Source organism: Pseudomonas sp. TH15 (assembly GCF_016651105.1).
Lineage (GTDB): Bacteria > Pseudomonadota > Gammaproteobacteria > Pseudomonadales > Pseudomonadaceae > Aquipseudomonas.
The window spans coordinates 340001-454609 of the sequence record NZ_JAEKEL010000001.1 but is presented as its reverse complement, the minus strand read 5'-3'; the positions used below and the strand labels follow the sequence as shown (position 1 = coordinate 454609).

The following is a 114609-nucleotide window of genomic DNA, read 5'->3' as shown; positions in this document are numbered from 1 at the left end:
CCGCGTCGATAGCGCCCGAGTTCATGCACCAGATCGCCCAGCCGCGCGTTGTCGACCACCAGCATGCCGCGTGTCCACGCATCGGCGCCGGGGTTGAGCGCGACGATCGAGTCCAGTCCATCACCGCGCAATAGCACTTGTTGGCCTTCACGGAGGATCTGTTCTTCAGGATTGGCTTGCGCGTGCGCCGCCACCGCCGACTGCAACACGCTCAGCCGCGTGCCGTCTTCCTCGCGCTTGACCAGGAAGCGTGTGCCCAGGGCGCGCATGCTGCCTTCGCGGGTTTCGACGATAAATGGCCGCGCATCGCCGTGGCCGGTTTCGATGAGAATCTCGCCTTCCTGCAAAACGATCAGTCGGCGTTTGTCATCGAAACGCACATCCACCGCACTGTGGGTGTTGAGATTGAGCACGGTGCCATCGGCCAGATGCACGGTGCGTTGCTCGCCCGTGGCCGTGCGCTGATCGGCGAGCCAGTAATCCAGCGGCAGATAACGCTCGCTCGCGAACAGCGCGACACCGACCACCACCACAACGCTGGCCAGCCCACTGCCCAGTTTGCGCACACGCCGCCGAATGCCCTCGCGCGATTGCAGCAAGGCGCTACGTGCCGGCCCCTTGGCTACATTGAAACGCTGATCGAGCATGCCCAACTGACGCCAGGCCCGTGCGTGTTCTTCGTTGGCCGCGTGCCATTTGGCAAACTCCTCACGCTCCAGCGGGCTACTGGAATCGAGGGTCAACTGCCAGGCAATCGCCGCATCCAGCACATGCGCCGGCACTGGCCTGGAACTGGCCGGATTCACGTCGGCTCACCGTACAGGGCGATATAGCACTGGCGAATGCCTTGCGCCAGATACTGGCGCACGCGGGGTACCGAGACGCCGAGTTTGTCGGCGATCTCGGCATGGCTGAGGCCGTCGAGGCGGTTATAAAGGAAAGCGGCGCGGGCCTTGGTCGACAGTTTGCCGAGCAAGCGGTCGATGGCCTTGAGGTCTTCGAGGATGAGTTGCTGTTCTTCTATAGAAGGTTGTTCGCCTTCAGGGATCAGCATCAATTCGCTGAGATAGGCCTGTTCCAGCGCGGCACGACGGAAGTAGTCGAACAGCAGGCCTTTGGCGATCGCCACCAGAAAGGCTCGTGGCTCGCGGGGTGTGAGCAACTGGTCGCGACCGAGCAAGCGCACAAAGGTGTCCTGGCTCAGATCCTCGGCCCGTTGCGGGCACGCCACATTGCGCCGCAACCACGCCAGCAGCCAACCGCGATGGTCGCGATACATCGCACCGACGAGCTGACTGTGAGGGCTTGGGACTGACGACACCGGACATCACCGATTGGGAAATATTAACTAACGCGAATTGTTCGCGATTCTGGCAGAGGTGGGAATGGTTAGCAATTGGCCACTGGTCAGGTGGCATCAGGGAAATCGCGTCATCGTTCTTCGCGGGCAGGCTCGCTCCCACAAGGCATCGCATTCCAAATGTGGGAGCGAGCCTGCTCGCGAAGAGGCCAGAACAGTCAACGAAAATCTAAAAGGACGGTGCTTGTCGTCGACGCTTCCACTGACTCAAACGCTGCTGCAGATTCAATGGGCTGTGAATCTGCTGCTGCCGCGCCCGGCTGAACAAGATCAACGCCAATTCCGCCGTGGCCAATGCATCGGCACTGGCGTTATGCCGCTCGAAGACTTCGAGCTTGAACCACTCAATCCACTCATCCAGCCCGGCCTCGCGGATGTTCGCCTGCGGGCAGACCAGCGGTGCAATGTCCGCCACATCCAGAAACGGATGCTGCAGCTTGTAGCCCAGATGATCTTTCAACGCGCGCCCGAGCATGTGCTGATCGAACGGCGCATGAAACGCCAACACTGGGCTGTCGCCCACAAACTCCATGAACTCGATTAGTGCCTGCGCCGGGTCACTGCCGGCAGCAATCGCGCTAGGCCCCAGGCCATGGATCAACACACTCGGCGCCAACTTCATGTCAGCACATTGCAGCGTGCGTTCGAATTGCTGACTGAAATCAATCGCGCCGTCCTCGATCACCACGGCGCCGATGGACAGCACCCGATCCTTGTTCAGGTTCAGCCCGGTGGTTTCCAGATCCAGCACCACCCAGCGTTGCTCGCGCAGGCTGCATTCACTCAACTGGGCGCCGACCGGCAAGCGTTCCAGGCGTTGTTGAAGATCCTCGGGCAGCAGCGGGGCGGCGGGGCGTAGCCATGAAAACAGACTCATAGCTGATACCGCAGGGTCAGGCTGCTTTGCAGGCGTTGGGCCTGGCGCAGGGACTCACGCAGGATGCGCCGGTCCAGATGGTTGAGGCTGTCGGGATCGACGCGGTTGGAGTAGGGCAAGTTCTCCCGGGTCTGTAGTTGATGTTGCTGCATGCGGGTTTGCTGAATGAAGTGATACGCCTCTTCATACGCCGCACCGTCCAACCGTTCGATGACTTCTTTGGCGACCAGTTGGCGGAAGCGCTCCAGGGTGTTGTTGGTTTCAATGCCATTGGCCAGGGCGAGCAATCGGGCACCGTCGACAAAAGGCGTCAGCCCCTGGACTTTCAGGTCCAGCGTGGCTTTCTCGCCATTCTTGCGCGCCAGCACGAACTCACGGAAGCGTCCCACGGGCGGCCGGTTGCGCAAGGCATTGTCGGCCATCATCCGCTGGAACAACCGGTTATCCGCCACCTGATCGAGAATCCCTCGGCGCAGTTGTTCGCAGCCTTGTTCATCACCCCAAACCACCCGCAAGTCGAAATAAATGCTCGAGCCCAGCAGGTTCTCCGGCGTCGCCTCGCGGATAAACGCCGCGAACCGCCGGGCCCACTCGGCCCGGGACAAACACAGCTCAGGGTTGCCGGCCATGATGTTGCCCTTGCACAGGGTGAAGCCGCAGAGCGCCAGGCTCTGGTTGATCTGTTGGGCGATGGGCAGCAATTTGCCGCGGATCTCGGCGGCATGCGCAGCGTCCCGGGCCTCAAACAGAATGCCGTTGTCCTGATCGGTGTGCAGCGTTTGCTCGCGACGACCTTCGCTGCCGAAGCACAGCCAACTGAACGGGATACCTGGGTCGCCTTTCTCTGCGAGGGTCAGCTCGATCACCCGGCACACGGTGTGGTCGTTGAGCAGGGTAATGATGTGAGTGATTTGGGTCGAAGAGGCACCGTGGGCCAGCATGCGCTCGACCAACTGGCCGATCTCGCCGCGCAGTGCCACCAGGTTTTCCACCCGCTGGGCGCTGCGGATGGTTCGGGCCAGGTGCACCAGATCGACCCGTTGCAGGGAGAACAGATCGCGCTCGGACACCACGCCGCACAGACGCTGATCCTTGACCAGACAGACGTGGGCGATGTGCCGTTCGGTCATGGCAATCGCCGCGTCGAAAGCGCTGTGGTCCGGCGTCAGGAAAAACGGCGCCTGGGTCATGTGCCGATCAATGGCTTCGCTGAAATCGGTGGTCCCGTCGGCGACAACCTGGCGCAAGTCGCGCAGGGTGAAAATCCCCAGGGGCGCCTTCTGCTCGTCGACAATCACGATGCTGCCGACCTGTTGCTCATGCATCAGGGTCACGGCTTCACGCAGCGGCGTGGCCAGGCTGCACGTCACTGGGTGACGCATGGCCAACTCGCCCAGCCGCGTGTTCAGCGAGTACTGGGTGCCAAGGGTTTCCACGGCTTTTTGCTGGACTTGCTGGTTGACCTGATCCAGCAGGCTGCTGACCCCGCGCAAGGCAAAGTCGCGAAAGGTATTCGACAGGGCGAACAGCTTGATGAAGGCCAGTTTGTTCAGTTGCAGGCAGAAAGTGTCTTCGGCGGCCAGGTGTTCGGTACGAGTCGCCCGCTCACCCAGCAACGCGGCTAAAGGGAAGCATTCCCCCGTGGTGATTTCGAAGGTGGTTTCGGTGCCACCCTTGGCCGTGTGCGGGCGTTCGCCAACCACCCGGCCCTGCTTGACGATGTAGAAATGCTCAACCGGGCCGTCGGCGGGCTTGATAATGCTCTCGCCGGGACCGTAGAAACGCAGCTGACATTGCTCCACCAGGTAGGCCAGGTGGGCATGTTCCATCTGATTGAAGGGCGGGAAGCGCTGGAGGAATTGCAAAGTGCCCTGAATGTTCTGCAACACCGCGGTTTTCCCTGCCTGGGTGAAGGCATCCGCTTTACTCATAACTATTACCGCAGTCTTTTTTGAATTGTTGTTGTCGGATCGTTCAGCCATGGTCGGCCCCTGCGTGCGGGGTGCCCATTGGACGTAAGTCTAGGTAGTCGGTGGATATGTCTATATTTGAGAGAAGTCCTACACACTTTGTGCGTAAAACCTTTCAATTTGCCTCTAGGAAAAATATCCGACGAAGTGCACATTGAAGCTCTGCTTAGCGATGTCTGACCATTGTGCTAGGGGATTGATTGAAAACGTAGAGTAAGCCATGTCCGACCACGATATTTTGAGTGACGCCGAGCGCGAGGCGCTCAGTGCGATCATGCTGGAACCCGATCTTCCGCCGCAGCGGGTGTTGATCGTTGACGACGACAAAGACGCTCGAGAACTGCTATCGGAGATCCTTGCGCTGGATGGCGTACGTTGCATGACCGCCGCCAGTGGCGAAACCGCGCTCAAACTGTTGGACACAACGCCTTCGATTGGCCTGGTAATTACCGATCTGCGGATGAAGAATGTTGATGGCCTGGACTTGATCCGCGAAGTGCGCGAGTCGGTCCGGGCGGCGATGCCGATCATCATCGTGTCCGGCGATGCCGACGTGAAGGACGCGATCGCCGCCATGCATTTGAGCGTGGTGGATTTTCTGCTTAAACCGATTGATACCGTTAAGTTGCTGGCGTTGGTCAAGCATGAGCTGGGGATGGAACCTTAACAAAGACTTCAAGCTGAGAGGGCTTTTGTGGCGAGGGGGCTTGGCCCCGTTGGGACGCGAAGCGGCCCCCTGCTTTTTTCAGACAGGCCGCGTTCGCCGACTTTACGACTGCTGTGCAGCCGAACGGGGGCAAGCCCCCTCGCCACAGGTGAGCGCATCCACAAATAAAAAAGCCCTGATCGAAAGATCAGGGCTTTTTCATGTCCAGCATCAGCGTTTAGTTACAAGCCATTGGCTGCCTTGAACTCACGACGACGACGGTGCAGAACCGGCTCGGTATAACCGTTCGGCTGCTTGGTGCCTTCGATCACCAGTTCGACTGCCGCCTGGAAGGCGATGTTGCTGTCGAAGTTCGGTGCCAGCGGACGGTACAGCGCGTCGTTGGCGTTCTGACGATCAACCACCGGCGCCATGCGCTTGAGGCTTTCCATCACTTGAGCTTCAGTGACGATGCCATGACGCAGCCAGTTGGCGATGTGCTGGCTGGAAATGCGCAGCGTCGCACGGTCTTCCATCAGGCCGACGTCGTTGATGTCCGGCACTTTCGAGCAACCCACGCCTTGGTCGATCCAGCGCACCACGTAACCGAGAATGCCCTGGGCGTTGTTGTCCAGTTCGTTCTTGATCTGCTCTGGCGTCCAGTTCGGATTGACGGCCAGCGGGATGGTTAGGATGTCGTCCACCGAAGCGCGAGCACGTTTGGCCAGTTCGGCCTGACGGGCGAACACGTCAACCTTGTGGTAGTGCAGCGCGTGCAGCGCGGCGGCGGTCGGCGATGGCACCCAAGCGGTGTTGGCGCCGGCCAGCGGGTGAGCAATTTTCTGTTCGAGCATGGCGGCCATCAGGTCCGGCATGGCCCACATGCCTTTACCGATCTGGGCACGACCTTGCAGGCCGGTGCTCAAACCGATATCGAGGTTCCAGTTCTCGTAGGCGCCGATCCACTTCTCAGCCTTCATGTCAGCCTTGCGCACCATCGGGCCGGCTTCCATGGATGTGTGGATTTCGTCGCCGGTGCGGTCGAGGAAACCGGTGTTGATGAACACCACACGCTCGCTGGCAGCCTTGATGCAGGCCTTGAGGTTGACCGTGGTACGGCGCTCCTCGTCCATGATCCCGACTTTCAGGGTGTTGCGTGGCAGGTCGAGCACGTCTTCGATACGCCCGAACAGCTCGTTCGTGAACGCGGCTTCTTCCGGGCCGTGCATTTTAGGCTTCACGATATAGACCGAGCCAGTGCGGCTGTTCTTGCGCGAGTTGTGGCCGTTGAGGCTATGGATCGCCGCGAGGCAGGTCACCAGACCGTCGAGGATGCCTTCCGGTACTTCGTTGCCTTGACTATCGAGGATCGCGTCGATGGTCATCAGGTGACCGACGTTACGTACGAACAACAGCGAACGACCGTGCAGACTCAGTTCCTTGCCATCGACACCGGTGTAGGTGCGGTCGGCGTTCATGGTGCGAGTAAAGGTCTTACCGCCCTTGGAGACTTCCTCTGACAGATCGCCCTTCATCAGGCCGAGCCAGTTGCGGTAGATCACCACTTTGTCGTCGGCATCGACGGCAGCAACGGAGTCTTCGCAGTCCATGATGGTGGTCAGCGCGGCTTCCATCAGGATGTCTTTGACGCCGGCAGCGTCGGTCTGGCCGACCGGGGTGCTGGCATCGACCTGGATTTCGAAATGCAGGCCGTTGTTTTTCAGCAGGATCGCAGTCGGTGCCGAAGCATCGCCGTGGAAACCGATCAATTGCGCGTCGTTACGCAGGCCGGTGTTGCTGCCACCTTTAAGGGCGACCACCAGTTTGCCGTCAACGATTGTGTAGCGGGTGGAGTCGACGTGAGTGCCAGCGGCCAATGGCGCGGCTTCGTCGAGGAAGGCACGGGCGAAGGCGATGACCTTGTCGCCGCGGACCTTGTTGTAGCCTTTGCCTTTCTCCGCGCCGTCAGCTTCGCTGATGGCGTCGGTGCCGTAGAGCGCGTCGTACAGCGAACCCCAGCGGGCGTTCGAGGCATTAAGCGCGAAACGGGCGTTCATCACCGGCACCACGAGTTGCGGACCGGCCATGCGGGCGATTTCGTCATCGACGTTTTGCGTCGTTGCCTGGAAATCGGCCGCTTCTGGCAGCAGATAACCGATGTCTTGCAAGAAGGCCTTATAAGCCACGGCGTCGTGTGGTTGACCGGCACGGGATTGGTGCCAGCCGTCGATACGAGCCTGGAAATCATCGCGTTTGGCGAGTAGGGCTTTGTTCTTCGGCGCCAGGTCATGAATGACCTTGTCGGCATCGGCCCAGAACTTATCGGCGGTGAGGCCGGTACCGGGAATGGCTTCGTTGTTCACGAAGTCGAACAGGACTTTGGCGACCTGCAGGCCACCGACTTGAACGTGTTCAGTCATTGCTTGCCTCACTCTGCTCAGCTATTTCGCTTTTCAGCTCTTCAATTTTGACAATGAAGCCTCTGGCCATTTAAACCACAAACCCGTCCGCCAGTACATGCCCTTGCGGGCGGCTGGGTTCGGTCCAATCAACGGCTTGGAGGCCTTGCTGACGGGGCTTTCAGGGTTGCGAGTGTGCCGGTGGCAGACATCGATCCAACGTTATGTAGTGTGCGCTGCGGCATACTACATGATGAATTGCGCTTGTGAAAATTAGACTAATTACGTCGTTCTGCGACCCCATGACGCATTGCGGTCATGTCGGGGAACGGGATGTTCTCAAAAAACTATTGGATTGTTCCAGTTAAATATAAAAACTTGTACACATAAATACTATTTGGCTGCTATGGCCTATGACTTCTGCCACGAAGTGCCTCGTGGCGAGATTATTGTGGCGAGGGGATTTATCCCCGTTGGGTGGCGAAGCCGCCCCCGGCGTTCTGGCAGGTAAACCAAATTGGCAGGATTTACGACTGCTGCCGCAGCCGGACGGGGATAAATCCCCTCACCACAGGTTTTCCCAAATCACATTCACAGGTCGGTGTTCACAACAAAAGTCATGACAAGAGGACGGCGCCATGGATTTTGGCTGCTATGACAGCTGTCACGAAGGGCCTCGTGGTGGGGTTAATTGTGGCGAGGGGATTTATCCCCGTTGGGTGGCGAAGCCGCCCCCGGCGTTCTGGCAGGTAAACCAAATTGGCAGAATTACGACTGCTGCCGCAGCCGAACGGGGATAAATCCCCTCACCACAGGTTTTCCCAAATCACACTCACAGGTGGGTGTTCACCACAAAAGTCATGACAAGAGGGCGGCGCCATGGATTTTGGCTGCTATGGCAGCTGTCACGAAGGGCCTCGTGGTGAGATTAATTGTGGCGAGGGGATTTATCCCCGTTGGGTGGCGAAGCCGCCCCCGGCATTCTGGCAGGTAAACCAAATTGGCAGGATTGACGACTGCTGCCGCAGCCGGACGGGGATAAATCCCCTCACCACAGGTTCTTCCCAAATCACACTCACAGGTGGGTGTTCACCACAAAAGTCATGACGAGAGGTCGCCGCCATGGATCTTGGCTGCTATGGCATCTGTCACAGAGTGCCTCGTGGTGAGATTAATTGTGGCGAGGGGATTTATCCCCGTTGGGTGGCGAAGCCGCCCCCTGCGTTCTGGCAGGTAAACCAAATTGGCAGGATTGACGACTGCTGCCGCAGCCGAACGGGGATAAATCCCCTCGCCACAGGTTCTTCCCAAATCACATTCACAGGTGGGTGTTCACCACAAAAGTCATGACAAGAGGGCGGCGCCATGGATTTTGGCTGCTATGGCATCTGTCACAGAGGGCCTTGTGGTGAGGTTAATTGTGGCGAGGGGATTTATCCCCGTTGGGTGGCGAAGCCGCCCCCTGCGTTCTGGCAGGTAAACCGAACTGGCAGGATTGACGACTGCTGCCGCAGCCGGACGGGGATAAATCCCCTCACCACAGGTTCTTCCCAAATCACATTCACGGGTAGGTGTTCACTTGGCGATAGCGGCTGAATTTCGGTGCTTGCCTATACTTCTCTTTCTATAACAAAAAGAGGGCTGCGCCATGGACCACCTCGTACTCACCGTATTCGCGCCGGACAAGGCAGGGCAGGTCGAGCGCATTGCCCAATGCATCGCCGAGCATGGCGGCAACTGGCTGGAAAGCCGCATGTCGCGCATGGCCGGACAGTTCGCCGGGATTCTTCGGGTGGGTGTGCCGGCCGAAGCCTACGACGAATTGGTTGATGCCCTACAGGCGTTGTCCGCTCATGGCATTCGGGTGCTGATCGCTGAAAGTGGCATCGAGCAATCTTGCACCTGGAAGCCGATTGCCATGGAGCTGGTGGGCAACGACCGGCCGGGGATCGTGCGCGACATCACTCGTTTACTGAGCGAGCAGGGCGTGAACCTGGAACGCTTGGTCACTGAAGTACGCCCGGCGCCGATGAGCAGCGAACCGCTGTTCCATGCCGAAGCGATTCTCGCGGTGCCGCTGACGTTGTCCCTGGACGTGCTGCAATCACGGCTGGAAACCCTGGCCGATGACTTGATGGTTGAATTGGTCCTGCGCAGTGATCCCTGACCCAGCGGTCCCTGACAGTGTTATCCAAGTTTAACGTGCACCTGCCTGTGGATAACCTGTAGAGATACCCCGCCAGGCCAAGCCGGCCGGGGTTCTTCAGGTTCTGATCAAAAAACCAGCAGTTTCAACAAGTTGCGCACAAACGGCGGGGATCACGCTGTGGATAACCTTTGGAAGGATTGATGCAGGCCACGAAAGACGTGGCCTGTAGAGGTTTGTGCGTTTTTTGATCAGCGACGGCGACGCATACTGATCACCGCATCGACGCTGTAAATCGCCAGGCCAGCCCAGATAAAGATGAACGCCACCAGAGTGCTGGACGACAGGTGTTCACCAAACAGCAGAACGGCTTGCAGCAGCACCAGCGTCGGCGCCAGGTATTGGAGAAATCCCAGCGTGGTGTAGGGCAAATGCCGCGCGGCGGCGTTGAAACACACCAGCGGCACCAGCGTCACGGGGCCGGCCGCCACCAGCCACCAGGCTGCGGACGTGGTCCAGAACTCGGCCTGTGCGCTGCCCGCTGTCGGGTTGAACAGCAACCAGGCCGTGGCAATCGGCACCAGCATCCAGGTTTCCACTACCAGACCCGGCAACGCCTTGACCGGCGCTTGCTTGCGGATCAGCCCGTAGAAACCGAAGGTCAGCGCCAGCACCAGCGAAACCCACGGCAGACTGCCGACCTGCCACACCTGTTGCGCCACGCCAACCGCCGCCAGACCCACCGCCAGCCACTGCATGCGCCGCAGTCGTTCACCGAGGATCAGCATCCCCAGCAACACGTTCACCAGCGGGTTGATGTAGTAACCGAGGCTGGCTTCGAGCATTCGTCCGTTGTTCACCGACCACACATAAGTCAGCCAGTTGGCCGCGATCAGCGTGCCGCTCAGGGCCAGGATTGCCAGCCGTTTCGGGTTGTCGCGCAACTCGCGCCACCAGCCCGGATGTTTCCAGACCATCAGCAGCAGGGCGCCGAATAGCGCGGACCAGAGCACGCGGTGGATGATGATTTCTACAGCCGGCACCGAGGCGATGGCTTTGAAGTAGATCGGGAAAAGTCCCCAGATGATGTAGGCACTCAGGCCCAGGATGTACCCGCGACGCGGGTTGGCAGCTTGCATGCAGAATCCTTGCTTAGGCAGCTAACAAAGTAGGGGATTGTAAGGAGATTTGTCAGCGAATGCCGCAGCTGTTTGGTCAGGAAAGTGTTAACGAGAGATTGAGCCTCCACTAGGAAGGCTCATTAAGACCGATCAAAAGTTATCCGGCGACCGCGCCTTCTCCCGCGCATGCTCGCGGCTGATCAAGCCCTTGGTCACCAACTCCTTCAGGCACATATCCAGCGTCTGCATCCCCAGGTTGCCCCCGGTCTGAATCGACGAGTACATCTGCGCCACCTTGTCCTCGCGGATCAGGTTACGGATCGCCGACGTGCCGAGCATGATCTCGTGTGCCGCGATCCGCCCGCCGCCGATCTTCTTGACCAGTGTCTGGGACACCACCGCCAGCAATGACTCGGACAACATCGAGCGCACCATCGACTTCTCGTCCCCCGGAAACACGTCAACCACCCGGTCGATGGTTTTCGCCGCCGACGTGGTGTGCAGCGTGCCAAACACCAGGTGACCGGTCTCGGCCGCGGTTAGGGCCAGGCGAATAGTCTCCAGATCGCGCATCTCCCCGACCAGAATCACATCCGGGTCTTCGCGCAGGGCCGAGCGCAGTGCGGTGGCGAAGCTTCGGGTATCGCGGTGGACTTCGCGCTGGTTGATCAGGCATTTGCGCGATTCATGGACGAACTCGATCGGGTCTTCGATGGTGAGTATGTGGTGATGGCGATGGTTGTTCAGGTAATCAATCATCGCCGCCAGGGTGGTGGACTTGCCGGAACCGGTCGGGCCGGTCACCAGCACCAGGCCACGGGGCGCTTCGGTAATCTTGCGAAACACATCTCCCATGCCAAGGTCATCCATGCTCAGGACCTTGGACGGGATGGTCCGGAACACCGCACCGGCGCCGCGGTTCTGGTTGAACGCGTTAACTCGAAAGCGCGCCACGCCTGGCACTTCAAAGGAGAAGTCGGTTTCCAGGTGCTTCTCGAAGTCCACCCGCTGGGTGTCGTTCATGATGTCGTAGATCAGCTCGTGCACCTGTTTGTGGTCCAGGGCCGGCAGGTTGATGCGCCGCACGTCGCCGTCGACGCGAATCATCGGTGGCAGGCCGGCAGACAGGTGCAAGTCGGACGCGCCCTGTTTCGCGCTGAATGCCAGCAGCTCAGTGATATCCATAGCGCTCCTCAATTCCAGTAGAATGCCGCGAACCTTCAGACCAGCGGCGCCTCTTGATGTCCACGATAGCAGACAACATTCTCCAGGTTAGTTCGCGCATACACGCAGCAACACTCGCCGCCCAGCGCGACGAGCACAGCGTCCAGCTACTGGCCGTGAGCAAGACCAAGCCTGCCGAGGCCCTGCGTGAAGCCCACGCCGCCGGGATCCGCGACTTTGGCGAGAACTATCTGCAGGAAGCCCTCGGCAAACAGCTCGAATTGGCCGACCTGCCCTTGATCTGGCACTTCATCGGCCCCATTCAATCGAACAAGACTCGCGCTATCGCCGAGCACTTCGCTTGGGTGCATTCCGTGGATCGTTTGAAAATCGCACAACGCCTGTCCGAACAACGTCCTGCCGATCTGCCCCCGCTGAACATCTGCATCCAGGTCAACGTCAGCGGTGAAGACAGCAAGTCCGGCTGCACCCCGGCCGACCTGCCGGCCCTGGCCAATGCCATCAGCGCCTTGCCGCGCCTTAAGCTACGCGGGTTGATGGCGATCCCTGAGCCGACTGAAGATCGCGCCGCCCAGGACGCCGCTTTTGCTGCCGTGCAAAGCCTGCAAGCCAGCCTCAATCTGCCGCTCGACACACTTTCCATGGGCATGAGCCACGACCTTGAGTCAGCCATCGCCCAAGGCGCCACTTGGGTCCGCATCGGTACGGCCCTGTTTGGCGCCCGTGATTACAGTCAACCGAACAATGGCTGACTTCTCTCTTGATAAGGACCTGACATGAGCAAGACTCGTATTGCCTTTATCGGTGCCGGCAACATGGCCGCCAGCCTGATCGGTGGCCTGCGCGCCAAGGGTCTGGACGCGGCCCACATCCGCGCCAGCGATCCCGGCGCTGAAACCCGTGCTCGCGTGAACGCTGAACACGGCATCGAAGTATTCGCCGACAACGCCGACGCGATTCAAGACGCCGACGTGGTCGTACTGGCGGTCAAACCCCAGGCGATGAAAGCCGTTTGCGGAGCGATTCGCCCAAGCCTCAAGCCGAATCAACTGGTGGTGTCCATCGCCGCCGGCATCACCTGTGCCAGCATGACCAACTGGCTCGGCGCCCAGCCGATCGTGCGCTGCATGCCCAACACCCCGGCGCTGCTGCGTCAGGGCGTGAGCGGTTTGTACGCCACCGCCGAGGTGAACGCCGAACAACGCCAACAGGCGCAAGAGCTGCTGTCCGCCGTCGGCATCGCGCTGTGGCTGGACGAAGAGCAGCAACTGGACGCGGTGACCGCTGTTTCCGGTTCGGGCCCTGCGTACTTCTTCCTGTTGATCGAAGCGATGACCGCCGCGGGCGTGAAACTCGGCCTGCCGGCAGACATCGCCGCACAACTGACCCTGCAAACCGCACTGGGCGCCGCCCACATGGCGGTCGCCAGTGACGTGGACGCAGCAGAACTGCGTCGCCGCGTGACTTCGCCGGCCGGCACCACGGAAGCGGCCATCAAGTCGTTCCAGGCCGGGGGCTTCGAAGCCCTGGTCGAAAAAGCACTCGGCGCCGCCGCCCACCGCTCAGCCGAGATGGCCGAGCAACTGGGTCGCTAATCAGCTCTTACAAAGGAATCAATGATGCTTGGACTCAATGACGCTGCCATTTTTGTAATTAAAACCCTGGGCAGCCTGTACCTGCTGATCGTGCTGATGCGCTTTATCCTGCAACTGGTTCGGGCGAATTTCTACAACCCGCTCTGCCAGTTCATCGTCAAAGCCACTCAACCGTTGCTCAAGCCTCTGCGCCGAGTCATCCCGAGCATGTTCGGGCTGGACATGTCGTCACTGGTATTGGCGCTGATCATTCAGATGGCGCTGATCGCGGTCATCCTGACGCTCAAGGGCTTCCAGGTCGACTGGCTGTTTTTGATCCCTTGGGCTCTGATCGCTCTCTTCGCGCTGTTTTTGAACATTCTGTTCTACGCGATGATCATCAGCGTGATTCTGTCTTGGGTCGCACCGGGTAGCCACAATCCGGGCGCCGAACTGGTTGCTCAGATTACTGAACCGGTACTCGCGCCGTTCCGCCGGATTCTTCCGAGCCTGGGCGGCCTCGACATCTCGCCGATCTTCGCGTTTATCCTGATCCAGTTGCTGCAAAGCTGGGTGATCCCGCGCCTGGCTTACTTCGCCTTCATGCCGCAGGGCCTGCTCGGGCTGATCTGATGAGCTACTTTCGCTGGGACGGTGATGATCTGATTCTGGAGTGTCACCTGCAACCGGCGGCCCGCGGCGATGATTTCTGCGGGCTACACGGCGATAGATTGAAGATCCGCCTGACCGCGCCGCCCGTTGAGGGCAAGGCCAATGCGTACTTGATGGCGTTTTTGGCCAAGGCGTTCGGGGTTTCCAAGAGCCAGGTGAGCTTGCTCAGCGGCGAGTTGAACCGGCAGAAACGAGTGCGGATTTGTTCGCCGAAGAAGCTGCCGGAGTTGCCGGACCTGGTGCGCCCCTGATCGAGCAGTGCAGCACTTGTGGCGAGGGGATTTATCCCCGCTCGGCTGCGCAGCAGTCGTAAAACCCGCCAACCCGATTTTGCTGGTAGAACGCAGGGGGCGGCTTCGCCACCCAACGGGGATAAATCCCCTCGCCACAGGGGTCGCGTTCAATGAATGAAATCAGGCCCGGCCTTTGCTTGCCGCTAGCCACACTGGTCTTTAGACTTACGCCTCATTTCAACGAGAGCAGGGTCGATGCCAACTGCCTTTCCCGCCGATTCTGTTGGTCTGGTGACGCCGCAAGTGGCGCACTTCAGTGAACCCCTGGCCCTGGCCTGCGGCCGTTCGCTCCCAGCTTATGACCTGATCTATGAAACCTACGGCACGCTGAACGCCACGGCGAGCAACGCCGTGCTGATCTGCCACGCCTTGTCCGGTCACCATCACGCTGCCGGCTTCCACAGCCCCGACGACCGTAAACCCGGTTGGTGGGACAGCTGCATAGGCCCCGGCAAGCCGATCGACACCAGCAAGTTCTTCGTGGTCAGCCTGAACAACCTCGGCGGCTGCAACGGTTCTACCGGCCCGAGCAGTATCAATCCGGAAACCGGTAAACCGTTCGGCGCCGATTTCCCGGTACTGACCGTGGAAGACTGGGTGCACAGTCAGGTGCGCCTGTCCGACTTGCTCGGCATCAGCCAGTGGGCGGCGGTGATTGGCGGCAGCCTCGGCGGCATGCAGGCCTTGCAGTGGACCATCACCTACCCGGACCGCGTGCGGCATTGCCTGGCCATCGCCTCGGCGCCCAAGCTGTCGGCACAGAACATCGCCTTCAACGAAGTGGCGCGCCAGGCGATCCTGACCGACCCCGAGTTCCACGGCGGTTCGTTCCAGGAAGCGGGCGTGATCCCCAAGCGCGGCTTGATGCTGGCGCGGATGGTCGGCCACATCACCTACCTGTCCGACGATTCCATGGGCGAGAAATTCGGCCGTGGCCTGAAGAGCGAAAAGCTCAACTACGACTTCCACAGCGTCGAGTTCCAGGTCGAGAGCTACCTGCGTTATCAGGGTGAAGAGTTCTCCGGGCGCTTTGACGCCAACACCTATCTGCTGATGACCAAGGCGCTGGACTACTTCGACCCGGCGGCGAACTTCGACGATGACCTGGCGAAAACCTTCGCCGGCGCCACCGCCAAGTTCTGCGTGATGTCCTTCACCACCGACTGGCGCTTCTCCCCTGCCCGCTCGCGGGAACTGGTGGACGCGCTGATGGCGGCCAAGAAAGACGTTTGCTACCTCGAGATCGACGCTCCGCAAGGCCACGACGCCTTCCTGATTCCGATCCCGCGTTACTTGCAGGCGTTCAGCAACTACATGAACCGTATTAGTTTGTGAGAAAGCCATGAGAGCTGATCTGGAAATCATCCAGGAATGGATTCCCGCCGGTAGCCGCGTGCTCGACCTCGGTTGCGGCGACGGCGAACTGCTGACCTGGCTAAGGGACAACAAGCAAGTCACCGGCTATGGCCTGGAAAACGACGCGGACAACATCGCCGAGTGCGTGGCCAAGGGCATCAACGTGATCGAGCAGGATCTGGACAAGGGCCTCGGCAACTTTGCCAGCAACAGCTTCGACGTCGTGGTCATGACCCAAGCCCTGCAAGCCGTGCACTACCCGGACAAGATCCTCGACGAAATGCTGCGGGTCGGTCGCCAGTGCATCATCACCTTCCCCAACTTCGGTCACTGGCGTTGCCGTTGGTATCTGGCGAGCAAGGGCCGGATGCCGGTTTCCGAGTTTCTGCCGTACACCTGGTACAACACGCCGAACATCCACTTCTGCACTTTCGGCGACTTTGAAGAATTGTGCCGCGAACGTGAAGCGAAGGTCATTGATCGGCTTGCCGTGGATCAACAGCACCGACACGGGTGGGCCAGTAAGCTATGGCCTAATCTATTAGGTGAGATCGGTATCTACCGCGTCAGCAGCCCAGGGCTGCAAGACCACAAGGTCGCGGTCTGAACCACGCCACTTCAAGGAGAACGATCATGGGTCGTCTAGCACTGTTTCTACTTACTGCCTGCCTGAGCGTCACTGCCATGGCCGCCGACGTCATCAAAGGCGAGCGTCAGGAAACCTTTGGCGACGTGACGGTGCACTACAACACCTTCAACTCCACCTACCTGACGCCGGACATTGCCAAAGCGGCGGAACTGATCCGCAGCAAGAGTCAGGGCGTGATCAACGTTTCGGTAATCAAGGACGGCAAACCACTGATCTCTCAGGTCAGCGGCACGGTCAAAGACCTGACCAGCCAGAGCGTCCCGTTGAGTTTCAAACAGGTGACTGAGCAAGGTGCGGTTTACTACATTGCGCAGTACCCGGTGCCTCAGCAGGAAATCCGCACGTTCGAGATCAAGGTCCAGAACGGCGACAAAATCAACACCATCAATTTCAACCAAGAGCTTTTCCCCGGCGAATGATGAACTTCACGCAACTCGTACTGGCCAGCCATAACGCCGGCAAACTCAAGGAACTCCAGGCCATGCTCGGCGAATCGGTGCAACTGCGCTCGATCGGCGAGTTCAGCAGCGTCGAGCCGGAAGAAACCGGCCTGTCGTTCGTCGAGAACGCCATCCTCAAGGCCCGCAATGCCGCGCGCATCTCCGGTTTGCCGGCGCTGGCCGATGATTCGGGGCTGGCGGTGGATTTCCTTGGCGGTGCGCCGGGGATCTACTCCGCACGTTACGCTGACGGTCAGGGCGATGCGGCGAATAACGCCAAGCTGCTCGACGTGCTCAAAGACGTGCCTGAAGCCGAACGCGGCGCGCAGTTCGTTTGCGTCCTGGCGCTGGTGCGGCATGCCGACGATCCGTTGCCGATCCTTTGCGAAGGCTTGTGGCACGGGCGCATTCTGCCGACGGCCAGCGGCCAGCACGGTTTTGGCTATGACCCGCTGTTCTGGGTGCCGGAGCGCAACTGCTCCAGCGCCGAGCTGAGCCCAAGCGACAAGAACCTGATCAGCCACCGCGCCCGTGCAATGGATCTGCTGCGCCAGCGTCTGGGCCTGAAATGACCCACGACTCATCCGCGTCGCCGCTGATCTTCGGCGGCGCCGCCCAATCACCTCGGGCCGCGCTGCCAACGTTGCCGCCCCTGGCGCTGTACATCCACATCCCGTGGTGTGTGCGCAAATGCCCTTATTGCGACTTCAACTCCCACACCGCCAGCCCGGTGTTGCCGGAAGAAGAGTACGTCGACGCATTGCTGGCCGACCTCGATCAGGATCTACACGCGGTTTACGGCCGTGAGCTGAGCTCGATCTTCTTTGGTGGCGGCACTCCGAGCCTGTTCAGCGCCGAGGCCTTGGGCCGTTTGCTCAAAGGCGTGGAGCAGCGGATTCCGTTTGCCAGCGACATCGAAATCACCCTGGAAGCCAACCCGGGGACGTTCGAGCAGGAGAAGTTCGTCGCCTACCGGGCACTGGGCATCAATCGCCTGTCGATCGGCATCCAGAGCTTCCAGGAAGAGAAACTCAAAGCGCTGGGGCGGATTCACAACGGTGACGAAGCGGTGCGAGCCGCCGGCATGGCCCGTCAGGCCGGGTTCGACAACTTCAATCTGGACCTGATGCACGGTTTGCCCGATCAGTCGCTGGACGACGCCTTGAGCGACCTGCGCCAGGCCATCGCGCTGAAGCCGACCCACTTGTCCTGGTATCAGCTAACGCTGGAGCCGAACACGGTGTTCTGGAACCAGCCGCCGACGCTGCCGGAAGACGACACGTTGTGGGACATTCAGGAAGCCGGGCAGGCGCTGTTGGCCGAGCACGGTTACGCGCAATACGAAGTCTCGGCCTATGCCCAGCCCGGTCGCCCGGCGCGGCATAACCTCAATTACTGGAGTTTCGGCGACTTCATCGGCATCGGCGCTGGCGCCCACGGCAAGCTCAGCCACCCGGACGGGCGCATCGTCCGGACCTGGAAGACACGTCTGCCGAAGGACTACCTCAACCCGGCCAAAAGCTTCAAGGCCGGCGAGAAAGCCCTGACCAACGACGAGCTGCCATTCGAGTTCCTGATGAACGCCTTGCGCCTGACCGAGGGAGTGGAATCGCGACTGTATCCGGAACGTACCGGGCTGCCGCTGGAAAGCCTCGCCGAAGGTCGCCGTGAAGCCGAACAAAGCGGCTTGTTGCAGGTCGAACCGTCACGTCTGGCGGCCACCGAGCGCGGACAACTGTTTCTCAATGACTTGCTGCAGACATTTCTGAGCTGATTTCAGCCTTAAGGGAAAACCAATGGATTTGATCCTCGACCTGCTCGCCACCGTGTCCCGCTGGAGCCGTAGCAACCTGTCGGAAATCTCTCTGGCACTGGTGGGTTGCCTGCTGGTGCTGTTCGGCGCGGACATCAAAGGCTGGGTCGAACAACGCCTGGGCGGCCTCGCCGGCGCCTTGCGCGTCCCGATGATGGCCCTGCTGTGCATGGTCGGCAGTGGGCTTGCGCTGATCTACGCCACGCCATGGATCATCAAAGGCCTGAGCCAGTTCAACAACTACAGCCTGGCACCGGTGTTGCTGGTGGTGCTGGTGTTGATTGGCGTAGTCGCCGACCGCCGCTGATTTCAGCTGCAACCGAAAACAACTGTGGGAGCGAGCTTGCTCGCGAAGGCGGTGTATCAGTCGACATTAAAGTTGAATGACACACCGCTTTCGCGAGCAAGCCCGCTCCCACATTGGGTATTGCGTAGGGCTTAGGACTGCTTTTCGAACTTCAGGTCCCACACGCCATGCCCAAGACGTTCGCCGCGGCGTTCGAACTTGGTGATCGGGCGCTCGGTCGGGCGCGGGACGCATTTGCCGTCTTCGGCAAGGTTGCGGTAACCCGGTGCGACGTTCATCACTTCCAGCATGTACTCGGCATACGGTTCCCAGTCGGTGGCCATGTGCAGAATGCCGCCGACTTTCAACTTGCTGCGCACCAGTTCAGCGAACGACGCCTGAACGATACGGCGCTTGTGGTGACGGCTCTTGTGCCACGGGTCCGGAAAAAACAGCATCAGACGATCGAGGCTGTTATCGGCCACGCAATTGTTGAGCACTTCGATCGCGTCGCAATCGTAGACCCGCAGGTTGGTCAGGCCCTGAGTCAGCACGCCATTAAGCAGCGCGCCAACACCCGGGCGGTGAACTTCCACACCGATGAAATCCTGCTCCGGCGAAGCGGCAGCCATTTCCAGCAGCGAATGACCCATGCCGAAACCGATTTCCAGGGAACGCGGCGCCGAACGGCCAAACACCTGATCGTAATCCACCGGCGCGTCGGCCAGCGGCAACACGAACAGCGGGGTGCCCTGCTCCAGGCCTTTTTGCTGGCCTTCGGTCATGCGCCCGGCGCGCATCACGAAACTCTTGATGCGGCGGTGTTGGCGTTCTTCGCCTTCTTCCGGCTGGATAGGCGTGTCGTTTGATTCAGTCATCAATGGCTCTTACTTGATCAGACCATCCAGCGGCGAGGAGGCGCTGGCATAGAGTTTTTTCGGCATGCGGCCGGCGAGGTAGGCCAAGCGGCCTGCAACGATGGCGTGTTTCATGGCTTCAGCCATCATGATCGGCTGCTGGGCGTGAGCAATGGCCGAATTCATCAGCACCGCTTCGCAACCCAGTTCCATCGCGATGGTGGCGTCGGAAGCGGTACCGACACCGGCATCCACCAGCACCGGGATCTTGGCTTCTTCGAGGATGATCTGCAGGTTATACGGGTTGCAGATCCCCAGGCCAGTACCGATCAGACCGGCCAGCGGCATGACCGCGATAACGCCGATTTCCGCCAGTTGACGGGCAATGATCGGGTCATCGCTGGTGTAAACCATCACGTCGAAACCTTCCTTGACCAGCACTTCGGCGGCCTTGAGGGTTTCGATCACGTTAGGGAACAGGGTTTTCTGGTCCGCCAGCACTTCCAGCTTCACCAGGTTATGGCCGCCGAGCAGCTCACGGGCCAGGCGACAGGTGCGCACAGCCTCGGTAGCGTCGAAGCAACCGGCGGTGTTCGGCAGGAAGGTGTAGCGATCCGGCGACAGGACTTCAAGCAGGTTCGGTTCGCCCGGGTTCTGGCCCAGGTTGGTGCGGCGCACGGCGAAGGTGACGATCTCGGCACCCGAGGCTTCGATGGCCAGGCGGGTTTCTTCCATGTCACGGTACTTGCCGGTACCTACCAGCAAACGCGACTGGTAAGTACGACCGGCCAGGACGAAGGGCTTGTCGCTACGAACGATGCTCATGGGAAATCCTCTGTAGGGGTGAGGTTCTTGCAGAATTCTGTGCCCTTATGGGCCGGGCGACTAGCCGCCGCCGATGGCGTGCACGACTTCGACGTTGTCGCCATCGCTCAGCGTGGTGTCGGCATGCTGGCTGCGCGGGACGATATCCAGATTGAGTTCGACCGCCACCCGGCGTCCGGTCAGATCCAGACGGGTCAGCAGGGCCGCAACGGTTTCACCGTCGGGCAGTTCAAGGGATTCGCCGTTCAACTGAATGCGCATGCCGGATGCCGCCATCATTTTTAGGGGCAGGCATTCTAGCCCGATCGGTCAGGCTGACCCAAGCCATTCGTCTTGAAACACAATCCCGTAGGAGCTGCCGCAGGCTGCGATCTTTTGATCTTGCTCTTTTGAAGATCAAAAGATCGCAGCCTGCGGCAGCTCCTACAAGGTCAAGTCAAGCGCCAGGCGGCAAGCCCCAGGCAGAACCAGCCCACCAGGAATGCCAGGCCGCCGAAGGGCGTGATGATCCCCAGCTTGCTGACGCCGGTGATGGTCAGCAGGTACAGGCTGCCGGAGAACAGCAAGATACCGATGGCAAACGATGCGCCCGCCCAGGTGATCAAACGACCGGGAATCTGCGTGGCTAGCAGGGCAACACCTAGCAATGCCAGGGTGTGTACCAGTTGATAGGTGACCCCAGTGTGGAAAATCGCCAGGTACTCGGGTGTCAGGCGGTTTTTCAAGCCATGGGCGGCAAACGCGCCAAGGGCAACGCCGGTGAAACCGAAGAAAGCGGCCAGCATCAGAAAGCCACGCAGCATGAAGAACTCCAGTCAGTCTCGATCAACAGGGTCTGTATAATGGCCCGCTCAACGGGTTCGGCCAAGCCATCTCTATGCTGCGTTTAATTTTCCGTCGTTTCACGAAGGCCCTGCTCTGGTTCGCTGGCGGCAGCATATTGCTGGTGCTGATTTTTCGCGTGGTGCCGCCACCGGGCACGGCGTTGATGGTCGAGCGCAAGGTCGAATCCTGGTTCGACGGCGAGCCCATTGACGTGCAGCGCACCTGGCAACCCTGGGATCAGATCTCCGACGACCTGAAAGTTGCGGTGATTGCCGGCGAGGACCAGAAATTCCCGGAGCATTGGGGTTTTGACTTTGGGGCGATTCAGGCAGCGCTGGCCCATAACGAACTCGGCGGCTCGATTCGGGGCGCCAGCACCTTGAGCCAGCAAGTCTCGAAAAACCTCTTTCTTTGGTCCGGTCGCAGTTGGCTGCGCAAAGGGCTGGAAGCGTGGTTTACCGGGTTGATCGAAGTGTTCTGGCCCAAGCAGCGGATTCTTGAGGTGTATCTCAACAGCGTCGAGTGGGATGACGGAGTGTTTGGCGCCGAAGCGGCGGCCCGGCATCACTTTGGCGTGAGCGCTAAAAATTTGAGTCGTCAGCAGGCGAGCTTGTTGGCCGCGGTGCTGCCGAACCCGCGGGTGTGGAGCGCTAGTCATCCGACCAACTACGTCGCACGCCGGGCCGGCTGGATTCGGCAGCAGATGAGCCAACTAGGCGGCGATAGCTACCTGCTCGGCCTTAACGATTCGCGGCGGGCGCCTTGGGCCGATTGAGCGAACTAATCCTTTCCTGCGTCAGAACAACTTCAGCGGTTCTTCGTTGAGTGCAGACAGTTGCTCACGCAACGCCAACACCTGATCCCCCCAATACCGCTCACTGCCGAACCACGGAAAACTGTGGGGGAATGCCGGGTCATCCCAGCGCCGAGCCAGCCAGGCGCTGTAGTGCATCAGGCGCAACGCCCGCAGCGGTTCGATCAGCGCCAATTCCCGCGGGTCGAAGTCGTGAAATTCGTTGTAGCCGTCCATCAATTCCGACAACTGACCGAGACATTCCTGACGATCCCCGGCGAGCATCATCCAGATGTCCTGCACTGCCGGGCCCATGCGGCAGTCGTCGAGGTCGACGATGTGGAACATCTCGTCGCGGCACATCATGTTGCCAGGGTGGCAATCGCCGTGCATGCGGATGTTCTGGTGCGGCGTGGCCTTGTAGACCTCTTCTACTCGTTTGAGCAGATCACGAGCGACGGACTCGTAGGCCGGCAGCAGGCTTTTCGGGACGAAATTGCCTTCGAGCAAAGTGTTCAGCGAATCGTGACCGAAGTTCTTCACGCCCAGCGCTTCACGGTGCTCGAACGGCTTGGTCGCCCCAACGGCGTGCAGGCGCCCGAGCAATTGGCCCAGGCGATACAGCTGATCAAGATTGCCCGGCTCCGGCGCCCGGCCGCCACGGCGGGGGAACAGGGTGAAACGGAACCCGGCGTGCTCGTGGAGGCTGGCACCGTTGTGAATCATCGGCGCGACCACCGGCACATCGCATTCGGCGAGTTCGAAGGTGAACTGGTGTTCTTCGAGGATCGCTTCGTTGGTCCAACGCTGCGGGCGATAGAACTTGGCGATCAGCGGCTCGGAGTCTTCGATGCCGACCTGGTAGACGCGGTTTTCGTAGCTGTTGAGCGCCAGAATGCGAGCATCGCTGAGAAAGCCGATGCTTTCGACGGCATCGAGCACGAGGTCTGGGGTGAGGGTTGCAAACGGGTGGGCCATGCTGACTCCTGCGCGCAGCAGGCTGCCGCGTCCGGCCAAGCATGGTAGCGCAGACGGGGCTTCTATAGTGGTTGGGCTTGAGATGAGTGTTGTCTGGGCGGACGCCATCGCGAGCAGGCTCGCTCCCACATTGGATTTGTGAACACATAACCCTGTGGGAGCGAGCCTGCTCGCGATGGGGCCGTATCAGGCGCCGACGACCCCGCCATCTTCACGGGTAATGGCCATCACTGAAGAACGCGGTTTGCCATTCGGCAGGTGCTCTGGGAAGGTCGAGCCACCGTTTTCCCCCGGATGCTGAATCCCGACAAACAAGGTTTTCTGATCCGGCGAAAAGCTGATCCCCGTTACCTCACAACCAATCGGCCCGACCATAAACCGGCGAATTTCCCCAGTCACCGGATCAGCGCAAAGCATCTGGTTATTGCCCATGCCCGCGAAGTCTGCGGCATTGCTCGAATCGCCATCAGTCAGAATCCACAAGCGTCCAGCCTCGTCGAAACCCAAGCCATCCGGGCTGTTGAACATGTTCTGCGGCGTGATGTTCGACGAGCCGCCCTTTGGCGTGCCGGCGTGAACCCCCGGATTGCCGGCGACCACGAACAAGTCCCAGGCAAAGCTTTCCGAGCCGTGATCATCACGGTCGGTGCGCCAGCGCAGGATCTGCCCGTAAACGTTTTTCTCCCTTGGGTTCGGCCCGCCGACGGGTTGGCCGTCTTCGCCGCGCTTGGCGTTGTTGGTCAGGGTGCAATAAACCTGGCCGTCCTTGGGACTGACCACGATCCATTCCGGGCGGTCCATGCGCGTGGCGCTGACGACGCTGGCCGCGAGGCGAGCGTGAATCAACACCTCGGCCTGATCGGCAAAGCCACTGCTGGCGTCGATGCCGTTTTTGCCGTGGGTCAGTTCGATCCACTGGCCCTGGCCTTTCGGATGATCGGCGTTGCCGTCGCCGGCGTCGAAGCGCGCGACATATAAGGTGCCGTGGTCAAGCAGGTCGCGGTTGGCCTTGGGATTGCCGTGGTCGATTTTGTCGCGGCTGACGAATTTGTAGATGAACTCACCGCGCTCGTCGTCGCCCATGTAGACCACGGCGCGCCCGTCATTGGTTTCAGCCAGGGCGGCGTTCTCGTGCTTGAAACGGCCCAGGGCGGTGCGTTTGACCGGGGTCGACTGCGGGTCGAACGGGTCGATTTCCACCACCCAGCCGTGGCGGTTGAGTTCGTTAGGGTTCTTCGCCAGGTCGAAACGCGGGTCGTGTGGGTGCCAGTTGATTTCCTTGCTGGCGGCCACGGCGCCGTAGCGTTTTTGCGCGACATCGAATTTTTGCTCGGCGTTGCTGCTGCCGAAGCAATCGGTGAAGTTCTCTTCGCACGTCAGGTAGGTGCCCCAAGGCGTCTTGCCGTTGGCGCAGTTCTGGAAGGTGCCGAGGACTTTCTTGCCGTGCTTGTCGGCGCTGGTCTTGAGCAATTCGTGACCGGCCGCCGGGCCGCTCAAGCGCAGCGGCGAGTTGCCGTGGATGCGGCGGTTGTAGCGCGAGCCTTGAACGAATTCCCACTGGCCACTGCGACGCTGTACTTCAATCACCGACACGCCTTCGCAGGCCAGGGCCTTGCGCACGTCTTCCGCCGATTGCGGCATGCCGCCGTGGGGATAGAGGTAGCGGTAGTTGGTGTATTCGTTGTTGATCGCCATCAGCGCACGGTCGTTGTCGCCTGGGAAGGCGAACAGGCTCATGCCGTCGTTGTTGTCGCCGAACTGGACTTCCTGGGCCTGGGCGGTGCCGTTACCGCTCGGGTCGAAGGCCGGGCCATTCTTTTGCAGAGGCTGGCCCCAACTGATCAGCACCGAGGACTTGTAGCCTGGCGGCAAGGTGATGACGTCAGTCGTGGCGGAGGCGATGCTGTTGAAACCCAGCAAATTGCTCGAGCCGGCGCTGACACTGGCGGCCAGCACGCTGCGGCTCAGCAGGTTGCCACCGAGGAACATCGCCGCACCGCAGAGGGCGCCGGCGCTGATGAAACCACGACGGCTGAGGCCGACCATTTTTTCCAGGTCGGTGGGTTGGTTCTCTTCTAATAGGCTCACATCAGGCTCCCTGCTGGATTTTGCAGTCACCTTAGTGAGCGTTAGTGAAGGTTTTGTTTCAGAGTGGAGTGCCCAACAGGACGTTGGACGGCGCAAATTGCACGAGCACCGGGCTGTCGATGGCGAGGCCGGAGGTTCTTAAATGCAGCGGCTCGGCCAGGGCGCAGAGTGTCTGGCCGTTGGGCAGGCCGATGCGCACTTCGCTGGGGCCGTCTTCGGCGTCGAGAATCTGCTCGATAATGCCTTTCAGACAATTGTTGCCAGGTGTTGCGGGTTGGTCGATGGCCAACAATTCCAGCCAGCCGGCCTTGATCAATGCGACGACTTCGGTGCCGGTTTGCAGTTCCAGGCGCAGGGTGCTGTCGTGGGTGATCTGTGCATCGATGCTTAAGCCTTCGGCCAGTTCCAGACGGATGCGGTCGTTGCGACCCTGGGATTCGATCGCCATCACTCTGCCGTGCAATTGATTGCGCGCGCTGGTGCGCAGCATCAGCCGACCGAGCAAGTCCAGATCGCTGGCGTCTTCGGCCGCTTCAAGCACCTGAGCCTGTAACACTTGCAGCTTTTGATACAGCCGCAAGACGCGCTCGCCTTCGCTGGACAACTTGGCGCCACCGCCGCCCTTGCCGCCGACGCTGCGTTCCACCAGTGGTTTTTGCGCGAGGTTGTTCAATTCATCGATAGCGTCCCACGCCGCTTTGTAACTCAAGCCCGCGCTTTTCGCGGCGCGGGTGATCGAGCCTTGTTCGGCGATGTGTTGCAGCAGGGCAATGCGCTGCGGACGGCGGACAATGTGCTGGGACAACAGGGAAGGCATGGACATGAATGGGTGCTTTTTCTGTGGCGGTGGACAGTGAAGTTGGCCGCTCGCGACGCGAGAGTCAAGCCGAACACCGCCCCTTGTAGAGCAGAGCTTGCTCGCGAAGACTCGCAGGAGCGAAGCTTGCGCGCGATAGCCGTCTCGCAGCCGCTGGAGAGGTATCGCCAATGCTGATGTCTTCGCGGGCAAGCCTTGCTCCTACGGGCACGGGTCAGGTTGCTCCCGGTTTTGGCGTGCGGGCCAGGCAATAGACGTCGACGCGCGCCGCGCCAGCGTTTATCAATAGCCGGGCAAGCGCCTGGGCGGTGGCCCCCGTGGTCAGCACGTCGTCGACCAGAGCGAAACTCCGGCCCTTCACCACAGCATCTGGCGTCAGGGCAAAGGCCTGAAGCAAATTGCGTTTACGGGCCTTGGCATCAAGGCCCTGCTGGGCGCTGGTGTCTTGGGTTCGCAACAAAAGGTTTTCCTCGCTGGGCATTTCGAGCGTCTGGCTTAACCACCGCGCGAGCATCGCAGCCTGATTGAAACCGCGCTGACGCAAACGTTTTGTCGTCATTGGCACGGGCAGCAGGGCATCCGGTCTCGGCAAACCTTCATCGAAGCGATGTTGCAGGTATTGTCCGAGAACGTCGGCGAGCAAGTGACCAAACGGCCATTTTGCGTTGTGTTTAAAACGCGTAATCAAACTGTCGACCGGGAAGCCATACCGCCACGGCACGGCGACCTGTTCGAAGGCCGGCGGCTCTAGCAGGCACTCGCCACAGGTCAGCCCCGCTGCGGCCAGCGGCAATGCGCAGGTGATGCACTGATCACCAAGCCATGGCAGTTCGGTTTCACAGGCCACGCAAATTGGCATTTCTGCGTCTGCCGGTTCATCACACAGCAAGCAGTTCTGTACGTTTTTTAAACAGATGTAAACCGGTCCTGCGTATCGTGGTTGACAGCGCATCGCTCTTCCTTAAATATGCCGAACATCCGTGTCGCGCCTGTGGGTATTGCGTTACCCCAGTCGCCAGCCAAGCATAAATCAAGGAAACGCCCATGAGCGCCAGCACCTCTGCAACCCTGCGTCATGACTGGTCTTTGGCCGAAGTCAAAGCACTCTTCGTTCAGCCATTCAACGACCTGCTGTTCCAGGCGCAGACGGTGCACCGCGCGCATTTCGACGCCAACCGAGTCCAGGTTTCGACGCTGCTGTCGATCAAGACCGGCGCCTGCCCGGAAGATTGCAAATATTGTCCGCAGTCCGGTCACTACAACACCGGCCTGGAAAAAGAAAAACTGATGGAAGTGCAGAAGGTCCTCGAAGAGGCCGCTCGCGCCAAGGCCATCGGTTCGACCCGTTTCTGCATGGGCGCTGCCTGGAAACACCCGTCGGCCAAAGATATGCCGTACGTGCTGGAGATGGTCAAAGGCGTGAAAGCCATGGGCCTGGAAACCTGCATGACCCTCGGTCGTCTCGATCAGGACCAGACCGTTGCGCTGGCCGACGCTGGCCTCGACTACTACAACCACAACCTCGATACCTCGCCGGAGTTCTACGGCAGCATCATCACCACCCGCACCTATGGCGAGCGTCTGCAAACCCTGGCTTATGTGCGTGATTCGGGGATGAAGATCTGCTCCGGTGGCATCCTCGGCATGGGCGAGTCCCTCGATGACCGCGCCAACTTGCTGATCCAGTTGGCCAACCTGCCGGAACACCCGGAATCGGTGCCGATCAACATGCTGGTGAAAGTTGCTGGTACGCCGCTGGAAAACGCCGATGACATCGACCCGTTCGACTTCATTCGCATGCTCGCCGTCGCCCGCATCCTGATGCCGCAATCCCACGTGCGCCTGTCCGCCGGCCGCGAAGCGATGAACGAGCAGATGCAGGCCCTGGCCTTCTTCGCCGGTGCCAACTCGATTTTCTACGGCGACAAGTTGCTGACCACCGCCAACCCGCAGGCCGACAAGGACATGCAACTGTTCTCGCGCCTGGGCATTCTGCCGGAAGCGCGCGAAGAGCACGCCGATGAAGTGCATCAAGCGGCTATCGAGCAGGCGCTGGTTGAGCAGAAGAGCAGCGAGCAGTTCTATAACGCTGCTGTTTGACCCGACACAAATCAAATGTGGGAGCGGGCTTGCTCGCGAAGGCGGAGTTTCAGTCACCATAAATGTTGGATGTGACGGCCCCTTCGCGAGCAAGCCCGCTCCCACATTGGGATTGAATGTTTACCCATATTGACCTCCGAGGCCTGCATGTCTTTCGATCTCGCCGCACGCCTTGCTGCCCGTCGTGCCGAAAATCTCTATCGCCAACGCCCACTGCTCGAAAGCCCTCAAGGCCCTGAAGTAGTCGTCGATGGTCAGCCGTTGCTGGCGTTTTGTAACAACGACTACCTGGGCCTGGCCAATCACCCGCAAGTGATCGAAGCCTGGCGCGCCGGTGCGGCTCGCTGGGGCGTCGGCGGCGGGGCTTCGCATTTGGTTATCGGCCACAGCACCCCCCATCACGCGTTGGAAGAGGCGTTGGCCGATCTCACCGGGCGCCCGCGTGCGCTGCTGTTCACTACCGGTTACATGGCCAACCTCGGCGCGGTCACCGCGTTGATCGGGCAGGGCGATACGGTGCTGGAAGACCGGCTCAATCACGCCTCCTTGCTGGATGCCGGTTTGTTGTCCGGTGCGCGCTTCAATCGTTATCTGCACAACGACGCTGAGAGCCTGGCCAAGCGCCTGGAGAAAGCCACCGGCAACACGCTAGTAGTCACCGACGGCGTGTTCAGCATGGACGGCGACATCGCCGATCTGCCGGCGCTGGCCCGCGAGGCCAAGGCCAAAGGTGCGTGGCTGATGGTCGATGATGCCCACGGCTTTGGTCCGCTGGGCGCCAATGGTGCCGGGATCGTCGAGCATTTTGGCTTGAGTCAGGAGGATGTGCCGGTGTTGGTCGGCACCCTCGGCAAGGCGTTCGGTACGGCCGGTGCGTTTGTGGCGGGTAGCGAAGAGTTGGTCGAGAGTCTGATCCAGTTCGCTCGTCCCTACATCTACACCACCAGCCAGCCGCCGGCCCTGGCCTGCGCGACGCTGAAAAGTCTCGAATTACTGCGCAGCGAGCATTGGCGGCGCGAGCACCTTAATGTGCTGATCCGTCAATTTCGTCGAGGTGCCGAACAAATCGGCCTGGAACTCATGGACAGCTTCACACCGATCCAGCCGATCATGATTGGCGATGCCGGGCGCGCGGTTCGACTGTCGCAGATGCTGCGCGAGCGCGGTCTGATGGTGACCGCGATCCGTCCGCCCACCGTGCCGGCCGGCAGCGCTCGCTTGCGCGTGACCCTGACCGCCGCCCACAGCGAGGCGCAGGTGCAGCTATTGTTAAATGGACTGGCCGATTGTTTTGCACAACTGGGACCGGAGCCAAGCCATGCGTGATCGTTTGATTCTGCTGCCTGGCTGGGGACTCGGCGTTTCGCCGCTGGAGCCCTTGGCGGCGGCGTTGCAGGGGCTGGATGAACACCTGCGGGTCGAGATCGAACCTTTGCCGGAACTGGAATCGGGTGATCTTGCCGAGTGGCTTGATGAGCTCGATTCGACTCTGCCTCAGGATGCCTGGCTCGGCGGTTGGTCTCTGGGCGGCATGCTCGCCTCCGAGTTGGCGGCGCGGCGCGGTGATCGCTGCTGCGGCTTGCTGACGCTTTCGAGTAACCCCTCGTTTGTCGCCCATGAGCAATGGCTGAGTGCGATGCCCGGCGAGACGTTCGATGCGTTTCTGGCGGGTTGTGGCGCCGATCCGCGCATGACGTTGAAACGTTTCTCGCTGCTCTGCGCCCAAGGTGCCGAAGACCCGCGCGGGCTGTCGCGACTGTTGCTTGGCGGTGCGCCGAGTACGTCGACGGCGGTATTGATGAGTGGTCTGGAAGTGCTTGCGCAACTGGATACACGTCAGGCGTTGCAGGCGTTCCGTGGCCCACAACTGCATCTGTTCGCCGGCCTCGACGGGTTGGTTCCGGCCGAAGCGGCCGCAGAATTGCTGGCGCTGTTGCCGGATGTCGAAATCGGCCTGATCGAACAGGCCAGCCACGCGTTTCTTCTGGAAGACCCCCACGGTGTGGCGGGGGCGATCCAGGCATTTTTGCATGAGTCCGGTGATGACTGATTTATCCCTTCCCAACCTGCCCGGTGGTTTGCCCGACAAACGTCAGGTGGCAGCGTCCTTTTCCCGCGCGGCGGCCAGCTACGACAGCGTGGCTGAGTTGCAGCGCGATGTTGGCAGCGAGCTGTTACGTCGGTTGCCAGATGATTTTGTACCGGGTCGCTGGCTGGACCTGGGCTGCGGCACCGGGCATTTCAGTCGAGCGCTGGGTGAGCGTTTTCCTGCCGGTCACGGCGTGGCGCTGGACATCGCGGAGGGCATGCTCAATCACGCTCGGCCATTGGGCGGTGCAACGCACTTCATCGCCGGCGATGCCGAGCGGCTGCCGTTGCAGGACTCGACCTGTGACCTGATTTTCTCCAGCCTCGCGGTGCAGTGGTGTTCGGACTTTACGTCGGTGCTCAGTGAGGCATATCGGGCATTGAAACCGGGCGGTGTTTTCGCGTTTGCTAGTCTTTGTGTAGGAACGTTGTACGAATTGCGTGACAGTTGGCGTCAGGTGGATGGCATGGTGCACGTCAACCGCTTCCGCGAGTTCGGTACTTATCAACAGCTGTGCACGGCCAGTGGCTTGAAGGTTGTCAGTCTGCAAGCCTGTGTGCATGTGCTGCATTACCCGGATGTGCGCAGCCTGACCCACGAGCTCAAGGCGCTGGGCGCGCATAACCTGAACCCTGGACGGCCGGGCGGTTTGACCGGCAGGGCGCGAATCCTCGGCTTGATCGAGGCGTATGAACAGTTTCGTCAGGCACAGGGACTGCCGGCGACTTATCAAGTGGTTTATGCCGTGTTGGAGAAACCCTTATGAGCGCAGCCTATTTCATCACGGGCACCGACACTGATGTCGGCAAGACCACCGTTGCTGCGGGTTTGCTGCATGCCGCGCGGTTGGCGGGGTTGAGTACGGCGGCGGGCAAACCGGTGGCCTCCGGTTGCGAGGTGACACCCAAGGGATTGCGTAACGCCGATGCGTTGGCGTTGCTGGCTGAGTGTTCGGTGCCGTTGACGTATGCACAGGTCAACCCGGTGGCGTTCGAACCGGCGATCGCTCCGCATCTGGCAGCGCGGGAGGCGGGCGTGGCGTTGACGGTGCAATCCTTGCTGACGCCGATGCGTGAGATTCTGGATTTGAACGCAGACTTCACGCTGATTGAAGGCGCTGGTGGCTGGCGCGTGCCTTTGGCGGATCAGGACAATTTGTCGGACTTGGCGATGGCGCTGAATCTGCCCGTGATTCTGGTGGTTGGCGTGCGGTTGGGTTGCATCAGTCATGCACTGCTGACCGCTGAAGCGATTGCTAACGATGGGCTGCAATTGGCGGGCTGGGTGGCCAACATCATTGATCCGAAGACCTCGCGCCTGGAGGAAAACCTCGCCACGTTGGCCGAGCGCATACCCGCACCGTGTTTGGGGCGGGTGCCGAAACTCAAGTCGGTGACGGCGGAGGCGGTGGCCGAGCATCTGCAATTGGATCTGTTGGATTAATATTTCCAGGTGCGGGTTTTTGCTATGACAAGGCACTATGCCATTAGTGTTTTTGTCGGGTGTTTTGTCCACGTGTCTGCTTCAATAGCCACTGTTGATCCTTTGCAAGGACGAGTTCTCCCATGGAAATCTCAGGAAGCACCGCTTTTTATGCCGGTCTGAGCACTATTCAGACAGGGCAGAACCGTGTCGATCAGGCTGCCGGCCAGATCGCCAACACCACGATTGATCGCTCGGAGAAGAGCCAGTCCTCCGAAGCACAGGTTGATCGTCTGCGTTCGGTTGATCGCAGCCAGCAATCAGACCTGGCCAGCAATATGGTCGAGATGTCTCAGGGCAAGTTTCAGGTAGAACTCGGCGCGAAAGTCGCCAAGGCTTCCGATGAAATGCTTGGGACGTTGATTGATACCTACGCTTGATCGCTTGCTGAATCTGCTACTCCGACGCCGCGAATCTTCGCGGCGTTTTTCTGCGTAAGTCCTTCTCCCTCAACTAATCTTTCCTGCATGGCTTGTCGCTTTGTCGACGGCGGTGTGCGGCTGTGTGGCCGTTATGTGCGCGGCATGATGACGAATGGCAAAAGATCGATGCTTGACAAGATTTGGGCGTAAACGTATGTTTCAAACAACTGTTTGACCGTCACAACAAATCAACACGGTCGTTCATTCCCGGTTACATCAGCAGAGGTTTATCGCTATGCCTGACTACAAGGCCCCCTTGCGTGATATTCGCTTCGTTCGTGACGAACTGCTCGGCTACGAAGCGCACTATCAGAGCCTTCCGGCTTGCGCAGACGCAACTCCGGACATGGTTGACGCCATTCTCGAAGAAGGCGCCAAGTTTTGTGAGCAGGTGCTGGCTCCGCTGAACCGCGTGGGTGACACCGAAGGCTGCACCTGGAGCGAGTCCGGCGTTAAAACCCCGACTGGCTTTAAAGAAGCCTACAAACAATTCGTTGAAGGCGGCTGGCCAAGCCTGGCCCACGACGTAGAGCATGGCGGCCAAGGCTTGCCGGAGTCTCTGGGTCTGGCCGTGAGTGAAATGGTTGGCGAAGCCAACTGGTCGTGGGGCATGTACCCAGGCCTGTCGCATGGCGCGATGAACACCATTTCCGAGCACGGTACGCCTGAGCAGCAAGATGCTTACCTGACCAAGCTGGTTTCCGGCGAATGGACCGGTACCATGTGCCTGACCGAACCGCACTGCGGCACCGACCTGGGCATGTTGCGCACCAAGGCCGAACCTCAGGCCGACGGTTCCTACAAAGTCTCCGGCACCAAGATCTTCATCTCGGCCGGTGAACACGACATGGCCGACAACATCGTCCACATCGTGCTGGCACGTCTGCCGGATGCGCCGGCTGGCACCAAAGGCATTTCGCTGTTCATCGTTCCGAAGTTCATGCCGAACGCCGACGGTTCGATCGGCGCTCGCAACGCCGTGACCTGTGGTTCCCTGGAACACAAAATGGGCATCCACGGTAACGCGACCTGCGTGATGAACTTCGACGCGGCCACCGGTTTCCTGATCGGCCCGGCGAACAAAGGCCTGAACTGCATGTTCACCTTTATGAACACCGCTCGCCTGGGTACCGCGCTGCAAGGTCTGGCCCACGCCGAGATCGGCTTCCAGGGCGGCCTGAAATACGCTCGTGATCGTCTGCAAATGCGCTCCCTGACTGGCCCGAAAGCGCCGGAAAAAGCCGCAGACCCGATCATCGTGCACCCAGACGTACGTCGCATGCTGTTGACCATGAAGGCGTTCGCCGAAGGCAACCGCGCGATGGTTTACTTCACCGCCAAGCAAGTCGACATCGTCAAATACGGCGTGGACGAAGAAGAGAAGAAGAAGGCTGACGCACTGTTGGCCTTCATGACTCCGATCGCCAAAGCCTTCATGACTGAAGTCGGTTTTGAATCCGCCAACCACGGCGTGCAAATCTACGGTGGTCACGGTTTCATCGCCGAGTGGGGCATGGAGCAGAACGTTCGCGACAGCCGCATTTCGATGCTGTACGAAGGCACCACCGGTATCCAGGCACTCGACCTGTTGGGCCGCAAAGTGCTGATGACTCAAGGCGAGGCTCTGAAAGGGTTCACCAAGATCGTCCACAAGTTCTGCCAGACCAACGAAGGCAACGAAGCGGTCAAAGAGTTCGTCGAGCCATTGGCTGCGCTGAACAAAGAATGGGGCGAGCTGACCATGAAGGTTGGTATGGCGGCCATGAAAGACCGTGAAGAAGTCGGCGCCGCGTCGGTGGACTACCTGATGTACTCCGGTTACGCCTGCCTGGCCTACTTCTGGGCTGACATGGCGCGTCTGGCTGCCGAGAAACTGGCTGCCGGCACCACCGAAACCGCGTTCTACACCGCCAAGCTGCAGACGGCGCGCTTCTACTTCCAGCGCATCCTGCCGCGTACCCGCACTCACGTTGTGACCATGCTGTCGGGCGCCAACAACCTGATGGACATGAAAGAAGAAGACTTCGCACTGGGCTATTAAGCCTTAACGCGGTCTTGTGAAAAACCGCTGTCCTTCGGGGCAGCGGTTTTTTTGTTTGTGGATTGCTCAGAAACCCGGGTTTTCTGCCGTTAAAGAGATTGCGTGTGATCTGGATCACATTGTGTGTGCTTAACTGCTCCAGATGCAGGCACAATGCCATCTTTCTGTTGGGTCGGAGCTTTACCCTTGCCGCGTTCTTCCGCTGTACGCTTCAGTCATTTTTTGCCCTCACTACTGCTGTTGCTTGCTGGGCTTTCGGCTGCGTACATAAAGGATCTCAACGTCTTCTTCACTTCGCTGTTCAACGTGTTGCCAACCTTGGTGCTGTTGCTCGGCGGTGCTTATTGCGCGGTTTACCGACGCCAGCGTGAACTGTTTCTGATGGTCACGGTGTACATCGCCTACTTCCTGCTCGACACCCAGACCGACTATTACCGCGATAACGGCAAGGTTCGCGAAGACGCAGCGGTGGTTTTCCATCTCTGTTGTTTGCTGTTGCCGTTGCTGTTCGGCCTGTTCGCGGCGTGGCAGGAACGCACTCACCTGTTTCAGGACATGGTGGCGCGCTTCGCTGTGTTGCTGGCGTTCGGTAGCGTGGCGCTGGGCATTGAGCAAAGTTACCCACAGCCGCTGCTGATGTGGCTCTCGGAAATCCGCTGGCCTGCCTTGCACGGTGCCTGGATGAGCCTGATCCAGTTGTCCTATCCCGTGTTCTTCGCCGCGTTTTTACTGCTGGCCTGGCAATACTGGCGCAACCCGAGGCCCTTGCACGCCGCGCAACTCGTGGGCTTGCTGGGGTTGTTCTGGATGTTGCCGAAAACCTTCATCCTGCCGTTCACCCTGAACATCATGTGCAGCCAGGTCATGCTGATGATTGCGGCGGCGGTGGCACACGAAGCCTATCAAATGGCTTTCCGCGACGAACTCACCGGGCTGCCGGGACGTCGCGCGTTGAACGAGCGCATGCAGCGCTTGGGGCGCAATTACGTACTGGCCATGAGCGACGTCGATCACTTCAAGAAATTCAACGACACCCACGGCCACGATGTCGGCGATCAGGTGCTGCGATTGGTTGCCAGCAAACTGTCCAAGATCAGCGGAGGCGGTAGGGCGTATCGCTACGGGGGCGAAGAATTCGCCTTGGTGTTCGCGGGCAAGACGCTCGAAGAGTGCATGCCGCACCTGGAAGTCATCCGCGAGTCGATTGCGTCCTACAACATTCAATTGCGCAATCCGGACCGTCCTCAGGACGACCAGCAAGGTCGCCAGCGTCGGGCCGGCTCCGGTGCGTCGAGTGTGTCGGTTACGGTCAGCATTGGCGTCGCCGAACGCTTGGAGCAGCGTACGCCCGAACAAGTGCTCAAGTCGGCTGACGAAGCGCTCTACAGCGCCAAGGGTGCCGGGCGAAATTGCGTGGTGGCGTTCGGCCAAAGCCGCCGTGGCGCGGTGCGTATGGACGCTGCTGCGGGTTGAGTGATGATGGCGCATTCAGCGTCTGGACTGTGATTGTGAGGCGTGGTGCGCGGCAGTAGGTTTGAGGTATCTGCTGCCGGAGAAACGACCATGCCTGAGTACAAAGCTCCCCTGCGCGACATGCGCTTTCTGATCGACCACGTCTTCGATTTTCACAGCAACTACGCCGCGCTCGGCGCTACCGACGCCAGCCCGGACATGGTCAATGCGATCCTCGAAGAAGGCGCGAAATTTTGTGAAAACGTTCTCGCACCGCTGAATCGCAGCGGTGATGAAGAAGGCTGCCATTTCGACAACGGCGTGGTGACAACGCCTACAGGCTTCAAGCAAGCCTTCGCACAATACGTGGAAGGTGGCTGGCATGGTCTGGCGGCCGATCCAACTTACGGCGGCCAGGGTTTGCCGAGCTCACTGGGCCTGGTCATCAGCGAGATGGTCGGCTCCAGCAACACCTCTTGGGGCATGTACCCCGGCCTGACCCACGGCGCAATGTCGGCGATCCACGCCCATGGCACCGAAGCGCAAAAACAGACTTACTTGAGCAAACTCACTGCCGGCCAATGGACCGGCACCATGTGCCTGACCGAAGCCCATTGCGGCACCGACCTGGGCATCATCAAGACCCGCGCGTTGCCCCAGGCTGATGGCAGTTACGCGATCTCCGGCAGCAAGATTTTCATCTCCGCCGGCGAACACGACATGAGCGACAACATCATTCATTTAGTGCTGGCCAAACTGCCGGATGCACCGGCCGGGACCAAGGGCATTTCGCTGTTCATCGTTCCCAAATTCCTACCCGATGCCGAAGGTGAAGCGGGCGAGCGCAACGGCGTTTCCTGCGGCTCCATCGAACACAAAATGGGCATCAAGGCTTCAGCCACCTGCGTGCTCAATTTTGACGATGCAAAGGGATTCTTGATCGGTGAAGCGAACAAAGGCCTGAATTGCATGTTCACCATGATGAACCACGCGCGCCTGGGCACCGGCATGCAGGGCTTATGTCTGGGCGAGGCGAGCTTCCAGGGCGCGATCAAGTACGCCAACGATCGCTTGCAAATGCGCTCGCTGACCGGCCCGAAAGCCCCGGAAAAACCTGCCGACCCGATCATCGTCCATCCCGATGTGCGCCGGATGTTACTGACCATGAAGGCCTTCAACGAAGGCAACCGGGCGCTGACCTACTTCACCGCGCAGTTGTTGGATGCCGCGCATTTGAGCGCGGATGAAACGGCGCGGCAGGATGCAGAAGATCTGTTGGCATTCCTGACGCCGATCTGCAAAGCCTTCATGACCGATACCGGCCTGGAAGTGACCAACCACGGCATGCAGGTGTTTGGCGGCCACGGCTTTATCCGCGAGTGGGGTATGGAGCAATTGGTTCGCGACTGCCGGATTGCGCCGATCTACGAAGGTACCAACGGCATTCAGGCGTTGGACTTGCTGGGACGTAAAGTCCTCGGCAGCCAGGGCAAACTGCTGCGTGGCTTTACCAAGATCGTCCACAAGTTCTGCGCGGCAAACGCGGAGCATCCACAGCTCGGCAGCTTTGTGGCACAGCTCAATGGTTTGAATCAGCAGTGGGGCGAGGTGACGACTAAAATCGGCATGGCCGCGATGAAAAATCCGGATGAAGTCGGCGCTGCGTCGGTGGATTACTTGATGTACAGCGGTTACATCATCCTCGGCTATCTATGGCTGCGCATGGCGCTGGTGGCTCAGGCGCAGTTGGGCGCGGGCAGCGGCGATGCCGATTATTGCCAGGGCAAACTGGCGACCTGCGAGTTCTACTTCAAGCGATTGCTGCCGCGAACTGCCGCTCATCGGGCGGCGATCGAGGCGGGGAGTGATTGCCTGATGAAGCTGCCGGCGGAGTTGTTTGCGCTTTGACGAGCGCGCTTTAAAAGCATCGCGGGTAAGCCTTGCTCCTACACGTCCAATGTTGTTCGCGAAGTTTGCGCACGGACCTGTAGGAGCGAGGCTTGCCCGCGAATGCGTTTGGCAGGCACAAGAACTCAGTGACTAAAAATTACAAATCGGTCACGTGCTGACCCTATGTGTCGTAAAAGTTGTTGGGTTACACTCGGACCCAACGAAAGCACCATTCCTACGAATCACCCGTTTAGATCTTGCGAGGTTTGCCATGGCTGACTACAAAGCGCCCCTGCGCGATATGCGCTTCGTCCTCAATGAAGTTTTCGAGGTCGCCAAACTCTGGGCCGAGCTGCCGGCGCTGGCGGATACCGTCGATGCTGAAACCGTCGAAGCCATTCTCGAAGAAGCCGGCAAGGTCACCAGCAAAAGCATCGCGCCCCTGAGCCGAGCGGCGGACGAAGAAGGCTGCCATTGGGCGGACGGTGCCGTCACCACACCGGCAGGTTTCCCACAGGCTTATCAGACTTATGCCGAAGGCGGTTGGGTCGGTGTCGGTGGCGATCCGGCCTACGGCGGCATGGGCATGCCCAAGGCTGTTTCGGCCCAGGTCGAAGAAATGGTCAACTCCGCCAGCCTGTCGTTTGGCTTGTACCCTATGCTGACGGCCGGCGCCTGCCTGTCGATCAACGCCCACGCCAGCGAAGAGCTGAAAGCCGCCTACCTGCCGAACATGTATGCCGGCGTCTGGGCCGGTTCGATGTGCCTGACCGAACCGCACGCTGGTACGGACCTGGGGATTATCCGCACCAAGGCCGAGCCTCAGGCCGACGGTTCCTACAAAGTCAGTGGCACCAAGATCTTCATCACCGGCGGCGAACACGACCTTACCGAGAACATCATTCACCTGGTGCTGGCCAAACTGCCGGACGCACCGGCGGGGCCGAAAGGCATTTCGCTGTTCCTGGTGCCGAAGTTCATGGTCAATGCCGATGGCAGCCTGGGCGCGCGCAACCCGGCCAACTGCGGTTCGATTGAACACAAAATGGGCATCCAGGCGTCCGCGACCTGCGTGATGAACTTCGACGAGGCCGTGGGTTACCTGGTCGGTGAGCCGAACAAAGGCCTGGCGGCGATGTTCACCATGATGAACTACGAGCGTCTGGGTGTTGGTATCCAGGGCCTGGCCACTGGCGAGCGCTCTTACCAGAACGCCGTTGAATATGCCCGCGACCGCCTGCAAAGCCGTTCGCCGACTGGCGCGCAGAACAAAGACAAAGTGGCTGACCCGATCATTGTCCACCCGGACGTGCGTCGCATGCTGCTGACCATGAAAGCCTCGAACGAAGGCGGTCGTGCCTTCTCCACCTATGTGGCGATGCAACTGGACACCGCCAAGTTCAGCGAAGACCCTACGACCCGCAAACGTGCGGAAGACCTGGTGGCGTTGCTGACGCCGGTAGCCAAGGCATTCCTGACCGATCTGGGCCTGGAAACCACCGTGCATGGCCAGCAAGTTTTCGGCGGCCACGGTTACATACGCGAGTGGGGCCAGGAACAACTGGTTCGCGACGTACGCATCACCCAGATCTACGAAGGCACCAATGGGATTCAGGCGCTGGACCTTGTAGGTCGCAAGATCGTCGGCACTGGCGGGGCGTTCTACAACCTGTTCGCGGATGAGATTCGTCACTTCACCGAGACAGCCAGTGCTGACCTGGCTGAGTTCACCAAGCCGTTGAACGACGCGGTGAGCACCCTTGATGAGCTGACTTCGTGGGTACTGGACCGGGCGAAAAACAACCCGAATGAAATCGGCGCGGCGTCGGTCGAATATCTGCAAGCATTCGGCTACGTTGCCTACGCCTACATGTGGGCATTGATGGCCAAGGCCGCTTTCGGCAAAGAAGCGCAGGACGAGTTCTACGCGAGCAAACTCGGCACGGCGCGATTCTATTTCGCCCGTCTGCTGCCACGGATTCACTCGTTGAGCGCGTCGGTGAAGGCCGGTAGCGAGTCGCTGTTCCTGCTGGACGCATCGCAGTTCTGACCCTGTAACGTCATGTAAGCAATCTCTTACATGACGTACTGCTGTTTTCCCATATGCGCCGATTGGATCCAGAGCTAATCTACTTCACATGGACGTCGCGCAGGAAGCGCAAAGTAACAACACGGACACGTAGGATTCTGCCAGGACGGCGGAGTGAAATGGATGTCAGGGAAACAGTCTGCAAAGCCCCGCTTCGGCGGGGTTTTCTTTTGCCTGCAGAAAAGTATTCAGCTCATCACATCCAGTGGCGCCGGGCCGTTCAAGCGGTCATCGGGACCATTGAGTACTTCTTCCAGTAACGTGCGCAGCAACGCCAGCGAGGCTTGTTGCCGTTGCACATCCCGGCACACCAACCCGACTTTCAGCGGCACTCGCGGCTCGGTCAGTGGTTTCCACAGCAGTTCATTATTGCCGAGCGCCTTTTGCGAGCGCCCGGGCAGAACAGTTGCCAGCCGCGTGTGGGGCAAGCTGTCGAGAATCCCCGCCATGTTGTTCAGTTCGGCTTGCACCTGCGGGCGTCGGCCAAGGCTGGCCAATTGCGTCTGCCAGATCTGCCGCAACTGAAACTCTTCGCCCAATAGCAGCATCGGTAATTCCGCGGCCTGACTCATGGAGACCTTCTTGAATTCGCGCAACGGATGATCCGCCGGGATGACAAGCGTCAGTTCATCTTCGTACAGCATCACGCCGTGCAATCCTGGTTGGCGAGGCGGCAGGTAGCTGATTCCGATGTCCAGGGAACCGTTGAGCAACCGCCGTTCGATCTCAAGTCCGGTCAGTTCATAGATCTGCACCACCAGATGCGGCTGCGCCTTGCGCACCCGTTCGAGCATCTGCGGCACCAGACTGGTGTGGACGGTCTGCAACACGCCAATCGCCAAGGTGCGCAGCGCCTGACCCTTGAAATTGCCCAGCGCTTCCCGCGCCCGTTGCAGGCCATCGAGCAACGGCAGCGCGTGGTTGTACAACGTGTGTGCCGCCAGGGTCGGCAGCAAGCGTTTGCTGCTGCGCTCGAACAGGCTCACATCGAGGTTCTGTTCGAGGTGGCGGATCTGCTGCGACAGCGCCGGTTGTGAGATGGACAGTCGCTCGGCAGCCCGGCCCACATGGCCTTCTTCGTAGACCGCGACGAAATAACGCAGTTGCTTGAAATCCATAAGTAATACTTATCGAAAATGCTGTGAAATCGAAATGGCTCAGCGCCGTGCCTGCGCCTAGTCTAACCGCATTCACAAGGCTTACAGGGCCGGAAAGCACGATGAATACCGTTTGCATCGATGGTGTTTGCATAGGAAAGACGAAAAACCTAAAGCGAGGTTTTTTGAGATGAATTTGTTTAATTTGCGGCGCAGCCCTCCCAGTCTGGATGATCTGGTCATGGACACCGTGCAGCCATCGCACCGTGACAACCTGTCCAGCGAATGCCTGATGCCCAGCGTCGAGCGGCCACAGCAGATTTTTGTGCGTGGGCAAGGTTCGTGGTTGTGGGATAGCGATGATCGCGCTTATCTGGATTTCACCCAGGGTGGTGGGGCCAACAGCCTGGGGCATAGCCCGTCAGTGCTGGTCAACGCGATTTCGGATCAGGCCCGGACGCTGATCAACCCCGGTTTCGGCCTGCATAACCGCGCCATGCTCAACCTCGCCGAACGGCTTTGCGCCAGTACTGGCAGCGATCAGGCCTACCTGCTCAACAGTGGCAGCGAAGCCTGCGACGCGGCGATCAAGTTGGCACGCAAATGGGGTCAGCTGCATCGCGGCGGCGCTTCGCGGATCATCGTTGCCAACAAGGGCTGCCATGGCCGTAGTCTCGGGACGATTTCGGCGTCGGACAGTTCTAACCTGACCAATCGATTTGAGCCGCAGCTACCGGGCTTCAGCCACGTCCCGTTCAATGACCTTCCAGCGTTGCGTGCAGCCGTAGACGCTCGGACCGTGGCGATCATGCTCGAGCCGATCCAGAGTGAAGCCGGGGTGATTCCGGCCGTCGAGCATTACCTCAAGGGTGTTGAACGGTTGTGTCGTGAACTGGGCATCCTGCTGATCCTCGACGAAGTCCAGACCGGGATCGGCCGTTGCGGCACCTTGCTCGCGGAACAATCCTACGGCGTGCGGGCCGATATCGTTGTGCTCGGCAAAGGCTTGGGCGGTGGCGTGCCGTTGGCGGCATTGCTTGCCCGAGGCAAGGCCTGTTGTTTCGACATCGGTGAAATGATCGGCACCCACCACGGCAATGCACTGATGACCGCTGCCGGCCTGGCCGTTCTTGATAGCGTGCAGGACAAAGGCTTTCTCGAACATGTACAGAAAACCGGTCAGTACCTTGGCGAAGGTCTTGGGCGCTTGGCTAATCGCTACGGCCACGGCGAACTGCGCGGGCAAGGGCTGTTTTGGGGACTGACACTGTCGGACGATTCAGCCGACGCGGTCGTCAAAGCAGCACACCATGAAGGCTTGCTGCTCAACGCCCCACAACCCGATTGCCTGCGCTTCACCCCGGCGCTCACCGTCAGCAAAGCCAACATCGACGAAATGCTCCTACGCCTGGCTCGCGCTTTTTCCCGGGTACGCACCGCGCAACTGCAGTGCCGCAAAGGGATTGCCGTCTGATCAGACTCGCCCTACACGAATTACCGAACCGTCTCGCGGTATAACGCATCGCCCCACGCCTGATTCTTTTGGCGTGGGGCGTTTTTTTGAGCGTGGTGGTGGCGATCAAATGGCAACTGCACTGAACCCTGACGAACGGCGCAGGTCGATTGGTTGTGTGGCTCATGCGAGCCAACTTCAAATCAGGAGCTGCCCCATGGATTTCATTCGAATCATCATCGCCATTCTGTTGCCGCCCCTGGGTGTGTTTCTGCAAGTCGGTTTCGCCGGGGCGTTCTGGCTGAATATTCTGCTGACGCTGTGCGGTTATATTCCGGGGATCGTGCATGCGGTGTACATCATTGCCAAGCGTTGAGTTTCGCGGTGTCAGATAGATCGCTTTCGCGAGCAAGCCCGCTCCCACAGTAGTCTCGGTCGTACAAAGATTTTGTGTACACCAAAAAACCTGTGGGAGCTGGCTTGCCAGCGATTGGGGCGACACCGGGCCGGAAGACGGCAGCGGGTTTTCAGTCCGCCAACGCCATCACCCGCCGATAAAACACCCACTCCTGCTCCAGCGCATGCGCCTGATTACCCGCCTTGCGAAACCCATGACGTTCGTCTGCGTAGTAATGGGCTTCAACCAGAATGCCGTTGTCCTGCAACGCCGTGACCATGTCCCGGGTTTGCTGCGGCACCACCACGGCATCCAGTTCACCCTGAAAGAAAATCACTGGCACGGCGATGTTACTCGCGTGCAATAACGGCGTTCGGGCGGCATAACGCTCGGCATCCTGCAGCGGATCGCCGATCAACCAATCCAGATAGTCGCCCTCGAACTTGTGAGTCGCTTTGCCCAATGCAACGGGATCGCTGACGCCATACAGGCTGGCGCCGGCGCGGAAGACTTTGTGAAAGGCGAGCGCGCACAGCGTGGTGTAACCGCCAGCACTGCCGCCGCGAATGAATGCATTGTCGCCGTCGATCAGCCCGCGTTCGGCGAGATAAGCGACCACTGCGCAAGCATCCTCCACATCCACATCACCCCAACTCAAATGCAGTGCCTGGCGATAATCCCGGCCATAGCCGCTGCTGCCGCGATAGTTGAGATCGGCCACGGCAAAGCCCCGTTGCGCCCAGTACTGGATGCGTGGGTCGAGCATCGGGTAGCAGGCCGACGTCGGGCCGCCGTGGATGAACACCACCAGCGCAGGTTTCGCCTCTCCTGTCATTGCCGGGTAGAAGAAACCATGAGCCTCGCCCGAACCGCTCGGGTAGCGCAGGGTTTGCGGGCGGCTGATCTTTTCGGCAGGCAACGGTGCGATGCCGCCGGCCAGTACATTGACCTGTCGGGTGTTGCGGTCGATGGCAATGACTGCCGAAGCCGTAACCGGCGAGGCTGCGATGCAGTAAATGAACTGTTCATCGAATGCGAGACTTCGGAAGCGGCTGTAATCCCCGGTGAAATCCTCAGGTGCTTCGCCGCAAAGGCCCAAACGGCCAAATCCGTCTTCGGTCCAACTGGCCAGATACGTGTTGTCGTTCAACGGTAACCAGGTGCAGCCGCCCAATTGCCATGGTGCGGGGCCGTGATCGGCCGCGGCGCTCGGCAATGGCGTCAGACCCTCGGTAGATTCCACCCACGGTTGCCAAAATCCGTCGCGATCGGTCAAGCAGTACAAGCGACCGTTGGCGTCGAACCGAGGTTGCTGCACAGACTCTGGAGCCCTACCACCCGCTACACAACGCGGCTGACCAAAACCGCTCTCGTCCTGGCGTTCTGCAACCATCAGACGAGTCGTTGTCCATGGCTGATCCGGCCGGCTCCACTCGATCCAGGCCAGACGTCGAGCATCCGCACTCAGGGTCGGCGAGGCGTAAAAGTCCGCGCCTTCAGCCAGCAAATGACGCACACCGTCCGCCAGGTCGATGGCCACCAGCCGATGCTGATCGCGATGTTCTTCAACCGCCAGAATTTGCCCATTGGCGAACCGCAGATCGCCATAACGGCACTCGTCCGACGTCATCACTTCAGGCGTCTCGCCCTTCAGCGATTGCCGATACAGTTGCTGGTCCGCCTCGTTGACGAAAACAATCCCGTCATCCGTCAGACAAAACGCTCCGCCGCCATATTCGTACACCCGACTTCGCACACTGAATCCCGGCGGTGTCAGACATTTCGCCTGACCGTCGCGCCAGTGCCAGATCCGGCAGGCTGCATCTTGGGGACGGTACTCGTTCCAGAACAGACCCTGCTTGCCCAGTTGTAGTTCGGCGAAGTCGATACCGGCCGTGACGGCTTTGGCGGCGCTGAAAGGCTCAGCCTTTAGCGATGAGTCGTGAGTTTCGTTCATTGCGAAAGGCCAGTTGTTCGATGGTCTGGGTCGCGTGCTCGGCTTCTTCGCGGGCCTTGAGAATCACGCCGTGATGTTCCGACTTGCTGCACACCGGGTCGGCATTGCTCGCGTCACCGGTCAACATGAAGGCCTGGCAACGGCAGCCGCCGAAGTCCTTTTCTTTCTCATCGCAGGAGCGGCACGGCTCGGGCATCCAGTCGTAACCACGAAAGCGATTAAAGCCGAACGAGTCGTACCAGATGTGCTGCATGCTGTGGTCGCGTACGTTCGGAAATTGCACTGGCATCTGTCGGGCGCCATGACAGGGCAGGGCGGTTCCGTCCGGCGTGACTGTCAGAAAAATACTGCCCCAGCCATTCATGCAGGCTTTCGGACGTTCTTCGTAGTAGTCCGGGGTGACGAAAATCAGTTTGCACGGATGCCCTTCGGCTTCCAGTTTGGCGCGGTATTCGTTGGTGATGCGTTCAGCGCGGACCAGTTGTTCCTTGGTCGGCAGTAGGCCGACCCGATTGAGCTGCGCCCAACCATAGAACTGGCAGGTGGCGAGTTCGACGAAGTCGGCCTCCAGGGCGATGCACAGCTCGATGATCCGGTCGATCTTGTCGATGTTGTGCCGATGGGTGACGAAGTTCAGCACCATCGGGTAGCCGTGGGCCTTTACCGCACGGGCCATTTCGAGCTTCTGCGCGAAGGCCTTTTTCGAGCCGGCCAGCAGGTTGTTCACCTGCTCGTCGCTGGCCTGAAAGCTGATCTGGATGTGGTCGAGGCCAGCCTTCTTGAAGTCGCTGATTTTCTGCTCGGTCAGGCCAATGCCCGAGGTGATCAGGTTGGTGTAGAAACCCAACTTACGCGCTTCGGCGATCAACTCGGCGAGGTCCTGGCGTACCAGCGGTTCACCGCCGGAGAAACCCAACTGCGCCGCGCCCATCTCCCGCGCTTCGCGAAAGACCTTGATCCACTGCTCGGTGCTGAGTTCTTTGCCCTGTTCGGCGAAATCCAGCGGATTGGAGCAGTACGGGCATTGCAGCGGGCAGCGATAGGTCAGCTCGGCCAGCAGCCACAGCGGCAGGCCGATTTCCGGTTTGGGCGGTAACTTGTCCGACACAGAGTCAGGCAAGTTCGATCCAGTACTGAGCACGGGCGACCTCCATGAATTGCTCGATGTCTTCACCGAGTTCGGGCACGCCAGGGAACTGCGCGTCGAGTGCGGCAATGATCGCGGCCACGTCACGCTGGCCGTCGATCAAACCGCCAATCAGCGCGGCGCTTTCATTGAGTTTGATCATGCCTTCCGGGTACAGCAGCACGTGGCCTTTCTGCGCCGGTTCGTACTGGTAACGGTAGCCGGTACGCCAGGTCGGGGTTTTGCTGCGATCGAAACTCATAAGGTGATTCCTTTATGCCAGACCCGCTGCTCGGTCACGCTGTGATACGGCGGGCGATTCAGCTCGTAGGCCATGGTCATGGCATCGAGCATGCTCCAAAGAATGTCCAGTTTGAACTGGAGAATTTCCAGCATGCGCTCCTGGCCTTCCCGGGTGGTGTAGTGCTGCAAGGTGATCGCCAGACCGTGCTCGACATCGCGACGGGCCTGGCCCAGGCGCGTGCGGAAATACTCGTAACCGGTCGGGTCGATCCACGGGTAATGCTGCGGCCAACTGTCCAGGCGCGATTGGTGGATCTGCGGCGCGAACAGCTCGGTCAGCGAACTGCTGGCGGCTTCCTGCCAACTGGCCCGACGGGCGAAATTGACGTAGGCGTCCACGGCAAAACGTACGCCGGGTAGCACCAACTCTTGGGAGCGTAACTGATCCGGGTCGAGGCCAACGGCTTGGCCCAATCGCAGCCAGGCTTCGATGCCGCCGTCTTCGCCGGGGGCGCCGTCGTGGTCGAGCAGGCGCTGAATCCATTCGCGACGAATTTCGCGGTCCGGGCAGTTGGCGAGGATCGCGGCGTCTTTTAGCGGGATGTTCACCTGGTAGTAGAAGCGGTTGGCGACCCAGCCCTGGATCTGCTCGCGGGTCGCCCGGCCTTCGTACATCGCCACGTGATAGGGGTGGTAGATGTGGTAGTAGGCGCCCTTTGCACGCAGGGCGGCTTCGAATTCGGTGGGGGACATTGCGGTGTCAGTCATTTCGGTTCTCCGGGTAGGACCGGTGGTTCTTTGGTGTCTGGTCTGACGCCTTCGCGAGCAAGCCCGCTCCCACATTGGAATGCGGTTCCCTGTGGGAGCGGGCTTGCCCGCGAAGGGGCCATTAGCTACAACACAATACTCATGCCGTCATAAGCCACTTCAACCTCACGCCGCGCCAACTCCGCGCGCTGCGGCGAATCCTCGTCGAGAATCGGGTTGGTGTTGTTGATGTGGATAAGCACTTTGCGCTGTTTGGGCAGTTGTTCCAGCACTTCCAGCATGCCGCCGGGGCCGTTCTGCGCCAGGTGACCCATTTCCCGACCGGTGCGGGTGCCGACGCCACGGCGCTGCATTTCATCGTCATCCCACATCGTGCCGTCCACCAGCAGGCAATCGCTGCCGGCCATGATCTCCAGCAACGGCGCGTCGACTTTGCCCAGACCCGGTGCGTAGAACAGTTTGCCGCCGGTGCTGATGTCTTCGACGATCAGGCCGATATTGTCGCCCGGGTGCGGGTCGAAGCGGTGCGGCGAGTAGGGCGGCGCGGCGCTGCGCAATGGCAGCGGGGTGAAGCGCAGGTTTGGGCAGGCCGGGACGGTGAAACTCTGGTCGAGTTCGATGCGGTTCCAGTTCAGCCCGCCGTTCCAGTGGGTCAGCATGGTGAACAGCGGAAAACCGCTGCTCAGGTCTTCGTGGACCATGTCGGTGCACCAGACTTGATGCGGGCAACCTTCGCGCAGGCTGAGCAGGCCAGTGGTGTGGTCGATCTGGCTGTCCATCAGGATGATCGCGCTGATCCCGGTATCACGCAGGGCGCGGCCCGGTTGCATCGGGGCGAAGCTCTGGAGCTGGGCGCGGATGTCCGGCGAGGCATTGCACAGCACCCAGTTCACGCCGTCATCGGAAATCGCGATGGACGATTGGGTCCGCGCCTTGGCATTCAGGCTGCCGTCGCGAAAACCTGCGCAGTTCACGCAGTTGCAATTCCACTGCGGGAAACCACCGCCAGCGGCGGAACCTAGAATCTGGACAAACATGGCCGCTCCATCATTTTGAAAACTGAAAATAAAAACGCCTCGGCAGACCGAGGCGTTGCACAACGATACAAACTTAGCGGCTTGCGAAGTACATGGTGACTTCAAAGCCGATACGCAGGTCGGTGTAAGCAGGTTTGGACCAGGACATAAGGTGACTCCTCAATGGGTGGGTGGGATAGCGCTATCCATAGGTATAGTCCACGGCAGCGCAGGGATGTTCCAAATAGTTAGGCTGCTATGTTACTCAAAATTTCCAGGTGATGGCCCGTGAATCTTTGAGAAAGCTCCTTGCAGCGTTGGTAATGATCATTTTGCCGCTTGCCAAGGCGCGCCGGGCGCCGGCTCGTTGGCGAGGCAGAGCCAGCCGCCTTCGGCAGTGTTTAACCGTTGCGCCGCTGCCTGCAGTGTCGGTCGATCGAGGCGGCCGATTGCGCCGGCCAGTTGCACCAGGTAATCCGACGAGTGGCCAGCGAGTTTCGCCTGCCAGAGCAGCTCGGCAGCGTTTTGGGTCGACAGATTGCTGCCGTCGAATTGCTCGGCGAGCACTTGACTGAGTTGCTTGAGCCCCTCGTCGTCAAGGTTCTCGATCAGTACGGCAGTGCCTGCGATGAATTGCTCAATGTGCTTGAGCAGGTCCGTGGTCGCGACGTCAGGCGCTTGCACACCGAACAGCAACCCGGTCTGGCCATGCATTTGTCGCAGCGCGCTGAACACTGCGTAACCCAGCTGCAATTCTCCGCGCAGGCGCTGATAGAAAGGCGTCTGGCACAGTTGTGCAAGCATACGCCAGGCGGCCTCGTCGGTGATGTCGCGGCTGGCGGTCGGGCAAAACAGCAGCAAGGCATGTTCGCTGGACGCGGTGTCGATGTGGCGCCACAGATGTTGGGGCGGGAGCGCTGCCGGTGCCGGCAATTGATTGTCCGGGATGCCCGGAATGCGGCTCAGGGCCAAACCCATGGCGGATTGAGTCAGTGGGCTGAGGCCCAGGGCCAGGCCGTCCCAGCGCGAAGTTGTCCACAGGTGTTTGGCATCGTCGCTGGTTTTCGCTGTTTCAAGGCCATGCTCCGGGAGCGCCTTCAGCAGTTTACGGATGGGCATCAACGCCGTTTCTGCTTCGCCCTGCGCGGAATTGGCGTCTACTTGCGTCAGACATTTCAGCGCGTGTTCAAGGACGCCGGGCATCGGCTCTTGCAGGCCGATCAGTTTCAGCAGCCATTGATTTCCGGAAGTGCTGAGCGATACCTCGACCCCGGCCTGACGCGCGTCATCCTGAGTTTCTCGCAGGCTGCGCAACAGCTTCGCTTGCACGTCAGCAGTGGCCGCGGCCTGCAACTGCCAGCGCAAATAAATCGCACCGTCATCAGTGGTGTCTGGCAATGCCTGGCTGAACAGCATCGGCGAGCGTTCACGACGGCCGCGCGAGCGATCCTGAGCGAACGTGCGCAGGCCACGGTGGGCGCTGGTTTGCCCGCGAATCAGACCGGCGTTGGCCAGCGGTTCGCTGGCGCGCAGAAAGGGGTTGGCGGCAGGCAGGTGCCAGTGATCACTGAAGTTATCCACAACGCCGATTTCGCGGAGGATTTGTGTCAGGGCTTGAGCGCCGAAATCGGTCAGCCCGTTTTCTCGCTGTTCACTGTCGAGCCGCGCCAATTGCAGTGCGCCACTGACTTGTTGCTGACGCTTGAGCAGGGCTGCATATTCCTCGCGAAGGGGCGTCCAGTTCTGTTGCGCGAAGAAGCTCAGCCAATCCAGCACGTGTTCGCCAATGGCATTCAGCGATTCGGCGGCAGCGCTGAACTCCAGGTGCAGCAGCGCTTGCCCGGCAAAGTGGTACAGCGGCGCGGCTTTCAAATCGCCGGCCAGACCCTGATTTTGCAAAAAGACCAACAATCCACCCGGTTTGGCGTTGTTCAGCCAATGGCAGAGAAACGCCAAAGCCTCGACCGAGGCGTCGGGCAAAGCGTCGAACGCGAACAGCAGATTGCCGCGTCGCTCACCGACCTGTTGATAACTTTTCACCGCCAGCGGGATGGGCGCGGCCTGGGTAACTTTATCCCCAACCGGTAATGCCGTCGCAAACTGCTCCGCCAGCGTGCGCAATTGATCAACGCTCTGCGGCCCCACCAGGCTCAGGGTCATCTGTCCGGTGCGATAAAACTGCTGGTGGAAACCTTGCAACGCCTGTTGAAACCCAGGTTGCTCAATTTGCAGGCTGTCCCGATTCCCCGCATGAAAGCCGCGTAACGGATGCGCTGCCGGTAAACCTTCGAACAACCCCAACTGCTGCTGCGCCGTCGCATCCTCGGACCACGCGACAAACTCTGCCTGCAACACTTCCCGTTCCCGCAATTGATCGTCCAGATTCATACGCGGGTGGGCGAGCATGTCTGACAGACGCTCCAGCCCACCGGCAAATGCCTGTGGCGACAATTCAAAAAAGAAATCGGTGGTGCGCTCACTTGTTCGCGCATTCACCTGCCCGCCATGACCCTGAACGTAGGCCATCAGCCCTTGGCCGGTAGGAAAACGCTCGGTTCCCAGAAACAGCAGGTGCTCAAGAAAATGCGCCAATCCGGGCCAGGCCAGAGACACATCATGACTGCCGGCAGCCACCCGCAACGCCGCCGCGCTGCGCTTCAATTCGGGGGCATGACGCAGCATCACCCGCAGGCCGTTAGCCAGGGTTTCAGTGTGGGGGCGGGGGTGATTCAGCGCAGGCATGAGCACTTCCAATACAGAGAAGCGCTAATGCTAGCGGATAACGGGGACTCAGCGCTTGTTCAGCTCACTGTAAAGCTCGGGGCGGCGATCAAGGAGATAACGATTGGCGGCGCGGGAATCGACCATCAACTGCCGATCCAATTCACCAACAATCAGCGCTTCATCCAGACCCGCCTGGGCGATACGGCTGCCATCCGGCGCGGCGATGCTGCTTTGGCCGCAATAATGGATATCGCCTTCGTGGCCGCAGTAGTTGGCATAAGCCACATAACACTGGTTTTCAAAGGCTCGCGCGCGGACGGTGACGTCAGCGACGAAATCGAAGGGAATCATGTTCGCCGTTGGCACCAGAATCAGCTCGGCGCCGGCCAGGGCCAGACGCCGGGCGTTTTCCGGGAACTCCATGTCGTAGCAAATCAGGAAGCCAAGCTTCCAGCCATTGAGCTCGACCAGCGGGAAATCATCCCCGCCGGCGCTGAACATCGAGTTGTCGAGGTCGCCGAACAGGTGCGTTTTGCGGTAATTGCACAGGCGTTCGCCATGGGCGTCGATCAACTGCACCGAGTTGTAGATCTGGCCGTCTTCGATGCGTTCGGGATAGCCATACAAAATGGCGATCCCCGCTGTTTTGGCAATGCGCGCGACCTGCTGCGCCGACTCACCGTTGTGCACCTCCGCGAGGACGTTCACCGCATCGACGCCGATGTTGTAGCCGGTCAGGAACATCTCCGGCAGCACCAGCAAGTCTGCGCCTTTGGCCTCCAGCGCCAGTTGATGCAAGCGTTGCAGATTGCCTGCGACGTCCAGGGGCAGTGGTGGGCATTGGTAAAGGGCTACGCGCATTTCGGATTCCTCTTACTCGGGCAGGGCGATCGGACCGATCTCGTTAAACACATCTCCTGGACCCGGGTTCTCGGCGTGAGTTTCACCGCCGAAGTGTTTCATGATGCCCCACACCGCGTTGAGCGAGGTCTGCACCGCGCCTTCAACCCAGGCCGGCGTCCACGAAACGTCATCGCCAGCGATGAAAATCCCGCGTTGCTCGGCAGGCATGTCGTCCTGCATGAAGTGCGCGTACATGCGCTGGTTATAGCGGTAGTGGCCGGGCAGGGCGCCTTTGAAAGCACCGAGGAAATGTGGGTCGGCTTCCCAGGACACAGTGATCGGGTCGCCGATGATCCGCGCGGCGATGTCGACTTTCGGGTAGATCTTCTTCAACGCATCCAGCGCCAGCTTCACGCGTTTTTCCACCGGTTGTGGAAGCATCTTCAGCGCGTCGCTCATCCACGAGTACGACAGGCAAATCACGCCTGGCTTGTCGTCGCCGTTGTCGAACAGGTAGGTGCCACGGGTCAGGCGATCAGTGAGGGTCATGCTCATCAGGTCCCGGCCGGTTTCCGGATCTTTGTCCTTCCAGAATGGGCGGTCGACCATCACGAAAGTTTTCGACGATTGCATGTAGCGAGTGCGGTCGAGAGCCATCCACATTTTTTGCGAGAACAGGGTTTCATCGCATTCGATCTGGGTGGTCAGCAGCCAGCTCTGGCAGGTGGTCAGTACGGCGGCGTATTCGCGGGTGTCGCCCCAGTTGTCGGTGACGGCAAAACGACCGTCAGCCGCGTGGGCAATTTTCTTCACACCAGTGCGCGGGGCACCGCTGTGCAAGGAACTGAGGCTGGTACCTTCCGGCCAGTGCACGCAACGTTCCGGCACGTGGCGCCAGATGCCCAGTGGCACTTGCTCGACGCCGCCTACTACCAGGTGTTGGTGATCGTCGCAGTTGGTCATTACTACGCGGAAGATTTCCAGCATCGAGTTCGGGAAGTCAGAGTCCCAGCCGCCGGTGCCGAAACCGACCTGGCCAAACACTTCGCGGTGATGGAACGACAATTTGGCGAAGGCTTTGGAGGTGGCGACAAAGTCGTAGAAGGTGCGGTCGTCCCACAGCGGAACCAGGGTGTTCCACAGCTCTTTGAGGCGAGGCACGTCGCGGTCGCGGATCGCTTGCTGGATCTCGCCGAAGCGCGAGCCGTCTTCCAGTGCGTCCGCCCAGGCGTCAGCTACTTCCTGGAACAATACGGGAAGATCCGACAGCTTCTGTGCGTAATGGGTCTGGCCTTCCAGATCGATCACCGTACTGCCGGACGCGGGCGTCAGCGGGTTCGGGAACGGTTTGGTTTCCAGGCCGAGCTTGTCGACGTAGTGATAAAACGCGGTGGACGACACCGGGAAACGCATGCCACCGAGCTCGGCGATGATGCCTTCGGCGCCGTTGAACGCCTGGGAGCGCAGACGACCGCCCATTTTCGAGGCTTCGTAAACGACTGGCTTCAGGCCCAGCTTCATCAGCTCGTAAGCCGCGACCAAACCGGCGATGCCGCCACCGACGATCGCCACTTCGGCGCCGTGGTTGTGCTCAGGAATACTGCCCAGGCCGGCGGGGTGCTCGATCCAGTCGTCGAAGGCGAACGGAAAGTCCGGGCCGAAAATGGTGACTGGTTTTTTACCGTCTGCAGGATGGCGATTATTCTTGTTCATGGCTGACCTTGCTGGCGACCCGACGCGGGATGCGCGTCTGAGTATAGGAAAAGATGGCAGCCATTCTAGAGAGCGTAGAACACGTTAATAAGACGCAATGTGTCGTCGTTTTGCCGGTAAGCCGATCAATATGACGATGTATCGCTACATACTGCCCAATGTGGGAGCGGGCTTGCTCGCGAATACGGTGGGTCAGTCAACAGCAATGCCGACTGACACTCCCTCTTCGCGAGCAAGCCCGCTCCCACATTGGACAGAGTCTAAACCGGCTGCCCTCGATCAATCTTGCTACTCAAAATGATCGAAGTGGTCGTCTTCTCCACCCCATCTACGCTGCCAATCTGATCCAGCAACTGATCCAGCTGCTCCGGCGAGTCCGTGCGCAACCACGCCACATAATCAAATTCGCCACTCACCGCACACAGTTGCTGAACCTGAGCCATCGCACTGAGCCGGCGCAGCACTTCCTTGCCGGAGCGTGGCTGCACCGTGATCCCGACATACGCCTGCAACCCGCCATCCACCACCCGCTGACCCAAACGCACGCCGTAACCGGTAATCACCCGGGCCTTTTCCAGGCGCGCCAACCGCGAAGTGACCGTAGTGCGGGCGATGCCCAATTGCCGGGCCAGCATCGCCACGCTTTCACGGGCGTTGATCTGCAAAGCAGCGATCAACTGGCGGTCGATTTCGTCGAGCACGGGCGGGCGGGTGTCAGGCAAGGGGCGTCTCCAGCGGTTTACATCGATGGGCAGCATGTTACAGACACATCCTACGCGGCGCTCGTGGTGGTTATTTGAGCTGATTGCGTATGCGTTGCCCAAGTAAGGGCTGAATGGCAGGCATAAAAAAGCCGCGCGATTGCGCGGCTTTTTTGTTTGGTGGGCCCAGTAGGACTCGAACCTACGACCAAGGGATTATGAGTCCCCTGCTCTAACCAACTGAGCTATAGGCCCTCAGTAGGCCGCGGATTATAGCGACGGTTTCTCGGCTGTGCTATCCGAAAAATCCGATACGGTAATACAAAGAAACGTTGCAGCGAATTCTTCCGGTGGTAATGGCAGGCTGACGATGTAGCCCTGAATCTGTTCGCAGCCCTCCAGGGCGAGGAATTCTTGTTGTGCCTGGGTTTCGACGCCCTCGGCGATGATGGTGAATTGCATGCTGCGGCCGAGCGCGATGATGGCTCGCACAATCGCCGCATCGTGCGGATCGTCAGGCAGGCCGCGGACGAAGGACTGGTCGATCTTGAGGATATCCAGCGGCAAGCGCTTGAGGTAGCTCAGGGATGAATAGCCGGTGCCGAAGTCATCGATCGCCAATTGGACGCCCAGGCGTTTGAGTTGGTGCAACACGGACAACGCCTCTTCGGCCTGGCTCATGATGAAGTTTTCGGTAATTTCCAGTTGCAGAAAACCGGGTTTGAGGCGGTTGTCCTTGAGCAGTTGTTCGATGCGTCCGAGCAGGTTCGGCTGGCGCAGTTGCGCGCCGGCGAGGTTGACCGACAGCGGACCAGGGCTTTCGTAGAGTTGATTCCATTCGAACATCTGCCGGCATGCCGTTTCGAGGACCCAATCGCCGATCTGCAGGATCATGCCGTTTTCTTCGGCCAGAGGAATGAAGTGCTCCGGAGGCACGTCGCCAAAGGTCGGGTGACGCCAGCGAATCAGCGCTTCGGCGCCGACCAGTCGATGGTCGTCGAGGCTGATCTTCGGTTGGTAGTAGAGGTGCAGTTCATTGCGCTCGATGGCGCGGCGCAATTCGTGCTCCAGCGCAACCCGCTCGCTGGCCTGGGCGGTGAGGTCGCGGGTGTAGCTTTCGACCCGGTTGCGGCCCTTGGCCTTGGAGCGATACATCGCCGCGTCGGCGTTCTTCACCAGCGTGGCGACGTCGCAACCGTCCTTGGGGTACAGGCTTGTGCCGATGCTGGCGCTGATGAAAAACTCGTGCTCGCCGGCCTGGAACGGCGCGGCGAAGCAGTTGAGCAGTTTGGTGGCGATGTGGTCGGCGTCGCTGGCTTGCTGCAGGCCGGGCAGCAGGATGATGAACTCATCACCGCCGAGGCGCGCCACGGTGTCGATGTCCCGTAGCTGTTCCTTGAGGCGAACGGCGATGCCTTTGAGCAGCAGGTCGCCGACCGGGTGACCGAGGCTGTCATTGATGTGCTTGAAGCGGTCCAGGTCGAGGAACAACACCGCGCCCTGTCCGCCGTTTTCCTGCTGGTTGTTGAGCGCCGTCAGCAATCGGCTTTCGAACAGCGTGCGGTTCGGCAGGCCGGTGAGCGGATCGTGGTGGGCCTGGTAATCGAGTTTGGCCTGGGCGTGCTTGAGGCTGGAGATGTCAGCGAACACCGCGACAAAGTGAGTGATGAACTTGTCGCGGTTGCGCACGGCGCTGATGGTCAGCCAGCTCGGGTAGAGCTCGCCATTCTTGCGTCGGTTGGAAATCTCGCCTTGCCAGTGTCCTTCATCGGTCAATTGATGCCACATCGCCGCATAGAACGCGCTGTCGTGCAGGCCCGAGGCGAGCAGGCGAGGGGTGTGGCCCAGTGCTTCGCTCTCGCTGTAGCCGGTGATTTCGGTAAACGCGCGGTTGACCGCACTGATGTGCTGTTGGGTGTCGGTGATCAGTACGCCTTCGGCAGTGCTTTCGAACACGGTGGCGGCCTGTTGCAGTTTTTCCTGCATCAGGTGCCGTTCGGTGATGTCCCGGGCGATGGTCAGCATGCAGTCTTCATCGCCAATCGGCAGCGGGCGGCTGGACACCTCGCAGAGGCGGATCTGCCCGTCGTTGCGGCGGATGTGGCAGGTGAAATCCCGGACGAAGCCATCCCGGTTCAGCAGGTCGAGCATCTGTTTGCGTTCGTTCAGATTGACCCAAATGCCCAGGTCCAGCGCCGAGCGATCCAACGACATCGCGCTGTTGAAGCCGGTAATACGGCTGAACCCTTCGTTGACCTCCAGCAGCAGGCCGTCGCTCTGCCGGGACAGCAGCAAGCCATCAGGGGAGGCATGGAAGGCTTTGGCGAACTTCTCTTCAGAAGTTTGCAACTGTTGCTGGGTTTCCTTGAGCTGACTGATGTCCCGCACCACCACCACCAGCGCAGGCGTGGTATCGAGATCGAAGGGTTCGGCGGAAATCAGGCCGGTGAACACCTGCCCATTGTTGCGGCGAAAGGGCATCTCCAGGTTGCGGATGCTGCCGGCCTGCAACCGCTGTAACAGTCCCGGCCCCACGCCCGGAATGCCCCAGATGTTCAGCTCGGTGGCGGTTTGGCCGACGACGTCTACGGCTTTAAGGCCGATCTGTTCTTCGAACGCCTCATTGACCTCCAGCAGGCAACCATCGGAAAGCCGAGCGATCACTAGAATGTCCGGGCACTGCTCGAACACCGAGGCGAATTTCTGTTCCGAGAGGCGCAGCGCCTCTTCGGTGCGCTTGGCTTCGCTGATGTCGATCATCAGCCCGCGCAGCACCGGTTCGTGGCCGTGTTCGATCAGGCTGACAATGTCGCGCACCCACAGACAACGACCATCGGCAGTGATCACCCGGTAATCGACGCTGTGATCGCGACCAGCTAGCACTTCGTGATCGCAGAAGTTTTGCGCGCGGGTCAGGTCCGCGGGGTGGATGATGTTGCGCCAGAACCCGGGGATCAGCCAATGGGACAGGGGATAGCCGAGCAAGTCTTCAGCGTGGGGCGATACGTAGCTGTAGGTGAAGTCGCTGATCCGCGCTTCCCAGGCAATGGCCGACAGACTCTCCACCAGCCCGCGATAGTGGTATTCGCTGCTGCGCAGTTCCTGTTCCAGGTCGATCCGTCGGGCGATTTCCGAGCTCAGTCGACGATTGATCCGGATGACCACCGCCAGCACGATGATCAGTAACAGCAAACCTGGCAGGCCGTACACCAGCAGATCCGACCAGAAGGTCCGATGATCCAGCACGTTACCGACCCAATGCTCCTGGATGGCGCTGATTTCGCTCGGGCTCATGTCCGCCAGGACTTTATCGATAATGCCGACGAGCATTTTGTTCTTCGGCGGCACCGCCATTGCCAATTGATAGCGATAGGGTGTCTCGCCGCTGACATAGAGCCCTTCGAGCTTGAGCTGACGCAGGCTCCAGACACTGGAGGCCAGATCGCCGACCACGGCGTCCACTTCATCGGTCGCCAGCGCTTGCAACGCCGAACTGACGTTGGGCATCGGCACCAGGTTCAGGTCCGGATGGTGGGTACGCAGCAGCTCATGAGGCGCGTAGTTTTCCACCACGGCGATTTTCAGGCCATACAGGTCCTCGATTTTGCGCGGTTGGGCGCCGCCGACATGGGCGAGGATCACAATCGGGAAGTCCAGGTAAGGCCGGGTGAACGCCAGGTAAGTCTGGCGTTCGGGTGTCGACATAATTCCCGGCAGCAAGTCGAGATTGCCCTGTTTGACCTGTTCCAGGACCACCGTCCAACTGACTGGCTCGATGGGGGTGAGCTTGATGTCCAGGCGTTGGCGGATCACGTTGATGTAGTCCGCTGCCAGGCCCTGATAACGGTTCTGTTCATCACGGAACTCAAACGGTGGCCAAGACGCGTCTACGCCCAGACGCAAGTCCGGGTGAGCCGCCAGCCAGCTACGTTCTTCGTCGGTCAGAGTCAGCGCGCCAGCCGTTGCGGTCCAGGTCATCAGCGACAGCAAAAAAAGCACGGTCGGCAGTCTGGGCATAACGGTCTCGTTATGGCTCGGGGGAATGTTTCGAGTGTAGACGGGCAATTCGGCAGGGGGGCAGTGCGGGGGATTTAATCTGTATAAAGCAAAACCCCCGGCCTGGGCCGGGGGTTCTGTGATCACTCGTCGAGGAAGGAGCGCAAATGCTCGCTTCTCGTCGGGTGGCGCAGCTTGCGCAGCGCCTTGGCTTCGATCTGACGAATCCGTTCACGGGTCACGTCGAACTGCTTACCAACCTCCTCGAGGGTGTGGTCGGTATTCATGTCGATACCGAAGCGCATGCGCAGAACCTTGGCTTCACGGGCAGTGAGGCCGGAGAGAACTTCGCGAGTCGCTTCTTTAAGGCTCTCAACGGTAGCAACATCGATTGGCGACTGCATGGTCGAGTCTTCGATGAAGTCACCCAAATGGGAGTCTTCGTCATCACCGATCGGGGTTTCCATGGAGATCGGCTCTTTAGCGATCTTCAATACCTTGCGGATCTTGTCCTCAGGCATTTCCATGCGTTCGCCCAGCTCTTCCGGGGTCGGTTCGCGACCCATTTCCTGCAACATCTGCCGGGAAATACGGTTGAGCTTGTTGATCGTCTCGATCATGTGCACCGGAATACGGATGGTGCGGGCCTGGTCGGCGATCGAGCGAGTGATCGCCTGACGGATCCACCAGGTGGCATAAGTCGAGAATTTGTAGCCGCGGCGGTATTCAAACTTGTCTACCGCTTTCATCAAGCCAATGTTGCCTTCCTGGATCAGATCGAGGAATTGCAGGCCACGGTTGGTGTACTTCTTGGCGATGGAGATCACCAGACGCAAGTTCGCTTCAACCATCTCTTTCTTCGCGCGGCGGGCCTTGGCCTCACCGATCGACATGCGACGGTTGATGTCCTTGATCTCGGCAATCGTCAAACCGGTCTCGGTTTGCAGCGCGATCAGCTTTTGCTGGCAACGAAGGATGTCCGGTTGCAGGCGACCAATGGCTTCGGCGTATTTGCCTTTGCCTTTGGCCAGTGCGTCCGACCAGCTTTCGTCGACTTCGTTGCCCGGGAACTGGCGCAGGAAATCGGCACGCGGCATGCGCGCATCACGAACGCAGAGCTGCATGATCGCGCGCTCTTGCTGACGCAGACGATCCAGGGCACTGCGAACACGCTCGACCAGGCCTTCGAATTGCTTCGGAACCAGTTTGATCGGCATGAACAGCTCAGCCAGCAGCACCAGTTCGGCAATCGCCGCCTTGTTGCCACGACCGTGCTTCTTCAGCGCCTTGCGGGTGATTTCCATCTGATCGGAGACAGCGCCAAAACGCTGTGCTGCGATGACCGGATCCGGACCGCTTTCGGCTTCTTCTTCGTCGTCGGTGCTGGCTTCAGCTTCGTCGTCGTCGGTATCGTCATCCGCTTTCACGGCTTTCGGATCGACAGGCGGCGGCACTTCTGCAGCAGGCGGCGCAATGCCGTCGTCCGGGTCGATATAACCGCTCAGGACGTCGGACAGGCGGCCACCTTCGGTGGTGACGCGAGTGTATTCGGACAGAATGTGGTCAACCGTGCCAGGGAAGTGCGCAATTGCGCCCATCACTTCGCGGATGCCCTCTTCAATACGCTTGGCGATTTCAATTTCGCCTTCACGTGTGAGGAGCTCTACCGTACCCATTTCACGCATGTACATGCGCACTGGGTCGGTGGTGCGACCAATGTCGGTCTCGACCGCTGCCAACGCTGCTGCTGCCTCTTCGGCCGCGGCTTCGTCGGTATCGGCGTCGGCCAGCATAAGGGAATCCTTATCTGGCGCAACCTCGAATACGTTGATCCCCATGTCATTGATCATGCGGATGATGTCTTCCACCTGTTCCGGATCTGAAATATCCTCCGGCAGGTGGTCGTTGACCTCCGCGTAAGTCAGGTAACCCTGCTCACGACCAAGTGTGATCAACTCTTTGATACGAGACTGCTGTTGCGCTTTTCCGGACATAACACCCTATCCACTGAAGGTCTTGGCGGGCAAAAAACAAGCCGAGGATTATACCTGAGCTATGACCTCACGCGCCAGTTGAGGTCGGGTTTGATATAGCCACATTGCGTTTTAATAGGTCGCGCATCTGATTTGCGATCTGAATTGCTTCCTCTGGGGTCAATCCCGGCTGCCTTGCTTTTTTGATAAGTGCTTCCAAAGTATCTGTGTGTTGACCCGCTGATAACCTAGTAATGGTGTCTAAAAACTGTTGTTCAAGGTTATCGCCGTCAATTAGCCACTCCTTTTCCGCTAATGCTTTGAGCAGGCGCCCTTGATCGGTGCCATGCCAGCGGGCCATTAGCTGGATAGAGTTTAGCTTAGGATTTTTCTGCAAGGCCTCGATAAGGGCCACCAGCAACTGTGCATACGTGTTGCTTTCATTGGCGAAATGGTTGGCGGTTTCTACCTTGCCGGCCAGTTGCGGATGATGAATCAGCGTGCGCAATGCAATCAGTGTTGGGGCTTCGACGGCAATCGGGGTGCGCGGGGCACTTTGTTGGTCACGATCGCCGCCACGCTTGCCATTCTTGTCCCAGGGTTTCTTGTCCCACTTCTTGCCGCCGGCACCGGGTTTCTTCGGTGTCCATTCCTGCTGCGGCACGTACATCTCTTGTGCCTGCGGCTGATGGTAGTCGCTGTAATCCGGCATGGCGTCGTAATCGATACCTGGATCGTAGGCTGGCGGCGCTTCCTGAGGGGCGCTGTGCACCAGCTGGCTCATGGCTTCGCCAGTCAGGCCGGTGATTTCGGTCAGTCGCTGACGCATCAGGATGCGCAGGTTGGCGCCCGGGACTTTTTCGATCAGCGGTGCAGCGAGGGTGGCCATGTGGGCCTTGCCTTCGAGCGAGCGCGGGTCCGATTCCTCGGTCAGTTGCTGAAAGAAATAGTCGGCCAGCGGTTGGGCGTGTTGATTGATTCGTGCGCGGAAAGCGTCGGTGCCCTCGGAGCGGACCAGCGTATCCGGGTCTTCACCTTCAGGCAGAAACAGGAAGCGTGCCCGTCGCCCGTCCTGCAGGCACGGCAGCGCTGCTTCCAGTGCTCGCCAGGCGGCTTTGCGGCCAGCCTGGTCGCCGTCGAAACAGAACAGCACGTTGGGCACGACGCGAAACAGTCGCTTCAAGTGCTCTTCGCTGGTGGCGGTGCCCAGGGTCGCGACGGCATTGCGTAAGCCTTGCTGGGCGAGAGCGATGACGTCCATGTAGCCTTCGACAACGATGATTTCGTCGAGATTGCGGTTGTTCTTGCGCGCTTCATAGAGGCCGTAAAGCTCTTGGCCTTTATGGAATACCGGAGTTTCCGGTGAGTTCAGGTACTTCGGCTTGTCGTCACCCAGTACTCGGCCGCCGAACGCAATGATGCGTCCGCGACTGTCACGAATCGGGAACATCACGCGATCGCGGAAGCGGTCATAGCGTTTGCCGGTTTCGGCGTTCTCGATCAGCAGGCCGGCGTCGACCATGGCTTTCTGTTGCAGGGTGTCGCTGCTCAAGTGCTTGAACAGATTGTCCCAGCCGGGCGGGGCGAAGCCGAGGCCGAAGTCCCGGGCTATTTCTCCGGTCAGGCCGCGACCCTTCAAATAATCCACGGCGGCTTTGCGCGATGGATGGCTTTTCAGCGCTTGCCGGTAAAAGTCGGCGGCGGCGGTGAGCAGCGGGTACAGCGGCGAGTCAGTCGGCTGCCGCGGTTTGTGCGGCCGGCCGCTTTCTTCGCGGGGTATTTCCATGCCGGCGGCTTTGGCCAGTTCTTCGACAGCCTGGATGAAGTCCAGGTTGTCGTGGTCCATCATGAAGCCGAGGGCGTTACCGCCAGCGCCGCAGCCGAAGCAGTAATAGAACTGCTTGTCGGGGCTGACGCTGAAGGAGGGGGTTTTCTCTTTGTGGAACGGGCAGCAGGCGGTGTAGTTCTTGCCGGCCTTTTTCATTTGCAGGCGCGAGCTCACCACATCGACGATGTCGGTGCGGTTCAGAAGGTCGTCAATGAAGCTCTGGGGAATTAGCCCGGCCATGGCGGTCTCGTCATCTGCGCTGAAATGGACCCAAAACGAAGGGCTGGCGAACGCGGGTCATTACTTGAGGCGCGCAAGGTATGCGGCTCGACCAGTGTCGTCTGCGTAATCGCTGTCGGGAAGTGTATCTGCCGAAAATCCACTGACGTTAGTACCGATCAGTATTCGACTATATGAAAGTGTTGCGCTGAATCCGCTGCGGCCAGTCGATGGCCTCGGATAGCTCATAAGCGGGCACGCAAGCAGGTGCCTTGGGCTGATCGTCGTAAGAGGAATCAGTGGGTGTGCTCGTCAGTAGCCTTGAAAGGCTCGTCAGAAAAGACGTGCACCGCTGGCAAAAGAGCCAGGTCTGACGCTGTGAAGCAGGTTTGTCTCGGTCGCGTCTGCGGCTTTGACGGTGAAGCATCAAGCGATTCCCGCAAATGCCATTAGCCCGGCTGAGGGCCGGGCTTGGCAGAAGCTTGCTACGAACGTCTGTGTATTAGTACAGACGAACGGCGCGGCGCTGTTCGCGCTGTACTTTCTTGGCGTGACGCTTAACAGCGGCTGCTGCTTTACGCTTACGCTCAGAAGTTGGCTTCTCGTAGAATTCGCGGCTACGAACTTCAGCCAGTACACCGGCTTTTTCGCAGGAGCGCTTGAAACGACGCAGAGCTACGTCGAAGGGTTCGTTCTCTTTTACTTTGACGGCTGGCATCCAGAGCTACCTTCATTCATTACCGGGGTCAACATCCTCGCGGCAAAAGAGCACTTGAAGACGTCGGTTTTTAAGGGTTGCGGATGTTAACTCCTCATCGACCGGAATGCAAAGCCTCTGATCGAAAACCGCTAGTCGGGGCATCCCATGGCGACTATTATGCGCGCCTTCGAATTCAGCCTAAACAAGGCGCAAACCCATGCTAGTACTGGGATTAGAAACCTCCTGCGACGAAACTGGTGTCGCATTATATGACAGTGAACGCGGCCTGCTGGCCGACGCGCTGTTTAGCCAGATCGACCTGCATCGCGCCTATGGCGGTGTGGTGCCGGAGCTGGCCTCGCGTGATCACGTCAAACGCATGCTGCCCTTGATCCGTCAGGTCTTGGCCGAAGCCGACTGCGTGCCGACCGAGATCGATGCGATCGCTTATACCGCGGGTCCTGGCCTGGTCGGTGCGCTGTTGGTGGGGGCTTCCTGCGCCCAGGCGCTGGCCTTTGCCTGGGGGATTCCGGCCTTGGGCGTGCACCACATGGAAGGTCATTTGCTGGCGCCGATGCTGGAGCCGCAACCGCCCGAATTCCCGTTCGTCGCTTTGTTGGTGTCGGGTGGTCATACGCAGCTGGTTCAGGTCGACGGAATCGGCCAATACACGTTGTTGGGCGAGACCCTCGACGATGCCGCCGGTGAAGCGTTCGACAAGACCGCGAAGATGATGGGTCTCAATTATCCGGGCGGCCCGGAAATCGCCCGTCTGGCGGAACAGGGGGTTGCAGGACGTTTCACTTTCCCGCGTCCGATGTGTGATCGCCCGGGCCTGGCATTCAGCTTCAGCGGCTTGAAAACCTCAGCCCTTAACACCTGGCAGCAATGCGTCAGCGCCGGGGACGACGGCGAGCAAGCCCGTTGCGACATCTCGCTGGCGTTCCAGCAAGCCGTGGTGGAGACTTTGACCATCAAGTGCAAGCGGGCCCTGAAAGCGGCGGGCATGAAGCGTCTGGTGATCGCTGGGGGCGTCAGTGCCAACAAGGCACTGCGTACTTCACTGGAAAAAATGCTCGGCGACATGAAGGGCGACGTGTTTTACGCCCGTCCCGAGTTTTGCACCGATAACGGCGCGATGATTGCGTTTGCCGGCTGCCAGCGTTTGCAGGCCGGTCAGCACGAAAGCCTGGCGATCAGCGTGCAGGCGCGCTGGCCGATGGAGCAATTGTCGGCGTTGTGATGAGCGGGGTTCACGTCCGGTATTTAAAAATGCCGTTCGCGCCCGGCAAACAGGTCGCGTAGATTGCCGCGATGGCGCCAGACGATCAGGCCGGTGAGTGCGCTCATGGGCAGCAGTGCCGCCGGCTCTTGCCAGGCGAGCAATGGCAGGGTCAGCGGTGTGGCGATCAGTGCCGCCAGTGAGCTGGTGCGGGTCAGGTAGAACGTCAGCAGCCAGGCACAGACTGCCAGCAGGGCTGCGGGCGGGTAGAGGCCCAGCAACATGCCGGCCGCGGTGGCGACACCCTTGCCGCCGCGAAAGCGGAAGTACAGCGGGAACAGGTGGCCGATGACGGCACAAACACCGATCCAGGCTTGATCTTGCAGCGAAAGGCCGACAACGCCGGCGATCAGCACAGGCAACAAGCCTTTGCACAGGTCACCGAGTAACGTTAGAACGGCGAGTTTCTTGCCGGCCAGGCGCAACATGTTGGTGGCTCCGGCATTGCCCGAGCCACCCATTCGCGGATCGGGGTTACCGGTCAGGCGGCTGAGCAAAATGGCGAAGGACAGAGAGCCGAGCAGGTAGGCGAAGGTCGCCAATAACCAAAACATGCTAACTATTCCGGGCGAGGACGCCCTGATTCTAACGGCGCATTGCGCCCTTGTCGTGCAGCGGAGAGAAGTGCTTGGACAGAGTGTTTATCGAGGGCCTGGAAGTCGACACTGTCATTGGTGCCTACGACTGGGAGCGCGGCATCCGACAATGCCTGCGACTTGATCTGAGCTTCGCCTGGGACAACCGCCCGGCAGCGGCCGGTGACGACCTGACCCTGGCGCTCGACTACGCGAGTGTCTCGTCGCGAATTCAGGCGTTTGCCGAGCAGGCACAGTTCCAATTGGTCGAGACTTTCGCCGAGCGTCTGGTTGAAGTGCTGATGAGCGAATTCAAGATCACCTGGATGCGCCTCAAACTGACCAAGCCGGGCGCTGTGCCGGCGGCCACTGGTGGTGTGGGCGTGGAGATCGAGCGCGGATGTCGCTGACTCAGGTGTACCTCGGGCTCGGTAGCAATATCGAGCGCGAAACCCATTTGCAGGCTGGCCTGGAAGCCCTTTCAGGTTTTCTGGTGGATATCCGCTGTTCGGCGGTCTTCGAAAGCCAACCGGTGGGGATCAAGAGCGGGCCGTTCTTCAACTTCGTGGTGTCGGCGTACACCGACCTGCCGTTGATGGAGCTGGATCGCCGACTGAAATTCATCGAGGCGGACAACGGTCGCTACGCGCCGGATCGCAAGGGTTTGCCGCTGGATATCGACGTGTTGTTGTTCGGCGATCTGGTGGGTAACTTCGATGGCTTGATCTTGCCTCGGGCAGAAATTCTGAAAAATGCCTTCGTGCTGTGGCCGTTGTCGCTGATAGCGCCGGACAGAGTGCATCCGGGTGTAGGCAAAAGCTTTGCGGCATTGTGGGGCGAAGCGCAGATTGATCAGGTGTTGGCGCCGGTGGCGTTTGAGTGGCGCGGCGAGCCGTTGACCCCTTCGGATTTGTTGTAAGTCGGAGGACGCCATCGCGAGCAAGCTCGCTCCCACACTGGATTGCGTGAACGTCAGAGATCCATGTGGGAGCGAGCTTGCTCGCGATGCTGTTCAGGTAGACGCCGCTTCCTTGTAGGTTTTCAACGCCTTGAGCCGCTCACGCTTGATCGCCTCACCCAACTCCGGCCCCTTGAATCCCTTCTCCAGCAACGGCTGCACCGCGACACCCCGTGCCGCTGAAGCCGCCCCGCGCAAATAATCCGCCTGTGGATAACTTCTCTGCTCCAGGCCTTTGCGCCCGCGGGCGTCCATCTCGCACGCTGCAATAAACTCCTCAAATCGTTGCGGACGACGGTACACGTCAAAACTCTGCAGCAGCTCCAGCAAAGTCGACGGCTTGAGCTCCAAAGCTCGATGCCCGTGGGTGTGATACTGACCCACCAACAACGCCAATTCCTGGCAGTCCCTTGGTGCCTTAAACCGCTCGTTGACCGCTTTGATCAACTTCAGGCCCGTGTGCTCGTGGGCAATATGCCGCGGCCAATCTGCCTCGGGCGTCAGTCCTTTGCCCAAATCATGCAGCAGGCAAGCCCAGCGTACTGTCAGTGGCTGTTTGTGCAGCGCCGATTGCTCCAGCACGCTCAAGGTGTGCACGCCTGTATCGATTTCCGGGTGATGGGCTTCCGGTTGCGGTACGCCGAACAGCGCGTCGACTTCCGGCATCAGCACCTTCAGTGCATCGCACGCGCGCAGCACTTCGATAAATACCTGAGGCTGATCTTCCATCAAGGCGCGGGAGATTTCTTTCCAGCTGCGTTCTGCGGTCAGCGCTTCAAGCTCACCTGAATCGCTGAGCTCGCGCATCAGTTCAAGCGTCTGCGGTGCGACGCTGAAACCCATTGCAGCATAGCGAGCCGCGAAGCGGGCAACGCGCAGGACTCGGAGCGGATCTTCGGCAAACGCGGGGGAAACGTGGCGAAGAAGGCGAGCTTCAAGATCCCGTTGGCCATGGTAAGGATCGGTCAGGTTTTGCTGATCGTCTTCGGCCATGGCGTTGATCGTCAGGTCGCGGCGAATCAGGTCTTCTTCGAGGGTGACTTCGGGGCTGGCGTGGAAGGTGAAACCACCATAGCCGCGCCCGCTTTTGCGTTCGGTCCGGGCGAGGGCGTATTCCTCACCGGTTTTTGGGTGAAGGAACACCGGGAAGTCCGCGCCTACCGGGCGAAAGCCCTTGGCGAGCATTTCTTCGGTGGTGGCACCTACCACGACCCAGTCGATATCGGTGACAGGCTTGCCGAGCAGGCGATCGCGAACTGCACCGCCGACTTTATAAATCTGCATAAAAAACCTCCGTTAGCTCGACAGAATAACCGTTGCGTCGAACTCGCGGAGGCACAAACCGTATCAAAGATGAATGACAGCCAGGTCGAGCCGGCCGTATTCCCCCTCGCTGTGCTCGCCTTTGGGTGGAACATGAAGGACTTTCATCACTTGGTCGCCTTGCAGGGTTTCCAGGTGGATATCGAAGCCCCAGAGCCGATGCAGGTGCCTGAGCACTTCGTCGGTGGACTCGCCCAGCGGTTTGCGGTCATGTTGCTGGTGGCGCAGGGTCAGGGAGCGGTCGCCGCGCCGGTCGATGCTGTAGATCTGGATATTGGGCTCGCGATTGCCCAGGTTGTATTGGGCCGCCAGGGTTTCTCGAATGGTCCGGTAGCCGGGCTCATCGTGAATGGCGGGGACCAGCAGATCGTCCTTCTGGTCGTCATCGAGAATGCTGAACAGCTTCAGATCACGTATCACCTGGGGTGACAGGTACTGCAGGATGAAACTCTCATCCTTGAAGCTGCTCATGGCGAACTTGATGCTCGACAGCCAATCGGTGCCGGCGATGTCCGGGAACCAGCGATAGTCTTCTTCGGTCGGGTGTTCACACATGCGCCGGATGTCCCGGTACATGGCAAAACCCAGCGCATAGGGGTTGATGCCGCTGTAATAGGGGCTGTCAAAACCGGGTTGCATCACCACGCTGGTATGGGACGTCAGGAACTCCATCATGAAGCCGTCGGTGACCAGGCCTTCGTCGTAAAGGTCGTTCATCAAGGTGTAGTGCCAGAAAGTCGCCCAGCCTTCGTTCATCACCTGGGTCTGGCGCTGTGGATAAAAATACTGGGCGATCTTGCGCACGATCCGCACGATTTCCCGTTGCCAGGGCTCCAGCAGCGGCGCGTGCTTTTCGATGAAGTACAGGATGTTTTCCTGGGGTTCGGCGGGGAAGCGTGCGTTGTCCTTGTCGCTGTACTTGTCGGCACCTTTTGGAATGGTGCGCCACAAGTCGTTGATCTGTTTCTGCAGATGCTCTTCACGATCCTTCTGCCGACGACGTTCTTCTTCGGCAGAAATCGGATACGGACGTTTGTAGCGGTCAACGCCGTAGTTCATCAAGGCGTGGCAGGAATCGAGCAGGTCTTCCACCGCGTCGATGCCATGGCGCTCCTCGCATTGCATGATGTACTGCTTGGCGAACACCAGGTAATCGATGATCGAACTGGCGTCAGTCCAGGTGCGGAACAGGTAATTACCCTTGAAGAAACTGTTATGGCCGTAGCAGGCGTGAGCCACCACCAGCGCCTGCATGCAGATGGTGTTTTCTTCCATCAGGTAGGCAATGCACGGGTCGGAGTTGATCACGATCTCGTAGGCCAGCCCCATCTGGCCGCGGCTGTAGGATTTCTCGGTGCTGAGGAAGTGTTTGCCGTAGGACCAATGGTGATAACCCAGCGGCATGCCGACGGAGGCGTAGGCGTCCATCATCTGCTCGGCGGTGATCACTTCGATCTGGTTAGGGTAGGTATCCAGGGCATAGCGAGCCGCCAGACGACTGATTTCTTTGTCGTACGCCTGGATCAGCTCGAACGTCCATTCGGAGCCGGTGGAAATGGGGTGGCGCTTCTGCTCTTTGGCGGTCATGTCACTAACCTGCGCTGGAAGAGTTCACGGAAGACCGGATAGATATCCCCGGCCGAGACCAGTTGCTGTTGGGCAAACGTGTCAGAGAAGGCTTCGGCGATGCGTTCGTACTCGAACCACAGGGCCTGGTGTTCGCGAGGGGTTATCTCAACATAAGTGTAGTACTGCACAAACGGCATGATCTGATTGATCAGGATGTCGCGGCAGATCGGTGAGTCATCGTTCCAGTTGTCGCCGTCGGAAGCCTGGGCGGCATAGATGTTCCACTCGTTGCTCGGATAACGCTCGGCCATGATCTCCTGCATCAATTTCAGGGCGCTGGAGACGATCGTGCCGCCGGTTTCCCGGGAATAGAAAAACTCTTCTTCGTCCACTTCCCGCGCACTGGTGTGGTGGCGGATGAACACGACGTCGATCTTGTCGTAGTTACGCTTGAGAAACAGGTACAGCAGGATGAAGAAGCGCTTGGCGATGTCCTTGGTCGCTTGGGTCATCGAGCCGGAGACGTCCATCAGGCAGAACATCACCGCTTTAGAGCTGGGGTTCGGCTGCTTGATGAGCAAGTTGTACTTGAGGTCGAACGTGTCGAGGAACGGCACCCGGTGAATGCGCGCGCTGAGTTTCTCGATTTCGGCTTCGATTTCCTGGATGTCGCCAAAGTTGTCCGGTTCTTCCCGTTTGAGTCGCAGCAACTCCTCTTTGGCTTCGCGCAATTTTGCCCGGCTGCTGCCGGACAGGGCGATTCGCCGGGCATGGGCCGAGCGCAGGGTGCGGATAATGTTGATCCGCGATGGGTTGCCCTCGTTGCTGATGCCCGCACGAACGGTTTTGAAGGTGTCGGTCCCGGTCAGGTTGCGCTTGACCAGGTTCGGCAGCTCGAGGTCCTCGAACATGAATTCGAGGAACTCCTCCTGGGTGATCTGGAAGACGAACTCATCCATCCCTTCACCCGAATTGCCGGCCTTGCCGGGGCCTCTGCCACCGCTACCTCCAGGTGGTCGGGCAATGTGCTCGCCGCTGGTGAATTCCTTGTTGCCGGGGTGTACGACGGTCTGCTTGCCACCGCGACCATGGTGAAGCACCGGTTCGTCGATGTCGCGACCGGGAATGCTGATCTGTTCGCCATGTTCCATATCGGTAATGGAACGCCGGCTGACCGCCTCTTCGACGGCCTTTTTGATGTGATCACGGTAACGCCGCAGGAACCGCTGGCGGTTCACCGTGCTCTTGTTCTTGCCATTGAGACGTCGGTCGATCACATAGCTCATGACTGCTCCTTAGAAGCTGTCCTGAAAGGGGCGAGCGGTTATGCAGCATCGGATCGGTGCCAAGGGATGTCCACGCTCCCCCAAGCGCTTTGGATGCTGCCTGAACCTTGCTAGCGACTTTCGAACACCTTCCAGAGGTCTGTGTAACAGAAAATGCGCACACAGGCCTCTGGCTGACGACAACCGGTCTTACCGGCAGCGGGTTACTGTGATTTTCTGACCCGCAGGTACCACTCGGACAGCAGTCGTACCTGTTTGTCGGTGTAGCCGCGCTCGACCATCCTTGTGACGAAGTCGTTGTGCTTCTGCTGGTCCTCTTTGCTGGCCTTGGCATTGAAGCTGATGACCGGCAGCAGGTCCTCGGTGTTGGAGAACATTTTCTTCTCGATGACCACTCGCAGTTTTTCGTAGCTGAGCCAGGTCGGGTTCTTGCCGTTGTTGTTGGCCCGGGCGCGCAGTACGAAGTTGACGATTTCGTTGCGGAAATCCTTCGGATTGCTGATGCCGGCCGGTTTTTCGATTTTTTCCAGTTCTTCGTTGAGCGCTACGCGATTGAGGATCTCGCCGGTTTCCGGGTCGCGGTATTCCTGGTCCTGGATCCAGAAGTCGGCGTACAGCACGTAACGATCGAAGATGTTCTGCCCGTACTCGCTGTAAGACTCGAGGTAGGCGGTCTGGATCTCCTTGCCGATGAACTCGATGTAGCGCGGTGCCAGGTATTCTTTCAGGAACCGCAGGTAACGCTCGCGGGTTTCGGCCTGGAATTGTTCCTGTTCGATCTGTTGTTCCAGCACGTAGAGCAGGTGCACCGGGTTGGCGGCGATTTCGTGCGGATCGAAGTTGAAGACTTTCGACAGGATCTTGAACGCGAACCGGGTCGACAGGCCGTTCATGCCTTCATCGACACCCGCATTGTCGCGGTATTCCTGGATCGACTTGGCTTTCGGGTCGGTGTCCTTGAGGTTCTCGCCGTCATACACGCGCATCTTGGAGTAGATGTTCGAGTTTTCCGGCTCTTTGAGGCGCGAGAGCACGGTGAACTGGGCGAGCATTTTCAGGGTGTCGGGCGCGCAATGGGCCTTGGCCAGCGAACTGTTGAACAGCAGTTTGTCGTAGATCTTCACTTCGTCGCTGACCCGTAGGCAGTACGGGACTTTGACGATGTAGATCCGGTCGATGAACGCTTCGTTGTTCTTGTTGTTGCGGAAGGTGTGCCACTCCGATTCGTTGGAGTGAGCCAGCAGGATCCCGGTGAACGGAATCGCGCCCAGGCCTTCGGTACTGTTGTAGTTGCCTTCCTGGGTCGCCGTCAGCAATGGGTGCAGCACCTTGATCGGCGCCTTGAACATTTCGACGAATTCCATCAGGCCCTGGTTGGCCCGGCACAGCGCGCCCGAGTAGCTGTAAGCGTCGGCGTCGTTCTGTGGGAATTCTTCCAGTTTGCGGATATCGACCTTGCCCACCAGCGCCGAGATGTCCTGGTTGTTTTCATCACCCGGTTCGGTTTTGGCTACGGCGATCTGGTTGAGGATCGACGGATAGAGTTTCACCACGCGGAACTGGCTGATGTCGCCGCCAAATTCGGCCAGGCGCTTGGTGGCCCATGGCGACATGATGGTATTGAGGTAGCGGCGCGGGATGCCGAAGTCTTCCTCGAGGATCGCGCCATCTTCAGTGGCGTTGAACAGACCCAGGGGCGACTCGAATACCGGTGAGCCCTTGATGGCGTAGAAGGGCACTTTCTCGATCAGCTGTTTGAGCTTCTCGGCGAGGGACGATTTACCGCCCCCGACGGGGCCGAGCAGGTAGAGGATCTGTTTCTTCTCCTCGAGGCCCTGAGCGGCATGGCGGAAATACGACACGATCTGGTCAATGCATTCTTCCATCCCGTGGAAGTCTTCAAAGGCCGGATAGCGGCGAATCACCTTGTTGGAAAAGATTCGCGACAGTCTCGAGTTAGCCGAGGTGTCGAGCAGCTCCGGTTCACCGATGGCCAGCAGCAGACGCTCGGCGGCGGAGGCGTAGGCGCTGCGGTCCTTTTTGCACAGCTCAAGATACTCTTGCAGCGAGAGTTCTTCCTGGCGTGTGGACTCGAAGCGTTGTTGGAAGTGGCTAAAGATACTCATGACGTCACCTCGCTCGATACGTGGAGCCGACGCCGGATCACTCAGTCGCTGCTGGCAGCAACCGAACAGGCAGTTGCTGTTTACCCCCCAGAACTCTTTCGCAGCTGACTGCCCCGAAAGCTACTCCCGATGACCCGCGCGCCGGTGTACCGGCTCTCCCCTGTTTTGGATGGCCTGCGCTTAAGGATAGTTGGGAATTCGGGAGGTAAAGGCGAGATACGTAATTAGTTGTGGCAGACCGTTCGTCTGCCACTGCGCGAGCCCACGGGGGCCGGGGCTTGCGCGTTACAAAAAAATTATTCGGCGGTGCCTTGTGCGGTTTCCGCTGGATAAGTCGTGCGCCACAACTCGAAACCGCCATCCATGCTGTAGACGTCGGAGAAGCCTTGGCTAATCAGGTACGCCGCTGCGCTCTGGCTGGAATTACCGTGATAGCAGACCACCACGGTCGGTGCATCAAGGTCGGCGGCGCGGATGAAATCCGAGATGGAAACGTTGTCCAGATGCTTCGAACCACTGATATGCAGCACGGCAAACGTTGCCGGATCGCGGACATCGACCACCACTGCGCCTTGTTCGCGCAGGGCCTGGGCCTGTTCTGGGGGGATACGTTTGAATTCGCTCATGGCGGGCTCCTGTGGCTCGGCTGAAAGCGCAGTCTAGCGCTGGGCGCTGGCTGACGTTTGTTCGGGAATAGGGGAGGCGACTGGCGGTTTGGTGTGGCCCTGCTCGTCGCATTTGCAGCTCAGGCGCTCCAGGGTATCGACGTTCATCAGGGTCATGGCGCCGCCCCAGACGCAACCGGTGTCGAGGGCAAAGATGCCGGGTTCATCGCACTTGCCTTCAAGGGCTGCCCAATGACCAAAGATGATCTTCAGGCCTTTGGTCTTGCGCTCCTTGTACTTGAACCACGGCGCGTAACCTGGCGGCGCGGTGTCGGCGCCTTCCTTGCCCTTGAGGTCGAGCTTGCCTTCGCTGGTGCAGAAGCGCATGCGGGTGAAATAGTTGGTGATGACTCGCAGGCGATCAACGCCGGTGAGGTCACTGTTCCACTTGGTCGGCTCGTTGCCGTACATGCCATCCAGATAGGGAGCGAAGAGGTTGTCGTCACGCAGGGCGGATTCGACTTCGCCGGCGCACTTCAGGGCTTTGCGCAGCGACCATTGTGGTGGTATGCCGGCATGGACCAGGGCGATGTCGCGCTGCTCGTCGTAGTGCATGAGTTTTTGCTGGCGCAGCCACTCGAGCAGTTCCGCCCGGTCAGGTGCTTCAAGGATCTCGCGCAGGGTGTCATTTTTCTTCAGACGTTCGATGTTATGCCCGGCGGCCAGCAAGTGCAGATCATGGTTGCCGAGAACGCACACCAGGGATTCGCGGATGCTATAGAGGAAGCGCAAGGTTTCTAGCGACTGCGGGCCACGGTTGACCAGGTCACCCACCAGCCACAGACGGTCCTTGGCAGGGTCGAAGGCTACTTGCTTGAGCAGGCATTGCAGCGGTTCGAGGCAGCCTTGCAGGTCGCCGACGGCGTACGTTGCCATCAGTGCAGGGCTCCGGGCACCGCGAGGCGGAACGGCGCGATCACGGCATCGAAGTGCTTACCGTCGTCGGCGAGCATCTGGTAGGTGCCTTGCATGGTGCCGACCTTGGAGGTCATGACGGTGCCGCTGCTGTAAGTGTGGCTGTTGCCCGGACCGATCAACGGCTGCTGGCCTACAACGCCTGCACCGCGAACCTCTTCGACATGCCCGTCGCCATCGGTAATGACCCAGTGCCGCGACAGCAGCTTGGCCGCGAGCTCGCCATTGTTCTGCACCGTGATGGTGTAGGCGAAGGCAAAGCGTTCGTGCTCGGGTTGCGATTGTTCTGCCAGATAGCGAGTGACGACGCTGACGTTGACCTGATAACGAGGATCGGACATGCAAGAGGCCTTAAAAACGAAGCGGGACGCGGGGCGTAGCTGATGGGATTCAGTCTAGGCCAAGTACCGGGTAGTAAACCAGACATCGCGTCTGGCGTCCTACCCGATAACGCTCATCGCCTGTTAGTCGGCGGCGGGCGCCTGTAGGACTTGTTCGCTGAGCTTGTCGGCCAGGCGCACGAAGGCGGCCAGGTCGAGTTGCTCGGGACGCAGGCTGCCATCGACACCGGCGGCTTCGATCTCGTCATTGCTCAGCAGCAACTTGAGGGTGTTGCGCAGGGTCTTGCGGCGCTGGTTGAAGGCTTCGCGCACGACGCGCTCCAGCAGCTTGTGATCCTTGGCCGGGTGCGGCAGTACCGCGTGAGGCACCAGGCGTACGATGGCCGAGTCGACTTTCGGCGGCGGATTGAACGCACCCGGGCCAACGTTGAACAGATGCTCAACCCGGCAGTGGTACTGAACCATGATCGACAGGCGACCCCAGTCACCACCGCCAGGGCCTGCTGCCAGACGCTCGACCACTTCCTTTTGCAGCATGAAGTGCATGTCGCGAATGATGCCGGCGTTGTTCAGCAGGTGAAAAATCAGCGGCGTAGAGATGTTGTACGGCAGGTTGCCGACCACACGCAGGCTGTTCGGCGCGGCGTTCAGGCTGTTGAAGTCGAACTTCAGCGCGTCGCCCTGGTGCAGGTTGAAGTTGCTCATGCCAGCGAATTGCTGGTTGAGGATCGGGATCAGGTCCTTGTCCAACTCCACCACGTCCAACTGTGCGCCGCTGTTGAGCAGGCCTTGTGTCAGTGCGCCTTGGCCCGGGCCGATTTCCAGCAGGCGGTCTTCAGGCTTGGCGCGGATGGCGCGCAGGATGCGATCGATAACGCCGGCATCGTGCAGGAAGTTCTGGCCAAAGCGTTTGCGCGCCTTGTGTTGGTAGTGCTCGGTCATAAACGGGTCTCGGCCATCTGGTAGGCGGTTTCCAGGGCGACTTGCAGGCTGCCGGTGTCGATTTTTCCGCTACCGGCCAGGTCCAGGGCAGTGCCGTGGTCCACCGATGTGCGGATGATCGGCAAACCGAGGGTCACGTTGACTGCCGCGCCGAAGCCTTTGTACTTCAGCACCGGCAGGCCCTGGTCGTGGTACATCGCCAGCACTGCGTCGCAGTGCTCCAGATATTTGGGGGTAAACAGAGTGTCGGCGGGCAGGGGGCCGCGAAGGTCCATGCCCTCGCCGCGCAGGCGCTCTAATGTGGGTTCGATGATGTCGATTTCTTCATGGCCCAGATGTCCGCCTTCACCGGCGTGGGGGTTGAGCCCACACACCAGGATGCGTGGCTGGGCGATGCCGAATTTTTCTTGCAGGTCGGCGTGCAGAATCCGCGTAACCCGCTCCAGGCGCTCCGGGGTGATTGCGTCGGCAATCTCGCGAAGCGGCAGGTGAGTGGTGACCAGCGCCACGCGCAATCCGCGTGTAGCGAGCATCATCACCACTTGTGCGGTATGGGTTAGGTCGGCGAGAAATTCCGTATGCCCGGAAAAGGCGATCCCGGATTCATTGATCACGCCCTTGTGCACCGGCGCTGTGATCATCCCGGCGAAATGCCCGTCCATGCAGCCTTGGCCTGCGCGCGTCAGGGTTTCCAGGACGAAAGCGGCATTGGCTTTGTCCAGTTGCCCGGCGGTGACCTTGGCGTTGAGCGGTGTATCCCAGACATACAAGCTGTTGGCCGGAGCAGGAACGTCCGGCCAGTTATCCGGTGTGACCGGCAGCAGGTCGACGGCCACGCCCAGCTGCGCGGCCCGCTCGATGAGCAGGTCGCGGCTGGTAATGGCAATCAGGGGGTGTGGCTGGGCTTGCGAGGCAAGCAGCAGGCACAGGTCAGGACCTATGCCGGCCGGCTCGCCGGGGGTCAGCGCGAAACGCTTGGGTTTCACTGCGCTGCCTGGTCTGCACCAGGGAGTTTGATCTCTACGTACGCTTCGTCACGGATCTGACGCAGCCAGGTTTGTAGCTCTTCGTCGTATTTGCGGTTACGCAGTACGGTCATCGCTTGCTGTTCGCGGGCCTGGGCAGTGCTGTCTGTGGCGCGACGGCCAAGGACTTCCAGAATGTGCCAGCCATATTGAGTCTTGAACGGCTTGGACAGCTGACCTTGCGGGGACTTGGCCATCACTTCGCGGAATTCAGGAACCACGGCGTTCGGGTCGATCCAGTTCATGTCGCCGCCGTTGAGGGCGGAACCCGGATCTTCCGAGTAGCTTTTCGCCAGTTCGGCAAAGTCTTCGCCCGCTTCGATACGGGTGTAGAGCGACTGAACCAGCGCCTTGGTTTTTTCTTCGTCGCGAATCGGGCTCGGTTTGACCAGGATGTGACGCACATGCACTTCGTCGCGCATCTGGGTCTCGCCGCCACGTTTCTCGAGGATCTTCAAAATAATGAAGCCGCCGGGAGTACGCATTGGCTGGGTCACGTCGCCGATGGCCATGGTGCTCAGCATGCGATCGAACGGAGGTGGCAATTGAGCGGCTTTACGCCAGCCCATGTCGCCGCCTTCCAGTGCGGTTTCGCTGGCGGATTTGGCGATAGCCAACTGACCGAAGTCAGCGCCTTGCTTGAGTTGCTGGTAAACCGCGTCCGCTTGTTTGGCAGCATTCTGAATGGCGTCGGAGTTGGCGCTTTCCGGCGTAGGAATCAGGATGTTGGCCAGGTGGAACTCTTCGGACAGCTGCATTTTGCCCAGGTCGGAGGCGAGGAAGTTCTTCACTTCCTGCTCGGACACCTGGATGCGCTCGGCCACACGACGCTGGCGCACACGGCTGATGATCATTTCACGGCGAATCTGGTCACGGGCGTCGTCATAAGACAGACCGTCGTGAGCCAGAGCAGCGCGGAATTGCTCGAGCGACATGTTATTGCGCTGGGCAATAGTGCCGACGGCCTGGTTCAGCTCTTCATCGGTAATGCGGATGCCGGAACGGTCGCCGATCTGCAATTGCAGGTTTTCGACGATCAGGCGCTCCAGTACCTGCTGGTCCAGCACGCTGGTCGGCGGTACGGCAGCGCCGCGTTTGGCGATGGTTTGCTGAACTTCGTGGACGCGTTGGTCCAGTTGGCTCTGCATGACCACGTCGTTGTCGACGATGGCCACCACTTTATCGATGGACTGCACCGCAGCGTTAGCTGCGGTACCCAGGAACAGCGCGCCCAGCATCAGCGGGCGCAGACAATCAGAAAGCTTGGTCTTCACGTTCACGATAACCTTGAATGCCTTTGTCGAGGAAGCTCTCTACTTTGGCGCCGGTGAGGCCGCCGAGTCCCTTCAGAACAATTTGGAGGAAGACGCCATGGTCGCCTTTTTCGTTTTGCGGGGCTTCTTGACTGAACTCGTCATAGGAAACCCAGTAACGGTTGATCAGGCGCAGTTTCCAGCAGCAGTTGTCGTACTCGAAACCACCGAAGGCTTCCAGGGTACGGTTGCGGTTGTAGTCGTACTGCCAACGGCTGATGGCGTTCCATTGCGGCACGATCGGCCACATCACCGAGAAGTCGTGCTGTTTGATCTTGTAGTAGTCCTTCACGTAGCCAGGTTGGCCTGGAGTGCCGTAGTCACCGCCGCCCACTGTCCATTTACCGGTAGTCTGGTCGAAACGGACCTGGTCATTGCGATAGCGATAACCAGCGTTGATGATCTTGTTCGGGTTGTCTTCAGGCTGGTAGTGGAACATCGCACTGCCCGAACGAGGACTGCGGCTGTCCGGGTCCCAGTTGTAATCGGCCGTGGTGCGCCAATCGCGGTTCCAGCGATATTCGTATTCCAGCGCATAAGGCGAAACGTTGGAGTGCGCGTCCTGACGGGTTTTCGGGTCGATACCCGGTAACTGGACTTCGCGGTCCTTGAAGTAGACGGCTTGACCAACGCTGACGCGTTGACGCTCAAAACCGTTGTCTTCGATCCAGCGGTTGGTCACGCCCAGCGACAGTTTGTTCTCGTCGCCAACACGGTCGGAGCCGGAGAAACGGTTGTCGCGGAACAGCGACGCGTAGTTGAAGGTGTTTTCGCTGGTGTCGAATACCGGGATGTCTTCCTGATTGACCTCAGGAACATAGAGGTAGTACAGGCGCGGTTCGAGGGTCTGGCGATAGTTCTTGCCGAACCACTGGGTATTACGATCGAAGTACAGGCCGCTGTCGATGCTCGCAATTGGCACCCCACGGTTCTGGTTGCTGCCGAACTTACCGCCGATGTACTCGGTTCCGGCCGTTGCGGCTGCTGCCTGTTGAGCGACGATCTGGTCTTTACCTGTACCGTCCAGATCCAGCTGGTACTGAGTGTATTGATACTTGAGCGTTGGCTTCAGGAAGCCATAAGTCCAGTTCAGCGGCAGGCTAACGGCTGGTGCCAGGTTTAGACGATCGCCGGTGGCGCGAGCCAGCCCTTGAACGTTGTTATCCAGGCGTGGAGTAATGTTCCCGTTTTCATCGGAGAAGTTGCCGTTTTGCAGATCACGGTCGAACCGCACGAGTTCGGTGTTATACGAGAAATTCAAACCTTCTGGGTGATAAGGCAGCGCACCGTCGAAGGTGATCTGTGGCAAACGATCATACGGCGTGATGTTCGAAACGGTCGCCAGCTGATAAGCCTGAGCATTCAAACGTGCCGTGTAGTTGTCGCCACGGTACGAAATGGAAGCCTGCTGATTCACGTAATCCGCGCTTTTCACGCCAATCTGGTCAGTCTGCAGATCCTGGAAGTAATACGGATCGCTGATCTTGGTGTAGTCGACCTGCGTATAAGTGCGCGAGTCGAGACCACCCTTGTGCTGCCAGTTGTACATGTAGCGGGTTTTTTCGTAATCGGACTGCTTGCTGCGCTCGGTGTCTTCGTCGTTGAGGTACGCGGCGCCGAACTGACCTTCGCTGGACTTGGTCAGGTAACGGAATTCGCCTTCCATCAACATGCCGCGCTTGCTCATGTAGCGCGGGTACAACGTGGCATCGTAGTTCGGTGCCAGGTTGAAGTAGTACGGCGTGACCAACATGAAGCCGGTATCGGTGCCGGTGCCGATGGTCGGCGGCAGGAAACCTGACTGGCGACGATTGTCGATCGGGAAGTAGATGTACGGCGTGTACAGGACAGGAATGTCCTTGACCCGCAGCGTCACGTTGGTCGCGGTACCGAAACCGGTGGCCGGGTTCAAGGTGATGTTGTTGCCCTTGAGCTGCCAGGCGTTGCTGTTCGGCTCGCACGTGGTGTACGTACCATCCTTGAGGCGGATGATCGCGTTCTCGGCACGTTTGGCGTAAAGCGCGTTACCGCGGATACGGGATTTGTGCATCACGTATTCGGCGTTATCGACCTTGGCTTCACCGGTGTCGAGCTGAACTTCGGCGTGGTCGCCCACGATCAGTGCGCCGTTGTCGCGAACGCGGACGTTGCCGTTCAGTTCGCCACGACTCTCGGCCTGGTACAGGCTGGCTTCGTCGGCTTCGGCCTGCATGCTGCCCTGACGCAATACCACGTCACCGGCCAGCGTACCGACCTGACTTTCGGTGTTATAGCGAGAAGCCTTGGCGCCGATAAAGGTCGGTGCGTCACTTTTATTCGTCTTGTCATTCATGCCAGGACGAATTGGTTCGATATAGGAACCAGAGCAGTAAGGACCGGTTTCGGCCAACTGCGCAGCAGTGAGGTTCTCACGCGGAACCCAGTCGAGGTGACTGTAGTCTGCGCTACGGGACTTCAGGCCACGGCCCTTGGCTTCGGTCACCAGCATCGGCTTGGTGCCGGTGTCTTGGGCGACGTTGCCGGAACTGGTCTCAGCCGGGGCTTCGCCCGTGGCGGTGACTGCGCTGCCGTCATGGACGGGCCGCGGCGGCAATGCTGCTACCGGCGACTTTGGCGCACAGTTCCAGGCACCCGAAGCAGAGACTGAGCAGTCATACTGTTCCGCGGCGACCACGTAGGAAGTGGCTAGGGGTTGCAGGGCCAGCAAACTGCCGGTAACCAACAACGGAAATTTTTTACGAAACGCGGGGGATTTCAATGCCATCTTATTAGTCCGGGCTTCCTGCGTGCCATCTGCCCGCGGTGTGGGCCGCACGCCTCTCGATGGTCTGAAAAAGATGCTGGATAATAAAGCATGACCCGCTTGACGGCTAGCGCCGTCGGAGACCCTTGTAATGCCTGACCAAGATGTACGCTTGCAACACCTGAAAGTTTGGCTTGATGAACAACTGGCGACCCTCTTTGCAGCGCAAGGTTGGGGCACCGTGCCCCCGGCCACGTTGACTGCGGCCAGTAGCGACGCGAGTTTCCGGCGCTATTTCCGCTGGGAAGGCGAGGGCAGAAGTTTCGTCGTGATGGACGCTCCGCCCCCCCAGGAAAACTGCAAACCCTTCGTGGATATTGCTTTTCTGCTGGCGAAATCCGGAATAAATGTGCCGAAAATTTATGCCGAGGACCTCGAGCGCGGTTTTCTTTTGCTCAATGACCTGGGCAACAAGACTTATCTGGACGTGATTGACAGCGAAAACGCCGACGATTTGTTCAAGGATGCCCTGCAGGCGTTGCTGGCTTATCAGCAGTTGCCGATGGTGGCGCCGCTGCCAAGTTATGACGTGGCGTTGCTGCGTCGCGAGTTGGAACTGTTCCCCGAGTGGTACGTGAAACAAGAGCTGGGTATCGAGTTTGACGCCGCGCAGCAAATGCTCTGGCAGCAAGTCAGCGATCTGCTGATTGACAGTGCCCTGGCCCAGCCAAAAGTGTTGGTGCACCGCGACTTCATGCCGCGCAACCTGATGCTCAGCGTGCCGAATCCCGGCGTGCTGGACTTTCAGGACGCGGTTTATGGCCCGGTCACCTACGACATAACCTGCTTGTTCAAGGACGCGTTCCTCAGTTGGCCCGAAGAGCGCGTGCTCGCCTGGCAGCAAGATTACTGGCAACAGGCCGGCGCGCTGGGCATCCCGGTCCAGCCTGACTTTGAAGAGTTTCGGCGTGCCAGCGACCTGATGGGCGTGCAACGTCACCTGAAAGTGATCGGCATCTTCGCCCGCATCTGCCACCGCGACGGCAAGCCGCGCTACCTCGCCGACGTGCCACGCTTCTTTGCTTATATAGAAGCTGTGATTGCCCGCCGCCCTGAGTTGGTGGAGCTGGATGTGTTGCTGGCCAGTTTGCGTTCCGGAGCCACTGCATGAAGGCAATGATTCTGGCTGCGGGTAAAGGCGAACGCATGCGCCCGCTGACCCTGACCACGCCAAAACCGCTGGTGCGTGCCGGCGGCGTGCCGTTGATCGAGTATCACCTGCGCGCCCTGGCGGCTGCAGGGTTTACCGAGATCGTGATCAACCACGCCTGGCTCGGTCAGCAGATCGAAGACTACCTGGGTGATGGTTCGCGCTATGGCCTGAGCATTCAGTACTCGCCCGAAGGCGAACCACTGGAAACCGGTGGCGGGATTTTCCGCGCGTTGCCGTTGCTGGGTAACGAGGCGTTTGTGGTGGTGAACGGTGATATCTGGACCGATTACGACTTCAACGCGCTGCGCCAACCCATTGCCGGGCTGGCTCACTTGGTGCTGGCGGATAACCCGGCGCATCACCCGGCCGGGGACTTCCTGCTGGTCGACGGCCAGGTTCGCGATGGCCAGCCGGATGCCAAGACGCTGACCTACAGCGGCATCGCGGTGCTGCACCCAGACTTGTTCGATGGCTGCACTGCCGGCGCATTCAAGCTGGCGCCACTGTTTCGCACGGCCATGGCCGCCGGAAAAGTCTCGGGTGAGCGTTTGAACGGGCATTGGGTAGATGTCGGTACGTACGAACGCCTGGCCGAGGCCGAAACTCTGATAGAAGCGAGACGCTGACATGTTGTGGCCAGGGACTCTGATCGGAGCCGGAGCGGGCTTTGCCATAGCCAGCATTCCGGGGGCCATGCTCGGCGCCTTGTTGGGACAGGCGCTGGACCGGCGCATGCACTTGCAGAGCTGGGGGCATTTGCGGGAAAAACTCGGCGGTCGTCCGGTGTTGCGCAACGATGAACTGCTGTTTGTGTTGCTCGGTCGGTTGGCCAAGATCGACGGGCGCGTGGTCGACGGCCACATCCAGCAGGCGCGTCAGGAGATGCGCTCGCTGGACATGACTGAATCGGCGCAACGCCGTGCGATTGCCGCGTTCAATCGCGGTAAATCGGGGCATGACCGGTTGCGGGGGTATTTGCGGCGCTTGAGTGCCCAGCCCCATGCCGCTGAAGGCGTTTTGCGCGCCTGTTGGCGGATGGTTTGGGCCGATGGTCGTGCGGGTACCAGTGAGCGAGAGTTGCTTGCGCAGTGGGGCAAATGGTTGGGCTGGACGCCGCAGCAAGTACTGGCATTGGCCCATGACTATGAGCCGCAGAAACGCCAGCTCAGCAACGCTGTGACTTATCAGGAGGCTTTACGGCTACTGGGGGTTTCGGCGACCAGTGAGCCGGCGCAGATCAAGCGGGCTTATCGGCGTCTGCTCAGTCGTCATCATCCGGACAAGATTGCCGGAACCGGGGCGACGGCGTTGCAGGTGCGCGAGGCAACGGACAAGACGCGCGAATTGCACAATGCCTATACGTTGATCAAGGAGCGGCGGGATTTTCGCTAGCAGCACATATTTGTGTTGTCAGTGATGCCGCCTTCGCGAGCAAGCCCGCTCCCACATTTGATCGGCGTTGTTTGTATGAACGCGGTCTAGAGTGGGAGCGGGCTTGCTCGCGAATGGGGCGACGCGGTCTATCAGTTCGCCAAAGGCTGTGGATTCAACCAACCGCGAACCCGGCGAAACAGCTGTTCTTGCTCAGCCTTGGTGTTGCCCGGCAACGCCTTGAGCGAGACCTGGCTGAACGCTGAAGTCTTCAAACGTTTGCTGGCCTGCAAGCGTTCCAGCGCCGCACTACGATCCAGCGGCTTATCCATATAGAAGAGGTCGGCGGTCGGCAGCTTCAAGGTCGGCGTCACCTCGGCCAGTGGAGGCTTGCCTGTTACCGGCGTCTGCGCCGCAATCATCACAAACTTCTCCACTTGTGCCGTCTGCTTCTCACTCAGGTAACGCGCAGCCCAATATGCCCCAGTGCCGTGCCCCAGCACCACAATGCGGCGAGCGCTTTGCTGTTCTGCGAAAGCGATGGCAGCGTCGATGCGGGCGAAGATTCGCTCGGCGTCGGCTTTGCTCTGTTCTTCGGTGGTCTCGGCGATGACTTTGTCTGCAACCTCCGCTTCGCCACCGGTTGCCTGTTCGATAGGCGGGGCGGTGGTCGAGTCTTTGCTGGCGGCTTCAGCCGTTTTGGGCGCGGGCGCTGCTGAGACGATACGTGGCGCAATGGCATCGCTTTGCAGGTCGGGCAAGGTGATACTCAGGCTGCTCCACTCGACATCCGGCAATTTGTTACGCAAAGGGCTAATGACTTGCGGCCAGTCAACGGTTTCGCCAGCGCCGGGGATGATAATCACCGCGCCTTTGGGCTCGGCGGTATTGGCCGGCTTCCACAAGGCGAGAAAGGAGTCGGCCCCGGCCTGAAGTTGTTGCTGTTCCTGGGCGGGGAGTTGTCGCTCAAGTGCCGTCGCTTCTTCCTGACTACGCTCAAGCAGCGGCTGACGCTCGACCGGTTTTGCTTCGGCGGGTTTTCCCGCAGCGGCAGGTGCAGGGTCGGCGGCCTCGACGGAAAAGGCGCAAGGCAGGATCAGCGACAGGCACAATGCTGGCAGTGCCAGGCGGTAGACAGGGGGCATCGGATATTCCAGGCCAGAAGTTATTCCGGCAGCCTAATGGGTTGATCAGTATTTGTCAGTGTGTGGGACTTCAATGATGCGTTTTCGCTGCCTGTGGGTTATCGGCTGTTTGTGGTTTCCCTTGATGAGTTGGGCGGCGCCCACGTCCCCGGCGCACGTTGCCCAGTTGTCATCGGCCCAGCAGCAATGGTTGGCGCAGCACAACGAATTGAGGGTCGGGCTGGTGTTGCAGGCGCCGTATGCGCAATACGATCGGCGCTTGCAGCGTTTGTCCGGGGTTAACGTCGAATTGATGAAGTGGCTGGCCAAGTCGCTCAAGGTCGAGCTCAGCTGGCGCAACTTCCCCGACGTCGAGCAGTTGGAAGCGGCGGTGCGCGACGGTGAAGTCGATATCGCCCCGGGGCTGACCCAAACCCCCAGCGGGCTTCGGCTTTGGCAGTTTTCCGATCCGTACATGCGCGTGCCGCAACTGGTGGTCAGTGACCAGAAGAGCACCGGCGTGGTGGAGCTGGAAAAACTCGACAGCCAGACCCGCGTCGCCGTGCGCATGCCCAGTGCCACGGCCGATTATCTGCGCGGCAATTATCCGCATCTGAACCTCCAAGGCGTACCGATCGAGCGCCAGGCGTTGCAGTTGCTGTTGAGTCAGCAGGCCGTTTACGCGGTGATTGATGAGGCGCAACTGGGGCGCTTGTCGGCCGAGCCCGAATTTGCCGGGTTGGTGGTGGTGGGCGACATTGGCTTGCCGCAACTGCTGCGGGTGGCCACGCGCCGGGACTGGCCGGAGCTGGCCGGTATCGTCGAAAACGCGCTGCGGGCGATTCCGGCCAAGGATCTGGAGCAACTGCACAACCAATGGCTGCAACCGAAGTACCCGCGGTTGTCCGAGTCCCCGGGGTTCTGGCAAAACCTTTGTCTGCTGCTGACGGTGTTGCTGCTGAGCAGCATGGCCATCGTGTTTTGGCAGCGACGTCAGCAACATAGCCTGGAGCAACGGCTGCTGGCGGCGCGGGAAGACATCGCTTTGCGCGAAGCCAGTGAAGAAGCCCTTCGGTTGACCCAGTTTTCGATTGATCAAAGTACGGTCGGCATTCTGTGGGTCAACTGGGACAGCCACGTGCGTTACGCCAATCGCGCCGCCGAATCGATGCTCGGCTATCCGGCGGGCGGGATCATCGACCGTCCCTTGATCGACTTCGAACCCGGCCTGCACATGGACCGCTGGCTGAACCTGTGGAAAAGCGCGCGGGCCAGTGAGGAAGCACCACAAAGTTTCGAAACCAATTGTGTAAGGGCCGACGGCCGCATTTTGCCGGCGGACGTTTCGCTGAGTTTCTTGCGTTTTCGCGACGGCGAGTACTTGGTGGTCTACCTCAATGACGTCACCGAGCGCCGTCGGGCGCTGGCCGCGTTGCAGGAAAGCGAGGCGCGGTTGCAAGGGATCGCCGCCAACGTTCCCGGATTGGTCTTTCGTCTGGAGCGGGCGCCGGTGACCGGGCAAATAGACTTTGCCTACATCAGTGAAGGCAGCGAGAGCCTGGTCGGCTACTCGCCAGCGACCCTGGCCCATCGGGATAAAGGCCTGCGCAGCCTGGTGCACCCGGACGACAAGGCCAGTTATCACCGGACTCAGGATCACGCGCTGGACACCGACAGCGACTGGTCCTGGCAGGGACGGATTCTTACCCGCTCAGGTGAACAGCGCTGGGCCGAGATCAAAGCGATCACCCGGCGGCTGGAGGGCGGGGCGTATGTCTGGGACGGGATCGTCTGGGACATCAGCGAAAGCAAGCGCATTGAACTGGAACTGGCCAGCTCCCGTGGGCAACTGCGTGAGTTGTCGGCGCATCTGGAGAGCGTGCGGGAAGAGGAAAAGGCCCGCATCGCTCGGGAAGTTCACGACGAACTGGGCCAGATGTTGACCGTGTTGAAACTGGAAACCTCCATGTGCGAACTGGCCTACGCCCAGCTCGATCCGGGGCTGAACGAACGCTTGAACAGCATGAAGCGGCTGATCGCTCAGTTGTTTCAACTGGTGCGTGATGTGGCCACGGCGCTGCGGCCACCGATTCTCGATGCAGGGATCGCCTCGGCCATTGAATGGCAGGCCCGGCGTTTTGAGGCTCGCACCCAGATCCCGTGCCTGGTGCAGGTGCCGGAGAATCTGCCGGTGCTCAGCGATGCCAAGGCGATTGGCTTGTTCCGGATTCTTCAGGAAGCACTGACCAATGTCATGCGCCATGCCCAGGCGCATACTGTCGAACTGACATTGGCATTGGACGGCAACCAGTTGTGCCTGACCGTCAGCGATGATGGCGTAGGATTTGTTCCCGCTACAGGTCGGCCGACATCCTTTGGCGTGGTGGGTATGCGTGAGCGGGTGTTGATCATGGGCGGGCAGTTGTCGCTTGAAAGTGAGCCGGGGGAGGGCACGACACTGAGTGTGCGTGTGCCGGTGGCTGAGGCCTGATGGTTTTGTGGTGTTTGGGCTGACGCTTTCGCGAGCAAGCCCGCTCCCACAGGGATTTGTGTTGTTGCACAGATAGCTGAACCCCCCCCCAGCTCACTGTGGGAGCGGGCTTGCTCGCGAATGATCTTGGCTCTGAAATAAGAAGAATGGAGAAGCTTGTGATCCGTGTACTGGTAGCCGAAGACCACACCATCGTCCGCGAAGGCATCAAGCAATTGATCGGCCTGGCCAAGGACTTGCTGGTGGTGGGGGAGGCGAGTAATGGCGAGCAACTGCTCGAGACCTTGCGTCATGTGCCCTGCGAAGTGGTGTTGCTGGACATCTCCATGCCCGGGGTCAATGGCCTGGAGGCTATTCCACGGATTCGCGCGCTGAACAATCCGCCGGCGATTTTGGTGTTGTCGATGCACGATGAAGCGCAAATGGCCGCCCGTGCATTGAAGGTCGGCGCTGCCGGCTATGCGACCAAGGACAGCGATCCGGCACTGCTGTTGACGGCAATCCGCAAAGTGGCGGCGGGCGGGCGTTACATCGACCCGGACCTGGCAGACCGAATGGTTTTCGAAGTCGGCCTGACCGATTCACGGCCGTTGCACTCCTTATTGTCGGAGCGCGAGTTTTCGGTGTTCGAGCGTCTGGCCCAGGGCGCGAACGTCAACGACATCGCCCAGCAACTGGCCCTGAGCAGCAAAACCATCAGCACCCACAAGGCGCGGCTGATGCAGAAACTCAACATCACCTCCCTGGCGGAACTGGTGAAGTACGCGATGGAACACAAACTCCTCTGAGCTTCACCGCAGTCCTATGTGGGAGCGGGCTTGCTCGCGAAGGGGCCGTGTCAGTCGACATCAATATTGCCTGATACACCGCTTTCGCGAGCAAGCCCGCTCCCACAGGAATCGTGGTGACATGTCCATTTGCGACATCCTGAAAACCTGTTTTTGCCTGTTCTTGCGGCTTGCCGCTTGAAATTCGCCGCTGCTCTATCCAATCCCGCCATCCGTGTAGGGCAATCCCTACCCCCAACCTTCCATCCGGCTGAGGCGATTCTCTCCTGCGCCCCGATTTGCGTGGTCCCCAGCGTCCACTAGGCTTAGCCCACAAGCAGTCATCAACAACAAAGGTGTGGGTATGAGCCAGGTCGATTCAAGTGCAGGGGCCAATGACATTCTGGTCAGCTTTCGTGGAGTGCAGAAGAGCTACGACGGCGAGAACCTGATCGTCAAAGACCTCAACCTGGATATTCGCAAAGGCGAATTCCTCACGTTGCTCGGGCCGTCCGGTTCCGGCAAAACCACCAGCCTGATGATGCTCGCCGGTTTCGAAACCCCGACTGCCGGTGAAATCCTGCTGGCCGGGCGTTCCATTAACAACGTGCCGCCGCACAAACGCGACATCGGCATGGTGTTCCAGAACTACGCCTTGTTCCCACACATGACGGTGTCCGAGAACCTCGCATTCCCGCTGACCGTGCGCGGCTTGAACAAAAGCGACGTCAGCGACAAGGTAAAAAAAGTCCTGAGCATGGTTCAGCTCGACGCCTTCGCCCAGCGTTACCCGGCGCAACTGTCCGGTGGTCAGCAACAGCGTGTGGCCCTGGCCCGCGCCTTGGTGTTCGAGCCGCAACTGGTGTTGATGGACGAACCTCTCGGTGCGCTGGATAAACAACTGCGCGAACACATGCAGATGGAAATCAAACACCTGCACCAGCGCCTCGGCGTGACCGTGGTCTACGTGACCCACGACCAGGGCGAAGCCCTGACCATGTCCGACCGTGTGGCGGTGTTCCACCAGGGCGAAATCCAGCAGATCGCCCCGCCGCGTACGCTCTACGAAGAACCGAAAAACACCTTCGTCGCCAACTTCATCGGCGAGAACAACCGCCTCAACGGCCGCTTGCACAGCCAGACCGGCGACCGCTGCATTGTCGAACTCGGGCGCGGTGAAAAGGTTGAAGCCCTGGCGGTCAACGTCGGCAAGACCGGCGAACCCGTCACGCTGTCGATTCGCCCGGAACGCGTGAGCCTCAACGGTTCGAGCGAGTCAATGCGTCAACCGCTTCTCAGGGCGGGTGGCGGAATTCATCTATCTGGGCGACCACGTCCGGGTTCGCCTGGAAGTCTGCGGCAAGACCGACTTCTTCGTGAAACAACCGATTGCCGAGCTCGATCCTGCGCTCGCGGTCGGCGACGTGGTTCCGCTTGGCTGGCAGGTCGAACACGTTCGCGCGCTCGACCCGCTTTTAGAGGCGAACTGATCGCCCCCCGCAATACCAACACCAACCCTGCACGTGGAGAGAACAATAAATGTTGAGATCCCTGAAATTCACCGCCCTGGTCGTGGGCATGATGGGTGCGGCACACGCGATGGCCGCGGGTCCGGACCTGACCGTGGTGTCCTTTGGCGGGGCGAACAAGGCTGCGCAGGTCAAAGCCTTCTATGCACCGTGGGAAGCGGCCGGTAACGGCAAGATCGTCGCGGGTGAGTACAACGGCGAAATGGCTAAGGTCAAAGCCATGGTCGACACCAAGAGTGTGTCCTGGGACTTGGTAGAAGTTGAGTCGCCGGAACTGTCCCGTGGTTGCGACGAAGACATGTTCGAACCGCTGGATCCGAAGCTGTTCGGCAAAACCGAAGACTACGTCAAAGGCGCTATTCAGCCTTGCGGCGTGGGCTTCTTCGTCTGGTCAACTGTGTTGGCCTACAACGCCGACAAGCTGAGCTCGGCGCCGACCAGTTGGGCGGATTTCTGGGATACCAAGAAATTCCCTGGCAAGCGCGGCCTGCGTAAAGGCGCCAAGTACACCCTGGAATTCGCTCTGATGGCCGACGGCGTTGCGCCGAAAGACGTCTACAAAGTGCTGGCCAGCAAAGACGGCCAGGACCGCGCGTTCAAGAAACTCGATGAGCTCAAGCCAAGCATTCAGTGGTGGGAAGCCGGCGCACAGCCGCCGCAATACCTCGCTTCCGGTGACGTGGTCATGAGCTCGGCTTACAACGGCCGGATCGCTGCGGTACAGAAAGAAAGCAACCTGAAAGTCGTGTGGAACGGTGGCATCTACGACTTCGATGCATGGGCCATTCCAAAAGGCCTGGATAAAGCCCGTGCCGAAGCGGCGAAGAAATTCATCGCTTACTCGGTCATGCCGCAGCAGCAGAAGATCTACTCGTCAAACATCGCCTACGGCCCGGCCAACATCCAGGCCGTACCGTTGCTGGACAAGGACGTGTTGAAAGACATGCCGACCACCCCGGAAAACATCGCCAACCAGGTGCAGATCGACGTCAGCTTCTGGGCTGACAACGGCGAGCAACTGGAACAGCGCTTCAATTCCTGGGCTGCGAAGTAACTAGAGGGCTCGCCCTCCTGTGAGGGCGAGCTTTTGTGGCGAGGGAGCTTGCTCCCGCTTGAGTGCGCAGCACTCACAAAATTGGAAGTTGTTAACGGAATTTTGGGGCCGCTTCGCAGCCCGGCGCGAGCAAGCTCGCTCGCCACAAAAGCTCACTCCCACATTATCGATTGATCAAAGATTTCCGGAGTACGCCATGGCTATCGCCGTTCCCCTGAACGCGGGCACTGACCCCACCTTGAAGCAGCGGCTCAAGCACGCCGAGCGGATCAATCGCTGGAAGGCCCAGGCCTTGATTGCGCCGTTGGTGCTGTTTCTGTTGCTGGTATTCCTGGTGCCGATCGTGGCGCTGCTCTACAAAAGCGTCGGTAACCCGGAAGTGGTCGGCGGCATGCCGCGCACCGTGACGGCTATCGCCGGTTGGGATGGTCGTGGCCTACCCGCTGAACCGGTTTACAAGGCTGCCAGCGAAGATCTCGCTGAAGCCCGCAAGAATCAAACCTTGGGCGACCTGTCCAAGCGCTTGAACATGGAGTTGGCCGGCTACCGTAGCCTGTTGACCAAAACCGCCCGCGCCTTGCCGTTCGCCACTGAGCCGGCTTCTTATAAAGAAGCGCTGGAAGCCCTCGACGAACGCTGGGGTGACCCGGCCTATTGGCAGGCTGTGCGTCGCAACACCAGCAGCATCACGCCGTATTACTTGCTGGCGGCGGTCGATCACCGTATCGACGACCTCGGCGAAGTGGCCCCGGCCACCCCGGACCAGGCGATCTACCTCGACATCTTCGCCCGCACGTTCTGGATGGGCCTGGTCATTACCGTGATCTGCCTGTTCCTGGCCTATCCGCTGGCGTATCTGTTGGCGAACCTGCCATCGCGCCAAAGCAACCTGCTGATGATTCTGGTGCTGCTGCCGTTCTGGACCTCGATTCTGGTGCGCGTTGCTGCATGGATCGTGTTGCTGCAATCGGGCGGCCTGATCAATAGCGGCCTGATGGCCATGGGCATTATCGATAAGCCGCTGGAGCTGGTGTTCAACCGCACCGGGGTTTACATCTCGATGGTGCACATCCTGCTGCCGTTCATGATTCTGCCGATCTACAGCGTGATGAAAGGCATTTCGCCGACCTACATGCGCGCCGCGATTTCCCTCGGTTGCCACCCGTTCGCCAGTTTCTGGCGGGTGTACTTCCCGCAAACCTATGCCGGTGTCGGCGCCGGTTGCCTGTTGGTGTTCATCCTCGCCATCGGCTACTACATCACCCCGGCCTTGCTGGGCAGCCCGAACGATCAGATGGTCAGTTACTTCGTCGCCTTCTACACCAACACCAGCATCAACTGGGGCATGGCGACCGCGCTCGGTGGGCTGCTGCTGTTGGCGACCGTGGTGCTGTATCTGATTTACAACTGGCTGGTGGGCGCCAGTCGCCTGCGCTTGAGCTAAGGGGAGAACGAAATGCTGAGTCCTTATATGTCGCCCATTGAACGGGTGTGGTTCTACAGCTTGCGCACGCTTTGCGGGCTGATCCTGCTGTTCCTGATCCTGCCGGTGCTGGTGATCATTCCGCTGTCGTTCAACTCGGGCAGTTTCCTGGTGTACCCGTTGCAGGGCTTCTCGCTGCACTGGTATCAGGACTTCTTCGCCTCGGCGGAATGGATGCGCTCGCTGAAGAACAGCATCATCGTCGCCCCGGCGGCCACGGTGCTGGCGATGGTCTTCGGTACGTTGGCGGCGATTGGCCTGACCCGCGGTAACTTCCCGGGCAAGGCGCTGGTGATGGCGCTGGTGATTTCGCCGATGGTGGTGCCGGTGGTGATCATTGGTGTGGCCAGCTATCTGTTCTTTGCGCCGCTGGGATTTGGCAACAGCTATACCTCGCTGATCGTGGTGCACGCGGTGTTGGGCGTGCCGTTTGTGATCATCACGGTATCGGCGACCTTGCAGGGGTTTAACCACAACCTGGTGCGGGCCGCTGCGAGCCTCGGTGCTTCGCCGCTGACGGCATTCCGTCGGGTGACCTTGCCGTTGATTGCGCCAGGTGTGATCTCCGGGGCGTTGTTCGCCTTCGCCACCTCGTTCGATGAAGTGGTGGTGACGCTGTTCCTCGCCGGTCCTGAACAAGCGACCTTGCCACGGCAGATGTTCAGCGGCATCCGCGAAAACCTCAGCCCGACGATTGCTGCCGCTGCGACGCTGCTGATTGCCTTCTCGGTGATCCTGCTGCTGACCCTGGAATGGTTGCGTGGCCGTAGCGAGAAGCTGCGTACTGCGCAGGTCTGAAGCAACACACCGATTAACTGTGGGAGCGAGCTTGCTCGCGATAGCGGACTGTCAGTCGACATCAATGTTGAATGTCAGTCAGTCATCGCGAGCAAGCTCGCTCCCACATTGGTTTTGTGCGGTGTTCGAGATCTCTGGTCATTCATTGCCTGAATAACAGACAAACCCCAATCCCCAGCTACTATTGTGCCCAGCTCCCCTAGCGATAAGAGGCTGCGCACATGAGTCTTTCCTCTTTCAAAATTGCCCACAAACTGATCACCGGCGCCGGTGCCATCGAGCAACTGGCGGCCGAGCTGACACGCCTTGATGTCGACAACCCACTGATCGTCACCGACGCCGCCCTGGTCAAGTCCGGTACGGTAGAGCTGGCGTTGGCGCATCTCGGCGACCGGACCTACGAGATTTTCGACCGCGTACTGCCCGACCCGGAAATCGCCATCGTCGAAGACTGCATGCGTGTCTACCGCGAAGGCGGGCATGACGGGCTGATCGGCCTGGGCGGCGGCAGTGCCATCGACATTGCCAAAAGCGTGGCGGCCTACGCCGGTTACCACGGCGCGCTGGAAGATCTGTTCGGCGTCGACCAGGTGCCGCGCAAAGGCCCGCCGCTGATCGCCATTCCGACCACCGCCGGCACCGGCTCCGAAGTCACCAACGTGGCGATCCTTTCCGACAAGGTCGCGCAGTTGAAGAAAGGCATCGTCAGCGACTATCTATTGCCGGACGTGGCATTGGTCAGCCCGCAAATGACCCTGACCTGCCCGCGCAGTGTCACCGCCGCCAGTGGCGTCGATGCGCTGGTGCACGCTATCGAATCCTATCTGTCGCTCAATGCCTCGGCGATCACCGACGCGCTGGCGATTGGTGCCATCAAGCTGATTACCCAGGCGTTGCCCAAGGCCTATGCCAACCCGGCCAACCTGCAAGCCCGCGAAGACATGGCCACCGCCAGCCTGATGGCCGGCATGGCGTTCGGCAATGCCGGGGTCGGTGCGGTGCATGCGTTGGCGTATCCGCTGGGCGGGCGCTACAACATTGCCCACGGCGTCAGCAACGCCTTGCTGCTGCCGTACGTCATGACCTGGAACAAAATGGCCTGTGTCGAGCGCATGCAGGATATTGCCGAGGCCATGGGGGTCAAGACCGCTCACCTGAGTGCCACCGATGCGGCGGATAAAGCCGTGGAAGCGATGACTGCATTGTGTGCGGCGGTAGAGATCCCACGGGGCCTGCGCAGCTTCGGCGTGCCCGAGGATGCGATCCCGGCGATGGCCGTGGAAGCGGCGGGAATCGAGCGCCTGATGCGCAACAATCCGCGTAAATTGAGCGCCGTCGATATCGAAAAGATCTACCGGGCGGCGTATTAGAGCCTGCGGACAATGCCGATTGAAGGCAGGCCCAATCATCGCGGTCACAGTGCGCGCGTCAAAGCATGAGGTATACAATGCGCGCCATCGTGATTCTGCTCAGATAAGGTGCGTCATGCAGCCCTTCGTAATTGCTCCGTCGATTCTCTCCGCCGACTTCGCCCGCCTGGGTGAAGAAGTGGACAACGTCCTGGCCGCTGGCGCCGACTTCGTGCACTTCGATGTCATGGACAACCATTACGTGCCCAACCTGACCATCGGCCCGATGGTCTGCGCGGCATTGCGCAAGTACGGCGTGACCGCGCCGATCGACGCACATTTGATGGTCAGCCCGGTGGATCGCATCGTTGGCGACTTCATCGAGGCCGGCGCGACCTACATCACCTTCCACCCGGAAGCCACGCAACACGTTGACCGTTCGCTGCAACTGATCCGCGAGGGCGGCTGCAAGGCCGGCCTGGTGTTCAACCCGGCAACCCCGCTAAGCGTGCTTGAGTACGTGATGGACAAGGTCGACATGATCTTGCTGATGAGCGTCAACCCAGGCTTCGGTGGGCAGAAGTTTATTCCCGGCACCCTCGACAAACTTCGTCAGGCCCGTGCGCTGATCGATGCGTCCGGCCGTGACATTCGCCTGGAAATCGACGGTGGGGTGAACGTGAACAATATTCGCGAAATCGCCGCCGCTGGCGCCGACACCTTCGTGGCCGGCTCGGCGATCTTCAATGCGCCGAACTACCAGGAAGTGATCGAGAAGATGCGCGCCGAACTGGCGCTGGCTCGCCCATGAGTGGCTTTGAGCAGCTGTTCCCGGGGCGTCTGCCGCGGCTGGTGATGTTCGATCTGGATGGCACGCTGATCGATTCGGTCCCCGACCTCGCGGTTGCCGTGGATAACATGCTGCTCAAAATGGGTCGCCAACCCGCCGGCCTCGAGTCGGTGCGCGAGTGGGTCGGCAACGGCGCGCCGGTGCTGGTGCGCCGCGCGCTGGCCGGTGGCATCGACCATTCGACGGTCGATGACGGTGAGGCTGAGGGCGCGCTGGCGATTTTCATGGAGGCTTATAGCGAGAGCCATGAACTGACCGTGGTTTATCCCGGCGTGCGCGACACCCTGAAGTGGCTGCACAAACAGGGCGTCGAGATGGCGCTGATTACCAACAAGCCGGAGCGCTTTGTCGCGCCGCTGCTGGATCAGATGAAGATTGGCCGCTACTTCAAGTGGATCATCGGCGGCGATACCCTGCCGCAGAAGAAGCCCGATCCGGCTGCGCTGTTTTTCGTGATGAAAATGGCCAACATCCCGGCGTCGCAATCGTTGTTTGTCGGCGATTCGCGTAGCGATGTGCTGGCGGCGAAAGCGGCCGGGGTCAAGTGCGTGGCGCTGAGTTATGGCTACAACCATGGCCGGCCGATTGCCGAAGAGTCGCCGGCGCTGGTGATCGACGATCTGCGCAAGCTAATTCCCGGTTGCCTGGATCTGGCGGCTGAGATAACGTTGCCCGACGCTGTTCAACCCCCTTCTGGAAACGCCATCGTGGTGGTCACTCGCAAACTCTGGATGAAAGTCATCAAGGCCCTGGCCCGCTGGCGTTGGCGCGCCTGACTTGTTCCTGGCCGGCATACCGGCGCGTTTGCATACCTGACTGTTAGACCCTCAAGCCACGAGGCTACCCCATGATCCGCGAAGAATTCCTGCGTTTGGCCGCTGCCGGCTACAACCGTATCCCGATGGCCTGCGAAACCCTGGCCGACTTCGACACGCCGCTGTCGATCTACCTGAAACTGGCCGACGAGCCGAACTCCTACCTGCTGGAATCGGTGCAGGGCGGCGAGAAGTGGGGCCGTTACTCGATCATCGGCCTGCCGTGCCGCACCGTGTTGCGGGTTCACGATCACCACATCAGCGTGACCCACGACGGCGTCGAGATCGAAAGTCACGAAGCCGAAGATCCATTGGCCTTCGTCGAAGAATTCAAAGCCCGCTACAACGTGCCGACCATCCCTGGCTTGCCGCGCTTTAATGGCGGTTTGGTGGGTTACTTCGGTTATGACTGCGTGCGCTATGTGGAGAAGCGTCTGGGCAAATGCCCGAACCCGGATCCGCTGGGCGTGCCGGACATTCTGCTGATGGTTTCCGACGCGGTGGTGGTGTTCGACAACCTCGCCGGCAAGATGCACGCAATCGTTCTGGCCGATCCGTCGCAAGAGGATGCCTTCGAACAAGGTCATGTGCGTCTGGAAGCGTTGCTGGAAAAACTCCGCCAGCCGATCACCCCGCGCCGTGGCCTGGATTTCAGCAAGCAGCAATCGGCTGACCCAGTGTTCCGTTCGAGTTTCACCCAGGACGATTACGAAAAAGCCGTCGATACCATCAAGGAATACATCCTGGCCGGTGACTGCATGCAGGTCGTGCCGTCCCAGCGCATGTCCATCGACTTCAAGGCTGCGCCGATCGATTTGTATCGGGCGCTGCGTTGCTTCAACCCGACGCCTTATATGTACTTCTTCAACTTCGGCGACTTCCATGTCGTCGGCAGTTCGCCGGAAGTGCTGGTGCGGGTCGAAGACAACCTGATCACCGTGCGCCCGATTGCCGGCACCCGCCCACGCGGGGCCAACGAAGAGGCGGATCTGGCGCTGGAAAAAGACCTGCTGTCGGATGACAAGGAAATCGCCGAGCACTTGATGCTGATCGACCTTGGCCGCAACGACACCGGTCGGGTCTCGGAAATCGGATCGGTGAAACTCACCGAGAAGATGGTCATCGAGCGTTATTCCAACGTGATGCACATCGTGTCCAACGTCACCGGGCAATTGAAGGCCGGGCTGACGGCGATGGATGCTCTGCGGGCGATTCTGCCGGCGGGCACTTTGTCTGGGGCTCCTAAGATCCGTGCGATGGAAATCATCGACGAACTGGAACCGGTCAAGCGTGGCGTCTACGGCGGTGCGGTCGGTTACTTCGCCTGGAACGGCAACATGGACACCGCGATTGCGATCCGTACCGCGGTGATCAAGGACGGCGAGCTGCACGTGCAGGCCGGTGGCGGCATCGTTGCCGACTCGGTGCCGGCGCTGGAATGGGAAGAAACCCTGAACAAGCGCCGCGCGATGTTCCGCGCCGTAGCCCTGGCCGAACAAACCCCGGACTAATTCCCTATCCCCTGTGGGAGCGAGCCTTTGTGGCGAGGGGGTTTGCCCCCGTTCGACTGCGCAGCAGTCGTAAAACCATTGCATACGGTTTGTCTGATACACCGAGGTGTTTTGTTTAGGGGCCGCTTCGCGCCCCAACGGGGATAAATCCCCTCGCCACAGGCAATGCCCATCACTACAGAAAAGCCGCGCCATGTTCCGCGCCGTAGCCCTGGCCGAACAAACCCCGGACTGATCCCCTATCCCCAGTATGAGGGGGCTTTTGTGGCGAGGGGGCTTGCCCCCGTTCGGCTGCGCAGCAGTCGTAAAACCATTGCATGCGGTCTGTCTGATAAACCGAGGTGACTGGTTTTGGGGCCGCTTCGCGACCCAACGGGGGCAAGCCCCCTCGCCACAGGCAATGCCCATCACTACAGAAAAGCCGCGTCATGTTCCGCGCCGTAGCCCTGGCCGAACAAACCCCGGACTGATCCCCTATCCCCAGTGTGAGAGGGCTTTTGTGGCGAGGGGATTTATCCCCGTTCGACTGCGCAGCCGTCGTAAAACCATTGCATACGGTCTGCCTGATACACCGAGGTGTTTGGTTTAGGGGCCGCTTCACGCCCCAGCGGGGATAAATCCCCTCGCCACTGGCAATGTCCTTCACTACAGAAAATGTGATGCATAAAAAAAGCGGCGCCTGTGAGGGCGCCGCTTTTTTATAACTTGCAACAGCCCTGCAGGAGTTGCCGCGGGCTGCGATCTTTTGCTCTAAACGCTTAAAAGTCCAACACCACCCCAACATTGACGCCCTGCTGGGTAAAGTCATCATCCCTGCGGATGTTGTAGCTGGCACGCAGTGCCAGTTCCTTGGTGAGGTTGTGGCTCACGCCCAGGTTCAGGCGGTTCAGGTTGGTCTGCGGGGTGTAGCCGGCCAAGGTGTATTGGTTGTTCGGCAGGCTGTTGAGATTCATGGTCACGTCCTGAGCATCGTCGTTGTACTCGCGCTCGTGGGCCAGTTCGCCAAACACCTGGGTTTGCGGCGTGATCTGATACTTGCCCTGGATACCCAGACCAAGACGCCGGGAGTTGCGCGACTGGTCATCGAACGTCAGCGCGGTGGAGTCGGCGCCATTTTCCGAGTAACCGTTGACCTCTACCTTGGAGAAGTCGGCGCTCACGAACGGCGACAAATGCCACGGGCTGGTGGCTTCTGGCGCGATGTCGTAACCCAGGCGACCGCTGATACCAAGTACATAACCGTCGGTATCGCCTTTCTCCCCGCGTTCGTTGACCCCCAACTGGAATTTGCGTTTGAGGCTGTCGTAGTCCAGATGCCCGGCAGTCATGGCTACGTCACCCCACCAGCGATTCTGCTGATACTGGGCAAACGCCGTACCCATATAAGTGTTCAGCTTGTAGTCCGAGTCGTTACTGCCTGCTTCGAGTTTCTGGTTGTAGAAACCGGCCGCGAGGCCAACTCGCCACGCTTCGTTGAGCCGGTAGCTGCCACCGACGTTCAGGTTGTAACCATTGCCGTCAGCACTGGCGCCGCCGCTGCGCTGGCTGTCGAAGTCTTGATGTTGTCCGCCGGCAGAGACAATCGCCCGCCATTGGCCAACGTCTTGCCAGTTCTCCCAGTCGGCCAGCCATTGGTTGCGCAATTCATCCTGATGCGCGCGCAGGGTGCCTTGGGCCATTTCCGGCAGCAGACTTGCTTCCCAAGGTGCGGACAGCAGGGAGTAGGCGTAATCGGCAATCAGGCGCTGCCCGGCTTCGGTTGGGTGAACCGAGTCGTTGTAGATCAGCTTGGTCGGGTCTGGGGTCGCACTGTTGATGCCGTATCGGGCATTCGCAGTGCAACCGTCGCCGCTGAAGCAAGTGGCGCTCAGGTTCTGGTCGGTGGCCAGGCCGAATTGCGCCGGATTGGCAAACGTCTCTTTGAGCAGGACCGGAATGTTCAGCGGGATGATGTTGGCATTGACCGTCTGCAGTTGGCTCACCAGTTCAGTGTTGAACTGGGCGCTGAGCTGGGACGTGAACGCTTGCAGTGGCGAACCGTTGAAAGCCGGGGTAAAGCCGATATCCGGCAGCAACCAGACCATGATGTAGCGGGCGCCGGCCTGTTGCAGGGTTTGCACGCTGCTGACCAGGCGATCGGCGGCGGCGCTGGCCTGGGGCAGGCTGGTCACGCGCCCCTGAAGGAAGTCATTACCACCGCCCGAGAGGTAATACAGCGCATTCGGGTCGGCGCGGAAGTTGTTCGACGGCAGATAGCCCGCGCGGGTACGTTCGCCGGTGGCGGAGGTACTCGTGATCGAATCGAGAATCTGGTCGGTTCGGTAGCCGCCCACAGCCCAGTTGTTGCCATCGGGCAGGCCTTCACCGGCGCGTACTGCCGAGGAAGAGGACGCTGTCTGGTCCGGTGTGAACCCAAGCTTGCCGCCCAGGATCTGCGTGGCGTTGAACGAGCGGACTTCGCCGCTACCGTCGGTGTAGATCGGGCCAGTGCGGTTAGTGAAGCGCTCGGTGGCCCCGGCAGGCCCGCCAGTGTCGGCAAAGGTCCCGGCATCGTTGAGGCTGTCGCCAAAGACGATGAAATTCGAGTAAGGGGTCGGTGCCGCGTTAGCCTGGGCGCAGGCCAGGGCGAGCAGGCAACTGGTGAGCGGTACAAACAACGTCTGTTTGATCATGAGCAAGTCCGTTTTATTTATTGTTGTAGAGAACGAAACGACAGTACCAAAAACTCCCGGCCTTTTGCCATCCGTCGCGACCCCTTCGATTGTTTTACAAGCCTTGGCGTGCGCCATATTGCACGCTCTGCCCAGCTAAGTTACTGTGCCAAGACGTATGAATGAGACCTTTCCCGTGTTGATCATCAGCAAACTCCTGGATCAAGTCATCAAGGCACACGCCCGCTGGCGTTGGCGCGCCTGAATTCTTTTGCCGGCCCTGCCGGACCTGTACCGCTTCGCCTTCTTTACCTGTATGAAATGCCGCTTTGCTGGCGCCACTCCAGCACCTGACAAAGCGCAGCACACTGCGGGTAATCATTCGAAGGCTGTCTTAAAAGTCAGTGAATTCAAGAGGTTCCCCACGTCATGTTGCTGATGATCGATAACTACGACTCTTTTACCTACAACGTTGTGCAGTACCTTGGTGAGCTCGGCTCCCAGGTCAAAGTCGTGCGCAACGATGAACTCACCATTGCCGAAATCGAAGCCCTCAACCCAGAGCGCATCGTCGTGTCCCCCGGTCCTTGCACCCCGACCGAGGCCGGCATTTCCATCGAAGCGATCAAACACTTCGCCGGCAAGCTGCCAATCCTCGGCGTTTGCCTCGGCCATCAATCCATCGGTCAAGCCTTTGGCGGTGATGTGGTGCGCGCCCGTCAAGTGATGCACGGTAAGACTAGCCCGGTATTCCACGAGGACAAGGGCGTATTCGAAGGTCTGAATCATCCCCTGACGGTGACGCGCTACCACTCGTTGATTGTTAAACGCGAAACTCTGCCCGATTGTCTCGAATTGACCGCCTGGACCCAGCTTGAAGACGGCTCGGTCGACGAGATCATGGGCCTGCGCCACAAGACGCTGAACATCGAGGGGGTGCAATTTCACCCTGAGTCGATCCTCACCGAGCAGGGCCACGAGCTGTTCGCCAACTTTCTCAAACAAACCGGCGGCACGCGCTAAGGACTTTTCATGAATATCAAGACAGCCCTGAGCCGTATCGTCGATCACCTCGACCTCAGCACCGATGAAATGCGCGATGTGATGCGCGAAATCATGACCGGGCAATGCACGGATGCGCAGATCGGCGCGTTCATGATGGCCATGCGCATGAAGAGCGAAAGCATCGACGAGATCGTCGGCGCGGTGTCCGTCATGCGTGAGCTGGCAGACAAGGTCGAACTCAAGACCCTCGACGGCGTCGTCGATGTGGTCGGCACCGGCGGTGACGGTGCGAATATCTTCAACGTCTCGACCGCGTCTTCCTTCGTGGTCGCGGCGGCCGGTTGTACCGTTGCCAAGCACGGTAACCGTGCGGTCTCGGGCAAGAGCGGCAGCGCCGATCTGCTGGAGGCGGCCGGGATCTACCTGAACCTGACGCCGGTCCAGGTCGCGCGCTGCATCGATAACGTCGGCATCGGTTTCATGTTTGCCCAGACCCACCACAGTGCCATGAAGTATGCCGCCGGCCCGCGCAAGGATCTTGGCCTGCGTACTCTGTTCAACATGCTCGGCCCGCTTACGAATCCGGCCGGCGTGAAACATCAGGTGGTGGGGGTGTTCAACCAGGCGTTGTGCCGGCCATTGGCTGAAGTTTTGCAACGTCTGGGCAGCAAGCACGTGTTGGTCGTGCACTCCAAAGATGGCCTGGACGAATTCAGCCTCGCGGCGCCGACCTTTGTGGCGGAGCTGAAGAACGACCAGATCACCGAGTATTGGGTCGAGCCGGAAGATTTGGGCATGAAGAGCCAGAGCCTGCACGGTCTGTCGGTCGACAGCCCGGCGGCTTCGCTGGAACTGATTCGCGATGCCTTGGGCAAACGCAAGACCGAGAACGGCCAAAAAGCCGCCGAAATGATTGTGCTCAATGCTGGTGCCGCGCTGTATGCCGCAGACCATGCAACAAGTTTGAAAGAGGGCGTTGCCCTGGCGCACGACGCGCTGCACACCGGCCTTGCTCGGGAGAAACTCGAGGAGTTGGGTGCGTTTACCGCGGTATTTCGAGTGGAGAATGAGGGATGAGTGTACCGACGGTTCTGGAGAACATTCTGGCCCGCAAAGTCCAGGAAGTTGCCGAGCGTAGCGCCCGTGTCAGCCTGGCCGAGTTGGAAAACCTGGCCAAGGCCGCTGATGCACCCCGTGGTTTTGCCAAGGCACTGATCGCCCAGGCCAAGCTCAAGCAGCCGGCGGTGATTGCTGAAATCAAGAAAGCATCGCCGAGCAAAGGCGTGATTCGCGAGAACTTCGTTCCCGCCGACATCGCCAAGAGCTACGAGAAGGGCGGCGCCACATGCCTATCGGTGCTCACCGATATCGATTTCTTCCAGGGTGCCGATGCGTATCTGCAACAGGCTCGCGCCGCGTGCAAGCTGCCGGTGATCCGCAAGGACTTCATGATCGATCCGTACCAGATCGTTGAAGCCCGTGCCTTGGGCGCGGACTGCGTGCTGTTGATCGTCTCCGCTCTGGACGACGTGAAAATGGCCGAGCTGGCGGCCGTGGCCAAAAGCGTTGGCCTCGATGTGCTGGTTGAAGTTCACGATGGCGACGAGCTGGAGCGGGCCTTGAAAACCCTCGACACGCCGCTGGTGGGCGTGAACAACCGTAACCTGCATACCTTTGAAGTCAGCCTGGAAAACACCCTCGACTTGTTGCCGCGCATTCCGCGTGATCGCCTGGTGATTACCGAGAGCGGCATTTTCAACCGGGCCGATGTCGAGCTGATGGAAATCAGCGATGTGTACGCGTTCCTGGTTGGTGAAGCCTTCATGCGCGCCGAAAGCCCTGGCACCGAACTGCAGCGTTTGTTCTTCCCTGAACGTGGTTCTGCGGTGAGCGGTTCGACTCTCGACTGAAAAAAGCATCGCGAGCAAGCTCGCTCCCACAGGAAATCTGCCAGCACTGGAGATCCACTGTGGGAGCGGACTTGCTCGCGATGGCGGCATAAGACTCACCACAGACTTAACGTCCTACGGAATTCCTTATGACCCTGATTACCTCCCTGACGACCGAAGCCGGCCTGCTCGCCGAGCAGGATCTGCTGGCCCATGTCTGCACCGGTGATTCGGAATTCGGTCTGCTGTTCTGGCAACCCAGTGACCGTGCTCTCGTCATGCCGCGGCGTTTGAATCGCCTGCCAGGATTTGAAGCTGCCTGTGAAGTATCGGCCGCCGCCGGCTGGCCCGTCCTGCTGCGCGAAACCGGCGGTGAACCGGTCCCGCAGTCGGCCTCAACCATCAACATCGCACTGGTCTATGCCCCCCCCCGAAGTGAGGGCGACCAGAGCCGAATCGAAACCGCCTATCGCCGACTCTGCGATCCGATTTGCCAGTTGCTGGATGAGCTGGGCGGCGTATCGTCGTTGGGCGAAGTCGAAGGCGCATTCTGCGATGGCCGTTTCAACGTCAACCTCGACGGTCGCAAGATGGTTGGCACCGCCCAGCGTTGGCGCCAGAGCAAGGGTGGCCAGCGTCCGGTAGGGTTGGTGCACGGGGCGTTGCTGCTGGATAACGAACGGGACTCGATGGTCGCGGCGGTCAACCGCTTCAATGAGGCGTGCGGCCTCGAGCAGCGGGTTCGCGCCGAAAGCCACATGGCCTTGCATGAAAAGTTTGCCGCGCCGAATGCACTGGAACGCCTCGACACGCTCTACCGCCAAATGCTGGCCGGGATGTTCGAGGCTTAACGCGTGCCGAAGACCACCATGGTCTTGCCTTTGACATCCACCAGGTTGCGTTCCTCAAGATCCTTGAGCACGCGGCCAACCATCTCTCGGGAACACCCGACAATCCGCCCGATTTCCTGACGGGTTACTTTGATCTGCATTCCGTCCGGGTGGGTCATGGCATCCGGCTGCTTGCACAGTTCCAGCAAGCAGCGAGCGACGCGACCGGTCACATCAAAGAAGGCCAGGTCGCCGACTTTGCGCGTGGTATTGCGCAGGCGCTGTGCGATTTGTCCGCTGAGCACGTAAAGAATGTCTGGATCTTGTTGGGATAACTCGCGGAATTTCGCGTAGCTGATTTCCGCGACTTCGCATTCGATTTTGGCGCGTACCCAGGCACTGCGTTCCTGTTCCAGGCCGGCCTGTTCGAACAACCCCAGCTCGCCGAAGAAGTCCCCGGCGTTCAGGTAGGAGATGATCATCTCGCGGCCGTCGTCGTCCTCGATCAGGATCGTGACCGAGCCCTTGATGATGAAGAACAGTGTTTCAGAACGATCGCCGGCACAGATGATATTGCTCTTGGCCGCATAACGACGGCGCTGGCAATGCATCAACAGCTTGTCGAGGTTCTTGATCTTGGGTGTGGGGGTAATAGCAACCATGGTTGTATCCCGAAAAGACTGCACGGTGTCTTGGTTTTTTTGTAGGAGCGAGTAAAGCCTGCGATTTTTTCATTCGCTTTATAGCTGGCCATGCGCCAGCGAATTGGCGCCAGCTTAACAGACACATTCCCTCAAGATTTGAGAATTTACCTACGCAGTTGGTACACGCGTCCTAGGACCGCGAAACGCTGTCATTCCAGGCCCCTGTGCTAAGCTGGCGACCCTTTTTTAGACAGTGGAGTCTTGGCGATGAAGGCACGCATCCAATGGGCTGGCGAAGCCATGTTCCTCGGTGAGTCCGGCAGCGGTCATGTCGTGGTCATGGACGGTCCGCCGGAAGCCGGCGGCCGTAACCTGGGTGTACGCCCAATGGAAATGCTCCTGCTGGGCGTCGGCGGTTGCAGCAATTTCGATGTGGTCAGCATCCTCAAGAAGTCCCGCCAGGCCGTCGAGAGCTGCGAAGCGTTCCTTGAAGCCGAGCGCGCGACTGAGGATCCGAAGGTCTTCACCAAGATCCATATGCACTTTGTGGTCAAGGGCCGAGGCTTGAAAGAAGCCCAGGTTAAACGCGCCATCGAACTGTCTGCCGAGAAGTATTGCTCGGCTTCGATCATGCTCGGCGCGGCTGGCGTGGCCATTACCCACGATTACGAAATCATCGAACTCGGTTGATTCGACATTCAACTATCATAAAAGCGGTGCAGACTCTGGCGATCCATAGCTGACGTCTGCATAATGCGCCACTTTTTTCAGGGTCGTGGCCCGTCACCCGACAGGCCGCACACCCGAACAGACAACCAAAATCGCCATCGCGAAGAGGTGTTAACCGTCCTACGCAGGTGCGTTGTTCGCATTTGACGGGCATGCTTGATCACGCGGCCTGGGCCGCAATACATAGAGAGTTTTTAACGGTGAAAAGCAAACTCAAGCTCCACGGGTTCAATAACCTGACAAAGACCTTGAGCTTCAACATCTATGACATCTGCTACGCGGAAACCCCGCAAGACCAACAGGCTTACGTCGAGTACATCAATGAAGAGTACAACGCGAAGCGCCTGACGCAGATCCTCACAGAAGTTGTCGATATCATTGGTGCCAACATCCTGAACATCGCCAGTCAGGACTACGACCCACAGGGCGCCAGCGTCACGATTCTGATCTCTGAAGAGCCGGTAACCCCGACCGACAGCCAGATCGAAGAGTCCCCGGGCCCGTTGCCCGAGATTATCCTGGCCCACCTCGACAAGAGCCACATCACGGTGCACACCTACCCGGAAATCCATCCGGTGGACGGTATTGCAACCTTCCGTGTGGACATTGACGTGTCGACCTGTGGCGTCATTTCACCGCTTAAAGCGCTCAACTTCCTGATTCACCAGTTCGATTCGGACATCGTGACCGTGGATTATCGCGTGCGCGGGTTCACTCGTGACGTTGAAGGCAAAAAGCACTTCATCGACCACGAAATCAACTCGATCCAGAATTACCTCTCCGAAGACACCCGCGACAGTTACCAGATGACTGACGTGAACGTGTATCAGGAAAACCTGTTCCACACCAAAATGCTGTTGAAGAACTTCGAACTGGATAACTACCTGTTCGGCGACGCGACCAACAGTCTGTCCTCTGAGCAACGTGCCCAGGTGACTGATCGTGTGAAACACGAAATGCTGGAAATCTTCTACGCGCGCAACATGCCGAGCTAAGATTTTCGGGTACAAAAAAGGCGACTACTTAGCGGTAGTCGCCTTTTTTATTGCGGTCTGCTCGATAAACCGTGCGAAGAGGTCCTATCAGGCAACCGAGCTATCAGATCCGATAAGTACTCTTGGTCATCACCTTGGCCAAAAGACTCATCCCGAACTTCACCGGCGCCGGGAATCGAAAACCACCAGCCTCCAGCGCGCTTTCGGCGTGATGTTCTTCATCAATCCGCATTTGCTCAAGAATCGCTCGAGACTTTTCGTCTTCGGCCGGCAGTTGCTCAAGATGCTCGTTCAAGTGTTTACAGACCTGATGCTCTGTAGCGGCCACAAATCCCAGACTGACCTTGTCGCTGATCAACCCGGCGACGGCGCCAATCCCGAACGACATGCCATAAAACAGTGGGTTCAGAATGCTGGTGTGACTACCCAACTGATGAATGCGTTGTTCGCACCAGACCAGGTGATCGATTTCTTCTTCGGCGGCATGTTCCATGGCGGCGCGCACTTTCGGCAGCTTGGCGGTCAGTGCCTGACCCTGATACAGCGCCTGGGCGCAGACTTCGCCGGTATGGTTGATGCGCATCAGACCGGCGACATGCCGGGTGTCTTCATCGCTCATTTGCGCTTCAGGCTGCACGATAGCCGGCGACGGACGGTACGGCTGGCCACTGAAAGGCAGCAGGGTACGCATCGCGGCATCGGCTTGCAGCAGAAGACGGTCGATTGGCGAGTAGTGACGTTGGGTAGTCATGCTGACCTCCGGGAAGAATCTCGGCGGCCAGTTTAACCGAATCGGCCGGGGAAGGTTTGCGCTGGGTCATTTGCAACCAATCCTGTAGGAGCAAGGCTTGCCCGCGAAGAACGATAACGCGGTCTGTCTGAATGAACCGCGTCGCCCTTTTCGCGGGCAAGCCTCGCTCCTACAGAGGCAGAGTGGTGAATCAACCCGGCGGCCAGTGCATCTGGCGCTGACCCAGTACATGCATATGAATGTGATAGACGGTCTGCCCACCCTGTTCATTGCAGTTCATGACCACGCGGAACCCTTCTTCGCAGCCCAGTTCCAGCGCCAGGCGTTGGGCGGTGAACAGAATATGCCCGGCCAGCACCTTGTCGTCCTCGGTCAAGTCGTTGAGGGTGCGCACCGGCTTCTTCGGGATGACCAGAAAATGCACCGGGGCCTGTGGGGCGATGTCGTGGAAGGCCAGTACCTGGTCGTCCTCGTAGATGATCTTCGCCGGGATTTCCCGGTTGATGATCTTGGTGAACAGAGTATCCACAGCTGTTTTCTCCGTTGTTTGGGCTGACCTGAGTGTACCCATGGGGTAGACCGGAGCCCAGCCATTTACCTTTAAGGGGATTCAGCGCGGGCAATAGGCCTTGTTGACCATGCCGGCGATGGTCCGGGTCAGCCATCGCGAGCCTAATCGCGGCAGGAAAGCAAACCAGCGATTAATTCGACCCGGAATAATGATGGCGCGATTTTTTTCCAGGGCTCGTACGGTGTACAGCGCGACCTCCTCGGGACTCATGAGCAGTTTGCTTTGCGCCAGTTTTCCGGTGTCCAGTTGCGCGGTGTGGAAGAACGCGGTGCGGGTCGGGCCAGGGCAGAGCACTGAAACCTTGACTGCGCATTTCTTCAGCTCAACGCGTAAGCCTTCGGAAAAATGCAGGACATAAGCCTTGCTCGCGTAATAAGTGCTCATCCAGGGGCCGGGATGGAACGCCGCCACCGAGGCCACATTCAAAATCTGCCCGCCGCCCTGCAAGGCCATGCTGTTTCCGATGGCGTGGCACAAGCGAGTGAGCGCCAGGATGTTTACCTCGATCAAGTCTTGCTCGGTCATCCAGTCCTGGGCCAGGAAGGGGCCGCACGTGCCGATGCCGGCGCAGTTGACCAACAAGTCTATCTGGCGGTCGCCTTCTTCCAGTTCCAGTAGAAACCCGGACAGCCTTAACGGCTCACCCAGATCACAGGCACGGAATAACACCTCAACGCCAAAACGTTGGGTCAGTTCAATCGCAATGCTTTCCAGCTGATCACGCTGTCGGGCCACCAGAATCAGGCTGCGGCCACGGCGGGCCAGCGCTTCGGCCATCGCCAGGCCGATGCCGCTGGATGCGCCGGTGATCAGAGCGTAACGGGTCATGCAGTTCTCCATCGCAACAGCTCCGCGCCGGCGACGCAGGTGTCACGGGCGGGGAGCGCTGTTCATTCTTTCGCAGAGTCTACAGGGGCCGGGGCTTCTTCGGCTGCCTCGTCGGCGGAATTCGCCGCCGGCTCGACTTCGACCTCTACTTCATCGGTGTTCACCGAGCCGCTTTCATAGCTGCTTTCCAGACTGCTTTCGTATTCCTGCTGGACGGCCGAGAAGCCGCCGAGAATTCCGCCAGCGAAGATCAGCGCGAAGAATACGATCCACAGTGAGCAGAGCACCTTGACCGCCGTGCTGTTTGGCGGAGGAGGCGGGCCATATTGGTTGGCGCCGGTATTGCCTGGCACAACCATGATCACGAAGGGGAAGAAGCTGCCCACGAACGGGACGAGGTTCAGCAACCACAGCCAGCCCGACCAGCCGATATCGTGCAAGCGTTGAACGCTGAACAGGATGCTGACAATGAAAAAGCCGAGGAACAGGAAGAAGGCAAGTATGCCGCCAATGATCAGGCCTGTGGTCGAGTCACCGCTGACCAGCCCCAAAGCGATCAGGGCAAAGATGCCGATAATCGGCAACGTCACCAGACTGAGCACCATCGTCCAGGCGAGATAGCGCAAGCGGCCGATGCGGCCTTCGACGCTGAACGGCTTGAGCGTGGCAAACGCCGGCAGACTTTCGCCGACAGCGGCTCGGGGCGGTGCGTAAGGGGATTGCGGTTCGGTGGGGGCAGGGGTGTGGTCGTGGACGTCTGACAGGTTGAGTTCGATGGTTGTTTCGGGTTCTAGCCGGGCGTCGATGCCGGTTTTGCTCAGCGCCTGCAGATAAGCCTGTGCATCGCTATGGGGCAGGTCGCGTTTGAGCGCGACGGTGCGACCATTGAACAGCCGTTCGACGGCAGCCACTTCACTTTTATATAGCTCGGCGAGATTGAGCTTGGCGGTGGTGACATCAACACCAGGCAGCAGAGCGCCGTCGAAAACGATCTTGAAACGGTTGTCGCTCATTGCGAGGCATCCTTGTCGCGAGGATTTGAGTTAGAAAATATTGCAGGTATCGAGTGTAAAGCCAGCCGGGTGGGGCTGGCTAAATTTTCAGCTCAGCGCGGCCAGCGTTTCGGCAGCTGTGCCGCCAGTTCCAGCGCCTTGCGGTATTCCGCATCCAGCCGTGCGACCAATTCATCGACACTCGGCAAGTCATCGATTTCCCCAACGCCCTGACCGGCAGACCACACGGTTTTCCAGGCTTTGGCTTCATCACTTATAGGCTTGAGCTTGGAGCCGAAGTTTACTTCTCCCTTGCCTTGCAGGGCTGCCGTGTCGAAACCGGCAGCTTCAAGGCTCTGGCGCATGAAGCTTGCCGGAACCCCCGACACCGCTGGAGTATGGACGATGTCCGCCGCTCTGGATGTCAGCAACATCTGCTTGTAGGCGTCAGGTGCATGACTTTCAGTGGTGCCGATAAATCGCGTACCGAAGTAGGCTAAATCCGCACCGAGCAATTGCGCGGCGAGAATCTCGTGACCGTGGTTCAGGCAACCCGCCAACAGCAGGGTCTTGTCGAAGAACTGACGGATCTCGGCGATTAACGAAAACGGGCTCCAGGTCCCGGCGTGGCCACCCGCGCCGGCGGCCACGGCGATCAAACCATCGACGCCGGCCTCAGCGGCTTTTTCTGCGTGGCGACGAGTCGTCACGTCGTGAAATACCAGGCCGCCATAGCTGTGGACCGCGTCCACCAGCTCTTTCACGGCGCCGAGGCTGGTGATCACGATCGGCACTTTGTGTTCGATGCAGATCTCCAGATCCGCTTGCAGCCGTGGATTGCTGTTGTGGACGATCAGGTTCACCGCGTAAGGCGCCGGGTTCTCCAGTGTCGCCAAGCCTGCTTCGATCTCTTCCAGCCAGGCCTTGAAGCCGCTGCTCTCGCGTTGGTTCAGAGCCGGGAAGCTGCCCACTACGCCGTTTCGGCAGCAGGCCAGCACCAACTGGGGATTGGAAATCAGAAACATCGGCGCTGCCACCACGGGCAGACGCAAACGTTGTTCGAGCAGAGCGGGCAGCGACATTGGAAGTACCCCGGTAAATGGTGACTTATTGGATTTAGAACGGCCGAACGACGACCAGAATTACGATAGCCAGCAATATCAGAACCGGCACTTCATTGAACCAGCGATAAAAGACATGGCTGCGGGTGTTTTCGCCACGGGCAAAACGTTTTACCTGTGCGCCACACATGTGGTGGTAGCCGATCAGGATCACCACCAGCGTCAACTTGGCGTGAATCCACGCGCCTTGGCTGAATATGCTTGGGTTTAGGGCGATCAGCGCGATGCCGAAGACCAGGGTGGCGATCATCGCCGGGCCCATGATGCCGCGGTACAGCTTGCGCTCCATGACGCTGAAGCGTTCCTTGCTGACGGTGTCTTCGCTTTGCGCGTGATAGACGAACAGTCGCGGCAGGTAGAACAGGCCGGCAAACCAGCAGACCATGCTGACGATGTGAAGCGCTTTGAGCCACAGATAAAGCATTTTTAGTTATTCCCAGGTTCACGGTAGCCCGAATAGTAGAGGCTTGTGCCGCCGCACGTCACCTTGACGGTTGTCGCAGGGCCGCGCGGCCCCTATTATCGACGGCTTTCCAGTGGGTTCGTTGAGGGCAGGTTTATGGTCAAGGTCGGTATCGTCGGCGGCACGGGTTACACCGGTGTCGAACTGCTGCGTTTGTTGGCACAGCATCCGCAGGCTGAAGTGGTTGTCATCACTTCCCGATCCGAGGCCGGTCTGGCCGTGGCTGATATGTATCCGAACCTGCGAGGCCACTACGACGGCCTGGCGTTCAGCGTTCCGGACATCAAGACCCTGGGCGCCTGCGACGTGGTGTTCTTTGCTACGCCCCACGGGGTTGCCCATGCTTTGGCCGGTGAACTGCTGGCGGCCGGGACCAAGGTCATCGACCTGTCGGCGGACTTCCGTCTGCAAGACGCTGATGAGTGGGCCAAATGGTATGGCCAGCCGCACGGTGCGCCAGAGTTGCTGGAAGAAGCGGTTTACGGTCTGCCGGAAGTCAATCGCGAGCAGATCAAGCAAGCGCGCCTGATCGCTGTGCCGGGTTGCTACCCAACCGCCACGCAACTGGGTTTCCTGCCGTTGCTCGAAGCAGGTCTGGCGGATACTTCCCGTCTGATCGCTGACTGCAAATCCGGTGTCAGCGGTGCCGGTCGTGGCGCGGCGGTAGGTTCGCTGTACTCCGAGACGTCGGAAAGCATGAAGGCTTATGCCGTCAAAGGTCACCGTCACCTGCCGGAAATTCGCCAGGGCCTGCGTCGCGCATCGGGCAAGGACGTTGGTCTGACCTTCGTTCCGCACCTGATCCCGATGATTCGCGGCATTCACTCGACGCTGTACGCGAACGTCGTGGATCGTTCGGTGGATCTGCAGGCGCTGTTTGAAAAGCGTTACGCCAACGAACCGTTCGTCGATGTGATGCCGGCTGGCAGCCACCCGGAAACCCGTAGCGTGCGCGGTGCCAACGTTTGCCGTATCGCCGTGCATCGTCCACAGGACGGTGACCTGGTGGTGGTGTTGTCGGTGATCGATAACCTGGTCAAGGGGGCGTCGGGCCAGGCTGTGCAGAACCTGAACATTCTGTTCGGGTTGGATGAACGCTTGGGACTGTCCCACGCGGGCATGCTGCCGTAGGGCCTTATCCCGCCCAGCAAAAAGGCCCGTTAAGCGGGCCTTTTTGCATTTCGGACTGGCGATCGGGTTTATTGATATACCGTAACAATAGTTGACCAATTTTCTAGGAGAAGCGGATAATGCCCGTCATCACGCATTATGGCGGCGTAACGCCGGGAGATAGTCAGCATGAGCGTCGAATCCTTCACCCCCACGGCTTTGCAATTCACCCACGGTGCCGCGCACAAGGTGAAGAGCCTGGTCGATGAAGAGGGGAATGATCGCTTGAAGCTGCGCGTATTCGTTACGGGCGGTGGTTGTTCAGGTTTTCAGTACGGCTTCACCTTCGATGAAGAAGTGGCCGATGACGACACCATCGTCGAGCGCGAAGGTGTGAGTCTGGTCGTCGATCCGATGAGCTTCCAATACTTGGCAGGTGCCGAGGTGGATTATCAGGAAGGTCTGGAAGGTTCGCGTTTCGTGATCAAGAATCCGAACGCCAGCACGACCTGTGGCTGCGGTTCTTCGTTCTCGATCTGATCGCGCTTCACCGTATTACAAAGCGCCGCAGGGCTTCACAGTCCTGCGGCGTTTTGCTGTCTGGTCTTTAAGCTGGGTAGATGGCGCCGAGTATGCGCAACCCGCGGGCACCGGTGACGCTTGGGCGGTTGGCGGCGATGCCTTCAAGGCAGCAATGGGCCATCCAGGCAAAGGCCATGGCTTCAACCCAGTCCGGGTCGACACCGTAAGCCGCGGTGCTACGGACCTTGGCGCTCGGTAGCAGACTCGCCAAGCGGGCCATCAGCGTGGCGTTGTGCGCGCCGCCTCCGCAGATCAGCAGTTCCTGGGTGTCCGTTTGAGCACTTTGCAGCGACTCGGTGATGGTCAAAGCTGTCAGTTCGAGCAGGGTCGCCTGCACATCTTCGGCAGCGAAGGTGGGCAAGTGCGACAGGTGCTGCGTCAGCCAAGGCAGGTTAAACACTTCGCGGCCGGTGCTCTTGGGGCCCTTGGTCACGAAGAATGGATCGCTGAGTAGCTCGTTCAGCAGCGTCGGCTCAACCTTGCCGCTGGCCGCCCATTGGCCGTCGCGATCGAAATTATCGCCCCGTTGTTGGTGAATCCAGGCGTCCAGCAGGACATTCCCCGGGCCGCAATCGAAACCGGCGACAGGTTTGCCAGGTTCAATCAGGCTGAGGTTGCTGAAGCCACCGACGTTCAGTACTGCACGGTTGCCTGGTTGAGTCTCAAACAAGGCTTCGTGGAAGGCGGGAACCAGTGGCGCGCCCTGGCCGCCGGCGGCAACGTCGCGGCTGCGGAAATCGCTGACCACGGTGATGCCGGTCAGCTCGGTCAGCAGCGCCGGGTTGCCGATTTGTACGGTAAACCCGCGTGCAGGCTCGTGGCGAATGGTCTGGCCGTGGCTGCCAATCGCCCGAATGTCGTGGGGTTTGAGTTGCTGCTGATCAAGGAGCGTGTGGATACCCTGTGCGGCCAGTTTCACCCAGTTCTGCTGGGCGATGGCGGAGCGGGCAATCTCGTCCGGACCGCTGGCGCACAAGCCAAGCAGCTCGGCGCGCAGGGATTCAGGCATGGGAATGTAGTGCGTGGCGATCAGCTTGATCGCCGGGGCTTGCTCGATCAGCGCAATGTCCAGGCCATCGAGGCTGGTCCCGGACATCACACCTATATAGAGCGCCATGGCTTAGCGCTTGCTCGAGGCCAGCAAGGTGGCCTTCTCTTGTTCCATCCGCGCCATCAACGGCTGACTTTGTGCCAGGAAACGTGCGCGCTCGGCTTTGGCAATCGGATCAGCCATTGGTAGCTTCTGGCCCAGTGGGTCGACATGCACGCCGTTGACCTGAAACTCATAGTGCAAGTGCGGGCCAGTGGACAGGCCAGTGGTGCCAATGTAACCAATCACCTGGCCTTGCTTGACGTTGCCGCCAGTTTGCACACCTTTGGCGAAGCCCTGCATGTGGCCGTACAGCGTACGGTAGGTGTTGCCGTGCTGGATGATGATCGTGTTGCCGTAGCCGCCACGACGACCGGCCAAAAGCACTTTGCCGTCACCGGTCGCTTTGATCGGTGTACCGCGTGGTGCGGCGTAATCAACGCCTTTGTGGGCGCGGATCTTGTTCAGAATCGGGTGTTTGCGGCCCATGGAGAATTTCGAGCTGATGCGGGCGAAATCTACCGGGGTGCGGATGAATGCCTTGCGCATGCTGTTGCCATCAGCTGTGTAATAGCTGCTGTTGCCTTGTTTGTTGGTGTAACGCACGGCGGTGTAGGTCTTGCCCCGGTTGGTGAAGCGTGCGGAGAGGATCGGACCATTGCCGACAGCCTTGCCGTTGACCACTTTCTGCTCATAGATCACGTCGAACTCGTCACCCTGGCGAATATCCTGGGCGAAGTCGACGTCGTAGCCAAACACGCTGGCCATGTCCATGGTCTGGCTGTGGGACAGACCGGCGCGAGCGGCGGACTGCGACAGAGAACTGTTGATCACGCCATGAACATAGGCGGAGCGCACGGTCGGTTTGGCGGTAATGCGGTTGAACACATAACCCTTGTCATTCTTGGTCAGGGTGATGCTTTCGAGGTCGCTGACTTTGCTGTGCAGGTTAGTCAGCTGGCCATCGGGACCCAGTTCGAATTCAAGTTTCTGGCCATGCTTTAGTTGGCTGAATTGCTTGGCCTGCTTGTCACTGGCCAGCACGTCATGCACTGAAGCGGCTGGAAGGCCGACCTTTGCAAACAGAGTCGAAAGGGTGTCACCTTTGCCAACAATCACTTCTTTGTGGCTGGGCGCCTTCTTCGGTTCGACCAGCGGCGCAGGGGCTGCCTGGGCGGTTTCCTTGGTGTCTTCGGCGCTGTCTTCGATCTGCGCGAAAGGGGAGGCTGCTGGCTCATTTGTGGCTTGGACGGCGTCAGCAGCGTCTTGATCTTGTGTCAGTTGTTCAGCAGGGCTTTCCAGTTCAAGGCTCAGGGTCGTCTTTTTGGCTTCAACATCACTGGAAGGGAATACCAGGAGCGCCAGGCTGAGAAGGGCGGCGATGCCACTTGCAGCAAGCAGGTGGGTCTTCGGGTAAAGCGGGGGCGCTTTAGACGGTTCTGTGGTCATAGGTAGTTTTTGACTTTGAAAAGATGAATTGGAAAAGATGAATGACATGATGAAGATGAAATAACTGTATAAAATATAACCAAATCATCTCTGAAGCAAGTCCGCGGACATTCTGTCCGTGGATTGGCGCCCGTGCGCCGGGCAAACCTTGTATTTGACGTGCGATCTTGTATGGTTGGTTCCCTTTGAATTCGAGCCTTGCGGGTCTGTTATGAAGTCGGTTGAAGAGCAGCTAGCGCTGATTAAACGTGGTGCGGAAGAACTGTTGGTCGAGTCCGAGCTGATCGAAAAGCTCAAGCGTGGCCAGCCGCTACGTATTAAGGCGGGCTTCGATCCGACTGCGCCGGATTTGCACCTGGGGCACACGGTGCTTATTAATAAGCTGCGCCAGTTCCAGGAGCTGGGGCATCAGGTCATCTTCCTTATAGGTGACTTCACCGGGATGATCGGTGATCCGAGTGGCAAGAGCGCTACTCGTCCTCCGCTGACGCGCGAGCAAGTCCTCGAAAATGCCGAGACCTACAAGACTCAGGTCTTCAAGATTCTGGATCCTGCCAAAACCGAGGTGGCGTTCAACTCCACCTGGATGGATCAGATGGCGCCGGCCGACTTCATTCGCCTGACCTCGCAGTACACTGTGGCTCGCATGCTCGAGCGCGACGATTTCGATAAGCGCTACACGACCAACCAGCCGATCGCTATTCATGAGTTCCTTTATCCGCTGGTTCAGGGGTATGACTCGGTTGCCTTGCGTGCGGATGTCGAGTTGGGAGGTACTGATCAAAAGTTCAACTTGCTGATGGGTCGTGAGCTGCAGCGTGGCTATGGTCAAGAGCCGCAGTGCATTCTGACCATGCCGTTGCTCGAGGGGCTGGATGGCGTGAAGAAGATGTCCAAGTCGTTGGGCAACTACGTCGGTATCCAGGAAGCGCCGGGCGTCATGTACAGCAAGCTGGTTTCCATTCCGGATGCGTTGATGTGGCGCTACTTTGAGTTGCTCAGCTTCCTTTCCATGGATGAGATCAATGCATTCCGTGCGGATGTCGAGGCGGGTGCCAATCCACGGGACATCAAGATCAAGCTGGCTGAAGAGATCGTTGCGCGTTTCCATGGAGAAGAGGCGGCGGCCAATGCTCACCGTGCTGCGGGTAACCGTATGAAGGAAGGCGAACTGCCGGATGATCTGCCAGAGATCGAATTGA

Annotated in this window: 102 protein-coding genes, 1 tRNA gene and 1 pseudogene (2 of these 104 only partly in view); 50 read left to right on the top strand and 54 right to left on the bottom strand. The window is 59.6% G+C overall.

The genetic code is table 11. From position 1 onward, the window contains the following. The 4 genes from JFT87_RS02165 to JFT87_RS02150 all read right to left on the bottom strand — a co-directional run. On the bottom strand, positions 1-806 hold the 5' portion of the coding sequence (locus JFT87_RS02165) for a FecR domain-containing protein (RefSeq protein WP_201198338.1). 169 nt of this gene lie to the left of the window's left edge; only the first 806 of its 975 coding nucleotides appear in the window; the start codon lies at positions 804-806; the stop codon falls past the left edge of the window. Next, positions 803-1279: an RNA polymerase sigma factor gene (locus JFT87_RS02160; protein WP_207196808.1), complete on the bottom strand. Its 477-nt coding sequence runs from the start codon at positions 1277-1279 to the stop codon at positions 803-805. Before JFT87_RS02160 ends, JFT87_RS02165 begins: the two co-directional genes overlap by 4 nt. Before the next feature lie 250 nt (positions 1280-1529). After that, entirely contained in the window at positions 1530-2237 is a 708-nt protein-coding gene (locus tag JFT87_RS02155) for a 3'-5' exonuclease (protein ID WP_201198334.1), read from the bottom strand. After that, positions 2234-4168, bottom strand: coding sequence for a putative nucleotidyltransferase substrate binding domain-containing protein (locus JFT87_RS02150; RefSeq protein WP_207200241.1), 1935 nt, complete (start codon positions 4166-4168; stop codon positions 2234-2236). Before JFT87_RS02150 ends, JFT87_RS02155 begins: the two co-directional genes overlap by 4 nt. A gap of 259 nt (positions 4169-4427) precedes the next feature. Between JFT87_RS02150 and JFT87_RS02145 the strand changes: the two genes are divergently transcribed. Then, positions 4428-4874, top strand: coding sequence for a response regulator (locus tag JFT87_RS02145; protein WP_201198332.1), 447 nt, complete (start codon positions 4428-4430; stop codon positions 4872-4874). A 221-nt stretch (positions 4875-5095) separates the two neighbouring features. On the opposite strand, the gene JFT87_RS02140 is transcribed toward JFT87_RS02145, so the two are convergent. Continuing rightward, the gene (locus JFT87_RS02140; RefSeq protein ID WP_201198330.1) at positions 5096-7273 is read right to left on the bottom strand and encodes a malate synthase G; all 2178 of its coding nucleotides are present in this window, start codon (positions 7271-7273) and stop codon (positions 5096-5098) included. Positions 7274-8900: 1627 nt separating this feature from the next. Between JFT87_RS02140 and JFT87_RS02135 the strand changes: the two genes are divergently transcribed. Continuing rightward, positions 8901-9419: a glycine cleavage system protein R gene (locus JFT87_RS02135; RefSeq protein ID WP_201198328.1), complete on the top strand. Its 519-nt coding sequence runs from the start codon at positions 8901-8903 to the stop codon at positions 9417-9419. Positions 9420-9649: 230 nt separating this feature from the next. On the opposite strand, the gene rarD is transcribed toward JFT87_RS02135, so the two are convergent. Next, entirely contained in the window at positions 9650-10537 is an 888-nt protein-coding gene (gene rarD / locus JFT87_RS02130; protein WP_201198326.1) for an EamA family transporter RarD, read from the bottom strand. Between the two features lie 132 nt (positions 10538-10669). After that, positions 10670-11704: a type IV pilus twitching motility protein PilT gene (locus JFT87_RS02125; protein WP_201190041.1), complete on the bottom strand. Its 1035-nt coding sequence runs from the start codon at positions 11702-11704 to the stop codon at positions 10670-10672. A 56-nt stretch (positions 11705-11760) separates the two neighbouring features. On the opposite strand from JFT87_RS02125, the gene JFT87_RS02120 reads away from it, so the two are divergent. The 10 genes from JFT87_RS02120 to JFT87_RS02075 all read left to right on the top strand — a co-directional run bounded on the left by JFT87_RS02120 (position 11761) and on the right by JFT87_RS02075 (position 18808). After that, entirely contained in the window at positions 11761-12456 is a 696-nt protein-coding gene (locus JFT87_RS02120; RefSeq protein ID WP_201198324.1) for a YggS family pyridoxal phosphate-dependent enzyme, read from the top strand. Positions 12457-12480: 24 nt separating this feature from the next. After that, complete coding sequence (gene proC / locus JFT87_RS02115; RefSeq protein ID WP_201198322.1) at positions 12481-13299, top strand: pyrroline-5-carboxylate reductase; 819 nt, start codon at positions 12481-12483, stop codon at positions 13297-13299. A 24-nt stretch (positions 13300-13323) separates the two neighbouring features. Then, complete coding sequence (locus JFT87_RS02110; protein WP_201198320.1) at positions 13324-13911, top strand: YggT family protein; 588 nt, start codon at positions 13324-13326, stop codon at positions 13909-13911. Further along, entirely contained in the window at positions 13911-14201 is a 291-nt protein-coding gene (locus JFT87_RS02105; protein WP_201198318.1) for a DUF167 domain-containing protein, read from the top strand. Before JFT87_RS02110 ends, JFT87_RS02105 begins: the two co-directional genes overlap by 1 nt. A gap of 237 nt (positions 14202-14438) precedes the next feature. Continuing rightward, positions 14439-15578: a homoserine O-succinyltransferase MetX gene (gene metX, locus JFT87_RS02100; RefSeq protein WP_201198316.1), complete on the top strand. Its 1140-nt coding sequence runs from the start codon at positions 14439-14441 to the stop codon at positions 15576-15578. A 7-nt stretch (positions 15579-15585) separates the two neighbouring features. Then, complete coding sequence (gene metW, locus JFT87_RS02095; protein ID WP_201198314.1) at positions 15586-16206, top strand: methionine biosynthesis protein MetW; 621 nt, start codon at positions 15586-15588, stop codon at positions 16204-16206. A 26-nt stretch (positions 16207-16232) separates the two neighbouring features. After that, positions 16233-16667, top strand: a complete 435-nt coding sequence (locus JFT87_RS02090) for a DUF4426 domain-containing protein (RefSeq protein WP_201190055.1) — start codon at positions 16233-16235, stop codon at positions 16665-16667. Then, a complete protein-coding gene (gene rdgB, locus JFT87_RS02085) occupies positions 16664-17260 on the top strand; it encodes an RdgB/HAM1 family non-canonical purine NTP pyrophosphatase (RefSeq protein ID WP_201198312.1) in 597 nt (198 codons plus the stop codon). The genes JFT87_RS02090 and rdgB overlap by 4 nt, the downstream gene beginning before the upstream one ends. After that, entirely contained in the window at positions 17257-18462 is a 1206-nt protein-coding gene (gene hemW / locus JFT87_RS02080; protein WP_242486407.1) for a radical SAM family heme chaperone HemW, read from the top strand. Before rdgB ends, hemW begins: the two co-directional genes overlap by 4 nt. Before the next feature lie 22 nt (positions 18463-18484). Next, the gene (locus JFT87_RS02075) at positions 18485-18808 is read left to right on the top strand and encodes a DUF3392 domain-containing protein (RefSeq protein ID WP_201190067.1); all 324 of its coding nucleotides are present in this window, start codon (positions 18485-18487) and stop codon (positions 18806-18808) included. 131 nt (positions 18809-18939) lie between these two features. Here the strand turns inward: JFT87_RS02075 and trmB are convergent, their stop codons facing one another. The 4 genes from trmB to JFT87_RS02055 all read right to left on the bottom strand — a co-directional run bounded on the left by trmB (position 18940) and on the right by JFT87_RS02055 (position 21272). After that, positions 18940-19665, bottom strand: a complete 726-nt coding sequence (trmB, locus tag JFT87_RS02070; RefSeq protein WP_201198310.1) for a tRNA (guanosine(46)-N7)-methyltransferase TrmB — start codon at positions 19663-19665, stop codon at positions 18940-18942. A gap of 9 nt (positions 19666-19674) precedes the next feature. Then, the gene (locus JFT87_RS02065; RefSeq protein WP_008068101.1) at positions 19675-20469 is read right to left on the bottom strand and encodes a thiazole synthase; all 795 of its coding nucleotides are present in this window, start codon (positions 20467-20469) and stop codon (positions 19675-19677) included. 60 nt (positions 20470-20529) lie between these two features. Next, positions 20530-20730: a sulfur carrier protein ThiS gene (thiS, locus tag JFT87_RS02060; protein WP_201198308.1), complete on the bottom strand. Its 201-nt coding sequence runs from the start codon at positions 20728-20730 to the stop codon at positions 20530-20532. A gap of 170 nt (positions 20731-20900) precedes the next feature. Further along, complete coding sequence (locus tag JFT87_RS02055) at positions 20901-21272, bottom strand: DUF423 domain-containing protein (protein ID WP_201198306.1); 372 nt, start codon at positions 21270-21272, stop codon at positions 20901-20903. A gap of 74 nt (positions 21273-21346) precedes the next feature. On the opposite strand from JFT87_RS02055, the gene mtgA reads away from it, so the two are divergent. After that, positions 21347-22069 (top strand): monofunctional biosynthetic peptidoglycan transglycosylase, encoded by a 723-nt coding sequence (gene mtgA / locus JFT87_RS02050; RefSeq protein WP_201198304.1) that lies wholly within the window; start codon positions 21347-21349, stop codon positions 22067-22069. 21 nt (positions 22070-22090) lie between these two features. Here the strand turns inward: mtgA and JFT87_RS02045 are convergent, their stop codons facing one another. The 4 genes from JFT87_RS02045 to JFT87_RS02030 all read right to left on the bottom strand — a co-directional run bounded on the left by JFT87_RS02045 (position 22091) and on the right by JFT87_RS02030 (position 26922). Continuing rightward, positions 22091-23065, bottom strand: coding sequence for a serine/threonine protein kinase (locus JFT87_RS02045; protein ID WP_054616850.1), 975 nt, complete (start codon positions 23063-23065; stop codon positions 22091-22093). 186 nt (positions 23066-23251) lie between these two features. Then, positions 23252-25153, bottom strand: coding sequence for a PhoX family protein (locus JFT87_RS02040; protein ID WP_201198302.1), 1902 nt, complete (start codon positions 25151-25153; stop codon positions 23252-23254). A gap of 58 nt (positions 25154-25211) precedes the next feature. Next, a complete protein-coding gene (locus tag JFT87_RS02035) occupies positions 25212-25976 on the bottom strand; it encodes a TOBE domain-containing protein (RefSeq protein ID WP_201198300.1) in 765 nt (254 codons plus the stop codon). Positions 25977-26184: 208 nt separating this feature from the next. Continuing rightward, entirely contained in the window at positions 26185-26922 is a 738-nt protein-coding gene (locus JFT87_RS02030; RefSeq protein ID WP_201198297.1) for a ComF family protein, read from the bottom strand. Positions 26923-27014: 92 nt separating this feature from the next. On the opposite strand from JFT87_RS02030, the gene bioB reads away from it, so the two are divergent. The 10 genes from bioB (at position 27015) to JFT87_RS01980 (ending at position 39496) form a co-directional block, all read left to right on the top strand. Continuing rightward, positions 27015-28070: a biotin synthase BioB gene (bioB, locus tag JFT87_RS02025; RefSeq protein WP_201198295.1), complete on the top strand. Its 1056-nt coding sequence runs from the start codon at positions 27015-27017 to the stop codon at positions 28068-28070. Between the two features lie 147 nt (positions 28071-28217). Continuing rightward, complete coding sequence (bioF, locus tag JFT87_RS02020) at positions 28218-29396, top strand: 8-amino-7-oxononanoate synthase (RefSeq protein WP_201198293.1); 1179 nt, start codon at positions 28218-28220, stop codon at positions 29394-29396. Beyond that, positions 29389-30120 carry an alpha/beta fold hydrolase gene (locus JFT87_RS02015; protein WP_201198291.1) on the top strand — a complete coding sequence of 244 codons (732 nt, stop codon included), beginning with the start codon at positions 29389-29391 and terminating at the stop codon, positions 30118-30120. The genes bioF and JFT87_RS02015 overlap by 8 nt, the downstream gene beginning before the upstream one ends. Then, positions 30113-30925 (top strand): malonyl-ACP O-methyltransferase BioC, encoded by an 813-nt coding sequence (bioC, locus tag JFT87_RS02010; protein ID WP_201198289.1) that lies wholly within the window; start codon positions 30113-30115, stop codon positions 30923-30925. Before JFT87_RS02015 ends, bioC begins: the two co-directional genes overlap by 8 nt. Next, positions 30922-31602, top strand: a complete 681-nt coding sequence (bioD, locus tag JFT87_RS02005) for a dethiobiotin synthase (protein ID WP_201198287.1) — start codon at positions 30922-30924, stop codon at positions 31600-31602. Before bioC ends, bioD begins: the two co-directional genes overlap by 4 nt. Before the next feature lie 122 nt (positions 31603-31724). Beyond that, positions 31725-32021, top strand: coding sequence for a pyrroloquinoline quinone biosynthesis protein PqqE (locus tag JFT87_RS02000; RefSeq protein WP_201198285.1), 297 nt, complete (start codon positions 31725-31727; stop codon positions 32019-32021). A 277-nt stretch (positions 32022-32298) separates the two neighbouring features. Then, complete coding sequence (locus JFT87_RS01995; RefSeq protein WP_201198283.1) at positions 32299-34104, top strand: phenylacyl-CoA dehydrogenase; 1806 nt, start codon at positions 32299-32301, stop codon at positions 34102-34104. Positions 34105-34290: 186 nt separating this feature from the next. Further along, positions 34291-35577: a GGDEF domain-containing protein gene (locus JFT87_RS01990; RefSeq protein ID WP_201198281.1), complete on the top strand. Its 1287-nt coding sequence runs from the start codon at positions 34291-34293 to the stop codon at positions 35575-35577. A gap of 90 nt (positions 35578-35667) precedes the next feature. Beyond that, positions 35668-37464 carry an acyl-CoA dehydrogenase C-terminal domain-containing protein gene (locus tag JFT87_RS01985; protein ID WP_201198280.1) on the top strand — a complete coding sequence of 599 codons (1797 nt, stop codon included), beginning with the start codon at positions 35668-35670 and terminating at the stop codon, positions 37462-37464. A 253-nt stretch (positions 37465-37717) separates the two neighbouring features. Beyond that, positions 37718-39496: an acyl-CoA dehydrogenase C-terminal domain-containing protein gene (locus tag JFT87_RS01980; protein WP_201198279.1), complete on the top strand. Its 1779-nt coding sequence runs from the start codon at positions 37718-37720 to the stop codon at positions 39494-39496. Positions 39497-39723: 227 nt separating this feature from the next. On the opposite strand, the gene JFT87_RS01975 is transcribed toward JFT87_RS01980, so the two are convergent. Then, positions 39724-40653 carry a LysR family transcriptional regulator gene (locus JFT87_RS01975; protein WP_201198278.1) on the bottom strand — a complete coding sequence of 310 codons (930 nt, stop codon included), beginning with the start codon at positions 40651-40653 and terminating at the stop codon, positions 39724-39726. 169 nt (positions 40654-40822) lie between these two features. Between JFT87_RS01975 and JFT87_RS01970 the strand changes: the two genes are divergently transcribed. Beyond that, a complete protein-coding gene (locus JFT87_RS01970; RefSeq protein ID WP_201198277.1) occupies positions 40823-42106 on the top strand; it encodes an aspartate aminotransferase family protein in 1284 nt (427 codons plus the stop codon). A 196-nt stretch (positions 42107-42302) separates the two neighbouring features. Further along, the gene (locus JFT87_RS01965; RefSeq protein ID WP_007904205.1) at positions 42303-42461 is read left to right on the top strand and encodes a YqaE/Pmp3 family membrane protein; all 159 of its coding nucleotides are present in this window, start codon (positions 42303-42305) and stop codon (positions 42459-42461) included. Positions 42462-42612: 151 nt separating this feature from the next. Here JFT87_RS01965 and JFT87_RS01960 read toward each other — a convergent pair whose 3' ends face one another. From JFT87_RS01960 to rpsU, 15 genes are all read right to left on the bottom strand, one after another. Continuing rightward, on the bottom strand, positions 42613-44439 hold the full coding sequence (locus JFT87_RS01960) for a S9 family peptidase (RefSeq protein ID WP_201198276.1): 1827 nt from the start codon (positions 44437-44439) through the stop codon (positions 42613-42615). Beyond that, complete coding sequence (gene pqqE, locus JFT87_RS01955; RefSeq protein ID WP_201205046.1) at positions 44405-45547, bottom strand: pyrroloquinoline quinone biosynthesis protein PqqE; 1143 nt, start codon at positions 45545-45547, stop codon at positions 44405-44407. Before pqqE ends, JFT87_RS01960 begins: the two co-directional genes overlap by 35 nt. Before the next feature lie 4 nt (positions 45548-45551). Continuing rightward, entirely contained in the window at positions 45552-45827 is a 276-nt protein-coding gene (gene pqqD, locus JFT87_RS01950; protein ID WP_201198275.1) for a pyrroloquinoline quinone biosynthesis peptide chaperone PqqD, read from the bottom strand. Next, the gene (gene pqqC / locus JFT87_RS01945; protein WP_054044160.1) at positions 45824-46576 is read right to left on the bottom strand and encodes a pyrroloquinoline-quinone synthase PqqC; all 753 of its coding nucleotides are present in this window, start codon (positions 46574-46576) and stop codon (positions 45824-45826) included. The genes pqqD and pqqC overlap by 4 nt, the downstream gene beginning before the upstream one ends. A 125-nt stretch (positions 46577-46701) precedes the next feature. Continuing rightward, positions 46702-47613 (bottom strand): pyrroloquinoline quinone biosynthesis protein PqqB, encoded by a 912-nt coding sequence (gene pqqB / locus JFT87_RS01940; protein WP_201198274.1) that lies wholly within the window; start codon positions 47611-47613, stop codon positions 46702-46704. A gap of 73 nt (positions 47614-47686) precedes the next feature. Further along, the gene (gene pqqA / locus JFT87_RS01935; protein ID WP_009045898.1) at positions 47687-47761 is read right to left on the bottom strand and encodes a pyrroloquinoline quinone precursor peptide PqqA; all 75 of its coding nucleotides are present in this window, start codon (positions 47759-47761) and stop codon (positions 47687-47689) included. A gap of 158 nt (positions 47762-47919) precedes the next feature. Further along, on the bottom strand, positions 47920-50334 hold the full coding sequence (gene pqqF / locus JFT87_RS01930; protein WP_201198273.1) for a pyrroloquinoline quinone biosynthesis protein PqqF: 2415 nt from the start codon (positions 50332-50334) through the stop codon (positions 47920-47922). 48 nt (positions 50335-50382) lie between these two features. Continuing rightward, entirely contained in the window at positions 50383-51177 is a 795-nt protein-coding gene (locus JFT87_RS01925; protein ID WP_201198272.1) for a carbon-nitrogen hydrolase family protein, read from the bottom strand. A 12-nt stretch (positions 51178-51189) separates the two neighbouring features. Then, positions 51190-52872: a flavin monoamine oxidase family protein gene (locus JFT87_RS01920; protein ID WP_201198271.1), complete on the bottom strand. Its 1683-nt coding sequence runs from the start codon at positions 52870-52872 to the stop codon at positions 51190-51192. Positions 52873-53132: 260 nt separating this feature from the next. Continuing rightward, positions 53133-53594: an Lrp/AsnC family transcriptional regulator gene (locus JFT87_RS01915; RefSeq protein WP_008067391.1), complete on the bottom strand. Its 462-nt coding sequence runs from the start codon at positions 53592-53594 to the stop codon at positions 53133-53135. A 157-nt stretch (positions 53595-53751) separates the two neighbouring features. Continuing rightward, positions 53752-53828 (bottom strand) — tRNA-Ile (locus JFT87_RS01910). Positions 53829-53843: 15 nt separating this feature from the next. Continuing rightward, positions 53844-57590, bottom strand: coding sequence for a bifunctional diguanylate cyclase/phosphodiesterase (locus JFT87_RS01905; RefSeq protein ID WP_201198270.1), 3747 nt, complete (start codon positions 57588-57590; stop codon positions 53844-53846). Between the two features lie 122 nt (positions 57591-57712). Beyond that, positions 57713-59563 (bottom strand): RNA polymerase sigma factor RpoD, encoded by a 1851-nt coding sequence (gene rpoD / locus JFT87_RS01900; protein ID WP_201198269.1) that lies wholly within the window; start codon positions 59561-59563, stop codon positions 57713-57715. Between the two features lie 67 nt (positions 59564-59630). Continuing rightward, the gene (gene dnaG / locus JFT87_RS01895) at positions 59631-61610 is read right to left on the bottom strand and encodes a DNA primase (protein WP_201198268.1); all 1980 of its coding nucleotides are present in this window, start codon (positions 61608-61610) and stop codon (positions 59631-59633) included. Between the two features lie 481 nt (positions 61611-62091). Beyond that, positions 62092-62307, bottom strand: coding sequence for a 30S ribosomal protein S21 (rpsU, locus tag JFT87_RS01890; protein WP_002551877.1), 216 nt, complete (start codon positions 62305-62307; stop codon positions 62092-62094). Positions 62308-62506: 199 nt separating this feature from the next. On the opposite strand from rpsU, the gene tsaD reads away from it, so the two are divergent. Then, positions 62507-63532 carry a tRNA (adenosine(37)-N6)-threonylcarbamoyltransferase complex transferase subunit TsaD gene (gene tsaD / locus JFT87_RS01885; protein ID WP_201198267.1) on the top strand — a complete coding sequence of 342 codons (1026 nt, stop codon included), beginning with the start codon at positions 62507-62509 and terminating at the stop codon, positions 63530-63532. 23 nt (positions 63533-63555) lie between these two features. Here the strand turns inward: tsaD and plsY are convergent, their stop codons facing one another. Beyond that, complete coding sequence (plsY, locus tag JFT87_RS01880; RefSeq protein ID WP_201198266.1) at positions 63556-64125, bottom strand: glycerol-3-phosphate 1-O-acyltransferase PlsY; 570 nt, start codon at positions 64123-64125, stop codon at positions 63556-63558. A 74-nt stretch (positions 64126-64199) separates the two neighbouring features. Here plsY and folB point away from each other — a divergent pair, with 74 nt between their 5' ends. Then, entirely contained in the window at positions 64200-64556 is a 357-nt protein-coding gene (gene folB / locus JFT87_RS01875) for a dihydroneopterin aldolase (RefSeq protein ID WP_008051601.1), read from the top strand. Then, positions 64547-65065, top strand: coding sequence for a 2-amino-4-hydroxy-6-hydroxymethyldihydropteridine diphosphokinase (folK, locus tag JFT87_RS01870; protein WP_201198265.1), 519 nt, complete (start codon positions 64547-64549; stop codon positions 65063-65065). Before folB ends, folK begins: the two co-directional genes overlap by 10 nt. 93 nt (positions 65066-65158) lie before the next feature. Here folK and JFT87_RS01865 read toward each other — a convergent pair whose 3' ends face one another. From JFT87_RS01865 to JFT87_RS01815, 11 genes are all read right to left on the bottom strand, one after another. Beyond that, entirely contained in the window at positions 65159-66388 is a 1230-nt protein-coding gene (locus JFT87_RS01865; protein ID WP_201198264.1) for a multifunctional CCA addition/repair protein, read from the bottom strand. A gap of 63 nt (positions 66389-66451) precedes the next feature. After that, positions 66452-68014, bottom strand: coding sequence for a SpoVR family protein (locus JFT87_RS01860; RefSeq protein WP_201198263.1), 1563 nt, complete (start codon positions 68012-68014; stop codon positions 66452-66454). Further along, positions 68011-69282 carry a YeaH/YhbH family protein gene (locus JFT87_RS01855; protein ID WP_201198262.1) on the bottom strand — a complete coding sequence of 424 codons (1272 nt, stop codon included), beginning with the start codon at positions 69280-69282 and terminating at the stop codon, positions 68011-68013. Before JFT87_RS01855 ends, JFT87_RS01860 begins: the two co-directional genes overlap by 4 nt. 203 nt (positions 69283-69485) lie before the next feature. Continuing rightward, the gene (locus JFT87_RS01850) at positions 69486-71408 is read right to left on the bottom strand and encodes a PrkA family serine protein kinase (RefSeq protein WP_201198261.1); all 1923 of its coding nucleotides are present in this window, start codon (positions 71406-71408) and stop codon (positions 69486-69488) included. Between the two features lie 296 nt (positions 71409-71704). Continuing rightward, entirely contained in the window at positions 71705-72034 is a 330-nt protein-coding gene (glpE, locus tag JFT87_RS01845; RefSeq protein WP_201198260.1) for a thiosulfate sulfurtransferase GlpE, read from the bottom strand. A 33-nt stretch (positions 72035-72067) separates the two neighbouring features. Next, positions 72068-72949 (bottom strand): symmetrical bis(5'-nucleosyl)-tetraphosphatase, encoded by an 882-nt coding sequence (locus JFT87_RS01840; protein ID WP_201198259.1) that lies wholly within the window; start codon positions 72947-72949, stop codon positions 72068-72070. Then, positions 72949-73329, bottom strand: coding sequence for a Co2+/Mg2+ efflux protein ApaG (gene apaG / locus JFT87_RS01835; RefSeq protein ID WP_201189707.1), 381 nt, complete (start codon positions 73327-73329; stop codon positions 72949-72951). Before apaG ends, JFT87_RS01840 begins: the two co-directional genes overlap by 1 nt. Positions 73330-73452: 123 nt before the next feature. After that, positions 73453-74271 carry a 16S rRNA (adenine(1518)-N(6)/adenine(1519)-N(6))-dimethyltransferase RsmA gene (gene rsmA / locus JFT87_RS01830; protein WP_201198258.1) on the bottom strand — a complete coding sequence of 273 codons (819 nt, stop codon included), beginning with the start codon at positions 74269-74271 and terminating at the stop codon, positions 73453-73455. Continuing rightward, the gene (pdxA, locus tag JFT87_RS01825; protein ID WP_201198257.1) at positions 74268-75257 is read right to left on the bottom strand and encodes a 4-hydroxythreonine-4-phosphate dehydrogenase PdxA; all 990 of its coding nucleotides are present in this window, start codon (positions 75255-75257) and stop codon (positions 74268-74270) included. The genes rsmA and pdxA overlap by 4 nt, the downstream gene beginning before the upstream one ends. Further along, positions 75254-76576, bottom strand: a complete 1323-nt coding sequence (gene surA / locus JFT87_RS01820; RefSeq protein WP_201198256.1) for a peptidylprolyl isomerase SurA — start codon at positions 76574-76576, stop codon at positions 75254-75256. Before surA ends, pdxA begins: the two co-directional genes overlap by 4 nt. Next, on the bottom strand, positions 76551-79373 hold the full coding sequence (locus tag JFT87_RS01815) for an LPS-assembly protein LptD (protein ID WP_201198255.1): 2823 nt from the start codon (positions 79371-79373) through the stop codon (positions 76551-76553). Before JFT87_RS01815 ends, surA begins: the two co-directional genes overlap by 26 nt. A 130-nt stretch (positions 79374-79503) precedes the next feature. On the opposite strand from JFT87_RS01815, the gene JFT87_RS01810 reads away from it, so the two are divergent. Genes JFT87_RS01810 through JFT87_RS01800 form a run of 3 tightly spaced genes read left to right on the top strand, consistent with a single transcriptional unit; the run spans position 79504 to position 81957 of the window. After that, positions 79504-80523 (top strand): aminoglycoside phosphotransferase family protein, encoded by a 1020-nt coding sequence (locus tag JFT87_RS01810; RefSeq protein ID WP_201198254.1) that lies wholly within the window; start codon positions 79504-79506, stop codon positions 80521-80523. Next, positions 80520-81191: an N-acetylmuramate alpha-1-phosphate uridylyltransferase MurU gene (gene murU / locus JFT87_RS01805; protein WP_201198253.1), complete on the top strand. Its 672-nt coding sequence runs from the start codon at positions 80520-80522 to the stop codon at positions 81189-81191. The genes JFT87_RS01810 and murU overlap by 4 nt, the downstream gene beginning before the upstream one ends. A 1-nt stretch (position 81192) precedes the next feature. After that, a complete protein-coding gene (locus JFT87_RS01800; protein ID WP_201198252.1) occupies positions 81193-81957 on the top strand; it encodes a TerB family tellurite resistance protein in 765 nt (254 codons plus the stop codon). A 131-nt stretch (positions 81958-82088) separates the two neighbouring features. Here the strand turns inward: JFT87_RS01800 and JFT87_RS01795 are convergent, their stop codons facing one another. After that, on the bottom strand, positions 82089-83081 hold the full coding sequence (locus tag JFT87_RS01795) for an alpha/beta hydrolase family protein (RefSeq protein ID WP_201198251.1): 993 nt from the start codon (positions 83079-83081) through the stop codon (positions 82089-82091). A gap of 73 nt (positions 83082-83154) precedes the next feature. On the opposite strand from JFT87_RS01795, the gene JFT87_RS01790 reads away from it, so the two are divergent. From JFT87_RS01790 to trpE, 10 genes and pseudogenes are all read left to right on the top strand, one after another. After that, on the top strand, positions 83155-85551 hold the full coding sequence (locus JFT87_RS01790; RefSeq protein ID WP_201198250.1) for a PAS domain-containing sensor histidine kinase: 2397 nt from the start codon (positions 83155-83157) through the stop codon (positions 85549-85551). Positions 85552-85697: 146 nt separating this feature from the next. Further along, a complete protein-coding gene (locus JFT87_RS01785) occupies positions 85698-86339 on the top strand; it encodes a response regulator (RefSeq protein WP_175479186.1) in 642 nt (213 codons plus the stop codon). A 343-nt stretch (positions 86340-86682) separates the two neighbouring features. Continuing rightward, positions 86683-87808 (top strand): annotated as a pseudogene (locus tag JFT87_RS01780) (ABC transporter ATP-binding protein). Positions 87809-87857: 49 nt separating this feature from the next. Beyond that, a complete protein-coding gene (locus tag JFT87_RS01775; RefSeq protein ID WP_201198249.1) occupies positions 87858-88901 on the top strand; it encodes an ABC transporter substrate-binding protein in 1044 nt (347 codons plus the stop codon). 196 nt (positions 88902-89097) lie between these two features. After that, positions 89098-90345, top strand: coding sequence for an ABC transporter permease (locus JFT87_RS01770; RefSeq protein WP_201198248.1), 1248 nt, complete (start codon positions 89098-89100; stop codon positions 90343-90345). A 12-nt stretch (positions 90346-90357) separates the two neighbouring features. Next, positions 90358-91182: an ABC transporter permease gene (locus tag JFT87_RS01765; protein ID WP_201198247.1), complete on the top strand. Its 825-nt coding sequence runs from the start codon at positions 90358-90360 to the stop codon at positions 91180-91182. Between the two features lie 221 nt (positions 91183-91403). Continuing rightward, positions 91404-92552 carry an iron-containing alcohol dehydrogenase gene (locus JFT87_RS01760; RefSeq protein WP_201198246.1) on the top strand — a complete coding sequence of 383 codons (1149 nt, stop codon included), beginning with the start codon at positions 91404-91406 and terminating at the stop codon, positions 92550-92552. 115 nt (positions 92553-92667) lie between these two features. Beyond that, positions 92668-93342, top strand: a complete 675-nt coding sequence (gene rpe, locus JFT87_RS01755; RefSeq protein WP_123410522.1) for a ribulose-phosphate 3-epimerase — start codon at positions 92668-92670, stop codon at positions 93340-93342. Further along, positions 93339-94157 (top strand): phosphoglycolate phosphatase, encoded by an 819-nt coding sequence (locus JFT87_RS01750; RefSeq protein WP_201198245.1) that lies wholly within the window; start codon positions 93339-93341, stop codon positions 94155-94157. Before rpe ends, JFT87_RS01750 begins: the two co-directional genes overlap by 4 nt. 71 nt (positions 94158-94228) lie before the next feature. Next, positions 94229-95707 carry an anthranilate synthase component I gene (gene trpE / locus JFT87_RS01745; RefSeq protein ID WP_201198244.1) on the top strand — a complete coding sequence of 493 codons (1479 nt, stop codon included), beginning with the start codon at positions 94229-94231 and terminating at the stop codon, positions 95705-95707. Between the two features lie 758 nt (positions 95708-96465). Here the strand turns inward: trpE and estP are convergent. Then, entirely contained in the window at positions 96466-98379 is a 1914-nt protein-coding gene (gene estP / locus JFT87_RS01740; RefSeq protein WP_201198243.1) for an esterase EstP, read from the bottom strand. A gap of 408 nt (positions 98380-98787) precedes the next feature. Here estP and JFT87_RS01735 point away from each other — a divergent pair, with 408 nt between their 5' ends. The 4 genes from JFT87_RS01735 (at position 98788) to JFT87_RS01720 (ending at position 102103) form a co-directional block, all read left to right on the top strand. Continuing rightward, positions 98788-99381, top strand: coding sequence for an aminodeoxychorismate/anthranilate synthase component II (locus JFT87_RS01735; RefSeq protein WP_157713839.1), 594 nt, complete (start codon positions 98788-98790; stop codon positions 99379-99381). A gap of 9 nt (positions 99382-99390) precedes the next feature. Continuing rightward, a complete protein-coding gene (gene trpD / locus JFT87_RS01730) occupies positions 99391-100440 on the top strand; it encodes an anthranilate phosphoribosyltransferase (RefSeq protein ID WP_201198242.1) in 1050 nt (349 codons plus the stop codon). Continuing rightward, positions 100437-101273 carry an indole-3-glycerol phosphate synthase TrpC gene (gene trpC / locus JFT87_RS01725; protein WP_201198241.1) on the top strand — a complete coding sequence of 279 codons (837 nt, stop codon included), beginning with the start codon at positions 100437-100439 and terminating at the stop codon, positions 101271-101273. The genes trpD and trpC overlap by 4 nt, the downstream gene beginning before the upstream one ends. A gap of 128 nt (positions 101274-101401) precedes the next feature. Further along, positions 101402-102103: a lipoate--protein ligase family protein gene (locus JFT87_RS01720; protein WP_201198240.1), complete on the top strand. Its 702-nt coding sequence runs from the start codon at positions 101402-101404 to the stop codon at positions 102101-102103. On the opposite strand, the gene crp is transcribed toward JFT87_RS01720, so the two are convergent. After that, positions 102100-102744 (bottom strand): cAMP-activated global transcriptional regulator CRP, encoded by a 645-nt coding sequence (gene crp / locus JFT87_RS01715; RefSeq protein ID WP_201198239.1) that lies wholly within the window; start codon positions 102742-102744, stop codon positions 102100-102102. The two genes, JFT87_RS01720 and crp, sit on opposite strands and share 4 nt — an antisense overlap. A 249-nt stretch (positions 102745-102993) precedes the next feature. Between crp and JFT87_RS01710 the strand changes: the two genes are divergently transcribed. Further along, on the top strand, positions 102994-103416 hold the full coding sequence (locus JFT87_RS01710; RefSeq protein ID WP_003176451.1) for an OsmC family protein: 423 nt from the start codon (positions 102994-102996) through the stop codon (positions 103414-103416). A 239-nt stretch (positions 103417-103655) separates the two neighbouring features. Further along, complete coding sequence (speD, locus tag JFT87_RS01705) at positions 103656-104450, top strand: adenosylmethionine decarboxylase (RefSeq protein WP_201189656.1); 795 nt, start codon at positions 103656-103658, stop codon at positions 104448-104450. A 103-nt stretch (positions 104451-104553) separates the two neighbouring features. Here speD and coq7 read toward each other — a convergent pair whose 3' ends face one another. From coq7 to hemJ, 6 genes are all read right to left on the bottom strand, one after another. Beyond that, on the bottom strand, positions 104554-105201 hold the full coding sequence (gene coq7, locus JFT87_RS01700; RefSeq protein WP_201198238.1) for a 2-polyprenyl-3-methyl-6-methoxy-1,4-benzoquinone monooxygenase: 648 nt from the start codon (positions 105199-105201) through the stop codon (positions 104554-104556). A gap of 190 nt (positions 105202-105391) precedes the next feature. Next, positions 105392-105730: an HIT domain-containing protein gene (locus JFT87_RS01695; RefSeq protein ID WP_201198237.1), complete on the bottom strand. Its 339-nt coding sequence runs from the start codon at positions 105728-105730 to the stop codon at positions 105392-105394. Between the two features lie 81 nt (positions 105731-105811). Next, complete coding sequence (locus JFT87_RS01690) at positions 105812-106600, bottom strand: SDR family NAD(P)-dependent oxidoreductase (RefSeq protein ID WP_201198236.1); 789 nt, start codon at positions 106598-106600, stop codon at positions 105812-105814. A 62-nt stretch (positions 106601-106662) separates the two neighbouring features. Further along, positions 106663-107613: a DUF805 domain-containing protein gene (locus JFT87_RS01685; RefSeq protein ID WP_201198235.1), complete on the bottom strand. Its 951-nt coding sequence runs from the start codon at positions 107611-107613 to the stop codon at positions 106663-106665. A gap of 92 nt (positions 107614-107705) precedes the next feature. Then, entirely contained in the window at positions 107706-108674 is a 969-nt protein-coding gene (locus JFT87_RS01680; protein ID WP_201198234.1) for an NAD(P)H-dependent flavin oxidoreductase, read from the bottom strand. Between the two features lie 34 nt (positions 108675-108708). Continuing rightward, complete coding sequence (hemJ, locus tag JFT87_RS01675; RefSeq protein WP_201189646.1) at positions 108709-109137, bottom strand: protoporphyrinogen oxidase HemJ; 429 nt, start codon at positions 109135-109137, stop codon at positions 108709-108711. Between the two features lie 135 nt (positions 109138-109272). Between hemJ and argC the strand changes: the two genes are divergently transcribed. Together argC and erpA are read left to right on the top strand one after the other, a co-directional pair. Next, positions 109273-110307: an N-acetyl-gamma-glutamyl-phosphate reductase gene (argC, locus tag JFT87_RS01670; RefSeq protein ID WP_201189644.1), complete on the top strand. Its 1035-nt coding sequence runs from the start codon at positions 109273-109275 to the stop codon at positions 110305-110307. Positions 110308-110475: 168 nt separating this feature from the next. Then, positions 110476-110826, top strand: coding sequence for an iron-sulfur cluster insertion protein ErpA (gene erpA / locus JFT87_RS01665; protein WP_007947969.1), 351 nt, complete (start codon positions 110476-110478; stop codon positions 110824-110826). A 67-nt stretch (positions 110827-110893) separates the two neighbouring features. Here erpA and JFT87_RS01660 read toward each other — a convergent pair whose 3' ends face one another. Both JFT87_RS01660 and JFT87_RS01655 read right to left on the bottom strand, forming a co-directional pair. After that, on the bottom strand, positions 110894-111985 hold the full coding sequence (locus JFT87_RS01660) for an anhydro-N-acetylmuramic acid kinase (protein WP_201198233.1): 1092 nt from the start codon (positions 111983-111985) through the stop codon (positions 110894-110896). A gap of 3 nt (positions 111986-111988) precedes the next feature. Continuing rightward, a complete protein-coding gene (locus tag JFT87_RS01655; RefSeq protein ID WP_201198232.1) occupies positions 111989-113407 on the bottom strand; it encodes a peptidoglycan DD-metalloendopeptidase family protein in 1419 nt (472 codons plus the stop codon). Positions 113408-113618: 211 nt separating this feature from the next. Here JFT87_RS01655 and tyrS point away from each other — a divergent pair, with 211 nt between their 5' ends. After that, positions 113619-114609, top strand: partial view of a tyrosine--tRNA ligase gene (gene tyrS / locus JFT87_RS01650; RefSeq protein ID WP_201198231.1) — the 5' portion only. 209 nt of this gene lie beyond the right edge of the window; the window shows 991 of its 1200 coding nt (coding positions 1-991); its start codon is at positions 113619-113621; its stop codon lies off the right edge, out of view.

Bases quoted from the DNA above. Each gene is read 5' to 3' on its own strand.
- JFT87_RS01775 (WP_201198249.1), top strand. From the start codon at position 87,858: ATGTTGAGATCCCTGAAATTCACCGCCCTGGTCGTGGGCATGATGGGT.
- argC (WP_201189644.1), top strand. From the start codon at position 109,273: ATGGTCAAGGTCGGTATCGTCGGCGGCACGGGTTACACCGGTGTCGAA.
- bioC (WP_201198289.1), top strand. From the start codon at position 30,113: ATGACTGATTTATCCCTTCCCAACCTGCCCGGTGGTTTGCCCGACAAA.
- JFT87_RS01660 (WP_201198233.1), bottom strand. From the start codon at position 111,985: ATGGCGCTCTATATAGGTGTGATGTCCGGGACCAGCCTCGATGGCCTG.
- JFT87_RS02120 (WP_201198324.1), top strand. From the start codon at position 11,761: ATGTCCACGATAGCAGACAACATTCTCCAGGTTAGTTCGCGCATACAC.
- pqqB (WP_201198274.1), bottom strand. From the start codon at position 47,613: ATGTTTGTCCAGATTCTAGGTTCCGCCGCTGGCGGTGGTTTCCCGCAG.
- JFT87_RS01770 (WP_201198248.1), top strand. From the start codon at position 89,098: ATGGCTATCGCCGTTCCCCTGAACGCGGGCACTGACCCCACCTTGAAG.
- JFT87_RS02015 (WP_201198291.1), top strand. From the start codon at position 29,389: ATGCGTGATCGTTTGATTCTGCTGCCTGGCTGGGGACTCGGCGTTTCG.
- bioD (WP_201198287.1), top strand. From the start codon at position 30,922: ATGAGCGCAGCCTATTTCATCACGGGCACCGACACTGATGTCGGCAAG.
- rpoD (WP_201198269.1), bottom strand. From the start codon at position 59,563: ATGTCCGGAAAAGCGCAACAGCAGTCTCGTATCAAAGAGTTGATCACA.
- pqqD (WP_201198275.1), bottom strand. From the start codon at position 45,827: ATGAGTTTCGATCGCAGCAAAACCCCGACCTGGCGTACCGGCTACCGT.
- JFT87_RS02035 (WP_201198300.1), bottom strand. From the start codon at position 25,976: ATGTCCATGCCTTCCCTGTTGTCCCAGCACATTGTCCGCCGTCCGCAG.
- JFT87_RS01815 (WP_201198255.1), bottom strand. From the start codon at position 79,373: ATGGCATTGAAATCCCCCGCGTTTCGTAAAAAATTTCCGTTGTTGGTT.
- rpsU (WP_002551877.1), bottom strand. From the start codon at position 62,307: ATGCCAGCCGTCAAAGTAAAAGAGAACGAACCCTTCGACGTAGCTCTG.
- JFT87_RS01710 (WP_003176451.1), top strand. From the start codon at position 102,994: ATGAAGGCACGCATCCAATGGGCTGGCGAAGCCATGTTCCTCGGTGAG.
- plsY (WP_201198266.1), bottom strand. From the start codon at position 64,125: ATGTTTTGGTTATTGGCGACCTTCGCCTACCTGCTCGGCTCTCTGTCC.
- hemJ (WP_201189646.1), bottom strand. From the start codon at position 109,137: ATGCTTTATCTGTGGCTCAAAGCGCTTCACATCGTCAGCATGGTCTGC.
- metX (WP_201198316.1), top strand. From the start codon at position 14,439: ATGCCAACTGCCTTTCCCGCCGATTCTGTTGGTCTGGTGACGCCGCAA.
- JFT87_RS02160 (WP_207196808.1), bottom strand. From the start codon at position 1,279: ATGTATCGCGACCATCGCGGTTGGCTGCTGGCGTGGTTGCGGCGCAAT.
- JFT87_RS02140 (WP_201198330.1), bottom strand. From the start codon at position 7,273: ATGACTGAACACGTTCAAGTCGGTGGCCTGCAGGTCGCCAAAGTCCTG.
- rsmA (WP_201198258.1), bottom strand. From the start codon at position 74,271: ATGACCGAGCACTACCAACACAAGGCGCGCAAACGCTTTGGCCAGAAC.
- rdgB (WP_201198312.1), top strand. From the start codon at position 16,664: ATGATGAACTTCACGCAACTCGTACTGGCCAGCCATAACGCCGGCAAA.
- JFT87_RS01760 (WP_201198246.1), top strand. From the start codon at position 91,404: ATGAGTCTTTCCTCTTTCAAAATTGCCCACAAACTGATCACCGGCGCC.
- JFT87_RS01970 (WP_201198277.1), top strand. From the start codon at position 40,823: ATGAATTTGTTTAATTTGCGGCGCAGCCCTCCCAGTCTGGATGATCTG.
- pqqC (WP_054044160.1), bottom strand. From the start codon at position 46,576: ATGACTGACACCGCAATGTCCCCCACCGAATTCGAAGCCGCCCTGCGT.
- JFT87_RS01860 (WP_201198263.1), bottom strand. From the start codon at position 68,014: ATGACCGCCAAAGAGCAGAAGCGCCACCCCATTTCCACCGGCTCCGAA.
- JFT87_RS01735 (WP_157713839.1), top strand. From the start codon at position 98,788: ATGTTGCTGATGATCGATAACTACGACTCTTTTACCTACAACGTTGTG.
- rarD (WP_201198326.1), bottom strand. From the start codon at position 10,537: ATGCAAGCTGCCAACCCGCGTCGCGGGTACATCCTGGGCCTGAGTGCC.
- JFT87_RS02045 (WP_054616850.1), bottom strand. From the start codon at position 23,065: ATGGCCCACCCGTTTGCAACCCTCACCCCAGACCTCGTGCTCGATGCC.
- JFT87_RS01795 (WP_201198251.1), bottom strand. From the start codon at position 83,081: ATGCCCCCTGTCTACCGCCTGGCACTGCCAGCATTGTGCCTGTCGCTG.
- trpC (WP_201198241.1), top strand. From the start codon at position 100,437: ATGAGTGTACCGACGGTTCTGGAGAACATTCTGGCCCGCAAAGTCCAG.
- JFT87_RS02030 (WP_201198297.1), bottom strand. From the start codon at position 26,922: ATGCGCTGTCAACCACGATACGCAGGACCGGTTTACATCTGTTTAAAA.
- JFT87_RS01960 (WP_201198276.1), bottom strand. From the start codon at position 44,439: ATGAACGAAACTCACGACTCATCGCTAAAGGCTGAGCCTTTCAGCGCC.
- JFT87_RS01750 (WP_201198245.1), top strand. From the start codon at position 93,339: ATGAGTGGCTTTGAGCAGCTGTTCCCGGGGCGTCTGCCGCGGCTGGTG.
- JFT87_RS01985 (WP_201198280.1), top strand. From the start codon at position 35,668: ATGCCTGAGTACAAAGCTCCCCTGCGCGACATGCGCTTTCTGATCGAC.
- rpe (WP_123410522.1), top strand. From the start codon at position 92,668: ATGCAGCCCTTCGTAATTGCTCCGTCGATTCTCTCCGCCGACTTCGCC.
- JFT87_RS01685 (WP_201198235.1), bottom strand. From the start codon at position 107,613: ATGAGCGACAACCGTTTCAAGATCGTTTTCGACGGCGCTCTGCTGCCT.
- mtgA (WP_201198304.1), top strand. From the start codon at position 21,347: ATGCTGCGTTTAATTTTCCGTCGTTTCACGAAGGCCCTGCTCTGGTTC.
- trpE (WP_201198244.1), top strand. From the start codon at position 94,229: ATGATCCGCGAAGAATTCCTGCGTTTGGCCGCTGCCGGCTACAACCGT.
- bioB (WP_201198295.1), top strand. From the start codon at position 27,015: ATGAGCGCCAGCACCTCTGCAACCCTGCGTCATGACTGGTCTTTGGCC.
- JFT87_RS01765 (WP_201198247.1), top strand. From the start codon at position 90,358: ATGCTGAGTCCTTATATGTCGCCCATTGAACGGGTGTGGTTCTACAGC.
- hemW (WP_242486407.1), top strand. From the start codon at position 17,257: ATGACCCACGACTCATCCGCGTCGCCGCTGATCTTCGGCGGCGCCGCC.
- JFT87_RS01855 (WP_201198262.1), bottom strand. From the start codon at position 69,282: ATGAGCTATGTGATCGACCGACGTCTCAATGGCAAGAACAAGAGCACG.
- metW (WP_201198314.1), top strand. From the start codon at position 15,586: ATGAGAGCTGATCTGGAAATCATCCAGGAATGGATTCCCGCCGGTAGC.
- JFT87_RS02155 (WP_201198334.1), bottom strand. From the start codon at position 2,237: ATGAGTCTGTTTTCATGGCTACGCCCCGCCGCCCCGCTGCTGCCCGAG.
- JFT87_RS01810 (WP_201198254.1), top strand. From the start codon at position 79,504: ATGCCTGACCAAGATGTACGCTTGCAACACCTGAAAGTTTGGCTTGAT.
- dnaG (WP_201198268.1), bottom strand. From the start codon at position 61,610: ATGGCCGGGCTAATTCCCCAGAGCTTCATTGACGACCTTCTGAACCGC.
- JFT87_RS01980 (WP_201198279.1), top strand. From the start codon at position 37,718: ATGGCTGACTACAAAGCGCCCCTGCGCGATATGCGCTTCGTCCTCAAT.
- JFT87_RS02145 (WP_201198332.1), top strand. From the start codon at position 4,428: ATGTCCGACCACGATATTTTGAGTGACGCCGAGCGCGAGGCGCTCAGT.
- JFT87_RS02075 (WP_201190067.1), top strand. From the start codon at position 18,485: ATGGATTTGATCCTCGACCTGCTCGCCACCGTGTCCCGCTGGAGCCGT.
- trmB (WP_201198310.1), bottom strand. From the start codon at position 19,665: ATGACTGAATCAAACGACACGCCTATCCAGCCGGAAGAAGGCGAAGAA.
- JFT87_RS02055 (WP_201198306.1), bottom strand. From the start codon at position 21,272: ATGCTGCGTGGCTTTCTGATGCTGGCCGCTTTCTTCGGTTTCACCGGC.
- bioF (WP_201198293.1), top strand. From the start codon at position 28,218: ATGTCTTTCGATCTCGCCGCACGCCTTGCTGCCCGTCGTGCCGAAAAT.
- tsaD (WP_201198267.1), top strand. From the start codon at position 62,507: ATGCTAGTACTGGGATTAGAAACCTCCTGCGACGAAACTGGTGTCGCA.
- JFT87_RS01800 (WP_201198252.1), top strand. From the start codon at position 81,193: ATGTTGTGGCCAGGGACTCTGATCGGAGCCGGAGCGGGCTTTGCCATA.
- proC (WP_201198322.1), top strand. From the start codon at position 12,481: ATGAGCAAGACTCGTATTGCCTTTATCGGTGCCGGCAACATGGCCGCC.
- JFT87_RS01790 (WP_201198250.1), top strand. From the start codon at position 83,155: ATGATGCGTTTTCGCTGCCTGTGGGTTATCGGCTGTTTGTGGTTTCCC.
- JFT87_RS01785 (WP_175479186.1), top strand. From the start codon at position 85,698: ATGGAGAAGCTTGTGATCCGTGTACTGGTAGCCGAAGACCACACCATC.
- glpE (WP_201198260.1), bottom strand. From the start codon at position 72,034: ATGAGCGAATTCAAACGTATCCCCCCAGAACAGGCCCAGGCCCTGCGC.
- JFT87_RS02150 (WP_207200241.1), bottom strand. From the start codon at position 4,168: ATGAGTAAAGCGGATGCCTTCACCCAGGCAGGGAAAACCGCGGTGTTG.
- JFT87_RS01655 (WP_201198232.1), bottom strand. From the start codon at position 113,407: ATGACCACAGAACCGTCTAAAGCGCCCCCGCTTTACCCGAAGACCCAC.
- JFT87_RS01965 (WP_007904205.1), top strand. From the start codon at position 42,303: ATGGATTTCATTCGAATCATCATCGCCATTCTGTTGCCGCCCCTGGGT.
- JFT87_RS01840 (WP_201198259.1), bottom strand. From the start codon at position 72,949: ATGGCAACGTACGCCGTCGGCGACCTGCAAGGCTGCCTCGAACCGCTG.
- JFT87_RS01850 (WP_201198261.1), bottom strand. From the start codon at position 71,408: ATGAGTATCTTTAGCCACTTCCAACAACGCTTCGAGTCCACACGCCAG.
- crp (WP_201198239.1), bottom strand. From the start codon at position 102,744: ATGGTTGCTATTACCCCCACACCCAAGATCAAGAACCTCGACAAGCTG.
- JFT87_RS02110 (WP_201198320.1), top strand. From the start codon at position 13,324: ATGCTTGGACTCAATGACGCTGCCATTTTTGTAATTAAAACCCTGGGC.
- JFT87_RS01920 (WP_201198271.1), bottom strand. From the start codon at position 52,872: ATGAACAAGAATAATCGCCATCCTGCAGACGGTAAAAAACCAGTCACC.
- folK (WP_201198265.1), top strand. From the start codon at position 64,547: ATGTCGCTGACTCAGGTGTACCTCGGGCTCGGTAGCAATATCGAGCGC.
- thiS (WP_201198308.1), bottom strand. From the start codon at position 20,730: ATGCGCATTCAGTTGAACGGCGAATCCCTTGAACTGCCCGACGGTGAA.
- JFT87_RS02125 (WP_201190041.1), bottom strand. From the start codon at position 11,704: ATGGATATCACTGAGCTGCTGGCATTCAGCGCGAAACAGGGCGCGTCC.
- erpA (WP_007947969.1), top strand. From the start codon at position 110,476: ATGAGCGTCGAATCCTTCACCCCCACGGCTTTGCAATTCACCCACGGT.
- murU (WP_201198253.1), top strand. From the start codon at position 80,520: ATGAAGGCAATGATTCTGGCTGCGGGTAAAGGCGAACGCATGCGCCCG.
- JFT87_RS01905 (WP_201198270.1), bottom strand. From the start codon at position 57,590: ATGCCCAGACTGCCGACCGTGCTTTTTTTGCTGTCGCTGATGACCTGG.
- JFT87_RS01865 (WP_201198264.1), bottom strand. From the start codon at position 66,388: ATGCAGATTTATAAAGTCGGCGGTGCAGTTCGCGATCGCCTGCTCGGC.
- apaG (WP_201189707.1), bottom strand. From the start codon at position 73,329: ATGTCCGATCCTCGTTATCAGGTCAACGTCAGCGTCGTCACTCGCTAT.
- JFT87_RS02090 (WP_201190055.1), top strand. From the start codon at position 16,233: ATGGGTCGTCTAGCACTGTTTCTACTTACTGCCTGCCTGAGCGTCACT.
- JFT87_RS01975 (WP_201198278.1), bottom strand. From the start codon at position 40,653: ATGGATTTCAAGCAACTGCGTTATTTCGTCGCGGTCTACGAAGAAGGC.
- trpD (WP_201198242.1), top strand. From the start codon at position 99,391: ATGAATATCAAGACAGCCCTGAGCCGTATCGTCGATCACCTCGACCTC.
- estP (WP_201198243.1), bottom strand. From the start codon at position 98,379: ATGATCAAACAGACGTTGTTTGTACCGCTCACCAGTTGCCTGCTCGCC.
- JFT87_RS02135 (WP_201198328.1), top strand. From the start codon at position 8,901: ATGGACCACCTCGTACTCACCGTATTCGCGCCGGACAAGGCAGGGCAG.
- coq7 (WP_201198238.1), bottom strand. From the start codon at position 105,201: ATGACTACCCAACGTCACTACTCGCCAATCGACCGTCTTCTGCTGCAA.
- JFT87_RS01995 (WP_201198283.1), top strand. From the start codon at position 32,299: ATGCCTGACTACAAGGCCCCCTTGCGTGATATTCGCTTCGTTCGTGAC.
- pqqF (WP_201198273.1), bottom strand. From the start codon at position 50,334: ATGCCTGCGCTGAATCACCCCCGCCCCCACACTGAAACCCTGGCTAAC.
- JFT87_RS01680 (WP_201198234.1), bottom strand. From the start codon at position 108,674: ATGTCGCTGCCCGCTCTGCTCGAACAACGTTTGCGTCTGCCCGTGGTG.
- JFT87_RS01690 (WP_201198236.1), bottom strand. From the start codon at position 106,600: ATGACCCGTTACGCTCTGATCACCGGCGCATCCAGCGGCATCGGCCTG.
- JFT87_RS02000 (WP_201198285.1), top strand. From the start codon at position 31,725: ATGGAAATCTCAGGAAGCACCGCTTTTTATGCCGGTCTGAGCACTATT.
- JFT87_RS02065 (WP_008068101.1), bottom strand. From the start codon at position 20,469: ATGAGCATCGTTCGTAGCGACAAGCCCTTCGTCCTGGCCGGTCGTACT.
- JFT87_RS01720 (WP_201198240.1), top strand. From the start codon at position 101,402: ATGACCCTGATTACCTCCCTGACGACCGAAGCCGGCCTGCTCGCCGAG.
- JFT87_RS01925 (WP_201198272.1), bottom strand. From the start codon at position 51,177: ATGCGCGTAGCCCTTTACCAATGCCCACCACTGCCCCTGGACGTCGCA.
- JFT87_RS02105 (WP_201198318.1), top strand. From the start codon at position 13,911: ATGAGCTACTTTCGCTGGGACGGTGATGATCTGATTCTGGAGTGTCAC.